The organism is Proteus sp. TSJ240517, assembly GCF_047921575.1.
Taxonomy (GTDB): Bacteria; Pseudomonadota; Gammaproteobacteria; order Enterobacterales; family Enterobacteriaceae; genus Proteus.
In genome coordinates, this window is the sequence record NZ_JBLRMH010000002.1 from 288,357 (window position 1) to 403,699 (window position 115,343).

General features: G+C 38.3%; 91 protein-coding genes (2 of these 91 cut by a window edge). 38 read left to right on the plus strand and 53 right to left on the minus strand.

Going from position 1 to position 115,343, the window contains the following annotated elements:
- Window positions 1–307 carry the 5' portion of a YajQ family cyclic di-GMP-binding protein gene (locus ACNARN_RS04895; protein ID WP_109371718.1) on the minus strand. It extends 185 nt beyond the left edge of the window, so the window shows 307 of its 492 coding nt (coding positions 1–307); it begins with the start codon at window positions 305–307; its stop codon lies beyond the left edge, outside the window.
- Between the two features lie 225 nt (window positions 308–532).
- Here ACNARN_RS04895 and panE point away from each other — a divergent pair, with 225 nt between their 5' ends.
- The 3 genes from panE to ACNARN_RS04910 all read left to right on the plus strand — a co-directional run bounded on the left by panE (window position 533) and on the right by ACNARN_RS04910 (window position 2,929).
- A complete protein-coding gene (panE, locus tag ACNARN_RS04900; protein ID WP_198619351.1) occupies window positions 533–1,453 on the plus strand; it encodes a 2-dehydropantoate 2-reductase in 921 nt (306 codons plus the stop codon).
- A complete protein-coding gene (gene yajL / locus ACNARN_RS04905) occupies window positions 1,422–2,039 on the plus strand; it encodes a protein deglycase YajL (RefSeq protein ID WP_416304208.1) in 618 nt (205 codons plus the stop codon). The genes panE and yajL overlap by 32 nt, the downstream gene beginning before the upstream one ends.
- Window positions 2,040–2,506: 467 nt before the next feature.
- A complete protein-coding gene (locus tag ACNARN_RS04910) occupies window positions 2,507–2,929 on the plus strand; it encodes a phosphoribosyltransferase (protein ID WP_196569332.1) in 423 nt (140 codons plus the stop codon).
- 257 nt (window positions 2,930–3,186) lie between these two features.
- Here ACNARN_RS04910 and thiI read toward each other — a convergent pair whose 3' ends face one another.
- Window positions 3,187–4,638 carry a tRNA uracil 4-sulfurtransferase ThiI gene (gene thiI, locus ACNARN_RS04915; RefSeq protein ID WP_109371728.1) on the minus strand — a complete coding sequence of 484 codons (1,452 nt, stop codon included), beginning with the start codon at window positions 4,636–4,638 and terminating at the stop codon, window positions 3,187–3,189.
- 201 nt (window positions 4,639–4,839) lie between these two features.
- On the opposite strand from thiI, the gene xseB reads away from it, so the two are divergent.
- From xseB to ACNARN_RS04965, 10 genes are all read left to right on the plus strand, one after another.
- Window positions 4,840–5,103 (plus strand): exodeoxyribonuclease VII small subunit, encoded by a 264-nt coding sequence (gene xseB / locus ACNARN_RS04920; protein WP_023580876.1) that lies wholly within the window; start codon window positions 4,840–4,842, stop codon window positions 5,101–5,103.
- Window positions 5,104–6,027, plus strand: coding sequence for a (2E,6E)-farnesyl diphosphate synthase (ispA, locus tag ACNARN_RS04925; protein WP_198619350.1), 924 nt, complete (start codon window positions 5,104–5,106; stop codon window positions 6,025–6,027).
- A gap of 66 nt (window positions 6,028–6,093) precedes the next feature.
- On the plus strand, window positions 6,094–7,959 hold the full coding sequence (dxs, locus tag ACNARN_RS04930) for a 1-deoxy-D-xylulose-5-phosphate synthase (RefSeq protein ID WP_198619349.1): 1,866 nt from the start codon (window positions 6,094–6,096) through the stop codon (window positions 7,957–7,959).
- A 350-nt stretch (window positions 7,960–8,309) separates the two neighbouring features.
- A complete protein-coding gene (gene rbsD, locus ACNARN_RS04935) occupies window positions 8,310–8,729 on the plus strand; it encodes a D-ribose pyranase (RefSeq protein ID WP_198619348.1) in 420 nt (139 codons plus the stop codon).
- A 7-nt stretch (window positions 8,730–8,736) separates the two neighbouring features.
- Window positions 8,737–10,245, plus strand: coding sequence for a ribose ABC transporter ATP-binding protein RbsA (rbsA, locus tag ACNARN_RS04940; RefSeq protein WP_198626001.1), 1,509 nt, complete (start codon window positions 8,737–8,739; stop codon window positions 10,243–10,245).
- A 1-nt stretch (window position 10,246) separates the two neighbouring features.
- Entirely contained in the window at window positions 10,247–11,212 is a 966-nt protein-coding gene (gene rbsC / locus ACNARN_RS04945; protein WP_069368591.1) for a ribose ABC transporter permease, read from the plus strand.
- A gap of 42 nt (window positions 11,213–11,254) precedes the next feature.
- On the plus strand, window positions 11,255–12,145 hold the full coding sequence (gene rbsB / locus ACNARN_RS04950) for a ribose ABC transporter substrate-binding protein RbsB (protein ID WP_109371738.1): 891 nt from the start codon (window positions 11,255–11,257) through the stop codon (window positions 12,143–12,145).
- 78 nt (window positions 12,146–12,223) lie between these two features.
- Window positions 12,224–13,150: a ribokinase gene (rbsK, locus tag ACNARN_RS04955; protein WP_198619346.1), complete on the plus strand. Its 927-nt coding sequence runs from the start codon at window positions 12,224–12,226 to the stop codon at window positions 13,148–13,150.
- Between the two features lie 4 nt (window positions 13,151–13,154).
- Window positions 13,155–14,162: a ribose operon transcriptional repressor RbsR gene (gene rbsR / locus ACNARN_RS04960; protein ID WP_198619345.1), complete on the plus strand. Its 1,008-nt coding sequence runs from the start codon at window positions 13,155–13,157 to the stop codon at window positions 14,160–14,162.
- Between the two features lie 387 nt (window positions 14,163–14,549).
- Window positions 14,550–14,885, plus strand: coding sequence for a zinc ribbon domain-containing protein YjdM (locus ACNARN_RS04965; RefSeq protein WP_109371746.1), 336 nt, complete (start codon window positions 14,550–14,552; stop codon window positions 14,883–14,885).
- 89 nt (window positions 14,886–14,974) lie between these two features.
- Here the strand turns inward: ACNARN_RS04965 and thiL are convergent, their stop codons facing one another.
- The 10 genes from thiL to queA form a co-directional block, all read right to left on the minus strand.
- Window positions 14,975–15,958, minus strand: coding sequence for a thiamine-phosphate kinase (gene thiL / locus ACNARN_RS04970; protein ID WP_109371748.1), 984 nt, complete (start codon window positions 15,956–15,958; stop codon window positions 14,975–14,977).
- A gap of 103 nt (window positions 15,959–16,061) precedes the next feature.
- Window positions 16,062–16,475: a transcription antitermination factor NusB gene (gene nusB, locus ACNARN_RS04975; RefSeq protein ID WP_006535124.1), complete on the minus strand. Its 414-nt coding sequence runs from the start codon at window positions 16,473–16,475 to the stop codon at window positions 16,062–16,064.
- Between the two features lie 28 nt (window positions 16,476–16,503).
- Complete coding sequence (ribE, locus tag ACNARN_RS04980; RefSeq protein WP_036932916.1) at window positions 16,504–16,974, minus strand: 6,7-dimethyl-8-ribityllumazine synthase; 471 nt, start codon at window positions 16,972–16,974, stop codon at window positions 16,504–16,506.
- Between the two features lie 213 nt (window positions 16,975–17,187).
- Window positions 17,188–18,342: a bifunctional diaminohydroxyphosphoribosylaminopyrimidine deaminase/5-amino-6-(5-phosphoribosylamino)uracil reductase RibD gene (gene ribD / locus ACNARN_RS04985; RefSeq protein ID WP_368927378.1), complete on the minus strand. Its 1,155-nt coding sequence runs from the start codon at window positions 18,340–18,342 to the stop codon at window positions 17,188–17,190.
- Between the two features lie 70 nt (window positions 18,343–18,412).
- Entirely contained in the window at window positions 18,413–18,862 is a 450-nt protein-coding gene (gene nrdR, locus ACNARN_RS04990; RefSeq protein WP_006535128.1) for a transcriptional regulator NrdR, read from the minus strand.
- A gap of 116 nt (window positions 18,863–18,978) precedes the next feature.
- Window positions 18,979–19,947, minus strand: coding sequence for a protein translocase subunit SecF (gene secF / locus ACNARN_RS04995; protein ID WP_198619343.1), 969 nt, complete (start codon window positions 19,945–19,947; stop codon window positions 18,979–18,981).
- A 10-nt stretch (window positions 19,948–19,957) separates the two neighbouring features.
- On the minus strand, window positions 19,958–21,805 hold the full coding sequence (gene secD / locus ACNARN_RS05000; protein ID WP_109371754.1) for a protein translocase subunit SecD: 1,848 nt from the start codon (window positions 21,803–21,805) through the stop codon (window positions 19,958–19,960).
- Between the two features lie 32 nt (window positions 21,806–21,837).
- Window positions 21,838–22,173, minus strand: coding sequence for a preprotein translocase subunit YajC (yajC, locus tag ACNARN_RS05005; RefSeq protein ID WP_006535133.1), 336 nt, complete (start codon window positions 22,171–22,173; stop codon window positions 21,838–21,840).
- A gap of 85 nt (window positions 22,174–22,258) precedes the next feature.
- Window positions 22,259–23,401: a tRNA guanosine(34) transglycosylase Tgt gene (gene tgt / locus ACNARN_RS05010; RefSeq protein ID WP_368887526.1), complete on the minus strand. Its 1,143-nt coding sequence runs from the start codon at window positions 23,399–23,401 to the stop codon at window positions 22,259–22,261.
- Window positions 23,402–23,584: 183 nt separating this feature from the next.
- Window positions 23,585–24,658 carry a tRNA preQ1(34) S-adenosylmethionine ribosyltransferase-isomerase QueA gene (gene queA, locus ACNARN_RS05015; RefSeq protein ID WP_099074190.1) on the minus strand — a complete coding sequence of 358 codons (1,074 nt, stop codon included), beginning with the start codon at window positions 24,656–24,658 and terminating at the stop codon, window positions 23,585–23,587.
- A gap of 107 nt (window positions 24,659–24,765) precedes the next feature.
- Between queA and ACNARN_RS05020 the strand changes: the two genes are divergently transcribed.
- The 13 genes from ACNARN_RS05020 (at window position 24,766) to ACNARN_RS05080 (ending at window position 37,860) form a co-directional block, all read left to right on the plus strand.
- Window positions 24,766–25,353: an ACP phosphodiesterase gene (locus ACNARN_RS05020; RefSeq protein ID WP_416304209.1), complete on the plus strand. Its 588-nt coding sequence runs from the start codon at window positions 24,766–24,768 to the stop codon at window positions 25,351–25,353.
- Between the two features lie 600 nt (window positions 25,354–25,953).
- Window positions 25,954–26,556 (plus strand): peroxiredoxin C, encoded by a 603-nt coding sequence (locus ACNARN_RS05025; protein ID WP_072069413.1) that lies wholly within the window; start codon window positions 25,954–25,956, stop codon window positions 26,554–26,556.
- A gap of 298 nt (window positions 26,557–26,854) precedes the next feature.
- Window positions 26,855–28,615 carry a gamma-glutamyltransferase gene (ggt, locus tag ACNARN_RS05030; RefSeq protein ID WP_416304210.1) on the plus strand — a complete coding sequence of 587 codons (1,761 nt, stop codon included), beginning with the start codon at window positions 26,855–26,857 and terminating at the stop codon, window positions 28,613–28,615.
- Window positions 28,616–28,886: 271 nt separating this feature from the next.
- The gene (locus tag ACNARN_RS05035; RefSeq protein ID WP_198625993.1) at window positions 28,887–29,138 is read left to right on the plus strand and encodes a helix-turn-helix domain-containing protein; all 252 of its coding nucleotides are present in this window, start codon (window positions 28,887–28,889) and stop codon (window positions 29,136–29,138) included.
- A gap of 3 nt (window positions 29,139–29,141) precedes the next feature.
- A complete protein-coding gene (locus ACNARN_RS05040; RefSeq protein WP_416304211.1) occupies window positions 29,142–29,462 on the plus strand; it encodes a HipA N-terminal domain-containing protein in 321 nt (106 codons plus the stop codon).
- Window positions 29,463–30,127: 665 nt separating this feature from the next.
- A complete protein-coding gene (locus ACNARN_RS05045) occupies window positions 30,128–30,757 on the plus strand; it encodes a ferredoxin-like protein (RefSeq protein ID WP_006535141.1) in 630 nt (209 codons plus the stop codon).
- 52 nt (window positions 30,758–30,809) lie between these two features.
- Entirely contained in the window at window positions 30,810–32,912 is a 2,103-nt protein-coding gene (locus ACNARN_RS05050; RefSeq protein WP_109371762.1) for an aldehyde ferredoxin oxidoreductase, read from the plus strand.
- A 22-nt stretch (window positions 32,913–32,934) separates the two neighbouring features.
- Window positions 32,935–33,648, plus strand: coding sequence for a YdhW family putative oxidoreductase system protein (locus tag ACNARN_RS05055; RefSeq protein WP_232799373.1), 714 nt, complete (start codon window positions 32,935–32,937; stop codon window positions 33,646–33,648).
- Window positions 33,649–33,714: 66 nt separating this feature from the next.
- Entirely contained in the window at window positions 33,715–34,386 is a 672-nt protein-coding gene (locus tag ACNARN_RS05060) for a 4Fe-4S dicluster domain-containing protein (protein WP_109371766.1), read from the plus strand.
- Window positions 34,383–35,180, plus strand: a complete 798-nt coding sequence (phsC, locus tag ACNARN_RS05065) for a thiosulfate reductase cytochrome B subunit (RefSeq protein ID WP_416304212.1) — start codon at window positions 34,383–34,385, stop codon at window positions 35,178–35,180. Before ACNARN_RS05060 ends, phsC begins: the two co-directional genes overlap by 4 nt.
- A 25-nt stretch (window positions 35,181–35,205) precedes the next feature.
- On the plus strand, window positions 35,206–36,174 hold the full coding sequence (gene ydhT, locus ACNARN_RS05070; RefSeq protein WP_198619336.1) for a protein YdhT: 969 nt from the start codon (window positions 35,206–35,208) through the stop codon (window positions 36,172–36,174).
- Window positions 36,175–36,290: 116 nt separating this feature from the next.
- A complete protein-coding gene (locus ACNARN_RS05075) occupies window positions 36,291–36,584 on the plus strand; it encodes a helix-turn-helix domain-containing protein (RefSeq protein ID WP_198619335.1) in 294 nt (97 codons plus the stop codon).
- A complete protein-coding gene (locus tag ACNARN_RS05080; protein WP_198619334.1) occupies window positions 36,574–37,860 on the plus strand; it encodes a type II toxin-antitoxin system HipA family toxin in 1,287 nt (428 codons plus the stop codon). The genes ACNARN_RS05075 and ACNARN_RS05080 overlap by 11 nt, the downstream gene beginning before the upstream one ends.
- Window positions 37,861–37,921: 61 nt before the next feature.
- Here the strand turns inward: ACNARN_RS05080 and brnQ are convergent, their stop codons facing one another.
- The 3 genes from brnQ to phoB all read right to left on the minus strand — a co-directional run bounded on the left by brnQ (window position 37,922) and on the right by phoB (window position 41,749).
- A complete protein-coding gene (brnQ, locus tag ACNARN_RS05085) occupies window positions 37,922–39,259 on the minus strand; it encodes a branched-chain amino acid transport system II carrier protein (RefSeq protein WP_198619333.1) in 1,338 nt (445 codons plus the stop codon).
- A 478-nt stretch (window positions 39,260–39,737) separates the two neighbouring features.
- Window positions 39,738–41,036, minus strand: a complete 1,299-nt coding sequence (gene phoR / locus ACNARN_RS05090; protein ID WP_109371774.1) for a phosphate regulon sensor histidine kinase PhoR — start codon at window positions 41,034–41,036, stop codon at window positions 39,738–39,740.
- A gap of 23 nt (window positions 41,037–41,059) precedes the next feature.
- On the minus strand, window positions 41,060–41,749 hold the full coding sequence (phoB, locus tag ACNARN_RS05095) for a phosphate regulon transcriptional regulator PhoB (protein WP_075673984.1): 690 nt from the start codon (window positions 41,747–41,749) through the stop codon (window positions 41,060–41,062).
- Between the two features lie 221 nt (window positions 41,750–41,970).
- Here phoB and sbcD point away from each other — a divergent pair, with 221 nt between their 5' ends.
- The 3 genes from sbcD to ACNARN_RS05110 all read left to right on the plus strand — a co-directional run bounded on the left by sbcD (window position 41,971) and on the right by ACNARN_RS05110 (window position 47,659).
- The gene (gene sbcD, locus ACNARN_RS05100) at window positions 41,971–43,200 is read left to right on the plus strand and encodes an exonuclease subunit SbcD (protein ID WP_196532321.1); all 1,230 of its coding nucleotides are present in this window, start codon (window positions 41,971–41,973) and stop codon (window positions 43,198–43,200) included.
- The gene (locus tag ACNARN_RS05105; protein WP_416304213.1) at window positions 43,200–46,901 is read left to right on the plus strand and encodes an AAA family ATPase; all 3,702 of its coding nucleotides are present in this window, start codon (window positions 43,200–43,202) and stop codon (window positions 46,899–46,901) included. The genes sbcD and ACNARN_RS05105 overlap by 1 nt, the downstream gene beginning before the upstream one ends.
- 158 nt (window positions 46,902–47,059) lie before the next feature.
- Window positions 47,060–47,659: a nitroreductase family protein gene (locus ACNARN_RS05110; RefSeq protein ID WP_109371780.1), complete on the plus strand. Its 600-nt coding sequence runs from the start codon at window positions 47,060–47,062 to the stop codon at window positions 47,657–47,659.
- Between the two features lie 144 nt (window positions 47,660–47,803).
- Here the strand turns inward: ACNARN_RS05110 and ACNARN_RS05115 are convergent, their stop codons facing one another.
- The 6 genes from ACNARN_RS05115 to ACNARN_RS05140 all read right to left on the minus strand — a co-directional run bounded on the left by ACNARN_RS05115 (window position 47,804) and on the right by ACNARN_RS05140 (window position 54,404).
- Entirely contained in the window at window positions 47,804–48,130 is a 327-nt protein-coding gene (locus ACNARN_RS05115) for a type II toxin-antitoxin system RelE/ParE family toxin (protein WP_198625983.1), read from the minus strand.
- A complete protein-coding gene (locus tag ACNARN_RS05120) occupies window positions 48,105–48,335 on the minus strand; it encodes a ParD-like family protein (RefSeq protein ID WP_198625981.1) in 231 nt (76 codons plus the stop codon). Before ACNARN_RS05120 ends, ACNARN_RS05115 begins: the two co-directional genes overlap by 26 nt.
- A 337-nt stretch (window positions 48,336–48,672) precedes the next feature.
- On the minus strand, window positions 48,673–50,295 hold the full coding sequence (locus ACNARN_RS05125) for a bifunctional metallophosphatase/5'-nucleotidase (RefSeq protein WP_198619330.1): 1,623 nt from the start codon (window positions 50,293–50,295) through the stop codon (window positions 48,673–48,675).
- Between the two features lie 19 nt (window positions 50,296–50,314).
- Window positions 50,315–51,091, minus strand: coding sequence for a ribonuclease T2 family protein (locus ACNARN_RS05130; protein ID WP_069368615.1), 777 nt, complete (start codon window positions 51,089–51,091; stop codon window positions 50,315–50,317).
- An 86-nt stretch (window positions 51,092–51,177) separates the two neighbouring features.
- Entirely contained in the window at window positions 51,178–53,133 is a 1,956-nt protein-coding gene (locus tag ACNARN_RS05135; RefSeq protein WP_109371787.1) for a bifunctional 2',3'-cyclic-nucleotide 2'-phosphodiesterase/3'-nucleotidase, read from the minus strand.
- Between the two features lie 86 nt (window positions 53,134–53,219).
- Entirely contained in the window at window positions 53,220–54,404 is a 1,185-nt protein-coding gene (locus ACNARN_RS05140) for a porin (protein ID WP_232797549.1), read from the minus strand.
- A gap of 1,332 nt (window positions 54,405–55,736) precedes the next feature.
- On the opposite strand from ACNARN_RS05140, the gene rdgC reads away from it, so the two are divergent.
- Window positions 55,737–56,645 (plus strand): recombination-associated protein RdgC, encoded by a 909-nt coding sequence (gene rdgC, locus ACNARN_RS05145; protein WP_198619327.1) that lies wholly within the window; start codon window positions 55,737–55,739, stop codon window positions 56,643–56,645.
- Between the two features lie 71 nt (window positions 56,646–56,716).
- Here the strand turns inward: rdgC and yedF are convergent, their stop codons facing one another.
- The 14 genes from yedF to exbB form a co-directional block, all read right to left on the minus strand.
- Complete coding sequence (yedF, locus tag ACNARN_RS05150; protein WP_069368619.1) at window positions 56,717–56,959, minus strand: sulfurtransferase-like selenium metabolism protein YedF; 243 nt, start codon at window positions 56,957–56,959, stop codon at window positions 56,717–56,719.
- Window positions 56,956–58,182, minus strand: coding sequence for a selenium metabolism membrane protein YedE/FdhT (gene yedE / locus ACNARN_RS05155; protein WP_198629928.1), 1,227 nt, complete (start codon window positions 58,180–58,182; stop codon window positions 56,956–56,958). The genes yedF and yedE overlap by 4 nt, the downstream gene beginning before the upstream one ends.
- Before the next feature lie 208 nt (window positions 58,183–58,390).
- Window positions 58,391–59,410, minus strand: a complete 1,020-nt coding sequence (gene hypE / locus ACNARN_RS05160) for a hydrogenase expression/formation protein HypE (protein ID WP_109371795.1) — start codon at window positions 59,408–59,410, stop codon at window positions 58,391–58,393.
- Window positions 59,407–60,543, minus strand: coding sequence for a hydrogenase formation protein HypD (hypD, locus tag ACNARN_RS05165; protein WP_075674243.1), 1,137 nt, complete (start codon window positions 60,541–60,543; stop codon window positions 59,407–59,409). Before hypD ends, hypE begins: the two co-directional genes overlap by 4 nt.
- Window positions 60,530–60,796, minus strand: a complete 267-nt coding sequence (hybG, locus tag ACNARN_RS05170) for a hydrogenase maturation factor HybG (protein WP_006535180.1) — start codon at window positions 60,794–60,796, stop codon at window positions 60,530–60,532. The genes hypD and hybG overlap by 14 nt, the downstream gene beginning before the upstream one ends.
- Entirely contained in the window at window positions 60,787–62,034 is a 1,248-nt protein-coding gene (gene hypB / locus ACNARN_RS05175; protein WP_198632083.1) for a hydrogenase nickel incorporation protein HypB, read from the minus strand. Before hypB ends, hybG begins: the two co-directional genes overlap by 10 nt.
- Before the next feature lie 62 nt (window positions 62,035–62,096).
- Window positions 62,097–62,591 carry a hydrogenase-2 assembly chaperone gene (hybE, locus tag ACNARN_RS05180; protein ID WP_196532329.1) on the minus strand — a complete coding sequence of 165 codons (495 nt, stop codon included), beginning with the start codon at window positions 62,589–62,591 and terminating at the stop codon, window positions 62,097–62,099.
- Window positions 62,588–63,076: a HyaD/HybD family hydrogenase maturation endopeptidase gene (locus tag ACNARN_RS05185; protein ID WP_023580916.1), complete on the minus strand. Its 489-nt coding sequence runs from the start codon at window positions 63,074–63,076 to the stop codon at window positions 62,588–62,590. Before ACNARN_RS05185 ends, hybE begins: the two co-directional genes overlap by 4 nt.
- On the minus strand, window positions 63,076–64,779 hold the full coding sequence (hybC, locus tag ACNARN_RS05190; protein ID WP_064718974.1) for a hydrogenase 2 large subunit: 1,704 nt from the start codon (window positions 64,777–64,779) through the stop codon (window positions 63,076–63,078). The genes ACNARN_RS05185 and hybC overlap by 1 nt, the downstream gene beginning before the upstream one ends.
- The gene (gene hybB / locus ACNARN_RS05195) at window positions 64,776–65,957 is read right to left on the minus strand and encodes a Ni/Fe-hydrogenase cytochrome b subunit (protein ID WP_023580918.1); all 1,182 of its coding nucleotides are present in this window, start codon (window positions 65,955–65,957) and stop codon (window positions 64,776–64,778) included. Before hybB ends, hybC begins: the two co-directional genes overlap by 4 nt.
- Window positions 65,944–66,957: a hydrogenase 2 operon protein HybA gene (gene hybA, locus ACNARN_RS05200; RefSeq protein ID WP_109371803.1), complete on the minus strand. Its 1,014-nt coding sequence runs from the start codon at window positions 66,955–66,957 to the stop codon at window positions 65,944–65,946. Before hybA ends, hybB begins: the two co-directional genes overlap by 14 nt.
- On the minus strand, window positions 66,954–68,078 hold the full coding sequence (hybO, locus tag ACNARN_RS05205) for a hydrogenase 2 small subunit (RefSeq protein ID WP_109371805.1): 1,125 nt from the start codon (window positions 68,076–68,078) through the stop codon (window positions 66,954–66,956). Before hybO ends, hybA begins: the two co-directional genes overlap by 4 nt.
- A gap of 1,872 nt (window positions 68,079–69,950) precedes the next feature.
- Window positions 69,951–70,379, minus strand: coding sequence for a TonB system transport protein ExbD (gene exbD / locus ACNARN_RS05210; RefSeq protein ID WP_099074169.1), 429 nt, complete (start codon window positions 70,377–70,379; stop codon window positions 69,951–69,953).
- Window positions 70,380–70,385: 6 nt separating this feature from the next.
- Window positions 70,386–71,396 (minus strand): tonB-system energizer ExbB, encoded by a 1,011-nt coding sequence (exbB, locus tag ACNARN_RS05215; protein WP_198625972.1) that lies wholly within the window; start codon window positions 71,394–71,396, stop codon window positions 70,386–70,388.
- 328 nt (window positions 71,397–71,724) lie between these two features.
- Between exbB and metC the strand changes: the two genes are divergently transcribed.
- Window positions 71,725–72,915: a cystathionine beta-lyase gene (gene metC, locus ACNARN_RS05220; protein WP_416304214.1), complete on the plus strand. Its 1,191-nt coding sequence runs from the start codon at window positions 71,725–71,727 to the stop codon at window positions 72,913–72,915.
- Window positions 72,916–73,040: 125 nt separating this feature from the next.
- Entirely contained in the window at window positions 73,041–73,709 is a 669-nt protein-coding gene (locus ACNARN_RS05225) for a DedA family protein (RefSeq protein ID WP_198619321.1), read from the plus strand.
- Between the two features lie 162 nt (window positions 73,710–73,871).
- On the opposite strand, the gene ACNARN_RS05230 is transcribed toward ACNARN_RS05225, so the two are convergent.
- Window positions 73,872–74,654, minus strand: coding sequence for a class I SAM-dependent methyltransferase (locus ACNARN_RS05230; RefSeq protein WP_198629931.1), 783 nt, complete (start codon window positions 74,652–74,654; stop codon window positions 73,872–73,874).
- Window positions 74,655–74,833: 179 nt separating this feature from the next.
- Here ACNARN_RS05230 and ACNARN_RS05235 point away from each other — a divergent pair, with 179 nt between their 5' ends.
- The 3 genes from ACNARN_RS05235 to ACNARN_RS05245 all read left to right on the plus strand — a co-directional run bounded on the left by ACNARN_RS05235 (window position 74,834) and on the right by ACNARN_RS05245 (window position 84,196).
- Window positions 74,834–75,991, plus strand: a complete 1,158-nt coding sequence (locus ACNARN_RS05235; protein ID WP_198625968.1) for an iron-containing alcohol dehydrogenase — start codon at window positions 74,834–74,836, stop codon at window positions 75,989–75,991.
- A 28-nt stretch (window positions 75,992–76,019) separates the two neighbouring features.
- Window positions 76,020–76,850, plus strand: coding sequence for a 2,5-didehydrogluconate reductase DkgA (gene dkgA / locus ACNARN_RS05240; protein ID WP_198619318.1), 831 nt, complete (start codon window positions 76,020–76,022; stop codon window positions 76,848–76,850).
- A gap of 215 nt (window positions 76,851–77,065) precedes the next feature.
- A complete protein-coding gene (locus ACNARN_RS05245) occupies window positions 77,066–84,196 on the plus strand; it encodes an Ig-like domain-containing protein (protein ID WP_416304215.1) in 7,131 nt (2,376 codons plus the stop codon).
- A gap of 50 nt (window positions 84,197–84,246) precedes the next feature.
- Here ACNARN_RS05245 and ACNARN_RS05250 read toward each other — a convergent pair whose 3' ends face one another.
- The 9 genes from ACNARN_RS05250 to ribF form a co-directional block, all read right to left on the minus strand.
- Window positions 84,247–84,573: a Hok/Gef family protein gene (locus tag ACNARN_RS05250; RefSeq protein ID WP_409281765.1), complete on the minus strand. Its 327-nt coding sequence runs from the start codon at window positions 84,571–84,573 to the stop codon at window positions 84,247–84,249.
- A 478-nt stretch (window positions 84,574–85,051) separates the two neighbouring features.
- Window positions 85,052–88,279, minus strand: coding sequence for a carbamoyl-phosphate synthase large subunit (gene carB / locus ACNARN_RS05255; protein ID WP_198632077.1), 3,228 nt, complete (start codon window positions 88,277–88,279; stop codon window positions 85,052–85,054).
- 17 nt (window positions 88,280–88,296) lie between these two features.
- The gene (carA, locus tag ACNARN_RS05260; RefSeq protein WP_416304216.1) at window positions 88,297–89,460 is read right to left on the minus strand and encodes a glutamine-hydrolyzing carbamoyl-phosphate synthase small subunit; all 1,164 of its coding nucleotides are present in this window, start codon (window positions 89,458–89,460) and stop codon (window positions 88,297–88,299) included.
- Between the two features lie 433 nt (window positions 89,461–89,893).
- Window positions 89,894–90,715, minus strand: a complete 822-nt coding sequence (gene dapB / locus ACNARN_RS05265) for a 4-hydroxy-tetrahydrodipicolinate reductase (RefSeq protein WP_349442729.1) — start codon at window positions 90,713–90,715, stop codon at window positions 89,894–89,896.
- Between the two features lie 233 nt (window positions 90,716–90,948).
- Complete coding sequence (gene ispH, locus ACNARN_RS05270; RefSeq protein ID WP_109371829.1) at window positions 90,949–91,902, minus strand: 4-hydroxy-3-methylbut-2-enyl diphosphate reductase; 954 nt, start codon at window positions 91,900–91,902, stop codon at window positions 90,949–90,951.
- Window positions 91,883–92,353, minus strand: coding sequence for an FKBP-type peptidyl-prolyl cis-trans isomerase (fkpB, locus tag ACNARN_RS05275; RefSeq protein WP_075673711.1), 471 nt, complete (start codon window positions 92,351–92,353; stop codon window positions 91,883–91,885). Before fkpB ends, ispH begins: the two co-directional genes overlap by 20 nt.
- A gap of 69 nt (window positions 92,354–92,422) precedes the next feature.
- On the minus strand, window positions 92,423–92,938 hold the full coding sequence (gene lspA / locus ACNARN_RS05280; RefSeq protein WP_109371833.1) for a signal peptidase II: 516 nt from the start codon (window positions 92,936–92,938) through the stop codon (window positions 92,423–92,425).
- Between the two features lie 3 nt (window positions 92,939–92,941).
- Window positions 92,942–95,752 (minus strand): isoleucine--tRNA ligase, encoded by a 2,811-nt coding sequence (gene ileS / locus ACNARN_RS05285; RefSeq protein WP_416304217.1) that lies wholly within the window; start codon window positions 95,750–95,752, stop codon window positions 92,942–92,944.
- Between the two features lie 29 nt (window positions 95,753–95,781).
- The gene (ribF, locus tag ACNARN_RS05290; RefSeq protein WP_416304218.1) at window positions 95,782–96,723 is read right to left on the minus strand and encodes a bifunctional riboflavin kinase/FAD synthetase; all 942 of its coding nucleotides are present in this window, start codon (window positions 96,721–96,723) and stop codon (window positions 95,782–95,784) included.
- A gap of 431 nt (window positions 96,724–97,154) precedes the next feature.
- Between ribF and rpsT the strand changes: the two genes are divergently transcribed.
- Window positions 97,155–97,415, plus strand: coding sequence for a 30S ribosomal protein S20 (gene rpsT / locus ACNARN_RS05295; protein ID WP_004248964.1), 261 nt, complete (start codon window positions 97,155–97,157; stop codon window positions 97,413–97,415).
- A 72-nt stretch (window positions 97,416–97,487) separates the two neighbouring features.
- On the opposite strand, the gene nhaR is transcribed toward rpsT, so the two are convergent.
- Both nhaR and nhaA read right to left on the minus strand, forming a co-directional pair.
- Window positions 97,488–98,408 carry a transcriptional activator NhaR gene (nhaR, locus tag ACNARN_RS05300; protein ID WP_196532344.1) on the minus strand — a complete coding sequence of 307 codons (921 nt, stop codon included), beginning with the start codon at window positions 98,406–98,408 and terminating at the stop codon, window positions 97,488–97,490.
- 190 nt (window positions 98,409–98,598) lie between these two features.
- On the minus strand, window positions 98,599–99,777 hold the full coding sequence (gene nhaA, locus ACNARN_RS05305) for a Na+/H+ antiporter NhaA (RefSeq protein WP_196532345.1): 1,179 nt from the start codon (window positions 99,775–99,777) through the stop codon (window positions 98,599–98,601).
- Window positions 99,778–100,232: 455 nt separating this feature from the next.
- Here nhaA and ACNARN_RS05310 point away from each other — a divergent pair, with 455 nt between their 5' ends.
- Window positions 100,233–101,078, plus strand: a complete 846-nt coding sequence (locus tag ACNARN_RS05310) for a DMT family transporter (RefSeq protein ID WP_198629933.1) — start codon at window positions 100,233–100,235, stop codon at window positions 101,076–101,078.
- A gap of 75 nt (window positions 101,079–101,153) precedes the next feature.
- On the opposite strand, the gene dnaJ is transcribed toward ACNARN_RS05310, so the two are convergent.
- The 5 genes from dnaJ to tal form a co-directional block, all read right to left on the minus strand.
- Complete coding sequence (dnaJ, locus tag ACNARN_RS05315; RefSeq protein WP_196532347.1) at window positions 101,154–102,293, minus strand: molecular chaperone DnaJ; 1,140 nt, start codon at window positions 102,291–102,293, stop codon at window positions 101,154–101,156.
- A gap of 105 nt (window positions 102,294–102,398) precedes the next feature.
- Window positions 102,399–104,324, minus strand: a complete 1,926-nt coding sequence (dnaK, locus tag ACNARN_RS05320) for a molecular chaperone DnaK (protein WP_198619310.1) — start codon at window positions 104,322–104,324, stop codon at window positions 102,399–102,401.
- Window positions 104,325–104,808: 484 nt separating this feature from the next.
- The gene (gene mog, locus ACNARN_RS05325) at window positions 104,809–105,396 is read right to left on the minus strand and encodes a molybdopterin adenylyltransferase (protein WP_109371851.1); all 588 of its coding nucleotides are present in this window, start codon (window positions 105,394–105,396) and stop codon (window positions 104,809–104,811) included.
- Window positions 105,397–105,620: 224 nt separating this feature from the next.
- The gene (locus ACNARN_RS05330; RefSeq protein ID WP_109371853.1) at window positions 105,621–106,604 is read right to left on the minus strand and encodes a tetratricopeptide repeat protein; all 984 of its coding nucleotides are present in this window, start codon (window positions 106,602–106,604) and stop codon (window positions 105,621–105,623) included.
- A 183-nt stretch (window positions 106,605–106,787) separates the two neighbouring features.
- A complete protein-coding gene (gene tal / locus ACNARN_RS05335; protein ID WP_198619308.1) occupies window positions 106,788–107,741 on the minus strand; it encodes a transaldolase in 954 nt (317 codons plus the stop codon).
- A 304-nt stretch (window positions 107,742–108,045) separates the two neighbouring features.
- Between tal and yaaA the strand changes: the two genes are divergently transcribed.
- A complete protein-coding gene (gene yaaA / locus ACNARN_RS05340; protein ID WP_198619307.1) occupies window positions 108,046–108,828 on the plus strand; it encodes a peroxide stress protein YaaA in 783 nt (260 codons plus the stop codon).
- Window positions 108,829–108,894: 66 nt separating this feature from the next.
- Here the strand turns inward: yaaA and ACNARN_RS05345 are convergent, their stop codons facing one another.
- On the minus strand, window positions 108,895–115,343 hold the 3' portion of the coding sequence (locus ACNARN_RS05345; protein ID WP_416304219.1) for an RTX toxin. Its footprint extends 1,738 nt past the window's final position; 6,449 of the gene's 8,187 nt are visible here — the last part of the coding sequence; the start codon falls outside the window, past its right edge; its stop codon occupies window positions 108,895–108,897.

A 115,343-nucleotide genomic window follows, 5' to 3' on the forward strand; every position in this document is an offset into this window, starting at 1 on the left:
CAATACCTTGTTTTAAGGTGGCTTCTACGCTGTACATTTTTCCGCTGTGAGTCATCTCTTCAGGGATATTTAATACCGCACCATCAATCCCTCTTTTTGCCATTTTCTCACGCAGAATATCTAATAATTGTTGAACCTGAAATTCAGATACACTGGTCGTTTTCACTGACTCTGATTTTTCGTTTAATTCAAAGCTTGCTTCAACGTTACGAAAATCCCAACGAGTAGTCAGTTCACGTTGTGCGTTTTCCACCGCATTACGCACTTCATGTAAGTCAACTTCAGATACGATATCAAAAGATGGCATTCTTTCTTCCTCAATAAATAAATACAACCCGAATAATAGCTTCTTTTAGGGTTGCAAAAAAGCATTGCACATTCAATAACAAATTTATCCCTTTAATTTCCTCTTACAGTAAAGCGCAAACATACTTTAAACAGAGAAGTATAATCAATGTTATAATTTTAGCTAAATAGTCTAATGACCGTCAGTAGCCACCTTACGCTATTACGATTTGCAAAAAGAGGCACAATGAAAATTACCGTTTTAGGGTGTGGTTCGATTGGTAAACTTTGGGTTGCAGCTTTAACACGTCAATCTCATGAAGTACAAGGTTGGCTAAGAATACCTCAGCCTTTTTTAGACGTGAGTGTTGATAATATTAATGGCGAGCCTTTTTATCAGCGCATTATCGCTAATCAACTGGAATGGTTAAAACAGAGTGAATTATTAATTGTTTGCTTAAAATCTTGGCAAGTTTCAGATGCGGTTAATGCGCTATTGCCTTATCTTTCTGCACAATGTCCTATTTTATTAATTCATAATGGTATGGGTACTGCCGATGAATTAACAGCAACACAACACTCAGTCATCAGACCTATTTTACAAGGTATTATTACTCATGGTGCTTATCAACAAGGACAAGATGTTATTCATACCGCAACAGGAATAACACATATAGGTCCATTAAACCATGTAGCTCAACAATATAGCTATTTAGCAGAAACCTTGCATCATGCTTTACCCGATGTCGCTTGGCACAATGATATTCATACAATTAGTTGGCTAAAACTTGCTGTTAATTGTGTTATCAACCCTCTTACTGTTTATTATCAATGCCGTAATGGGGATTTATTGCGTTATCCTGAACATATTCAAAAAGTATGTGACGAAGTTTATCAAGTTATGGAACGTGAAGGCGTTATACCAACATCTCAAGCCCATCTTCATGGCTATATTATTGATACGATAGAACAAACGGCAAATAACTATTCCTCTATGTATCAAGATGTGAAATATCAACGCCATACAGAAATTGACTATATTACGGGTTATTTATTACGCCGAGCTTCAGAACAAGGGCTTGTATTGCCAGAAAATAACCACCTTTTTCAATTTATTAAACAACAGGAAGGCAATTATGACCATATCAGCGCTCATCTGCCTAGCTAATGGAAGTGAAGAAACTGAAGTCGTGACTACCGCAGATTTGCTGGTAAGGGCAGGTATTAATGTCGTGCTTGCAAGTGCAGAAGATGATGTTGATGAACTTATAATTACATGTTCACGAGGCATAAAACTTGTCGCAGATGCCCCCTTAGTTCGTGTTGTCGATCACCACTATGACGTTATTATTCTACCCGGTGGATTACAAGGTACTGAAACATTAAGAGACAGCCCTTTAGTCGTTGAGAAAGTACGCCGCATGCACAGTGAGAATAAGCTTGTTGCTGCGATTTGTGCAGCACCCGCAATGATCCTTGAATCTCATAATATTTTTCCCATCGGCAATATGACGGGTTTTCCTGCATTAAAAGATAAAATCTCATCGAAAAAATGGGTTGATTATCGCGTCTATTATGATGAAAGAGTTAACTTAATTACCAGCCAAGCTCCAGCAACATCTATCGATTTTGCACTAAAAATTATCGAACGCTTAAAAGGCAAAGAAGCTGCAGCAGATGTTGCCAAACAGCTTGTATTACCACCCGGTATTTATAATTATCAAGATGAATTTACAGGGTTTGGGGATAGGTAATTAATAAGAACCACTAAAAAGAATACTCTCTAGTGGTTCTCATTTTTATTGCTTTATTCAGATATTTTTTATATTTGCTCCATTTCTAACATGTTAATATTTAAAAAAGGAATAAATTTAACTATTTGAATAAGACATAAGGTTATAACACTCTGGGCATAGATATTTCTGAAAACAAAACTATTATTTTTAATGCTCACCACAATCGTAGAGTAATAACTTGTTCAGATAAAAACCCTAAAATTACCATAATAGGTAAAACACCAAGAATAACGATATTCAGTATTTATCAAAGAACTAAATTTGGTGATAACAACAGAGATGGTAATCCTTTAATATATTCATTAAAAGGTATATTTAACTATACAATAACAATAGATGAATTATATAAATTCAAACCCTCTTTTTTAACTATTCTAAATAAAATAAAATCTAAGATAATAAATCAAAATACTGTTTTTATCGTTATGCCATCATCTACAAAAGTCCCATATTTATTAGCAAGAAGAGTTTCTCGCCATTTTGGAACAGTATTATTTAGTGATGTATTTGTTAAATGTACGGTAGAAGAAGTAATTAATCGATTTTTAACTAAAGAATTAAATAAAAAATCATCTAACATAAAATCATTAAACAAAACTTTATCTGAATTGCAATCTTTACCACCTAATACTATTTTCACAATGAAAAAGATCCCTAATAAAATTAGACATTATTTTTCCCCTTGGAAAATAGATCCACAATTCAATATAAATAAATTATATAATTGTAATATTATTTTAATTGATGATTTACTCTCAACAGGCACAACATTAAAAGCAGCAACAATAGAATTAAATAAATTAGGGTTATCTTGCTCTACTGCGATCTGTCTTTTAAGTAATCTTTAATGATTGATATCCTTTTAATATTAATATAATCTTGAATGCTAGATAATATTTTCTGGCATAAAGAGCCAACATACGCCCTTGGCTCTATAAATATGAAGCATTTTGTAAGAAATGTGGGTTCGCGCAAGCACCGTAATGATGGTCAAGCAATAAGAGCAAAGTAATCATCTAGAGAATGGCAGCGACATTCCGCAATATAAACCCCAAAAGCCACTTTTCAGTGGCTTTTTTATTCGTAAGATCAAATCGTTAGCGTATTATTTTTTACGATATACTTTAACGTTTTCAAAACCTTGCTCACGCAAATACAGCGCTTGTAAGCGGCTCATCATTCCGCGATCACAATAAAGCAAATAAGTTTTGGCTTTATCTAAATCACCAAACTGGGTGCTTAATTTATAGAAAGGTAACTCTTTAACATCAACACCGTCTATCTTTAATGGCGAAGTTTCTTGCTCTTCAGGTGAGCGGATATCCAAAATAACATCGTTAGCACCAAATTCAGATACCATTTCAACTTCAGTAACTTGCTGTACGGTTTCTTCTGCAATACGACGAATATCCATATTCTTGGCGTTTTCAACAACGTTATCAAGAATAGAAAAATCAAACTTCTCTTCTTCCGCTTCGATCTTCGCTTTTACTGCTTTCACTGTTGGGCTTTTTGAAATAACACCACAAAATTCTGGCATTGTACGAGCAAAATCTTCTGTACCAATTTGGCGGGCGATATTGATAATGTTCTCTTTATCATGCGTGATAAGAGGGCGTAAAATTAACGTATCAGTCGCATTATCAATTAAACGTAAGTTAGTTAAAGTTTGGCTAGAAACTTGGCCTAATGCTTCACCCGTTACAATCGCTTGGACACCATAGCGTTCTGCAACACGGGATGCGGCACGTACCATCATACGTTTTAATACAACGCCCATTTGACCATCATCGACTTTTTCTAAGATTTCTGCGACAACAGGTTCAAAATCAACAGCAACGAAATGCACTTTATGTGAACGGCCAAAACGGTTCCATAAATAATGAGCAACTTGTTTAACGCCAATTTCGTGGGCAGAACCACCTAAGTTAAAGAAACAATAGTGAACTCGGCTACCACGACGCATTAACATATAGCTTGATACACCTGAATCATAACCACCAGAGATCAGTGATAAAACATCTTCCTGTGTACCAATTGGAAAACCTCCAATACCTTCATAGCGCGCATTCACTAAAATAAGTTTGTCATCTTCAATTTCTAAATTAATGGTGACATCTGGACGCGTTAATTTCACTTTTGCGCTTTCAACGTGTTGGTTAAAACCACCACCAACATAACGCTCAACTTCATTTGAAGTAAAACTGTGCTTACCACGACGTTTGGCACGAACACAAAATGTTTTGTTTTCAACTAAATGCTTAAATGCCGCAAAAGTTTGCTCAAAAATATTGTGTAAATCAGTATACGGATGCTCTTCTACTTGTAAAAAGTGATGAATACCAGGAATACGTGTTAATGCATCACATACCGCTTCACTTTTGCTTTCATCTTTACTCACAACAACAATGTTATCCCAATTGCGGACAACTGTGATTTCATCACCTAATGTATTAAGTACATTACGAATATTGCTAGTGAGAATTTTGATAAAACGTATACGAACAGATTGGCTTTTGATCGTAATTTCGGGGAATAATTTAATAATAAACTTCATAGTCAATGGTCATAGGTTATTAAGTAGAAACATAAACTACAGTGATGTTAATTGACTGGAGTTTATAAAAGTCACAAAGTATATCACCAATATTTAGGGCTCACCCGCAAAAATCATCGACTGAATAAGAAATTTTCTTCTCACTTGTAGTAAGATGATCGCTATTATTCAGCGCTAACATGCTTTATTATCAAAAATATTATGGCTAAGAAAACGACACCAATTAACGAAGACATCGCACAAGCACCAAGTTTCGAAGCATCTATGCAAGAACTTGAGCAAATCGTAAACCGTTTAGAATCCGGTGAACTCCCTTTAGAAGAAGCGCTTAATGAGTTTGAACATGGCGTTCGTCTAGCCCGTGTTGGACAAAAAACATTACAAGACGCTGAACAGCGTGTTCGTATTCTTCTAAAAGAAGACGATAATGCAACTCCTGATGATTTTATCCAAGAGGCAGAATAATTGAGTAACGCAACTTCAAGTACGGATGCGTTCCGTCAGAAATTAGATTCCGCCCACCAGCGTGTTGATCATGCATTAAACCAAGCGCTATCCGCTTTACCATTCACTGACATGCCTCTAGGTAAAGCCATGCATTATGGTGCTCTTTTAGGTGGAAAGCGCTTACGTCCTTTCCTTGTTTATGCAGTGGGTGAAATGTTTAAAGTCCCCGCACTTAACCTTGATGCACCAGCCGCCGCAGTGGAATGTATTCACGCTTATTCTCTCATTCATGATGATTTGCCTGCGATGGATGATGATGATTTACGTCGTGGTAAGCCTACATGTCATATTGAATTTGGCGAAGCCAACGCAATTTTAGCGGGTGATGCATTACAAACACTCGCCTTTGAGATCTTAGCAAAAAATCCAATGCCTGATGTTGCAATGGCTGATCGTGTTGCAATGATTTCTGAATTAGCAACAGCCAGCGGGCTTGCAGGTATGTGTGGCGGTCAGGCACTTGATCTTGAAGCCGAAGATAAATCGATTGACCTCGCATCTCTTGAAAAAATCCATTTACACAAAACAGGTGCATTAATTCGTGCAGCTGTTCGCTTAGGCGCATTTAGTGCTGGCTCAAAAGGCCATGATGTATTACCCGCACTAGATAAATATGCCCACTCTATTGGCCTTGCATTTCAAGTACAAGATGACATTTTAGATGTCATTGGCAGTACGGAAGAAACTGGGAAACGTCAAGGTAGCGACCAAGAGTCAGGAAAAAGCACGTATCCAGCCCTCCTTGGATTAGAGCAAGCTCAAAAGAAAGCACAGGAATTGTATAACGAAGCACTGGATGCCTTAGCGTTTCTTGAGCAATACGAGTACGATACAACCACGCTTAAACAATTAGCGAGTTTTATCGTCGAACGGAAAAACTAATAAAAAATAAAGAGAGCAGCTTACCTGTTCTTTCCCTATTACAAGTGATTAATTAATAGGCATCACATGAGCATTGATATCGAAAAATATCCCACATTGGCGTTGGTTGAAACACCAGAAGATTTGCGCCTATTACCAAAAGAGAGTTTACCTAAACTCTGTGATGAGCTAAGGCTATTTCTTCTTAACAGTGTCAGCCGCTCAAGTGGTCACTTCGCCTCAGGTTTAGGTGCTATTGAGTTAACGGTTGCTCTTCATTACGTCTATAAAACCCCTTTTGATAACCTGATTTGGGATGTTGGTCATCAGGCCTATCCTCATAAGATCTTAACGGGTCGCCGTGACCGCATTGATACTATCCGTCAAAAGAATGGGTTACACCCCTTCCCTTGGCGAGAAGAGAGTGAATACGACAAACTTTGTGTCGGTCACTCTTCAACCTCTATCAGTGCAGGTTTAGGTATGGCTGTCGCCGCTGAACAAGAAAAGCTGAACAGAAAAACAGTTTGTGTGATCGGTGATGGGGCAATTACTGCGGGTATGGCTTTTGAAGCAATGAATCACGCAGGAGATATTGAACCAGATATGCTCGTTGTACTTAATGACAATGAGATGTCGATTTCAGAAAACGTTGGTGCATTGAATAATCACCTTGCGCAATTGTTATCTGGCAAACTGTATACCACCTTGCGTGAAGGTGGAAAAAAAGTCTTTTCAGGTATTCCACCCATTAAAGAATTACTTAAAAAGACAGAGGAACATATCAAAGGCATGGTTGTCCCAGGCACCATGTTTGAAGAGTTGGGCTTCAACTATATCGGTCCTGTTGATGGCCACGATGTTATTGCATTAGTACAGACATTAACTAACATGCGTGATCTAAAAGGCCCTCAGCTTCTGCATATTATGACTAAAAAAGGTCGTGGATATGCGCCTGCTGAGCGTGATCCAATTAGCTGGCACGCAGTCCCTAAATTTGATCCTCAAACTGGGACATTACCTAAAAGCCCTAATGCACGACCTACATTTTCCAAAATTTTTGGTGACTGGTTATGTGAAGAAGCCTCAACCGATCCAAAACTCATGGCAATTACCCCAGCTATGCGTGAAGGCTCGGGTATGGTGCGTTTCTCAAAGGAATACCCTTCACAATACTTTGATGTTGCGATCGCAGAACAACATGCCGTTACCTTTGCAGCAGGTTTAGCAATTGGGGGTTATAAGCCGATTGTTGCTATCTACTCAACATTCTTACAACGCGCTTACGACCAAGTGATCCACGACATTGCCATTCAAAAACTGCCTGTTTTATTTGCTATTGATCGTGGTGGTATTGTGGGAGCAGATGGTCAAACTCACCAAGGTGCTTTTGACCTCTCATTCTTACGCTGCATTCCTAATATGGTCATTATGGCGCCAAGTGATGAAAATGAGTGTCGCCAAATGCTTCACACAGGTTATCACTATCAAGATGGTCCTGTTGCCGTACGCTATCCAAGAGGCTCTAGTGTTGGTGCACAATTGCAACCACTTAGTCCACTACCTATGGGTAAAGGTATTATTCGTCGCCAAGGCAAAGGTATTGCGATTTTAAACTTTGGTACATTACTACCAGAAGCGTTAGAAGTTGCTGAAAAACTTGATGCAACTGTGGCTGATATGCGTTTTATCAAGCCTCTTGATAAATCACTTATCCTTTCTCTGGCTGAACAGCATGATATGTTGGTAACGCTAGAAGAAAATGCCATTATGGGTGGTGCTGGCAGTGGCGTAAACGAGTTACTCATGCAAGAACGTTGCTTAATACCTGTCCTAAACTTAGGTATACCTGATCTGTTTGTACCACAAGGTGGACAAGAAGAGATCAGATCTGACTTAGGATTAGATGCAGAAGGTATTGAGAAATCAATTAAGGCTTATCAAGCTAACTAATTGAATTAAAATGATTAAAAAACCTCTCCTAATTAACCACAGGAGAGGTTAATGTATTTCTAGGCTGTGATTTATCTACTTTTATCATACTGGTTTACATTTCCACACCCCATATTGTCGCCCTTATTACAACCTTGTCCATCATCACATTTTTATGAAATTCACTGAAAATAACCTCTTTCCTTCTTGAATCCATTCAGCGTTAATTTATTCAATCAGTTAGATTTTTCTTTCTTTTTGTTTGCCAACGAAACGTTTCGATCACGCTCACAATATGAATAAATCAAACTTGTTTTCCCACCTTTCTTTTCTACTATGTAGACAGCGAAACGTTTCGCTGAGGAGGAAACATGAAAAAAGGTGTATTACTTAATAGTCCTATTTCGAGTGTAATTTCACGTTTAGGACACACTGACAAAATCACTATTGCAGATGCTGGATTACCAATTCCCTCCTCTGTTGAACGAATTGATCTTGCTCTCACTCAAGATATTCCTGACTTTATGTCAGTCTTACAAACCGTTACCCATGAAATGCAAATCGAAGCGGTGATGCTGGCGGAAGAAATTAAAACCATCAATCCCTCTCTGTTTAATGAAATCCTCTCTTATCTCAATTTATTAGAACAAGAGCAGAAGAAACCTATTCAAATAATGTATGTTTCACATGAAGCATTCAAAAAGCAACTTACTGAAAATAAAGCTGTTATTAGAACCGGTGAATGTACGCCTTATGCCAATATTGTGTTGTTTTCTGGTGTGACTTTTTGAGGGCAATATGGAACCTTTACTTGAACTTAAAGATATTGATAAGTCATTCCCTGGTGTAAAAGCACTATCAGGTGCCACACTTCGAATTTATCCCGGTAGAGTAATGGCACTCGTAGGTGAAAACGGGGCAGGCAAATCAACACTAATGAAAGTGCTGACTGGGATCTATAAAAAAGATGCGGGTGAAGTCATTTATCAAGGCAAAAGCTGTGCTTTCAATGGTCCCAAATCTTCCCAAGAAGCAGGAATAGGCATTATTCACCAAGAGCTTAACCTTATTCCAGAATTAACCATCGCAGAAAATATCTTCTTAGGTCGTGAGTTTACTCGTGCTTTTGGCGCTATCGATTGGAAGAAAATGTATGCAGAGGCTGATAAGTTATTAGCCCGATTAAACCTTGCTTACAGTAGTCACCGTTTAGTGTCTGAATTATCGATTGGTGATCAGCAAATGGTAGAAATCGCCAAGGTTCTTAGCTTTGGCTCAAAAGTCATCATCATGGATGAGCCAACAGATGCGTTAACCGATACTGAAACCGAATCTCTATTTAGCGTTATTCGTGAACTAAGAGATCAAGGTTGTGGCATTGTTTATATCTCACATCGTCTAAAAGAGATCTTTGAGATTTGTGATGACGTGACTGTACTGCGAGACGGCCAGTTTATTGGTGAAAAACCTGTCGCCTCATTAAAAGAAGACACTCTGATTGAAATGATGGTGGGGCGTAAGTTAGAAGACCAATACCCTCGTATTAATATCCCTCAAGGAAAAACCAAACTTAACGTCATTAACCTCAGTGGCGAAGATGTTCATGATGTCAGTTTCTCATTACATGAAAGCGAAATTCTGGGCATTTCTGGATTAATGGGCGCGGGTCGTACTGAGTTAATGAAAATTATCTACGGCGCATTACCTAAAACCAATGGCACTGTTGAATTAGATGGTAAACCCTGCCAAATCAAAAAGCCGGTTGAAGGATTGGAACAAGGCATTGTTTACATTTCTGAAGATAGAAAGCGTGATGGTTTAGTGCTTGGCATGTCGGTAAAAGAAAATATGTCTCTGACAGCCCTTCGCTATTTTAGCCGCGGTATGGGTGTGCTTAATCATAAAGAAGAGCAACTCACTGTCGGTGATTTTATTAAATTATTCAATATAAAAACCCCTTCAATGGATCAAACGATTGGCTTTTTATCTGGGGGAAATCAACAAAAAGTGGCTATCGCAAGAGGCCTAATGACTCGCCCTAAAGTGCTTATTCTTGATGAACCCACTCGTGGCGTTGATGTGGGCGCTAAAAAAGAAATTTATCAGCTAATTAATAAATTTAAACAAGAAGGATTAAGCATCATTTTAATTTCTTCTGAAATGCCTGAGGTAATGGGAATGAGTGACCGTATTCTGGTTATGCATGAAGGTCGTATTAGTGGTGAGTTTTCCGCTCACAATGTCACACAAGAAATGCTAATGGCAGCGGCTGTTGGTAAACAATATGACGCTAAAGTAGGAGTTTGATATGAGCACGAATTCAATTCCAGCGTCAAAACGTTGGTTCTCAAAAGCTTGGCTATTAGAGCAAAAATCGCTGATTGCATTGCTACTTCTGATTGTTGTGGTTTCCACACTCAGCCCTAATTTTTTTACCTTAAACAATATTTTCAACATTCTCCAACAAACATCGGTTAACGCCATTATGGCGGTTGGAATGACGCTAGTTATTTTAACATCTGGTATCGACTTATCTGTTGGTTCATTGCTTGCATTAACAGGTGCCGTTGCCGCTTCTATGGTTGGTGCGGATGTTAATGCGCTTGTTGCTGTTGTTGGCGCATTGGCATTAGGTGCCGCTATTGGTGGTGTAACAGGAATTATCGTTGCTAAAGGTAAAGTTCAAGCCTTTATTGCTACGTTAGTCATGATGTTATTACTGCGCGGTGTTACTCGCGTCTATACCGACGGTAGCCCTATTAATACCGGATTTAGTGATAATGCCGATCTGTTTAGTTGGTTTGGTATTGGTCGCCCATTTGGCATTCCAACGCCAATTTGGCTCATGATGATTGTCTTTTTGAGTGCATGGTATTTATTACATCATACCCGTTTAGGTCGCTATATCTATGCACTAGGGGGTAATGAATCTGCCACTCGCTTATCGGGTATTAGCGTCGATAAAATCAAAATCATCGTTTATTCATTATGTGGTTTATTAGCCGCCCTTGCGAGTGTCATTGAAGTTGCTCGACTTTCATCAGCACAACCAATGGCAGGTAATGGTTATGAGCTAGATGCGATTGCTGCCGTTGTTCTCGGTGGTACCAGTCTTGCAGGCGGTAAAGGTCGTATTATCGGTACATTAATTGGTGCACTTATTCTAGGATTCTTAAATAATGCACTGAATTTATTAGGAATATCATCAAACTATCAAATGATAGTAAAAGCGGTGGTCATCTTACTTGCTGTTTTAGTAGATAACAAAAAATAACTCTCTATTCTCTTAATCCGAACCCCGACAGGAACTTATATTATGAAACTTAAAAAAATGGCAACACTTCTTTCTGTTGTTGCATTAAGCGCCACAATCAGCGCTAACGCATTGGCAAAAGAATCAATCGCGCTTGTTATCTCAACACTAAACAACCCTTTCTTTGTCACAATGAAAGACAGTGCACAGAAAGAGGCAAATAGATTAGGTTACGACCTTGTTGTTCTAGATTCTATGGACAACCCAGCGAAAGAGCTTGCTAACGTGCAAGATCTCACCGTAAAAGGTACACGTTTAATGCTTATTAATCCGACAGATTCAGATGCTGTGGGGAATGCAGTTATTTTAGCCAATAAAGCTAAAATCCCAGTTATCACCTTAGATCGTGTTGCAAACAAAGGTGAAGTCGTCAGCCACGTTGCTTCAGATAATCGCCTTGGCGGTAAAATGGCAGGTGATTATATTGCTGAAAAAGTCGCTAATGACGCCAAAGTCATTCAACTAGAAGGGATCACAGGAACATCTGCATCTCGTGAACGTGGTGAAGGTTTTAAACAAGCCGTTGATGCCCATAAACTGAATGTACTTGCAAGCCAACCCGCTGATTTTGACCGCACCAAAGGTCTTAACGTGATGCAAAATCTGTTAACTGCGTATCCTGCTGTTCAAGCTGTTTTTGCACAAAATGATGAAATGGCATTAGGTGCATTACGTGCATTACAAACTGCTGGTCGTACCGATGTATTAGTGATTGGTTTCGATGGTACAGATGATGGGATCAAAGCGGTAAACCGTGGCATGTTAGGTGCAACCATTGCTCAACGCCCAGATCAAATTGGTATTATCGGCATTCAAACTGCAGATAAAATTCTCAAAGGCGAGAAAGTGGATGCAACAATCCCTGTCGAGCTTGAGTTAGTTATAAAAAAATAACAACAACAAATACCACGGAGTGATATTGCTCCGTGGTGGCTTTAATCATTAAAACACGTTTTCACAAGGATAAAGGCTATGACGACACCTCGCCTTGCTGTTCTAGGTAGCATCAATGTTGACCACATTATGAATATTTCACAATTTCCAAAACCTGGTGAAACCATTATTGGTCATCAATACAAAATAGCCTTTGGTGGTAAAGGTGCAAATCAAGCTGTCGCTTGCGGTCGTAGTGGCGCCGATATTACCTTTATTGCTTGTGTCGGTGATGATGCAATTGGTAGTGAAATCATAGCTCAACTGAAAACAGATAATATTCATATTGATGCAATTAGTATTATTCCGCAGATACCAACAGGTGTCGCGATGATCCTTGTTAATGAACAAGGTGAAAACGTAATTAGCATCGTTGCAGGTGCGAATGGCGCACTAACGCCAACACATTTTCAGCAATATCATCATGTTGTTGAGCATGCTGATGCCTTACTGATGCAATTAGAATCACCATTAGAGACAGTCTTTGAAGCAGCAAAACTGGCAAAGTCACATCACACGAAAGTTATTTTAAATCCTGCTCCAGCAGTGCCTCTATCTGATGAATTTCTGAGTTTTATTGATGTTATCACTCCAAATGAGACGGAAGCCGAAATATTAACAGGCGTTTCTGTGCATGATGAAGCTGGTGCAGCAAAAGCTGCTGAAATCTTACATCGTAAAGGTATCAAACAAGTGCTTATCACTTTGGGTAGCCGTGGCGTATGGTTTAGTGAACAAGGAAAAGGCATGATAATTCCCGGTTTTCGTGTCGAAGCAGTTGATACCATTGCCGCAGGTGATACATTTAACGGTGCATTTGTCACTGCAATATTAGAAGGGAAACCTTCCGTTGAGGCTATCCGTTTTGCTCACGCAGCAGCTGCAATTGCAGTTACACGTCATGGTGCGCAATCTTCAGTTCCTTGGCGTCATGAAATCGAATCATTTTTAGCAGAGCGAGCATAGTACTTTGGCAACAATGAAAGATGTCGCCCGTTTGGCGGGCGTTTCGACATCAACTGTTTCTCACGTTATCAATAACAACCGTTATGTTAGCGAAGGTATTCGTAAAAAGGTTAACGACGCTATCGAAACCTTAAATTACGCGCCTTCTGCTTTAGCGCGTAGTTTAAAAATGAACTGTACTCACACTATCGGTATGTTAGTCACAGCCAGTAGTAACCCGTTCTATGCAGAAGTTGTGCGCGGTGTTGAACGCAGTTGTTATGAAAAAGGCTATAGCCTTATTTTGTGTAACACCGAAGGGGATTACGAGCGCATGGATAGCAGCCTTGAAACCTTGCTGCAAAAACGTGTTGATGGCTTATTATTGATGTCAACAGAAGCCAGAGCGCCCTCTCATGAAGTGCTAAACCGTTATCCTCGTTTACCGATGGTGATGATGGATTGGTCCCCGTTTGAATATGGGGGAGATATTATTCAAGATAACTCTCTGCTCGGGGGAGAAATCGCAACCAATTATCTGATTGAAAAAGGCTTTACTGAAATTGCATGTATCGCAGGCCCACAAGATAAGCTTCCTGCAAAACATCGTTTGCAAGGTTATTATAATGCGATGCAAAAAGCAGGATTAGCTATTCGAAACGAGTTTGTGTTAACCAGTGATTTTGAATTTGCAGGTGGATTTAACGCAATGCAAAAATTACTCTCACTTTCTGTCTTACCACAAGCTGTTTTTACCTGTAATGACGCGATGGCTGTTGGCGCTTATCAAGCCATTTACCAAAAAGGTTTGCGTGTACCTGATGATATTTCCGTCATGGGTTATGACGATATCGACCTAGCCTCTTATATGATCCCACCGCTTTCGACTATTCACCAACCTAAAGATGAATTGGGAAAACTCGCTGTCAGCCAATTATTGCATCGTATGGAAAACATTGATGCCGATGATAATGTTCTGGTGCTTACCCCCAAACTTATAGAGCGTGGTTCGGTGATAGATTTCATAAAATAACAACAAGAAAGTTAGCACTATTATTACTGATGCTCTCTTTTAAGATGAGGGCATTTATTTCTAGTTATATTTATAAAATTAAAGATTTAAAATCAACTAGTTAAATAATTTTTAAAACTATGTCTATTTATCTTTATTTCCTATTGAACCCTCTATATTTTAGCTACTTTCCCTCGTTATTTACGCCATAGACCATGAAGGATGCAAATTTCCATCAAATCTATTATACTATTGCCCTTTCGCATTATCTGATGCAGCGCCATTTAGGGTATTGCTTTAGAATTTTCATGCTTCAATGATAATGTGTCCTTTAATTTATGGGGCAAGTGTTATCCTCATTTTGACGATTAATCACTTCCCATTTTGATAAAATTTGAGAGTATTATTATGTCATTACCTTCTTGTCCTAAGTGCAATTCAGAATACACCTATGAAGATGGTGCAATGTATGTGTGCCCTGAATGTGCTCATGAGTGGAACGATGCTGAGCCTGTTGCTGAAAGTGATGAATTGATTGTTAAAGACGCTAACGGTAACTTATTAGCTGATGGCGATTCAGTGACTGTGATTAAAGATCTCAAAGTCAAAGGTAGCTCAACCATGCTGAAAATTGGTACTAAAGTAAAAGGTATTCGTTTAGTGGAAGGCGACCATAATATTGATTGTAAAATTGATGGCTTTGGACCAATGAAGTTAAAATCTGAATTTGTGAAGAAAAACTAAGATAAATTAATAATACCTTTATTAATTCATTCAGATATTATCAGCATTCTCAAAGGCGCTTATTAAGCGCCTTTTTGTTTCAGTAAACCTTACTCGTTACTCTCACTAAAGTGATCAAAGCCTTTAAGATTAGGGTAAACATCTTCACCATTTCGTAAATAACGAATGCCTTCGCTAATCGGCATAATTTGACCAATACAATGAAAATCTGCACCTGTATGCGCTAATGCGATCTCTAAAGCACCACGATTGATTTCTGGTACTGTAAAGCAAAGCTCGTAATCTTCACCACCACTCAATGCCCAGATCTCCGCTTGTTCTTCACTCACTTCTGCTTTCATTGCAGGCGAATAAGGTAATGCATCTAAATTTAAGCGCGCACCACAACCACTTGCAGTAAGAATATGATCCAAGTCTGAAATCAGCCCATCAGAAATATCAATCGCAGATGTCGCTAAATGGCGCAATGCTTGACCTTGCAGTAAACGAGGTTGAGGACGCAAATGCCTTGCAACAAAATAGTCACTATGCTCTTTTTCTGTCGGCTGTAATCTATTTTGTAATACAGCAAGCCCTGCCGCGCTATCACCTAAAAAACCCGTAACATAGATCCAATCGCCAATTTTAGCGCCAGAACGAAGTAATGCGGTTCCTTGTGGAACAAGCCCTTGTATTGTGATTGTTAAGCTCAAAGGACCACGAGTAGTATCACCTCCGATTAGCTGGATTGCATAATAATCAGCTAATGCAAAGAAGGAGCGGCTGAATGCCTCGAGCCATTCACTATTTGTATCAGGAAGTGTCAAAGCTAATGAAGCCCAAGAAGGATCTGCACCAACGGCAGCTAAGTCACTAATATTTACAGCCAGTGCTTTATACGCTAAATCTTCAGGTGAGATAGAAGGAAGGAAGTGAATACCACTCACTAAAGTATCGGTGCTAATAGCAACTTGTTGCTTTTCAGGTACCGTTAATATTGCGCAGTCATCTCCAATTCCTGTACTCACATCTTTTCGTTTTACAGGCTGTGAAGTGAAATATTGCTTAATAAGGGAGAATTCACCACAAGGCATTATCTATTTCCTATTTAGCTGTGCATACTAAATGAGTTTTATTAAACAAAAGGCCGGAAATACCGGCCTTGAATTATTTACCATAGAGGAAACGTGAAAAACGTTATTTTTTACGTACAGTTGGTGCAGCTTTATCAAGCACGCCATTAACAAATTTATGGCTATCGTCAGCACCAAATACCTTAGCCAGTTCAATCGCTTCGTTAATCGCAACTTTGTAAGGAACATCTTCACGGAAGCTAAGTTCAAACATTGCTAAACGTAAAATTGCTTTTTCAACTTGACCTAATTCTTCAAGTTGACGGGATAAATAAGGTTCCATCGCCTTATCTAAACGTGTTGCATTAATGGCAACACCCACTAAAAGCTCACGAAAATAAGCAATATCTACACCTTGGGTATCCTGCTCGGATAAAAACTCCAATTCCACATCCGCGATGTCATTTCCGGATAATTGCCATGAGTAGATAGCTTGAACAGCACACTCACGAGCACGACGACGAGCAGCAGGTTTCACAAAATTCCCCTTAAGTTAAAACAGATGATTAGCCTTTTATGGCTTTAAGTACATTGATCATTTCAAGTGCTGTCATTGCCGCTTCAGCACCTTTGTTGCCCGCTTTAGTTCCAGCGCGTTCAATAGCCTGTTCAATATTTTCAGTGGTTAAAACACCAAAAGTCACAGGGATCTCACTTTGCATCGCAACTTGAGATAAACCAGAACTACATTCGCCAGCAACGTATTCAAAATGTGCGGTTCCACCACGGATAACAGTACCTAATGCGATAACTGCATCGTATTTGTCGCTTTCGGCTAATGCTTTAACCGTTAATGGCAACTCATAAGCGCCTGGAACCCAAACGACGGTAATATTTTCAGAGGAAACTTGTCCAATGCGTTCTAATGCATCAACCGCACCTTCTAATAGGCTGTCATTGATGAAGTTATTAAAACGGGCAATTGCAATTGCTACGCGTGCATTTGGCGCCGCGACAACACCTTTGATTACGTTCATAGGTTACTTTTTTCTCCTATCCGCGGGGGCGCGGATTTTATCATATTCTTTCCCTTACTGCGCTCTGTTTTATTATTACACAGTAAAGGAGCCAAAAACCCTTGATAAATCAAGGTATTTAGTTGGCTGATAACGATGTCGTAACGACAGGAAATAACACACACGGCGCCATTTTACTACAAATAGCGCCGTAGACACACTTATTTGCGTCTATTAATAACGAGGTTTTAAACAAACTCTGATATCAGAGCCAATTTGTTGAAGAGAATCTACTGTAAATTCAGGTGCTTCTGATAATGACGATAGTGGAGAAAGTGTAAATAATCCACGCGCATCATTGCCTAAAATTTTAGGAGCAATATAAATAATAAGCTCATCAACAAGCCCAGCCTCTAATAATGCGCCAGCAAAATGAGCCCCACTTTCAACCCATACAGTATTGATATTGCGTTTACCCAATTGCATCATTAATAAAACTAAATCCACACCGCTGTTTTTGCCATTCGTTGGTAATAGGATTTCTGATACATTCCCCTGCCAGTCACTTGGGTGTGATTTTGTACGCGCCAACCAGCATTCGCCTTCAATTTGAGTGATTTTATGATCTTCAGTCACTCTATTTTGGCTATCAGCCACAATACGAATAGGTTGGCGTAATGTTTCTTCCGGATAAATGGCTTTTATCTCATCTGAAAGCTCATCCCAACGTACATTCATAGAAGGGTTGTCAGCAAGCACGGTTGCACTTGTCGTTAAAATAGCGCTAGCTTGAGCTCGGAAATTTTGTACATCCCGACGAGATGCTTTAGAGGTTATCCATTGGCTTTCACCTGATGCTAATGCCGTTTTACCATCTAAAGATGCGCCCATTTTGAGCTGAATATAAGGAAAACCCGTTCTCATGCGTTTAAAAAAGCCAACGTTAAGTTTTTCAGCTTCTTGCATTAAAACACCATGAGAAACATCGACTCCTGCTGTTAATAACTTATGTAAGCCTCGTCCAGCAACTTGAGGATTCGGATCTTGCATCGCAGCAACAACGCGTTTTATACCTGCATTAATCAAAGCATCAGCACAAGGCGGTGTTTTACCAAAATGGCTACAAGGCTCAAGAGTGACATAAGCTGTTGCCCCTTTTGCTTTATCTCCTGCCATTTTTAATGCATTGACTTCAGCATGAGGGCCACCTGCGTGATGGTGATAACCTTCACCAATAATCTCACCCTCTTTTACAATCACACACCCCACATTAGGATTAGGCGATGTTGTAAAACGACCTAATGCTGCAAGCTCAATAGCTCGACGCATGTAGTGTTCATCCTGCAGGCTTTCATTTTCACTTGGATTGTCGCTGTTGTTATTTATCATAATAATTACATGTAATTTTATTATTTATCGTTATTTTTCAAATCATTAAATAAAGGACAGTATTAATGTATTAATCCTGTAATTTTGCAATTTCTTCACCAAAATCACGGATATCTTCAAAACTACGATAAACAGAAGCAAAGCGAATATAAGCCACTTTATCGAGTTTCTTTAGTTGTTCCATAACAAAATTGCCAATTTCTTTTGAAGGGATTTCTCTTTCACCCGTCGCTCTTAATTGTGATTTGATATGACTTATAGCAGCTTCAACATCGTCTGAACTCACTGGACGCTTTTCTAGCGCTTTAAGCATGCCTCGACGAAGTTTCTCTTCATCAAAAGGCTCACGTATTTCATCACTTTTCACAACACGAGGCATCACTAACTCTGCTACTTCAAAGGTAGTAAAACGTTCATGACAAACAAGACATTGGCGACGACGGCGCACTTGTGAACCATCACCAACAAGTCTGGAATCAATTACCTTGGTATCTACGGCTCCACAAAATGGGCAATGCATAGTTATTCCTACTTTTGACAATACTCATAAACAGTGTACCTGTTCAGTGAACAAAAAACACCCTGTCAGTATACACTGGCAGGGTGTTTGCGATGTTTTATCAGAAAAACGCTCTATTATGGTAAGAGTGTTGTCTGATCTGCACCCTCTTTTTCCACTTTTTGTACAATCAAGTGTTCACGTTTCATTCCCATTTTCAGTGCTAATGCAGAAGCCACATAAATAGAAGAAATAGTACCGATTGAAACACCGATTAACATAACTAAAGAGAAGCCTTGAAGCATTGAACCACCAAAGATGTACAGCATTAATACAACTAATAATGTTGTTGCTGATGTCATGATGGTACGGCTTAATGTCTGTGTAAGAGAAACGTTCATAATTTCATATGATGTTCCTCGACGAATTTTACGGAAGTTCTCACGAATACGGTCTGATACAACGATACTATCGTTTAGTGAGTAACCGATAACAGACATCAATGACGCTACAATGGTTAAGTCAACTTCTATGTGGAACAGTGAAAGAACACCCAGTGTTATCACTACGTCATGCGCAAGTGCAATAACTGCACCTAACGCCAAACGCCACTCAAAACGGAATCCAACATAGATAAGAATACAGATAAGTGCAGATAACAACGCCATTGCACCTGTTTGAGCCAATTCACTACCAACACTTGGCCCCACAAATTCAATACGTTTTACCACAGCATCGTTATCAACTTTAGCATTGATGACATCGATGACTTGCTTACCTAATTCTTGACCAGCCTGTCCTTCAACAGGAGGCATACGCACCATAATATCGCGGCTGCTACCAAAGTTTTGTAATAGAGGATCTTTAAAGCCTGCTGCATCTAGGCTATCACGCATTTTATCAAGGTCGGCTGGTTGACTGAGATTGATCTCAATTACTGTACCACCTGTAAAATCCAGTCCCCAGTTAAATCCTTTCACGGAAATGATAGCAATTGACGCTATCAAAAGCAGAAACGAAATACTAAAGGCGACGTTGTCCCAACGCATAAAGTCAATGACTCTACGACCATGGTTTAATTGTTCAACAGTATAATCCTGTGCCACAACGTGCTCCTTAAATAGACAGTTTCTTAACGCGTTTACCACCATACAACAGGTTTACAATCGCACGAGTACCGACGATAGCGGTAAACATGGATGTTGCAACCCCGATTGCAGTTGTGATAGCAAAGCCTTTAATTGAGCCGGTGCCGACTGCATAAAGGATCACAGCTGTAATTAATGTGGTTAAGTTCGCATCAATAATACTGGAGAAGGCACCTTTATAACCTTCATGGATTGCTTGTTGTACTGATCGACCATTACGTAACTCTTCTTTGATACGTTCGTTTATCAGTACGTTGGCATCGACGGCGACGGCAAGTGTTAATACGATACCTGCAATACCCGGCATGGTCAGTGTTGCGCCTGGTAATAGTGACATTACCCCAACGATTAACACTAAGTTTGCCATTAATGCAGTACTCGCAATCACACCAAATTTACGATAATAAATTATCATAAAGGCAACAGACGCAATCAGACCCCATAAACACGCTTCTAAACCTTGGGTAATATTTTGCAGACCCAAAGTTGGACCAATCGTTCTTTCTTCAACGATTTGAATAGGTGCAATCAACGCACCAGCACGTAATAATAGAGACAATTGACGTGCTTCATTCGCATTTGAAATACCCGTAATACGGAAGCTATTTCCTAAACGACTTTGAATATTCGCAACGTTGATCACTTCTTCACTTTTAACTAATACAGCTCGGTCATTCTCATCACGTTTACCGCTGTCTTTATACTCTACGAACAATGTTGCCATCGGTTTACCGACGTTGTCTTTCGTAAAGTTAGACATGATAGAACCACCCGCGCTATCAAGTGAAATATTCACTTGAGGTTGACCATATTCATCAGCTTGAGAAGTTGAGTCAGTAATGTGGTCACCCGTTAAAATAACGCGTTTATAGAGAATGGTTGGCATACCTTCACGGGTATATTTCACTTCTGAGTCACCCGGAATACGACCCGTTTCTAAAGCAGAAGGATCAACAGTGGTATTGACTAAGCGGAATTCTAATGTTGCTGTCGCACCTAAGATTTCTTTAGCGCGAGCGGTATCTTGGATACCTGGTAATTCAACAACAATTCGGTCAGCGCCTTGACGTTGAACTAATGGCTCTGCAACACCTAACTGGTTAACACGATTACGTAAGATAGTGATGTTTTGCTGCACTGCATAAGTACGCGCATCACGTAAACGCTCGTCAGTAAAAATAGCTCTTAACGAGTTATTTGCGCCATCTCTAAAAATGAGATCTTGATTACGACGAGTTAAGTAATCTGAAGCTTTAGCGCGATCATCCGAATTACGGAAACGGATTTCAACGCCATAGTTATCCGTTTTACGGATAGATGAATACGGAATGCCTTCATCACGTAATAATGTACGTAGACTTTCAACATTTTGTTCCTGAAGTTTACCTAACGCGGTTTCCATATCGACTTCCATCAAGAAGTGAACACCACCACGTAAGTCTAACCCCAGTTTCATCGGCTCACCGCCAATGGCTTCTAACCATTTTGGTGTTGCCGGTGCAAGGTTAAGTGCAACAATGAACTGGTCACCTAATGCAGGCAACAACACTTCGCGGGCACGTAACTGAATATCAGGGTTACCGAAACGAGCCAAAATCGCACCATTTTCAAGTGCAATAGATTTCGCTTCAATTTTTTCTTTATCTAATAAAGATCGAACTTGATCCAGTGTTTGCTCATTGGCGGCGGTTCCCCGCGCGCCAGTGATTTGAACAGCCGGATCCTCACCATATAGGTTAGGAAGTGCGTAAAGCAGACCGATGAGGATAGCGGCTATCAACATCAGGTACTTCCACAAAGGATAACGGTTTAGCACGGCAGTTCCCTTTTCCCTTTGGGGAAATGTTATTAAATAGCTTTCATTGTGCCTTTAGGTAATACAGCGGCAACAAAGTCACGTTTGATAGTTACTTCAGTTGTTTCATTCAGAGCAACAACGATATAGCCGTTATCTGAAACCTTAACAACACGACCAATTAAACCACCAGTCGTTAAAACTTCATCACCTTTACCAATAGAATCCATCAGTTTACGATGTTCTTTAGTACGTTTTTGCTGTGGACGTAGGATCATAAAATAGAAAATCAGAATAAAGATCACTAACATCGGTAAAATAGACATAAAGCTAGCTTCAGGTGCTGCTTGTCCAGCAGAAGCAACAGCATCAGAAATGAAAAAACTCATTCACTTTTCCTCATTGTTGTCGATATCGACGATATTCAAGTTATAAGCCCAATATCATACACAGAATTGGGCTTTCTCGTATACATTATTCACACTTAGTCGCACAGCCATTTAGCGGTGGGACGGGTTTTCCAATACGTTCGTAGAATTCGTGTACAAACTCTTCAAAACGCGAGTCTTCAATAGACTGACGAATTTCAGCCATCAAACGCTGATAATAACGCAAGTTGTGGATAGTGTTCAGCCTTGCACCTAAAATTTCGTTACAACGATCAAGATGATGTAAATAAGCACGGCTATAATTTTTACAGGTATAGCAGTCACAATGTTCATCAAGCGTTGATGTGTCAGAGCGATGTTTCGCATTACGAATTTTAATCACACCATCAGTTACAAACAGATGACCATTTCGTGCATTTCGTGTTGGCATAACACAGTCAAACATATCAATACCACGACGAACACCTTCAACTAAATCTTCTGGTTTACCGACACCCATTAAATAACGCGGTTTATTCGCAGGAATTTGAGGGCAGACATGCTCTAAAATACGATGCATATCTTCTTTAGGTTCACCGACCGCAAGGCCGCCGACAGCGTAACCGTCAAAACCAATTTCGACTAGTCCTTTTACGGAGATATCGCGTAAATCTTCGTAAACACCGCCTTGAATAATACCGAATAATGAATTTTTGTTATTAAGTTCATCAAAGCGCGCACGACTACGTTTAGCCCAACGTAATGACATCTCCATTGAGTTTTTCGCATAATCCCAATCGGAAGGATATGGCGTACACTCATCAAAAATCATCACAATGTCAGAACCCAAATCGTATTGGATTTCCATTGATTTTTCTGGGCTTAAGAAAATCTTTTCACCATTAATAGGGTTACGGAAATGCACACCCTCTTCTTTAATTTTACGCATTGCGCCTAAACTAAAGACTTGGAAGCCGCCTGAGTCCGTTAAAATAGGGCCTTGCCATTGCATAAAATCATGTAAATCACCATGTAACTTCATGATTTCTTGACCCGGGCGTAACCATAGGTGGAAAGTGTTGCCTAAAAGAATTTGTGCACCTGTTGCTTTTACTTCTTCAGGAGTCATTCCTTTTACTGTGCCGTAAGTACCCACTGGCATAAATGCAGGTGTTTCAACAACACCTCGTTCAAAAATAAGGCGACCGCGGCGAGCATTACCGTCGGTTTTGTCTAATTCGTATTTCACTAATCCTCCAAGCATCAGAAAAACAGTCCAATGCGCAATAAAAAACAGCACATTCTAATCATTTGTTAGACGGCTGTATATGTTACTTCAACAAAAACCCGTGCTTAGTCAAAGGGATTAAGCAATAAAATTGAAATAACAATTCATAAAATGAAGAAAAACGTTAAAAAGAATAATAAATCTTTATTCTTGTCCTACTTTTTCATTGATAGCTAAAGGATTACAAGTAATAAACATCGCATCACCATAACTGAAAAAACGATACTCTTGCTCAACCGCTTCTTTATAGGCATTCATGGTATTTTTATACCCAGCAAAAGCAGAAACCAGCATGATTAAAGTCGATTCAGGCAAATGGAAATTCGTAATCAATGCATCAATAATTTGATATTGATAACCCGGATAAATAAAGATTTGGGTATCATCGAAGAAAGGTGCTATTAACGCATCTTTTGTTGCCTTAGCCGCACTTTCTAACGAACGAACAGAGGTTGTCCCCACAGCGATCACTCGATTACCACGCGCTTTACACGCTAATACAGCATCAACCACTTCTTGTGGTACTTCTGCGTATTCAGAATGCATTGTGTGTTCTTCGATATTATCAACACGCACTGGTTGGAAAGTTCCCGCCCCTACATGCAGTGTGACAAACGCCATCTCAACACCTTTTTCTTTTAAGGCTTGAAGTAATGGTTCATCAAAGTGTAATCCCGCAGTAGGTGCTGCAACAGCGCCTGGACGCTCATTATAAACCGTTTGATAAAGCTCTTTATCAGACTCTTCATCAGGACGATCAATATAAGGAGGTAAAGGCATATGCCCAATGCTATTAAGAATAGTTAGAACATCTCTTTCATCATCGAAGCGAATTTCAAAAAGTGTATCATGACGCGCAACCATAGTTGCTTGTACACTTTCATCTTCACCTAGCACAAGCGCAGCACCTTCTTTCGGTGATTTGGAGGCTCTAACATGAGCAAGGACGCGATGTTCATCAAGCATACGCTCAACTAGTACTTCGATTTTACCACCTGACGCTTTACGTCCATAAATACGCGCAGGGATCACCCGCGTATTATTAAAAACCAGTAGATCACCGGCATTTATTTTATCTAACACATCGGTAAAAATACCGTGTGATAAAGCACCAGTCTCACCTTCTAAAGAGAGCAAACGACAACCACTGCGTTGAGGTTGTGGATAGTGAGCAATCAAGGCTTCTGGCAATTCAAATGTAAAGTCTGATACACGCATAATTAAACGACTACTTTCATAAAAAACAGGCGGACTAGTCTAGTGCTGCCAGCTTATCAGTGCAAGAAAGAAGCCCTTTTTTATTCAAAAAGCGCTATGATGATGTGATGAATTATCTTGCTTACTTACATCTGGCCTTTAGGGCAAAAAGCTCTCTATTAGGCAATATGATGGCAGATTACGTTAAAGGCGCACCTAGCTCTGATTACAGCCAAGCTGTTATTGAGGGCATTCGCATGCATAGACGCATTGATGTGCTTACAGACACTCACCCATTAGTCAAGCAAGCTCGCCTTTTATTTCCTGATGAATATCGCCGAGTTTCACCAATTACCTTAGATGTTTTTTGGGATCATTTTCTTTCTTTAAATTGGTTGAAATTTGAACCAGATTTACCGTTGATTGAATTTGTTACCAAGACCCGAAATATTATTGAACCTGATTTATGGCAAACACCAGAAAAATTCCAAGAGCTTAATGAGTATCTATGGTCACAATCTTGGTTAATTCGTTATGCTGACAAGGCATATATTGCTCAAACATTGAAAGGAATGGCAAGAAGAAGACCACGATTAAGTGCACTAGCTGGCTCTTATATTGTTCTTGAAACCCACTATGACGAACTAAGTGAAATTTTTTGGCAGTTTTATCCACAATTGCTAGAAAGAGCACAACATCACCAACTTGATGACTGATACATTTAACTACCATATTGAGTTTCATCTTTTTGTCATATTGTAGAATTACATTTGATATATCAAAGAGATGCTAAGTCAATTTATCATGTTATTCGTAACGATTTGTTAACAAGCATAGTATTCATTTCCAAAGTTGATTAGAATGAATCGTTATACAAGGAGTCATAAATAATCCTACTTTATTGTATTAAGTTGATAGTTATAATCTATCAAATAGATTGTTCTGTTTAACTTTATCAATAGCGATTGATTATTTATGCTGTATGCATCATTTAAAAACAGGGTATACCCCTTGAATTTACTCTAAATAGTTCGAGGTGTAGCTAGGCGACAAGTGAATAAGTCGCTAAGAGCATACATAGTATGTGACTAGTGCGAATGAACGCAGTCAACAACGCTACGACTTGAAATATGACGAATAAAAACAGGGTACACATCCTGAATTTACTCTAAATAGTTCGAGGTGTAGCTAGGCGACAAGTGAATGAGTCGCTAAGAGCATACAATAGTATGTGACTAGTGCGAATGAACGCAGTCAACAACGCTACAACTTGAAATATGACGAGTACAAACTCTTTCAATCTACAGGAGTACATTATGGTTCTGGTTACTCGCAAAGCCCCTGATTTCACAGCTGCTGCCGTTTTAGGTAATGGCGAAATCGTTAATGATTTCAACCTGCATTCATTTATCAAAGGCAAACCTGCCGTTATTTTCTTCTGGCCAATGGATTTCACTTTTGTTTGCCCTTCAGAGCTGATTGCATTTGATCACCGTTTTGAAGAATTCAAAAAACGTGGCGTTGAAATCATCGGTGTTTCAATGGACTCTGAATTCGTTCATAACGCATGGCGTAAAACCCCAATTGATGATGGCGGTATTGGTGAAGTTAAATACCCAATGGTTGCTGATATCAAACATGACATCATCAAAGCTTACGGCATCGAACACCCAGAAGCAGGCGTTGCTCTGCGCGGTTCATTCCTGATTGACAAAGAAGGTGTTGTTCGTCACCAAGTCGTTAACGATCTACCACTTGGTCGTAATATCGATGAAATGATCCGTATGGTTGACGCACTGCAATTCCACGAAGAACACGGCGAAGTTTGCCCTGCACAGTGGGAAAAAGGTCAAGAAGGTATGGGCGCATCTCCAGACGGCGTTGCTAAATACCTGAAAGCAAACTCTGGCAAACTGTAATATTCCAGTAAGCTACTATTTTTCTAAAAGCCTGTGAAAACAGGCTTTTTTTTATTTATTCAGCACTTATCTATTTATTTCTTATCAACTCTATTTATTACTGCAATTAGTTATACTCAAGCTTATTGTTTACCTGCTTAAAGATAGTTTTGTGATCATCACATCAAAAAAAATTCTCATCACCAATAACCTCTCTCTATACTTATTGTTACGCAATTGTTAATTCTTATTAATAACAGCGTAAAACTCTATATTTGTATTTATTAAATATAACTCCCTGTTATAAATGGAGATAATAATGATTACTATAAAAAAGACTCACCTGCTGTTACTCACCGCCCTTTTTTCACATTCACTTTATGCTGCCTATGAACCCGCGGTTGAAGCACAACATGGTATGGTTGTCTCTTCTCAACATTTAGCATCACAAGTCGGGAATGATATTTTACAAAAAGGGGGGAATGCGATTGATGCCGCCGTTGCAGTTGGTTATGCGCAAGCTGTCGTAAATGCCTGCTGCGGTAATATTGGTGGCGGTGGTTTTATGACAATACACCTTGCTGATGGCACAAATACCTTTATTAATTTCAGGGAAACCGCGCCTGCCACAGCGTCTAAAAATATGTATTTAGATAAAGAAGGTAACTTAATTAAAGGTGCCAGTTTATATGGCTATCTCGCTTCAGGTGTACCTGGTACGGTAAAAGGGCTTGATGCTGCATTAGAAAAATACGGCACCCTTTCACGCCAAGAAGTGATGGCACCTGCGATTAAACTTGCAAGAGAAGGCTATATTTTAACGCGTGCTGATACCGATGTATTAGAAACAACAACAGAGCGCTTTAAACAAGATCCTGAATCGGCAAAAATTTTCTTAAAACCAGATAGAACACCATGGCAACCTGGTGATCGCTTAATTCAGACTGACTTAGCCAATACGCTTGAGCTTATTGCAGAGCAAGGTGCAGAGGCTTTTTATCAAGGTGAAATTCCTAAAAAAGTAGAAGAAGCCTCAAAACAGCATAAGGGAATGCTAACTAAAGATGATTTCGCAAACTTCACTATCACCGAGACCAAACCTATCACCTGTACTTATCGGGGTTATGAATTTATTTCTGCACCACCACCCAGCTCAGGCGGAGTCACTATCTGCCAAACATTGAATATTTTGGAAGGCTATGATCTTAAATCGATGGGCTTTAATTCAGCTGAATATGTTCATACACTAACGGAAGCAATGCGTCATGCTTATATGGACAGAAACACTTTTCTTGGCGATCCTCAATTTATTAATAATCCAACAGAAAAGTTACTCAGTAAAACTTATGCCACTGAAATTCGCCAACAAATAAAACCCAATAAAGCTACTCCATCAGTAAATGTACAACCTGGTATTGCACCTCATGAAAGCCCTGAAACAACACACTACTCAGTTATAGATAAAAATGGTAACGCAGTTTCAACCACTTATACTATAAATGGTCGTTTCGGTGCCGTTGTTATTGCGCCTGGAACAGGTTTTTTCCTCAATAATGAAATGGATGATTTTACAACCAAAGTTGGCGAGAAAAATCTCTATGGCTTAGTACAAGGTGAACGTAATAGCATTGCCCCATTAAAACGCCCATTATCATCAATGAGCCCAACCATTGTAACGAAAGAAGGCAAACCCTTCTTAATATTAGGATCACCGGGAGGCTCACGAATTATCTCAATCACCTTACAAACAGCACTTAATATCATTGAGTTTGGTATGCCACCGCAAGAAGCCGTTAATAGCCCTCGCATTCATCATCAATGGCTACCTGATGAGGTTTATTATGAACAACGAGGGTTATCAAAAGACACGTTAGAAAAACTTTCTACCATGGGATATAAAATGGTAGAACAAACCCCATGGGGAGCTGCTGAATTGATTATGGTTGGACTCCCCGGAGAAGAAGGCGTGATCCCAACTTCATCAGGCAATGATTCTGCTGTTTCTGGAGCAGTGCGTGAAGGTTATATTTATGGATCAAATGATGTGCGCCGCCCTGCTGGTAAAGCTGTGGGTTACTAATATCTAAATTCACTAATTTCAAAAAAATAAAAATGAAGTCTCCCCAGCAGTTGGACAACCAATTACTGGGGGTTTTCATACCCAAATACAATCGATATTTGAAAATCACCTTTGCGAATCAATGCATAGCAGTCGAAACATCTCTAAAACCTTCATCATAACGCCCCTGAATAGGTTAAAACCGCTTTATCCGCTTTAGAGACTCATTTTATCCCTTATAAGGGATACATTGATTTTATCTCCTATAGGGGATATATCATCGGAGGTCAAAATGAAGGTGACAACACCAGCGATGCTGTCTGCTGCAATGCGTGATAAACGCAAGCAAAGTAAACTTACCCAAGCACAAACCGCAAAACAAGTCGGTATCAAGCAAACCACCGTCTCTGATTTTGAGAACAAACCCGAATCAACAAAACTCGAAACGTTATTCAAAATTCTCGCGTCTTTGGATCTGGAGCTTCATGTCGTGAAGCGAGGTTCAACCCTGAATGTGGGTAAAGCTTGGAGTAAGGAGTGGTAAGTAATGAGAACTCAGGTATTGTCTGTTGCAATGAATGGGGATTTGGTTGGTACTCTGTACAAAAATACTGATGGTGGAATGTCATTCCAGTACGCAGAGGGATGGTTAGAAGAGCCTGGTTCACGAGCAATTTCATTATCACTGCCTTTGCAACACGGACGTATCACCGGAAGTGCAGTTTACAACTTTTTTAGTAACCTCCTGCCTGATTCCGAGGCGATTATTGACAGAATACAGGCTCGCTTTCAAGTAAAGACTGACCATCCTTTTGATTTGCTCGCCGCCGTGGGTCGTGACTGTGGGGCTTTAAACCAAACGCTTTAGTGATTTTTAGCTTTATCAATATCTCTTTGTTGTGTTGTTACCACAAAAGAAACCTTCTCTTAATTAGTGAACTGCACCCCAAAAGTTGGACACCAACTTTGGGGTGTTTTTCTATTATAAAAATGATCTAGTCATGGTTTTACAATTTATTCATATTTACAGCTATTAATAATAATCAAAACTCATATTTAATTTAATCGATAATTAATATCGAATATCAATTTGTTATTAAAATAATAACATCAAATAAAATACAAGAACAAATCACCTTTAATTTAGTTTCAATAATAGAATATATATAAATAGTAGTTATTCTCTTTCGTAATTACAGATAAAAATAATAATCATTTAATTAAATAAATTAAATAACACGAATTGTTTTTATTTCTATGATAGTAATCACAGAATAAATTTTTTAATAACCACACTATCAGAAAGGATAATAAAAATACGTAAAAAAAATGATATAACACATTGTAAATACAAATATTTAACATTTTCTTACAACGTGTTTTTTAATCATAAAAAGAGTTGAAATCTATAATCTATCTGCTAACGATACCGTTATTATATTTTTTATATAACGATAAGGCAAGCGGGTAAATAAAGAATTTATCATCACAACTTATTTCTTAATAAAATTAGTTAAGCGGAGATAAATATTAATGTCTGATACACATCATCGTCCAATATTAGATATTGGGCTATCAAGACTAGAGTTTCTGCGAATATCCGGTAAAGGGCTTGCAGGGATCACGATAGCACCCGCATTGCTTTCTCTTTTAGGTTGTAAGCAAGAAGAAATAGACAGCGGAATAATTCAATTAACCACAACACCTAAAGGCGTTTTAGTCACAAATAGAGCGCGTTGCACAGGATGCCACCGCTGCGAAACAGCATGTACAACATGGAATGATGGAAGCGTTGGATCATTCTTCTCACGTACCAAAATCCATCGTCACTTTTATTTTGGTGATAAAGGTATTGGCTCCGGTGGTGGACTTTATGGCGATTTAAACTTTACAACGGATACATGCCGCCAATGTAAAGATCCTGAATGTATGAAGGTCTGCCCAGTCAAAGCTATCCGTTATCAAGAAGAGTTCGGCTGTATTGTCGTTGATACACGTCGTTGTATTGGTTGTGCCGCCTGTACAACAGCTTGTCCGTGGATGATGGCAACCGTCAACCCACAAACTAAAAAATCCGGCAAATGCAATTTATGTGGTGAGTGTGCATCAGCGTGCCCAACAGGTGCTCTGCAAATCATTGAATGGAAAGAAATTACTGTTTAATAAATCCAGACAATCACATCACTGAACCACATTTAGATTAGGAAGCAATATTATGACTAACGGCTGGACTGGAAATATTCTAAGAATCAATTTAACTACCGGTGCCATCACACGTGAAAGCTCAAGCAAGTATAAATTCTTGATTGGTGGTATGGGCTTTGGCTACAAAATCATGTACGAAGAGGTTGCTCCCGGCGTTAAACCTTTTGATGAAGAAAACAAAGTTGTTTTTGCAGTAGGCCCTTTAACTGGATCTGGCGCACCTTGTAGCTCTCGCGTCAATATCACCTCTCTTTCCACCTTTACTCGTGGCAACCTCGTTGTTGACGCTCATATGGGTGGGTTTTTCGCAGCATGGATGAAGTTTGCAGGCTATGACTCTCTGATTATTGAAGGTAAATCAGATAAACCTGTTTGGATCCATATTGATGATGACCAAGTTTCTATTGAAGATGCCTCTTTCTTATGGGGTAAAGGCGTTCGTCAAACCACAGAAGAGCTGTGCGCACAAACTAGCCCTGAAGCCTGTGTTGCCGCAATTGGTCCTGCGGGTGAAAACTTAGTCCCGTTATCTGGCATTATTAATAGCCGTAATCACAGTGGTGGTGCGGGTGTTGGTGCAGTGTTAGGCGCAAAAAAATTAAAAGCGATTGTTGTCGAAGGTAGCCGAGGCGTTAACGTTGCAGATCGTAAAGCGTTAAAAGAACTTAACGACTACATGATGACGCAATTAATTGGTTCTAATAATAACCACGTTGTACCAAGCACACCACAATCATGGGCTGAATATTCTCATCCAGGTTCTCGCTGGACTGCACGCAAAGGACTTTTCTGGGGTGCGGCTGAAGGCGGACCTATCGAAACGGGTGAAATTCCTCCTGGTGATATCAATACCGTTGGTTTTAGAACCATGAAATCCACCTTTGACCTTGGTCCTGAAGCTGAAGAATACACGGTCAAAATGGGAGGTTGCCACTCTTGTCCTATTCGTTGTATGGCGCAGCTTAATGTTCCACAAGCGAAAAAATTTGGTGTACCGCAAACTGGGGGTAATACCTGCGTTGCAAACTTTGTTCACACCACCATTTTCCCTAATGGCCCTAAAGATGTTGAGAAAAAAGGGGATGGCAACGTTGTTGGTAATCTTGTTGGTCTGAATATTTTTGATGATATGGGATTATGGTGTAACTACGGTCAACTCCATCGTGACTTCACTTATTGTTATACCCACGGCGTCTTTAAACGTGTGCTTTCTGAAGAAGAATATAACGATATTCCTTGGGATAAACTGGAAGAAGGTAACCCAGAATTTATCAAAGATTTCTATTACCGTTTAGCGCATCGTAAAGGTGAATTTAGCCACCTTGCCGATGGATCTTACCTGATGGCTCAGCGTTGGAATTTAGGTGAAGAGTATTGGGGTAACAAGAAAAATAAACTTTGGTCACCAATGGGCTTCCCAATTCACCACGCCAATGAAGCCTCTGCACAAGTTGGTTCTATCGTTAACTGTATGTTTAACCGCGACGCGATGACACATACCCATATCAACTATATCGGTAGTGGTTTACCGCTGAAATTGCAAAAAGAGATTGCAGGTGAGCTATTTGGCTCTGGTGATGCTTTTGATGAAACCAAAAACTACACACCAATTAATAAAGCAAAAATTGCTTATACCAAATGGACTCTCTTACGTAGTTGCTTACACGATGCCGTCACTTTATGTAACTGGGTATGGCCGATGACGGTTTCCCCTCATAAGAGCCGTAACTATCGTGGTGATCTTGAAATGGAAGCCAAATTCTTCACGGCGATCACAGGTGAACCAACCACATCTAAAGATTTGGATTTAGCCTCAGAGCGTATCTTCACTTTACACCGTGCTTATACCGTTAAATTAATGAACACTATGGATATGCGCAATGAGCATGACCAAATCTGTTCATGGGTATTTGATAAAGATCCTGATATTCCTGTCTTTACTGAAGGTACAGACAAAATGGACAGAGAAGATATGCAGCTTTCTCTCACCATGTTCTATGAAGAAATGGGCTGGGACCCTAAATTAGGTTGCCCAACAAAAGAAACTTTAGTTCGCCTTGGATTACAAGATGTTGCAGATGATTTAGCGTCTCGTGGTTTATTACCAAGTTAATAGGTAAAAGAAGGAGATCATGATGATAGAACAAAGTGCATCGGCTTCTATACCACAAGATATCGCTGATGATGCAGATATTGCTTTAGAGCAACCTGATATTTCTCGTCGCCGTTGGTTACTGCCACTATCAGAAACCGGTGTTGGACGTAGTGCTAACACCTCAACGGATATCGTAGAAGAACCCGTTGCAGAGATAGCAGAATTATCTGCCGAACAACATCTAGCGAATGCGATACGTCAATGTTCAAAAGAAGGTGAACTATTAGCAATTTCAACGCTGTATGATGCGCCCTATTCTCTAACAGAAGAAGATATTGCGCAGTTAGAAACCGCGTTAAAGAGCGACGAGTTTATTGATATCGCCCATTTAAGTCTCAATGGCGAGGATTATTTCTACTCAGATGAATTTATGTCAGATAACTTCGCACAACTACAATTACTAAACCGCTATGCGGATATTTGTACAGCAATTGCAGGTGTGGTTCGTTTTGAATGTGAAACCTATCCTCGACCATTGAAACAAAGCATGTTGATGTCTGAACCTTTTCAGTACACGGCTTCAGAGATTGAAGATGCACTGACACTGATGAAAACTCACCCTGATTTTCAGGATATTCAGCAAGTTTTAGCGTCCAACGATGCCCCTTATCTCTTTAGCAATACGTTAATGAGTTACGGCAAAGCACGAGGCTTAACTGAATGGATTGAGGTAGAACAACATGAAAATCCTTAACGTTCTGCCTTATCAACGAAATTCGATGTGGGTATTACAACATCATCAGACTGAGGAGCAAAAATAATGCGTGTTTCTCGCCGTAAATTTGTAGCAGGTATGGGATCGGTCATTTTTTTCAGTGCGCCACTAGGAAGTGCGCTTGCAGCAACTGCAGAAAAAAAACCTATCCGCTATGCCATGATCCACGATGAGACGCTCTGTAATGGCTGTAATATCTGTGCCACTGCATGTCGTCGATTAAATAAAGTACCCAATGGAATGGCTCGAATGGATATTGCTCATATTCCATTAAGCCTCAAAGAAGATAACGATAAATACCATTTCTTTAGACACTCTTGCCAGCAATGTGAAGACGCCCCTTGTATCCCAGTTTGTCCTACGGGTGCTTCTTGGCGTGATGAAACCAATGGCATTGTTCGTGTTAATAAAGAGAAATGTATTGGTTGTAGCTATTGTATATCAGCATGCCCATACCAAGTCCGTTATCTTAACCCTGTGACACATGTTGCTGATAAATGTGATTTTTGTCTTGAGTCTCGATTACAAAAAGGTTTCCCACCGATTTGTGTGAGCGCTTGTCCACAAAATGCCTTGTTATTTGGTAGAGAAGACAGCCCTCAAATTCAAGAATGGCTCAAAACACATGATTACTATATCTATCAACTCGATGGCGTAGGAAAACCACATCTCTATCGTCGTGTAGGGCCTCATTCTCAAGAGGAGGGTAAAGTATGAGTGCAGTTAATATCATGCCAAATGCCGAGCAATTTCAAGCCTCACTAAAAGAGTATGTCTTAATCTATACGCCTGACTATTTACCACTTTGGTTAATTGTTGCAGGGGTGCTCTTAGTGGGGATGTTGCTTGTTCTCGCACTGCATGGCTTCTTGCGTTATCGCTTTGCCACACCACACGGTGAGTCTCATAAAGAAGAGAAGCTCTATCTTTACTCTAAAGCAGTGCGTTTGTGGCACTGGAGTAATGCCTCTTTATTTATTCTGTTGCTTCTCAGTGGTGGCATTAACCATTTCGCCCTACTTTCTGCACACGATACGGCATTATTAGTTAGCGTGCATGAAATCTGTGGTTATCTACTATTAGTTTGCTGGTTATCCTTCGTACTGATTAACCTTGTTGGTGGTAATGGCAAGTTTTACCGCATTGATGGCAAAAATTGGTTACAACGCACCTTAATGCAAGTTCGTTTTTACCTCTACGGCATTATCAAAGGCGAAGATCACCCCTTCCCAGCAACACCGAATGTTAAATTTAATCCACTGCAACAAATGGCTTATTTAGGTGTGATGTACGCATTAGCCCCACTCCTTTTGATAACGGGCGTTTTACTGCAAAATCCAGCATTTATTCCTGCTGATGCAGTGATGTTTAAAGCATGGCTATTGATCGCACACCAAGTATTAGCCGTATGTAGTGTCTTTTTTATTCTTGGTCACCTGTATCTGTGTACGACAGGCAGAACCCCGTTCCAAACATTTCGCAGCATGGTTGACGGTTACCACAGACACTAATTGATACATGGATTAAGGAGCTTATATGTCAGTCCCTTCAAAGGAAAATATCACATTAACAAAAGAAGACTTACGACAACTGCATGTTTCAACTTCACTTTATCGTTGGTTTTTACGTTATTTTCCTGATGGAGGCACTTACAGTGCTATCCATAGTGAGTTAATAAAACAGCGCCGTACACAGTGGATAGAGAGTTTTATTCAATATATTTATTTACGTCATTTTAGTGAAGCATCCTTTGCCAAACAGGAACAAGAAGTCATGGAAAACATCTTGTTCCTGCTCGGCAATGAACAACAACAAGGCGTGTCATTACAACGCCTGCCATATCACAATACTTTGCCAACATCTGAAAATATTCAATTTTCTACCGAATGGCATCAATTGATCTTAAAAAGTCAGCAATTAAGTACCGATCTTGCTTTGTGTGGGAGTAATAATATTGTGGCTTTTTCTGGCGATGAAAACAGCATTGCCAACACAGGTTATAGTAATCAATTGATGAATACGGGTTTTGCAGGAAAAGTATGTAATACGGGTAATCAATGTCGTATTGGCAGCTTAGGTGGACGCTCTCGCATTTGTAATAGCGGCAATGATGTCAAAATTTATGCCTCTGGTAATGGTGTTCATATCGCAAACAGTGGCATGCGTAATTTTATTACTGCCTCGCAAGATCGCGCGAAAGTCACTAACACAGGTGATTTAGCACAAATCAACGTAACCGGACAAAACTCTGTCGCGATTAATACTGGTGATAATTGTAAAGTCACGGTATCTGGCGACGACAGTATTTGTATCTCAACAGGTAATCTACATCAATTCTGCTTAGGAAAAGGCGGTAGTGCAGTTATTGCTTATCATGATGGCAATCGCACTCGTTTTAAAATTTTCTATGAAGGTGAAGATGATATTGTTGCTGGAGTTCATTATTATTTAGATGAAAACCAACAGCCTGTGGCAGAAAAACAGTATTCTACAGATAAAAATTAATGAGCAATCTAAGCTAAACTGTTTGCTCTACTCTTAAATCAAATAGATACTATAATGTCCAAAATAGCTATTTTTTGCTATAATTAGACATTATAGTATCTATTTGAGGCTAACAAATGAAACTCACATTACTTACTGATCTCGATGTTAGTCGAGCCTTTGCCTCTCATTTACGAAAGTTGCGTGAAAAAGAAAAATGGTCACGCGAACAACTTGCCGAGCGTAGTACAGTTCCTGCTTCAACTATCAAAAAATTTGAATTACAAGGTAAAATTTCACTACGCCAGTTACTGTTACTTTGGCAATGCCTTGATGATTTAAATAATCTTTATGCGGTTGTTGATCCTAAGAAAGTGAATAAACCACGTATGCCAAGGACTATTGAAGAGGTATTACAAGATGAGTTTTAAGCCAATCCAAAAGCTAAATGTGACACGGACGTTATCTACAGGTGACTCTGTTTTAATGGGAACATTGGTACAAAACCATAGTGGTGTATTTTTTCAATATGATGCGCATTACCTAACACAATTTGGTAATAGTTCACCTTTTAATCTACAGAATAATACGGATTTACAAATAGCACCTAAAAAACCTCATGGCAATTTGCAAGGGCTTTTCTCAGATAGTTTACCTGATGGATGGGGACGCTTATTGCAAGATAGAATATTCCGCCAACATGGTATACAACCGCATGAAATTACAACGATGGATAGGTTAGCCTTTGTTGGTAATAAAGGTATGGGAGGATTATCTTATTTACCAGTCTCTGACTATCAAATAGATGAACAGTTTGAAGTTGATTTAATTAATTTAGGTTTAGAAGCACAAGCTGTATTTGATGGTCAAACGGAAATTGTTTTATCTGAACTTGCTATTGTTGGTAGCTCCGGCGGAGCTAGACCTAAAGCGTTGCTTTATTTTAAGCAAGGGGATTTTAATCAATGTAAAACGTATGAAGAAGAAGGTGATGAATCATGGCTGATCAAATTTACGTCTAAGAACTTACCTCTTGGCCACGATGAAGGGCTATGTGAAGCGATCTATCTCATCCTAGCAAAAGAGCTAGAGCTCAATCCCCCACAATGGCAACTTATTGATGTTCCTAAAAACAGTGATGGAAAATCTTGGTTAGCGCTAAAACGCTTTGATCGTGTCACAAATAGCTCAGGTAAATCAGGGCGTTTAATCATGCACAGTGCATGCGGATTATTAGATGCTGATTTTAGGCTACCTTCTTTGGATTACGAAGATTTAATCAAAGTAAACCGCGTACTATGCAAATCAGTTTCAGCCGGACAACTCCAGTTTAGACGAGCTATTTTTAATCTATTCGCTTCTAATCAAGATGATCACAGTAAAAACTGGTCATTTCTACAATATGATGATGGGCACTGGGAGCCGGCACCTTTTTATGATGTGACCTATAATCCCAATCCAAGAAATGAGCATATCACTTCATTTGGCGGGTATGGTAAAAAGCCACCATTAAATACAATAAAGCAGCTTGCTGAAATAGCTGGTTTTGAAAGTTGGCAACAAGCACAAGCGTATATTCATCATACCGTTGATGTTATTGCTCGATTCTCATCACTTGCCAAAGAATATGATGTATCAAAATTAGTACAAACAGATATAGAAAAAACACTGGCTGACCGTTTAAAAGAGAACCAGCACTTACTTTAATTCCAACAAAAAGGGAAACTTTCGTTTCCCTTTTTATGTTTAAATCAATGTGCTTTATCGCTTATTTAGTCACTTCAGTCTGGATCACTTTTTTACTCGGTGAGCCTGCAACCTTATCGTAAATACCACACACAACAATTGTCACCAATACAGGAATGAGCCATGCTAATCCCTGCTCACTTAATGGCAATTTAGTTGCCCACTCTGGTAATAAATGTTTCAGATAATCAGAGGCTTTTATTGCATCAAAAATACCGAAAAATAAGCTAACAGCCATCGCTGGCGCGATAATACGGCTTGGATTATTCCACAGACGTAAAGTGAAACTCATCAAAATAATCACAATACAAGGTGGATAAATCATAATCAGCACAGGAATCGAAAACGCAATCAGTTTACTTAATCCTAAGTTTGAAACAACCGCTGAGAATATCGCTAAAATCAACACTAATGTACGGTAAGAGATGGGCAAATAACGGCTAAAAAATTCAGCACATGCACAAGTTAAACCAACTGCCGTCACCATACAGGCTAAGAAAATCAGTAGAGCAAGGAAGAAGCTACCGAAGTCACCAAAAGTGTACTGAACATAGGCGTGTAAAATATCAGCACCATCTTGCGCCCCTGGAATAATGCTCCCACTGCTAGAGCCTAATTTAAACAAGCTTAAGTAAATAGCTGTTAATAATACGCCCGCAATAATACCCGCCCACATAGTGTAACGTGTTAATAATGAAGAGTTATCTATTCCACGAGAGCGGGCAGCATTAACAATCACGATACCAAAAACCATCGCCCCCAAGGTATCCATGGTGAGATAACCATTGATAAACCCTTGAGTGAAAGCCATTTCACGATAAGCATCTGTGGCAGGGATCACGCCACCAGCAGGCCAAAACACCGCAGCCACACCTAATACTGCTAATGCCAGAATTTTAATAGGCGCAAGAATATGACCAACACTATCTAATAACTTACCGGGATAAAGTGAAATACCAATCACAATTAAGAAATAGGCAATGCTATAAATCAGCAATGACATTTCTGTATCACCCACTAAAGGGGCAATACCCACTTTAAAAGAAACCGTTGCAGTACGAGGAGTTGCGAAAAGAGGTCCAACAGCAAGATAGGCAACAATAGCTAATAATAATCCCATTGATTTACCAATAGGTGTGCTTAATGCCTCGATACCACCACCGACTTTTGCTAATGCGACAACCGTTAAAACAGGTAAACCTACCCCTGTGATCAAAAAGCCAATTGCTGCTGTCCAAACAAATTCGCCTGATTGTAACCCCACCATTGGAGGAAAAATAATGTTGCCAGCGCCAACAAAGAGGGCGAATGTCATAAACCCTAATGCCAGAATATCTCTGGAAGTTAATCTATGTGCCATAAGTTTTGTTAATATATAGTTACAATAATGGTTAAATTACGCCAATATAGCGCAACATAAAATCAACAATATCTATTTAGGCTCATACCATCATTATTCAGGATAATGTCCATATATAATCATTTCATGTAGAGCAATTAGGTGCTAAATAGAAAAAATTGCCGATAACTGGTCACAAGTAAAACTTTTATAATGAAAAAAGGCAATAGCCAATCTAAAAACCAGAAGAATCATCTAAACTATTTTTCAGAGCTAGTTATAACTGTCATATATCATCGAATATGCATGATATGATTTGTGCATTTTATCACCAATAATGTTGAATATTAGCGTCATTTAAAGTTACCATTAATTAATAATATTAAAATTTAACGCTACGATATTAGTTTTTATTGATATTAAAAAGATTAAAAAAGGACAAAAAAACCTTTATCACTGATTGAATAGAAGTGATAAAGGCTTTAAAAAAGACATTCTGCTAGTGTGTTTTTTTAGCAGTAAGCAATGTTTGAGGAAGGATAAAAGAGAACGTACTCCCAACACCTACTTTACTTTCAATATTCAATTGAGAGTGATGGTGAAGCAATGATTTTTTCACAATCGCCAAACCTAAACCAGTACCGCCAGAATGACGAGAGCGAGCTTTATCTACGCGATAAAAACGCTCTGTTAAACGTGTTAAGTGTTCAGCGCTGATCCCCGCCCCATTATCTGAAACACTAAATAACATACCTTGGGGTATTTTCTTCCAACTCACTTTGATTGTTGTGCCCTCTTCAGTGTGATTAATGGCGTTATACACTAAATTAGAAACAGCACTACGCAATTGCTCTTCATTACCACGAACAGCCCACTCTTCATCAACATCAAAAACAATCTGATGTTGACCTTGGCTTAGTGAGTTCGCTTCTTGTTGTAATAAAGCCAAAATGGCAGGAATATCAACAATTTTGTTTAAATCAATATGAGGAGCGGATTCGATACGAGAAAGCTGTAAGAGTTGCTGAACAAGCGTATCCATACGTTTAGCCTGCTCTTGCATCGTAACGATAGCCTTATGCTCTGCGGGTTTTGCTACACTATTTTCTTCCATCATTTCAAGATAACCTTGAATAACGGTTAGTGGTGTTCTTAGCTCATGACTGACATTAGCAAAAAAATCACGTCGTGAGTTTTCTAGTTTATTTTTTTCTGTTACATCGCGCGCCACCATCAAGCGCTGATCTTCGCTATATGGCATCACACGAAACTCAACAATAGAGCCATTATTTAGTGAAATAGTTAAGGGGCGACTAAAATCACCTGCGGTAAAATAGTGCAAAAAATCAGGATAACGTAATAAGTTAAAAATATTTTGTCCATTATCATCAGGCCAACGAAAGCCTAATAGATGTTGAGCTAGACTATTACACCAAAAAATATTCCCTTCATTTGTCATCATCACAACAGCATCGGGTAAACTTTCAGCCCCACTTCTAAAACGTTTAATTAAGTCGCCTAATTCTCTGCGTCGTTTACGATTACGTTGTTGGGTCTGTCGAATACCATAAAAAATAGGCTCCCATCCCCCTCTCCCTTCCGGAGGCAATACAGAGCGATCTAACCATAACCATTTAGATAATTTCAGCAAATTATAGGCATGCCACACAAGGGCGCTGAGAAGCGATGCCACCAGCAACCAAGGAAGATGCCCAATAAAAAGCGATAATATAAAGGCAGGCAAGCAAAATAGACATAGCCCCCAAACGAGGGCTTTCCACGATAGTCGTTCTAACACCTGACGATTACTCCCATATTGACTTAGAAACGGGCAGAAAAACGATATCCCGTTCCACGTACTGTCTGTATCATTCTGTCATGGCCATCTTCTTCAATAGCCTTACGTAAACGACGAATATGCACATCAACAGTACGGTCTTCGACATAAACATTGGTTCCCCAAACGTAGTTTAGCAGTTGTTCTCTGCTATATACGCGTTCAGGATGTGTCATAAAAAAGTGTAGGAGTTTAAATTCGGTGGGGCCCATATCAATCGGCTTATCTTGACTTGTCACTCGATGAGAAACAGGATCAAGACCGAGTCCATTGAATTCAATAACATCTTCCGCTGACATCGGTGATAAACGCCGTAAAATCGCCTTCACTCGGGCAACAAGCTCTTTAGGTGAAAACGGTTTGATAACATAATCATCAGCACCCGTCTCTAGGCCTTGGACTTTATCTTCTTCTTCCCCTTTTGCCGTTAGCATAATAATGGGAATATCACGGGTATTACTTTCCCGCTTCATCTGTTTTATTACCTGCAAGCCTGATCCACCAGGGATCATCCAATCTAATAAAACCAGATCAGGGTAAGGGTCGATAAGAAAACTCAATGCAGAATCATAGTCTTCTGCTTCAATAGGTTGAAAACCATTTTGTTCCAAAACAAAACAGATCATCTCTCGAATTGCGGTCTCATCTTCAACAACAAGAATACGCCTTGCCATACTCTATCCTGTGTAATGTATATAGAGGGTCAAAATGATTATGATGCACTTTTATGACAGATTTATGACTAGCCTTAACATTACTGAAATAGATCCCTGTTGTTAAGGTAAATAAATCATTTTTTGGTGAAATATCACTCAAAAAAGGGAGTTATTGTTGAGTTTTCACTAAAAAAGCAAGGTGCGCTATACTCTTCACCAGATAAAAAAGAGGGATAGCAATGCGGATTATTCACACATCAGACTGGCATTTAGGGCAATATTTTTTTACTAAGACTCGAGCTAAAGAACACCAACAGTTTCTTGATTGGTTATTAGCACAAATTAAACATTACCAAGTCGATGCTCTGATTGTTGCGGGTGATATTTTTGATACTGGCTCCCCTCCAAGCTATGCCCGAGAGCTTTATAACCGTTTTGTTGTTGCTATTAGAGATACACAATGTCAGCTCGTTATTCTAGGTGGTAATCACGATTCGGTGGCAACACTAAATGAATCAAAATCACTGTTGGCGTGTTTAAATACGACCGTTATTGCCAATGTTCATGCTGAAACACCACAAGCTCCGTTAATTCTTCCTCAAAAAGATAACACTCCAGGAGCATTACTTTGTGCAATCCCTTATCTACGCCCTAGAGACATGATCAGCAGTAAAAGTGGGCAATCAGGTGCTGAAAAACAAACAGCCTTAAAAGAAGCGATTGCTGAATATTATCAAGCTCAATATCAAGCAGCTCTCGAATTACGTCAGCAATTAAATGTCGATATTCCCATTATTGCAACGGGTCACCTCACCACAATTGGAGCGAGTGTGACCGATTCCGTCCGTGAAATTTATATCGGCACCTTAGAAGCCTTTTCAGCAACCCTATTTCCTGAATTTGACTATATTGCTCTTGGTCATATTCATCGCCCTCAAGTGGTGAATAAATCAGGTCATATTCGTTATAGTGGCTCCCCTATTCCGTTAAGTTTTGATGAATGCGGACAACAGAAAAGTGTCTGTCTTATCGACTTTGAGCAAGAAAAATTAACTAACCTCACACTATTACCTATTCCTGAATTTCAGTTACTACGCACTATCAGTGGTTCATTAAAAGAGATAGCGATACAACTTGAGGATTTAAAAAAACAATACGGTGAAATAGATACCACTATTTGGTTGGATATCGAAGTTTCAACACAAGATTATCTCAGTGATATACAAACCCGTATTCAAGAGCTAACTAACGATCCGCTTTTTGATGTGATCTTATTAAGAAGAGCGAGAAAACAACGCCAAGCGTTCACTCAAAATGAGAACGAAACACTGACCGAATTAACCGTTTATGATGTTTTTGAAAGACGTTTAGAACAGCATGAGTTTGATTCAGAAGAAACTAAAACTCGTTTAACAACATTATTTAAACAAGCAGTTGAAATGGCAGAGAAAGAGGATAACGAAGCATAATGAAAATCTTAAGTCTGCGATTTAAAAATATTAACTCCTTAAAAGGCGAGTGGAAGATTAACTTTAACCAAGAGCCTTTTATCAGCAATGGATTATTTGCCATTACAGGCCCCACGGGTGCAGGAAAAACCACGCTGTTAGATGCGATTAGTTTGGCGCTTTATCATAGAACTCCACGATTAGATAAAGTCACGCAATCACAAAATGAATTAATGACACGTCATACCGCAGAGTGTTTGACCGAAGTCGAATTTGAAGTCAAAGGTGTGGCTTATCGAGCATTTTGGGAACAACGCCGAGCTAATTATAAAGAAGATGGCAATCTTCAAGCGCCACAGGCTGAACTTGTTAAAATAAATACAACAGGAGGCGAAGACAAAATATTAGCAAGCAAAATAAGCCAAGTGAAAGAGATGATCATTAATATTACGGGCCTTGATTTTGATCGTTTCACTAAATCTATGTTGCTTTCTCAAGGACAATTTGCGGCTTTTTTAAATGCAGATGATAAATCTCGTGCTGAATTACTTGAAGAACTCACTGGCACAGATATTTATCGCCATATCTCCCAATCTATCTTTAAACATTGGCGTGAAGAAGAACAAGCATTAAAAACACTAAAACAGCAAGCCGAAATGATGGCGTTATTAGATGAAAATGCTCGCCAAGCATTATTAACTGAACAAACCGATCTTTTTGCCAAAGAGAGCCGATTACAAAAAGAACAGCAGGAATATCAAGCAGCAAAACAGTGGCAAGAAAAAGAAATTGAACTTAATAAAAACAAAGTATTAGCACAAACCGAAGTTAACTTAGCACAAGAAGCGTTAATTGCTGCCAAACCCGATATTCAACGTCTTGAAAATAGCGAACCAGCAGAAAAAATCCGCCCAATTTATGATGAAAAGGATCGTCTATTAAAAGAACAAACCTATATTGAGTCACAACTCTCAACACTAACAGCAGAAAAACAGCTTATTGAACAACAGAGCCAACCTATTAATCAGCATTTAATCGAGGCTCGTAACACATTTAAACAGCACGATGAAAAAAAACAGCAAATATTGCAGCTTATACGTGAAAAAGTAGCACCATTAGATAATCAGTTAATCTTGCTACAACAAGATATTTCAGTAAAAACACAGCAAAAAAATACACTAGAAAAAACGCAATCAGAATATCTGGAAAAAATACAGTTAACAGAAGCCAAATTAGCTGGCTCACAAAAACAATTTAATGAATTAGACGAATATTTAAATCAGCATATAGCTCATGCTCAACTGGCTGAAAATTTACCGTTATGGCAACGTTATTTTGAGCAATATGATGAAATTACAGAGAAATATCTAATTAGCCAGAAAAGTGAAAAAGCTGAACAAGAAAAAGAATGCTTACTTAAACTCGAATTAGAAAAAACGACCAAAGCGCTAGAAGTGCAACAGTACAATCTTAACTTACAGCAACAACAATTAAGCGAATTACAAACACAACTTGAGCAACAAAATAAAGCTGATGCTATTGCGGATATCCCTCATCGTTTGCAACAAATTTCACAACAACGAAATGCACTCGCTAAACTAATGGGATTACAAACCCAATTACAACGCAATATCAAAACTGAATATCAATACCAAAAAAGCTATTCAGAAAATCAGCAAAAAATAGCAATGCTGACTGAAAGCATCCATAAAAATGACATTGCTTTAAAAGAGAAAGAACAACATCTTAAAGACTTAAACGATAATTATCTGCTAATACGAAAGTTAGCAGAATATGAAGAGGAGAGACAACGTTTAGTTAAAGATACCCCATGTCCTGTTTGTGGTTCGACCGAGCATCCTTATGTTGAAAAATATAAAGAAATTCAAACTGATGAAACAAAATTACGGTTAGATACCTTAACACAGCAAGTACATGCATTAACTATAGCGTTAGTGGAACAAAAAACACAGTGTGCTGGCTATCAAGCTCAAAACGAAAAGCTTAATGAAGATCTTGAGCAACTCACCCAAGATATAGCGACATTAAAACAACAATGGCGAACCTTAGCACAAACGCACACATTACCTGATGTTGATTGCGAAGAAGATGCTTTGGCTAAATTGGATGCAGAGCTTGAGAAAAAAGACAATTTACTCACACAAAAACAATCCAGCTATAAAGCGTTAGAAACCAAAATTCAGCAAGAATACAAACTGCTATCTGATACTAAAGAGCAATTTAATCAACAACAGCAAGCGATCCTTCATCAGCAAAATGAATTTGCGCAACAACAAAAAGAAGTCATCAATAAACAACAACAAACAACGCAATATCTTCAACAACAAACCCAGTTAACTCAGGAGCTTCAATCTCTTGTCAAACAGCAAGGTTATGAATTACAGGAATGTGAAGATAAAATTCAATGGCTTATTGCGCGTAAAAAAGAGAGCCAACAATATCAATCAACCTTAAAAACACATCACGAATTACAACAAACAATCCGCGAATTGTTATCAACACTGCAAGAAAGAAAACGCTATTTATCTGAAATTCAAAAAGAACTTGATGCTGTTTTAATCCATTTACAACAACTACATCAGCAACAAGAACAGCTCAAAGCACAACGCCAAGCGTTATTCGGGACACAAACCACCGAAGATGCGCGTAATGAATTAGATAAACAGAGTCAATTGTTACAAAAACAAATTGAGCAATATAGCGAAGAAAAAAACCGACTCGAAATCCGTTTAAATCAGCTTATTGGTCAATATCAGGAAAATGAAAAATCACTACAACGGTTACAAACGCGTTCACAAAACATTATTGAACAATATCAACATGCGTTAAAAAACAGTCCGTTTGCTGATGAAAATGCATTTTTAGCCTCTCTGTTATCAGTCGAAGAAAGAAACTGTTTACAAGAACAGCAAAAACAACGACTTGATAGATTATTGCAAGAAAAAACTCGCTTAGACACTCAAGAAAAGGCATATCAGCAGCACTTGTTACAACAACCGTTGTTATCGACTGAGCAAAATATTGAACAAATCACTACACATTTATTAGCACTAGAAACACAGCTGGCTCATATACAAGAAACCAAATTTCGCATTCAAGAGCAGCTGCGTACTGATGAAGAAAAACGCAAAGAACAACAAGCCTTACTCGACAAAATAACGAAACAGCAATCTCACTTTGATGATTGGAGTTACTTAAACGAATTGGTGGGATCTGCATCAGGAGATAAGTTCAGCCGTTTTGCTCAAGGCTTAACGCTTGATCATCTAATTTATTTGGCTAATCGTCGTTTAGAAAAGCTTCATGGTCGTTATTTCTTGCAACGTAAAACACCGGCAAGCCTTGAATTACAAATTGCCGATACATGGCAAGCTGATGCGCTACGGGATACTCGCACGCTCTCTGGTGGCGAAAGTTTCTTAGTCAGCTTATCGCTCGCCTTAGCGCTTTCAGATTTGGTCAGTAACAAAACTCAAATCGAATCACTATTTCTAGATGAAGGCTTTGGCACATTAGATCCTGATACCTTAGATATTGCATTAGACGCTCTTGATAGCCTTAACGCATCTGGAAAAATTATTGGCGTAATTAGTCACGTAGAAGCCATGAAAGAGCGCATTCCAGTGCAAATTAAAGTGAAGAAAGCGGGAGGATTAGGTATTAGCCAGCTTGCTCCTGAGTTTAGATATGTAGATAAATAGAATCTAAATCAAGTCGTTAAAAACTAGGTCGAATATTTTGACGTAACTGATTAAATTTTTTATATATCAATAAATCACTACTAAGCCCTATAGTATGTCCATAGATTAGCTCAAGCTAAGACACGCTTTAAGCGCTTAAATTTATCAAGGAGACAATCATGTCTAACGCATTTACTGATTTAATGAAAAAACGTAGAACAATTTATCATTTAGGTAATCAACTTCCAATTAGCGAAGACAGAGTCACTGAAGTTATCAAAGAAGCGGTTAAAGAGAGCCCAACTGCATTTAACTCACAAACATCTCGTGTTGTTGTTCTGTTTGGTGAACAACATCAAAAACTGTGGGATATCGTTAAAAATACCCTGAAAAAATTAGTACCCGCAGAAGCATTTAGTGCAACAGAAGCGAAAATTAATAGCTTTGCAGCAGGCGCAGGTTCAATTCTTTATTTTGAAGACACTGATATCGTAAAAGGTCTTCAAGAACAATTCCCATTGTATGCGGATAACTTCCCTGTATGGTCAGAACAAGCAAGTGGTATGGCGCAACTCTCTGTTTGGACTGCATTAGCAGCAGAGAACGTAGGTGCTTCATTACAACACTACAACCCAATTATTGATGACGAAGTTCATGCAACTTGGGATCTGCCAAAAACATGGAAACTAAGAGCTCAAATGGTCTTTGGTTCAATTGAACAAGAAGCTGGTGAAAAGAATTATATGGAAGATGATGCACGCTTTAAAATCTTCAAATAAGTGTTAGAACAGACATCTGACAAAAGACCCTAGCAATAAGTAATACCCTCTTTTTTTTACTTTCATTCCTTGCCCACAGCCACTGTGGGCTTTTTTTTGCCCATATACAACATAAAAGAAAGGTGGCATTAGGCCACCTTTCTTTTATGTTTTAATCAGTTTTAGATCAGTCTTTCGCTGTTTCTTCTGAGCATCATAGAAATTCTCATGAGAACCTATATGCAATAAATACAGTTCAAGCTTGTTTGCAACCCATGAGTAACCTAACAATACCGTTAAATCATTAAGCCTAAATTTATGTACTCTAAGATGAGTAAGATCGCCTTTTTTCTGTTCACCAATCAATGGATTATCAATTATTTGATCAATTTCATCTTCAATAATTTTCACATCTGATTCAGGCAACTTTTTCATTGCCTTTTCAAATCGTACAGACTGATAGACATCAATCTCTTTTTGTAGTTCGGACATATCGAGAAACCTTTTTGTTTTCGACTTCCGCCTGTGCCAGTAACAATTCTTGGATAAAGCTATATGGCAGATCAGGGTTATCTTCAGCTATACGCCCTATTTTAGCCCAGTGTTCAATTTGTTTAGGAACACTTCTGCTTTTCGCTTCCGCATGAATTTTAGCATCAGAGACAAAGTCTTCATCTAATCTTACGGAAATAGCCATGATTTACACTCCTAATACCTATCGGGTGTTACAACTTTATAGAATTAAAACGCTATAAATTTTTATGTTAATAACTCACGACAAAAAATGAAATCTTTTGTCGCTAAATGCAACAATACACCACAGATGATATGTTGTAAAGATTCCAACTTTGTTGCTTATGCCTTCATGCTCACTAAAAAAATACTTATTCTCCAATAAAAAGCATAAAAAAGAGCAAAGTGCGTAATGAATACAAAGGTAGGGATGGACCCTTTGTGTTCAACACTTTGCTCTCTTTATTTATTTACGCACCTCCCGTAAGAGGTGCGATTTTCACAAGGCGTATGAAAATACGTTATTTACGTGTGATGTTATTCGCTTTTGGTTGAGCAATTGGAGACTGCTCAGCAAAGTATTTCACGACTGCATCAACATCTGGCACGCTGTAAACTGGATCTTTACCTTCTTTCAGTACAGAGAAGTTACTACCACCTGTTGCTAAGTATTCGTTAGCCACAACACGGTAGTTCGCTTTCATATCTACTGGTTTACCGTCAATTTTCATTGATTCAACGATAACACGGTTGCCATTAGGTGCTTTGCTATCCCATGTGTACTGGAAGTTACCTGAAATTGCTAACACTTGTGGACGTGAACGATCCCATTGTTGTTCTAACAGGCGTTTGATTTGCTCACCTGTTAATGTTTGAGTTAACAGTACGTTAGAGAATGGCTGTACTGTGTAGATTGCGTTATAAGAAACGTCACCACCAGTCATATCAGCACGAATACCACCGCTGTTCATAAATGCGATTTGTGCGCCACCCGCATCTTTTGGTTTTGCAGTGTATAAATGCGCATCAGCGATCACTTGACCCAGTGCAGATTCACCCGCGTCGTTAGTTTGCTTCGTTAAATTACCTTCTAACTTACCAATGATACGGTTAGCTAATGGGGTTGCGATTTTTTCGTAAGCTTCTAACAGTTTGGTAACGGCTGGATCTTTTTCATATTTGCGGTTATCAACCCAAATATTACGTGCTTCAACGTCAACAACGTCTTTTGTTGTTTTGTCTAGTTTCAGATCGATACGCGTTAACATTGCACCATTTGATTGCGCAGATGTCACTGATTTACCGTTGATAGTACAGTTATAAGCTTGGTGAGTATGACCAGTCACAACGAAGTCAATCGCAGGATCTAATTGATCAACAACACCTAATACTTTACCCGTAATACCATTACATGCGTTGATATTCACAGGACCACCGTCACGACGTTGTGCAGCACCTTCGTGAATTAACACACCAATCGCTTGAACACCTTGTGCTTTTAACTGAGGCACTAATGCGTTGATTGTTTTCGCTTCGTTATGGAAGCTTAAACCTTCAGTACCTTTAGGTGTTACGATTGCCGCAGTACCTTCCAGTGTGACACCGATAAATGCAACAGGGATACCGTTAAATTCTTTGATAACATATTCAGGGAATAACGTTTTGCCTGTTTCATTAACAGTTACGTTTGCTGATAAGTATTGGAAATCAGCCCCTTTAAATTCAGTTGGACCTTGGCAACCCGTCACAGGGTGGCAGCCACCGTTTTGCTTACGCAGTAACTCGCCCATGCCTTTATCAAATTCGTGGTTACCCACAGACGTTGCTTCTAAGCCTGCTAATGATAATGCTTCGATAGAAGGCTCATCATGGAACATTGAAGATAACAGTGGGCTTGCACCAACCATATCACCCGCGGCAACAACGATGTTGTTCGGGTTATCTTTCTTCATTTCTTTGATTAATGTTGCCATGTGCTCGATGCCACCAGGTTTGTTTGGACCTGGCGCTTTTAGCGCACCGTGGAAGTCGTTCATTGCGATAACACGCACATCAACAACATTAGCTTCGTCGTAGTTCTTTGCACAACCAGCTAATAAGACTGAGCTTACTGCCAGTGCAACGAGTTTATATTTATGGTTCATTTAAAATTTATCCCTAAGATCAAAATTCACGTTTCGGACAATCAATGACTTCGAAATCTTTGCTATAACAGATATAGAATTCATCTCGATTAATTTGAATTTCCTTATCCTTCAATGATGGATTGTGTTCTTTTAAGAACTTAATCAATGCACTGTTTGAAGGACGGCCTTCTGGTAATACTAACGCTTCATACAACTCTTTTTGTTTACCAAAGAATGCATCTGGTGTATCAAACGCACATACACCGTGTTTTTCCCACTCACCTTGTAGTAAGTCGATACCCGGAGAATCACACAGATAAGGTTTGATAGCAGAGTATTCTAAAGGTGGTAAATCGCCTTTACATAAACGAGGATGCTTGCGTATGTCTTTCCAATCACGGCACTCTTCCCATGATTTACCATCACAGGTTTCAGCCCACAGCCCATGAACAATCCAACCAAATTTATTATCTGAGAAGCATTGGATTTCAAATTTATCATACTCACGTTTTGCACGATCTTTTTCATTGTCGTTATTTAACCGCTTAATGTTATTACTTTTATAATCACAAAAAGCGGGTGAGTAGTTAATCGCTAACTTAAAGTAATCTGTTGATGCTGTACTGTTTTGACCATAGCGATCATTAGAAGCAATGTAGTCGTAAGGTGCTGTTGGTGCATCAGGTAAAATACAAGATACGCCTTCAACTAATTTAGCTTGAGGTTTTAATGGTTCTGTAATTTCAGGTGCTTGCGTTGCACATCCTGCTAACACTAAAGCAAAAGCAGCAGGTAATAGCTTCATAAAGCGCATAAAATCCCCTTAAAGAGCAATAAGTTTTACTCTTTTGGTTCAAAAAGGTAAGAGAAGCCTGCCCAGAATGGACAGGCTTTAATGGCTTATTTCTTCTCTGTTAAATCAATTTTGTAAATTGCAAAACCGATTTCATCATTTTCCACAAAGGTCATTGGATATTGAGAGAAATCTTTAATAAATGCAGCCGCTTTCTCACTTGGTGACGTTTCAAAACGTACATCTAACGCTTTGTCAGTCTTAATAGGTAAGAATGACCAGTTGTTAGCAGCTTTAGTTGCAACTTCGCCTTTTTCTTTCGTTTGTTTAGCAATGTAAGACGCTAAGATTGCACGGTTTTCATCTGGAGATGCGAACGCAATATTTGCTTCACCAGTACCTGCAAACTTACCACCGTATCCACGGTAGTTATTTGTTGCGATCAGGAATGTTGCTTTAGGATCGATTGGCTTGCCTTCATAAGTCACGTCTTTGATACGATTCGCATCTTTATTAACGACTTGGCAATCAACGTCATATTTAGCTGGTTGAGTTAGGTCAACTTTATAGTTCACACCACTAATGGTATCGAAGTTATAAGTACGGAAACCATCCCAGTTGATTAGTTCTTGTGGTTTAGTTGAATTTGGATCAACTTGGTTCCACATACCCGCAGAACATTCTAACCACTCAACAACATCAGCACCGGTCGCTTTAACGACCACTAATGTGTTTGGATACAGGTATAAGTCTGCAGCGTTACGGAATGTTAAGTCACCTTTTTCAACTTCGACGAAGTCTGCTGGTGCATTTTTACGACCACCCGCTTTAAATGGCGCAGCTGCACCTAATACTGGTAAACCGTCTAAGTTCGGATCACCTTGAATAAAGTGTTTGGTGTAATCAACTTGTGCATCATTCACGATTTGTACAGTTGGATCGCTTTGTACTAATGCTAAGAAGCTGTACATGTTGGCAGAAGCTTTACCAATGTGTTTACCTACAAAATCACGAGTACCTTGGTGTGCTTTTTCGATGATTTGCGCTAATTCAGCATCACGTTCAACTAATGCTTTTTTGTTTGCTTTATCAAAGATAGGACGCGCTTCACCTGTTGCTTGTGTCATCACCCATTTACCGCTGTCGTTGTTGATAACCATATCAACGACACCTAAGTGATCACCCCATTGGCCAGGCATAACAGCAGGAACGCCATTTACAGTACCTTTAGCAACATCAACACCTTTAATGCCTTCAAATTCTTTGCTTGGGAATACGCCATGAGCGTGACCAAACATGATTGCATTGATGCCTTCAACTTCGCTTAAATAATAAACAGAGTTTTCAGCCATTGCTTTGTACGGCTCTGACGCAAAACCAGAGTGAGGAATAGCCACAATCAGGTCAGCACCCTCTTTTTTCATTTGAGGGACGAATTTTTTCGCTGTTTCTGTAATATCGTTTACAACGACCTTACCATCCAGATTGGCTTTATCCCAGATTAAGATCTGTGGTGGAACGAAGCCGATATAACCAATCTTGATAGTGTGTTCTTTACCATCACGATCTTTTACTGGTGTATCAACAATGATATAAGGTGTGAAATAGTTTTTGCCTGTTTTCGCATCCATCACGTTGGCGTTGATGTAAGGGAATTTAGCACCGGCAATGGCTTTTTTCAGGTAATCTAAACCATAATTAAATTCATGGTTACCAAAGTTACCTACTGTGTAACCCATGGTGTTCATCAGCTGGTGAGCTGGATGAGATTCGCCTTTTTCTAAGCCTTTAGCTGCTTGATAGTCAGCCAGCGGGCTACCTTGGATCAAGTCGCCGTTATCAACTAAAATCGCATTGGTTGCTTCAGCTTTTGCTGCTTTAATTAAATTAGCAGTACGGACATAACCAAACTGTTCTGTTGGTTTGTCTTTGAAGTAGTCAAAGTCGATTAAGTTACTGTGAACATCAGACGTCTCCATAATACGAAGATCGACTGTCGCAGCATTCACGTTGAATGCGACAAACATTGCTAATGTTGAAATTTTCAACACGTTCTTAACCATTACACACCCCTTATATATTGGTTAACAGGAGAGCGAAATCGCTCTCCTTTGGTTACTTCTATCAAACGGTAATGCTTTTGTCAGGACTAGAAGTACAGACGCATACCCGTTTCGAAGATATATTGTTTAGTGTCTTTATATGCTTCGTTGTCACTGCGTGCATCATCATATGCCATTTCAGCAAATAAACGTAAGTTGTTGTATTTAGATACCGCAAAACGTTTATCTACACCCACAGTATAGGTTTCTTTTTTGTAGTTGAAAGTGTTGGCATCACCATCACGCAGGTAGTAACCCGCATACATACCACTTTCAATACGATCCCAGTGCCATTTCACACCAACACCATATAAATCTGCTTTCCAGTCACCTTTAACAGAGTTCCATTTATAATCTTTTGAAACTGCATTACTTGCTAAAGTTAAACCTGAATTTTTACCACGAGATTGACCATAGTCTAAACCGATAGAAAATTCACGACCTGGGAAGAAGTATTCGGCACCAAATGCTAAGATACTGTTTTCAGGAGTTTTCCCTTGAACTGTACTCTTACTACTATGAGTCGCTTCACCTTTAGCGGCAGAGTAACCACCATCAAGCTCTAAACCGAAAGTTGATTTATAGAAACCCACTACTGAATATGCACGAGTAATATCACCAGTGGTACGAGTATTATCATCACCTGTTTTACCTGTTACAGTACCGGCTAATTTAAAGCCTTCATAACGGTTAGTTTCAATAAAGATAGTTTGTGGTAAACGGGTCATAAAGTTGTTTTTACCAACACCTTTACCATCAGCATAACCATTGCTATAACCTACGGCACGACCTAATACATCACTAAAGTAGAACACACCCGTGTTACCATAGCCGTAGCTTGATTTTTTCACCCAGTCGATTGGAATATAAGTACGACCAAACTGGATTTGACCATAATCACGATGAGAGAAACCGACATAACCCACACGGTTGTACATTTCAAAGTTTGATTTAGGGTTGTCACTGTTTGTTTTTTGAGTGTCTGAACCCCACTCTAATTTACCAAAGACTTTGATATCGTTAGTCAGTTCGTGTGAACCGAAGAAACCGATACGGCTACCATCATCCGTCATTTTCATTTCGTGATTTTGGCTGGTCACTTGTGTTTTTAAACGGAACTGACCATTTACATCAAAACGTGTACCTTTATCGTTATACACGTTTACCGCGTTTGCCGATCCAGAAAGAACCAACAAACCAACCAGTGCTGCTAGAGGCTTCAAGCTTTTCATGATTAAAATACCCATCTATCTATTTTCTATAGTTTTATGACTTTCTTTAAGGTCAAAAATAATACCGCCGTATATAGTTGACCTGAGATTCAGGCAAAAGATCTCTGCCACGAATTTCGAAAAAGAAAATCGCTCTCACAATTGATAATTTTTATAGCTACTAATTATGACTCTACAAAATTTTCTTAAAGGCTTTAATTTCCTTGACACAGACGTAATCACCAATAAGACACAAAAATAATATCCTCATTATATTTAAATAAGGGCATTGCTTTTATTTCTGTCAGGAAAAGAAATAGGTCGTTGAGTTTTCGATGGCATGTTACTCAAAAAAAAGCCCAACTTTCGTGATACAGTCCACAATTACACCAATGTGTATTTTCATGGTTACATACTCAAGTGATAGGTATCACAATTAAAGGTAAAGATACGTGTTTTTTGAACTTAATCAACTTTTTAAAAATAGCACTTTTAGATTTTTCTTTTATATTTCATTTCTTTATAAGACTCTTTTTTTTGCTAATAAAAAATTTATCCCCCTATTTAATATATTTAAAAGGAAGTATTAATTTTAACCACTAAATAAATAACACTAAAGATTTAAATATTGTTATTCCTAATTAATAATTTTTTATCTTTATATTTATTTCTTATTTAAATAAAGGCAAAGTCGAATTTAAATACAATTTAACTAGTGGTAACGAGTAACATCCCATCATAAAAAGAATAATTATCTGTAAATATTCAAAAGAGAAGCACAAGAATGCTATTCAATTACAATATCTAATCAATACGTACAAGTAACAACAAAACCCAATGAAACATTACAAAATCTAAACTATAACACTGGTTAATATAAAAAGCCCAATCGTGCTCTTTTAACGATATTTGAAAAAAAAATATCAATATTTGTGATCTTAATCACTTTGTTGATTGTGAAAAATCCCCTCATACATTTTCCTTATTTTGTGATAATAATCACACAAGAGCGTCAAGAATATTTTTGTTTTGTAAATTAATGCAGAGATAAATCTGAAAGTGATTTCAGTTTGTAAACAAAAAAGAGTGTAAAAATAAAATCTTGTGATTATTGTCACATAATGGTTTGTACTAAAAATCATGCTATTTCATTATTAATATTCTTAATCAATCTAATTCAGATAAGAATAAAACTCATTATCATAGAGTAGATTTACTAATTATTCGTTTCAGCTTTTTTTATCTTTTTATTAAATAACACGGTATAGATTTTCTTTTAAAGGATATTACCTTTTAGATACCCTAAACATTCAGTATCATATTGTAGTAAATAATGATTAAGGGGAATGTCAGATGCTGTGGTTTAAAAATATTTTAGTCTATCGCTTAAATAAAGGGATAGCACTGTCAATGGATGAGTTAGAACAACAGCTTGCCTCATTGGCATTCACACCTTGTAGTAGCCAAGATATGACTCGGACAGGTTGGGTTTCGCCGATGGGTGATCGCGGTGAAGCGCTTATCCATGTTGCTGGCAAACAAGTCATGATGTGTGCACGGAAAGAAGACAAAATTTTACCTGCGACAGTTATTAAACAAGCACTGCAAGACAAAGTTGAAAAACTTGAAGGTGAGCAAGGACGTAAACTGAAAAAAACAGAGAAAGCCACCTTAAAAGATGAAGTGGTGCACACTCTGCTTCCTCGTGCTTTTAGTAAATTCTCACAAACATTTATTTGGCTCGATTTAGAAAAACAACTCGTTATTGTTGATTCGGGCAGTGCAAAACGCGCTGAAGATAACTTAGCCTTGCTGCGTAAGACCTTAGGTTCATTACCTGTTGTTCCTTTGAACTTCAATGAATCCGTTGAATTAAAAATGACAGAGTGGGTACGCTCTGGAGAACTCCCAGCTGGCTTTACCTTGATGGATGAAGCAGAACTAAAAGCGGTCTTAGATGAAGGTGGCGTTATTCGTTGTAAGAAACAGGAATTAGTCTCTGATGAAATTGCGACGCATATTGAAGCGGGTAAATTTGTCACCAAACTCTCTGTAGATTGGGAAGATCGCCTGCAATTTATGCTTTGTGATGATGGTTCTATCAAACGCATTAAATTCAGTGAAACTTTACGTGAGCAAAATGATGATATTGATAAAGCCGATTTTGCCCAACGTTTTGATGCCGACTTTATTTTAATGACCGGTGAACTCAGCGCTTTAATTGAACGAGTCACCGAAGTCCTAGGCGGCGAAGCAGAGTAATAATATTATTCAAGAAAACAGCCTATCATTCTCTATGTATAGGCTGTTTTTTATTTAATGAAAAATAAAGATTATTTTTGAATTAAATAACGAATAGTTGGACCATCTTGTTGAATATCTAACACGGTATAACCGTAGTTTTTCGCATCAAGTGGAATATTGTTGATTGATTGAGGGCAATCACTGACCACTTCTAAAATCTCGCCTTTTTTCAGTGATGGCATAGCTTCAAGCGTTGCCACCGCAGGGTAAGGACAAGGTTCACCGACCATATCTAGACGATAATCAGGAACAATGGTGTCTTTCTGGCTCATGCGATTTCCTTATTAATCTGGGTTGAAATAGAGTGTGCTTGTTGTGCTTTTTTACGAAAGAAATGTTTCTCCCACCAAAGCAGCAACACAAATGACAGACCCAACATCAGATATGTCACGCCTAATCCGCCTACAGGCCCAAAAGTATCAAGTAAATTAATTTTGTCGTAATCAGTCGCTAAGATGGCTGAAAAATCATCCCAATAATAAGCGAGTAACGTCGAACCAATCACATTGCCTAATCCAACCCACCAAAAGTGAATTTGACCTTCAACAGCGCGATACATCCAGCCAGTTTCACACCCACCAGCAAGCACAATACCGAAACCGAAGAGTAAGCCGCCAACTACGGCATTAGGACCCGCCCACATAATTTTAGGTGATGCACCTAATTGGACATAGCTAAAGATCCCAATGGCACTCACCGCCATACCGATGATAATCGCTTTTGCCATATGGGTTCTGCCTGTTATCCATAAGTCACGGAAAGCAGAAGTAAAACAGATTTGTGCACGTTCAATTAAAATACCAAAACCAATACCGCCTAGCATGGCGAAACCCAGTTTTGGTGAATCAAAGAGAATAATTAAAGACCACGCAATCATGGCAAAAAAGATAACCATTCCCAATCTAAAGCGACGTTTCGCACGTTGTTTATCTTGAGTGATAGGTGACGCTTGGCTGACTTTTTGCAGTTTTACTGGAATACGGAACAGTGGCATCAATGACAGCTTAGCACCGAAGTAGGAACCGACTGCCGTTGCAACCGCAAAGAACCAAGCATGTAAAGAGAACTGAGGAATACCCGTAAAGAAGGCAGCAAGGTTACAACCCATTGCTAAACGAGCACCAAAACCTGCGATGATCCCACCTAGAACAGCTTGAAGAATACGAATTTTATGTTGAGGATGACGAAGTTTGACGTTATTGGCCCAAAGAGCCGCCATAATGCAACCTCCAAACATCCCGATAATCATCACGCCATCAATACGCGTTAATGGCGTACCTTCAAGACCGATGATTTTAAAATAACCCCATTCTTCAGGATGAGCACCGAACCATTGCATAACGTGACCACCCCAGCGGGTAAACTCACCAGTGACAGCCCAGAAAGTGCCGGTTAAACCAAAGTAATAAGTTGATAAGATACCTGCCGCGATAACTGCTGGAAGAGGCTTCCAAAAACGGATCAGGTATTGAGATTTAAATTCTGACCAAGACATGTTTTTTCCTAGAACTAACCTCTACGAGAGACACTCTCCACGCAGTAGGATGAGGCGAACATGTTACTCCAATAATTTTTTTATCAAAGAGTCAGTATTCAGATAAATGAGAGAAATTTGCGTTATAACAATTTTTTGTAACAAGTGGGTAACTTATCCCACTTATAAATTCAGTGAACATTTCCATTTATAAGTGGGGAATAAGTGTTTAGCAGATACGAGGTAAAGGCTCGTTATAAGGTAGGTCGAGGATACGACTAGTACCGAAAATGCCTGTTAAACGAATATAATTATCCGTTGTGACTTCGCCAATCGTGCAAGCGTCTTTGCCTAAAGCATGTTGATGCAGTGCTTCAAGTACTTGTGCTTCCGCTTCAGGTGAAACCACTAAAACAATTTTTCCTTCGTTAGCGAAATTAAGCGCTTCAAGTCCTAATAATTCGCATACACCACGAACGGATTGTTTCATAGGTAATTTGCTTTCATGCACGTTCATGCCACAACCGCTGGCTTGAGCAAACTCATGCAAAATCGCTGTCACACCGCCTCGAGTTGCATCACGTAATGCTTTAATTCCTTCGATTTGGCGTAAAGGGGCAATCATTGGCTCAAGAACCGCGCAGTCACTTTGCAGATCCGCTTCAAGCCCTAAATTTTCACGAAGATTCAGGATTGTTGCACCATGATCGCCAATAGTGCCACTCACTAAGATCTTATCGCCTGCTTTAATGTTTGATGCAGCCCAATGAATTTTGGTTGGGATCACACCAATACCCGCGGTGTTAATAAAAATCTTATCCGCAGCACCACGAGGAACCACTTTCGTATCACCCGTAACAATTTGAATGCCCGCTTGTTGCGCGGCTTTTGCCATTGCCATCACAAGGGTTTCTAGAGTTTCAAAAGGAAGTCCTTCTTCCAAAATAAAACCACATGAAAGGTAACGAGGAACTGCACCACCAACAGAAAGATCGTTAGCCGTCCCGCAGACCGATAATTTACCAATGTTTCCACCAGGGAAAATAATGGGATCGATGACATAGCTATCTGTACTAAAAGCAAGACGATCGCCCAGTGTGGTTAACTCATTTAAGGCGATCCGCGCTTGATCTTCTTTTTCATTTAATAATGGATTATCGAACGCTTTTAAAAATAGTCCTTCGATAAGTTGCTGCATACCTTGCCCGCCGTTTCCTTGGGCTAAGGTGATTTCATCAGGTTGTTTCATATATTACCTTCACGGCGATACTGATAATAAGCCGCACATGCACCTTCAGATGATACCATCAAGGCACCCAATGCCGTTTCTGGTGTACAACTTTTACCAAAGAGTGGGCAATCGGAAGGTTTGCATCGTCCTGTTAATACATCGCCACAGCGAGATTGCGGATTATCAGCCACTTTCTGCGGGGCGGGAGTAAAACGTAATTCAGCATCAAACTCAGAATAAGCAGGTGTTAATTGAATACCTGACATTGGGATTTCACCCAATCCACGCCATTCACTGGTTTCTTTTAACATAAACACTTCGCTAAGTGCTTTTTGAGCCAACTTATTACCTTCATTCGGTACAATGCGACTATATTGGTTTTCAATACTTAAAACATAATCTGTATTTTCTGCTTTTGCTTTAAGTTGTTTAATGACCATCAGTATAGCTTGTAATAAGTCTAATGGTTCAAATCCTGTCACGACAAAAGGCTTTTCAAATTCGTCACATAGCGGTTGATATGGCGTACAGCCAATCACCATACTCACATGCCCTGGAGCAATAAAGCCGTCAATGCGAACATCATCTTGTTCTAGTAGACAACGTAAAGTAGGCACGATAGTAATATGCTGACAAAACAGAGAGAAATTTTTGAGTCCACGCAATTTCGCTTGTTGTAGCGTCATTGCAGTACTTGGCATCGTAGTTTCAAAACCTAAACCAAAAAAGACGACTTGTTTATCTGGGTTATCTTGTGCAATTTTGAGGGAATCGAGCGGTGAGTAGACAATACGAATATCACTGCCACGACGACGCGCATCCAGCATTGAGCCATTACGTCCCGGTACTCGCATTGCATCACCAAAAGTACAGAATATGACATCAGGACGGGCTGCAATTTCTAAACAAGCATCAATTCGCCCCATCGGTAATACACAAACAGGACAACCCGGTCCATGAACAAATTCAATTTCTTCTGGTAATAAGCGATCTAGACCAAATTTAAAAATGGCATGTGTATGCCCACCACACACTTCCATAATTTGTAATGGCCGTTTAATAGGATGAGGCCATTGTGAAATAGTTTCACGGATTTGGGCTAGTAAGGCTTTCGCAAGTTCGGGATCACGAAATTCATCAACGTACTGCATCATCAGCCTCTTCGAGGGTCACACCATAGACATGCTGTAATGCATCAAGGGTATCTTGTGCTTCTTGCTCATCAAGAATACTCATGGCAAATCCCACATGAATAAGTACCCATTTGCCTAATAATTCACTAGGTTCGCCTTCACATACCATCGAAATATTAACAGCACGTTTGACGCCACTGACTTCGGCATAAGCGAGTTGGTGGACGTCTTCGCCCACCTCAACAATCTTAGCTGGAACACCTAAGCACATAAACGACTCTCCAACCAAGCTAACCACTCTTCCATGCCTTCACCCGTTGTTGCTGATAACGCAATGATTTCGATATTTGGGTTAACACGGCGAGCGGATTCAATACAGGCTTGAACATCAATATTCAGATGTGGCACTAAATCAATTTTGTTGATAATCATTAAATCAGCCGCAGCAAACATATGCGGGTATTTCAGTGGTTTATCTTCACCTTCAGTGACAGAAAGAATCGCAACTTTATGCTTTTCACCCAGATCAAAACTGGCAGGACAAACTAAGTTACCCACGTTTTCAATAAAGAGAACGCTGTTATCTTGTAAACCTAATTGATGTGTCGCATCATGCACCATTTGTGCATCAAGGTGACAACCTTTTCCTGTATTCACTTGGATCGCTGGCACACCAGTTTCACGGATGCGATCCGCATCATTAGTGGTTTGCTGATCGCCTTCGATCACCGCGCAAGGCACCCGTTGAGCTAACTGTTTTAATGTTTGTGTTAATAGCGTTGTTTTACCGGAGCCTGGGCTTGAAACTAAGTTTAATGCCAATACATTTTGTTGTTCAAAATGTTCACGGTTATGAACAGCAATGCGGTTATTTTTATCCAGCACATCCATTTCAATTTTCAGCATACGCTTTTGGCTAATACCGGGAGCATGTGTTCCCGCTTCACCTTGGCCATAATGCATATTCTGATTTTCAATCACAGGGCTAAATTGCTCTTCGTGCTCATGTTCGTGATCGTGGTCATGATCATGTGCATGATCGTGGCTGTGAGAATGATGATGTGAATGCTCATGGTTATAATCATGAGAATGATCGTGACTGTGAGCATGGTCATGATTGTGTGAATGATCATGCTCATGATGATCGTCATGTCCATGATGATGTTCATGGAAAACAGGCGCTTCGTTTAGCTGTGCATCGTTATGAAAATGGAGATGAACATCACCACTGTTATGGTAATAGTGGTGATGAACGATGATAGGCTGACCATGTGTTTCGTAGTTATGTTTATGCTTTTGTTCAGACTTATCAATATATTTATGAACAGTATTCGCTGGAGTAGCATTGTGTTCATGATGATGATCATGCCCGTGATGGCTGTGATCATGATGATGACCGTGGTCGTGATGATCATGGTCATGAGAGTGATGATGGTGGTGCTCATGTGAATGAGGCTCTACGCCTTCAATTCTGACATTGCCTTCGCCACAACCGCAAGTGCTACACATATTCTGACTCCTGTACTATTCAATAAGAAGAATGTGACTCTGTGTCGCGTAAAATTTCTACACTATGATCTTAACTGACCACGGAAGAGAGAACGACGACTTAAATCAACTTCTGCTACGGATTGTGTCTGAACAGGAAGAGAAAGTGCCATTTTTACACTATTTTCCACCAACTCAACAGCATGTTCCCCTGAAAGGTGTCTATCAAGTGGCGACATTAATGAACACGCGAGATATTGCATATCACCAGCAAGCTCACCCACAACGAATTTAATCTGACCACAAGGCAATTCTAACCCAATGCGATCGCCTACTTTTCGATGTGGCCATTCTTGTGAAGGCCCTGGGAAAACGACAAGCTCTAGCATCCAAGGAGTAAGAACAGCCCCAATCCACTGGTTTTCAAATAAGGTAAAGCCCCCTGCTTTTACAGGAATACCTTCTCGATAAAAAGGAAGCCCTTTCATCTCTTTTTCAGCAATTTCACTAAAACGCGCTTCAAGTTGCTCAACAGGCGGTTCATCGTATCCTACGATATCCCAGCTTATTTCACTCATGCTGTTACCTCTTTGGGTGTGACAGGAATACCATATTCACGCAAAATATTGACGACATGTTCCAACGCAATTTCCATTGATTTTTGACCAATGTCAGACAGTGACATGCTTGGCTCTAATGACGCAGGTTCAATACCCACTAAAATAAGCTTGCGTGGAAATTCATCTGTCATACGCAATGCCATAAGCACATCAGATAAGCCTAACTGATGAGGCGAGATCTTCTGCGTAAAAAGTGCGGGAACATCATCATCATGTAACACAAAAATACTGCCAGGTTCATGATTGCTTCTTACCGCATCGGCAACAATCAGGAGATCTCTTGCAGCGATATCTTGCAAAATTTCCATACCTGATGTGCCACCATCAATAACATCGACGTTCTCTGGTAAAGAGAAGCGCTCTTCGAGCGCTTCTACTATACGAACACCAATGCCTTCATCGCTTAGTAATAAATTACCAATACCTAAGACGAGAGTTCGCATTATAATACCTTCACCTTACTTAGTTCTTTACCTGTTAAATCAACCATATGCACAGCACACGCCATACATGGGTCAAAGGAGTGGATCGTTCTTACCACTTCTAATGGTTTTTTCGGATCAGCAACAGGTGTACCAACAAGTGATAACTCATAAGGACCTGGTTCATCATTAAAGTTACGAGGACCCGCATTCCATGTTGATGGAACAACCGCCTGATAGTTAGTGATTTTACCGTCTTTAAACACGATCCAGTGAGATAACATACCGCGAGAGGCTTCTTCAAAACCCACACCTCGGTACTCTTTACCTGGTTCAAACTCTGGTTTAATAAAGGCAGCAGTATCGCCACGACCAATATTATCAACCAGTGATTGCCACAAGAAGTTTAGAGAATCTTGTAACACACACGCATGAACAGTACGTCCAATAATGCGTCCCCAAGTTGACTCTAACTGCTCATTAACCAGCGTTTCACCCGTTAATTTAGTGTATATCCCATTGATTTCATTATAGTGTTTAACAGTTCCTTCATGCTTACCTGCTAAACCACATACTAACCATGCTAACGTACCCACTTCGACAGGTTTGCCATAGAATGTAGGTGATTTAACCCATGAGTATTTTTCGTTCTCATCCCAACCTGTATATTTAGGACGAGTCAAACCTTCCCACGGTTTTAATGGTTCATCATCTTCATACCATGCGTGTTTACCACTTTCTTCGATACCGTCTTTCAGGTTTTCATCTTTCCAGTCTTTAATTGGACGATACGTTGAGAAATCAACGCCTTCCATATAACCACCAGACAATAAAAACTCAGTGTTATTACCGTTAATAGGTAATTCAGGTACAGATAAATAGTAGTTCGCGCCTTTACCAATTTTTAGCCACTCTGGGTAATAAGCAGCAAAAATCGCAGTATCGACTTTATAAACTTGTTCAATAAAATCGCCAAGATTATCGATAAAGTGCTTCACATACATCAGACGTTCTAAGTTAAGAACACTTGGTGCATCAAGGTTAATTGGGTTAGCAACACCCCCTACTGCCAAGTTTTGAATGTGTGGTGTTTTACCACCAAGAACCGCTACGATACGGTTAGCATCACGCTGACATTCAAGTGCTTGCAGATAGTGAGCAACAGCAATCAGGTTAACTTCTGGTGGTAATTTCATGGCTGAGTGACCCCAGTAGCCATTAGCGAAAATACCTAACTGACCGCTGTCAACCAGACCTTGAATTTTCTTCTGAACCTTTCTGAATTCTTCAGCAGAGTTCAATTGCCACTGAGAAACACCTTTTAGCATCGCTGACGCTTTTTCAGGATCGGCTTGTAACGCTGAAGTAATATCAACCCAGTCCATCGCAGAAAGCTGATAGAAGTGGACGATATGGTCATGAAGAATATGCGAAGCCAAAATAATGTTACGGATATACTGCGCATTGACAGGAATATCCATACCTAAGGCATCTTCAACAGCACGTACTGAGGCAATTGCGTGAACTGTCGTACAAACCCCACAAATACGTTGCACGATAATCCATGCATCACGAGGATCGCTTCCTTTTAGGATCTCCTCCATTCCGCGCCACATGGTACCGGAAGACCAAGCCTTAACAACTTTTCCGTTATCAATTTCACAATCGACGCGTAAATGCCCTTCAATACGGGTAATAGGATCAATAGTAATGCGTTGGCTCATGATTTAACCTCAGCCTTTTTTAATTGTATATTTGAGTCTGTTTGTGCAGGTAAAACCGGCAGTAAACGGATAATAAGAATGTAAGCTGTTACTTCAAATGCAACGAAACCAATAGAAATCAGCAATTCACTTGCTGTTGGGAAATAGTGGTAACCATTGCCTGGATTGTAAGCAACTAAAGAGTAGTTCATACGCCACATTGCTGCGCCAATTAAGATAAATACAGCGCAGACAAACAACATTTTTGGACTACGGCGGTTATTATTTAAATGCATCAAAATAAGAGGAAGTAACAATAATGCACTTTCAGCAATGAATAACCACGAGAACATATCCCCATTTCCGATATAACTCAGTTTACCGTTCCAAATAATTTCGCCCCAGCGACAGACCAAGAAAGCAATCAGTAATACTTCAATCACTTTGGTTAACTTGGTAAATAGCGGTGTTTCATCATCGTTCATGGTGCGGCTTGCCTTTAACAGCGAACCTTCAAAAATAACGATAGTGAAACCAAGGAGAAAGGCTGTTAACAGAGAAAACAGCGGTAACATCTCATAAGATTGCCACAGTGGATGTACTTTCCAACCCGCTGAAATCATTAATGATCCCATTGAAGATTGGTGCATGGTTGGCAGTAAAGCACCAAGACCAATAATAAAGAACATCGCTTTATTAAGGCGTTTCAACGACACTTTCCAACCTAAACGTTCTAATAACGCAGGTAAGAATTCTAATGCCATCACCATAATATAGATGGTCATACAGGTCGCTGTTTCAAACAACACTGAGTTAACGTTGAAGTATTGCGGCATAAAGAAGTGAGGCATGTTCCAATAACGACCGATATCAATGGCGATAGATAAACCACCTAATGAATAGCCGAACAAGCTCGCTAACAATGCAGGTCGCACTAATGGGTGAAATTCCCCTTTATTAAAGACATAAACAGCCCATGCAAGTGCCCAACCACCACATGCAAAGCCCGTCCCTATCAATAAGTCAAAGGCAATCCAAATACCCCAAGGATATCCCCCATTCAGATCAGAGACATCGCCCAGACCTAATACCAAACGCTTACCAATAAGAATAAAACCGAGCACAGCAAGCGGTAAAAATACTCTTACTGCTAGAGTAAATAACTTACCGCCAAGTGGACGAGGATCATGACTCGACATCGTTATCCTCCTTGTGGTGTTCCTGCTCTTGTTTTTTACTATTACGGTTAACCAAATAGGTGATCCCTGCAAGGGCTGCTATTGGTAATACCATGCCTTTGTAAAGCGTATGTTGAATATGTTCAGAACGCGCACCCGTTGATAATGGTGCCACTTCTGGCATTCCTAAATTTTCGAAAGGAACAGCAGAAAGTACCATGACTTGCGTACCGCCACCTTCAAACTCACCATAGATATGATCTTGATATTCAGGAATTTTATGTAAATAAGTATCGCCACCACTAATGGTTTGACGTGGGTAATGATACTCTTCACCCGCTTTTTTCGCTAAACGACGTTTTGCTTCTTCCAACAACTCTTCGCGTGTACCGAAAATAACCGCACCAGTAGGACAAACTTCAACACAGCCTGGTAATAAGCCTTTATCTAAACGCTCAACCCCTTTTTGGTTACAAAGCTCGCATTTATAGAGCTTACCAAATGGATCATCATAATCGTATTTTGGAATGTTATAAGGGCATCCCACCATACAGTAACGACAACCTGTACAGATATCCGCGTGATAATGGACAATGCCGGTTTTTGGATCTTTGGTTAACGCAGAAACAGGACAAACAGAAACGCAGTTTGCATCAACACAATGCATACATTGTTTCTTAATAAAGGCATAACCGTTTTCCAGTTGATCTTTATTTTCACCAGTACCATCACGCCAAATTTGAATGATGTTATTTGTGTAAGGACTTAATTTGTCATTGTTTGACCAAATCGGATCACCATTAGCGTAAGTATCACCACGCTCCATTGGCTCCGGGTGATTAATTTCCTGACATTTTGTGACACATGCTTGACAGCCTACACACAGTGTAGAGTCGTAGAGCATACCGAGAGACCCAGGAATTGGGGGACGGTTCTGCGCCGCAGCATGACTCGCAGTGGGTGCCATTCCCGCAAGGAGAACCCCACCTGATGCCAGCTTAAAGAAATGACGCCTATTCACCGTTTATCCTCCTGTGAGGCTCCTGTGGCATTCTTGTCACGGCCTAATTGACGCACAGCCATCACACTGACACCTGCAACTGCACCCACGACAGCACCCAATAAGCCAGCAGCACCATAAGAGACACCACCACCTTCTTTTGCATTAACATCAGGTACTTGTGCTTTTGGTGTTGGCTGATAAACGTTCGCTAATTGGAAAATACCTTTAGTAAAGCCGATACCTTCTTCGTTACAGCCATAGCAAGGGTGACCGATACCGACAGGCCAGATCCCACCACCGACATCGCAGAATTCTAATGTTGGGCAGTTACCATAGGTTTCAGGGCCTTTACAGCCTAAATGGTATAAACACCAGCCTTGACGATGACCTTCATCACCAAATTCTTTAGCAAAACGACCCGCATCAAAATGAGGGCGACGTTCACAGTTTTCGTGAATTAAACGCTCATAAGCAAAAAGCGGTCTGTTTTTGCTATCTAACTTAGGCAATTTGTTGAAAGTAATAATATGTGCAACAGTTGCTAAGAAGTTATGTGGGTTTGGTGGACACCCTGGAATATTGATAACGGTTTTACCCGGTAAAATTGCTTCCAGTGATTTAGCGCCTGTTGGGTTACCCCCAGTAGCAGGTACACCACCCCATGCAGAACATGAACCAATAGCAATAATCGCAGCAGCCCCTTCAGCGGCTTCTTTGATATGCTCAAGAATTGGTTTTCCTGCAACCATACAGTAAACACCGCCATCTTTGTCTGGGATTGAACCGTCAACAACGAGGACGTACTTACCTTTGTATTTCTCCATCGCATTGTGTTTATTTTCTTCAGCCTGTTCACCAAAGGCCGAAGAAAGCACTTCGTGATATTCGAGTGCGATAACATCAAGAACGAGGTTTTCCAGAGTCGGGTGAGTTGCACGTAATAAAGACTCCGTACACCCTGTACACTCCTGAGCGCCAATCCAAATAACGGGTGGACGTTCAGATGATGCCATTGCATCTGACATTTCTGCGGCAGCTTTGCCGCTTAATCCCATGGTAGCTGACAACGCAGCACACAATTTCATAAAATCGCGTCGGTTAATACCATGATGGGAAAAAACATTATTCCCCAAGGCCATATATCTCTCCTGATATGATGATTTTTAATTGGAATAATTTTAAAACACCGCCTTTTTAACACTACGACACAATAATGACTTGATCATTATCAAGCGATAATTCATTAAAAAATAAATTACGCTTTTATGTGAGTAAAAACGTTTCAGCAATATAAGGTTTAATGTCTATTTTTTATATATTTCGTCATTTTAAATTTATTTAAACTCTATTTAATAATGATAATTTAAATAGAAATAATTCTCATTATCTCGACAAATAAGATGAAGGTATTTTTAAAATCAATATTAATCAATGAGATACAAAAAAGACAAAAAACATTCAAATTATAAGACAATATATTTAAAATAATACAAAATTAATAATCCATTATTCCTATATTCCAATAAGAATTATTAAAAATAAGTTTCAATATATTATTTAATTATAATGATGACTCTTGTTTTCATAATATCAACCTTTATATTACATCATAAGTAATGTTAAAAATTGCATTTCATAAACAAGAAATGATTACATTAATATATTTAATTTCAGCTTATTTTCATTACCTATTTAGCTAATCTTCTTTCGTTATTAATTTTTAATCACCATAATTACGTTTATTTAATAGACAAAAGTTAACCTGTTTTTCTTATCGTTTTTCATATAGTTATAAGTATATACATTTTTGGAATAAGAATTTCCTTTAGTATAAAATCGCTATAAAATTAAATACATATCAATATGGACATCATCAAAAAGATAAGATCATTAATAATTACTAATTAGTACACAGCAGCAATAGTTTCATTAAGTTATTTTATAACATATCGAATTTATAACGAAATTAACGTAAATAAAATTTCATGTTAAATCCCTGTTATTTTTGTGGATAAAAAAAATACAATTTATCGATAAATAATCCCTAAATAGAGCTGATTTCTTTTTTTTGTGAGAATAGATAAAAGAAGTGGTCATAAATCTAAAAAATTGAAATATGCTTTGTTAACTGTTTGTAGTATTCAGTACGGCAAGTGCTTGTGAAAATCAGCAGGTAATGAGGTGTATGCCCTCTAAAGTGATGAGAAAGACAGGACAGGTAAAATAATGATAAAAGCAAAACCCCAGTTGATAAAAATAAAAAGCCATAACACCGAAATGTTATGGCTTCTAAATTTATTAAAATAATAAAATGCTATGTGTAGTTCTCTGCCTTTCACGTTTTATTTTACTCACTGCTTATCAAAGATAAGTAGTGGTTTGAATAAGTAAATAAAATCTACTTACCAGAAATTGGAATGACTGAAAACAACGGTCTACCTGGTGCAATAAAAAAATAAGTACCCAAATACGGATAACTTAGATAATAAATAAATTAGGCGTTATAACACGTTACAAAATATTTCAATTTGTAACGTGAGTGCATTATATCCAATAAGATTTTTTGCGCAAGTTTTTTTACACTTAAATCAAATTTGCATAAAGACATTATAAATCACAAGGTTATAGATAAATTTAACTTTAAAATGTCGAACTAAACAAATCTAAAAATGAAAAAAAATGAAGAGTTAATGAATATTAATGTTATAGGAGTTCAAATAATGATATCTACTTAGCATTAATTGATTCAGCCCGCTATTACTCAATAAACTTAATTAATCGTTTACTCATAAACTTAATCTACTTATTATTAATCTTATTTAACACTAAAGTTAAATTTTATTCTAACTCAATTTTATTAATAATATCGATAACCATTAAAAGTGGTAAAAATATAAACGCGATTTCTTCTATACAATAAAAAAGCACTTTATTCATCATTTCACAACAACAAATAAAGTGCTTTTAAAATAGCGTAATAATACTTAAATAAATAGCTTATTTGCTAAAATTTAACCACCCGTAGAGACGGTTTCCATTCCCACTAGTCCAACTTTGAGATAACCCGCTTTTCTTAGCGAATCCATTGCCGACATTAACGTTTCATAATCAACCGTTTTATCAGCTTGGAAAAAGATTGTTGTCTCTTTGTTAGCTTGTGTCATGGTATCTAACACACTCGCCATCGTTTCATGTGTGACCATCTCTTCACCAATGAAAATTTGTTTATCCGACTTAATCGTTAAATAAACCGGTTTTTCAGGGCGAGGCTGTGGTTTAGCACTTGAAGCGGGTAAATTTACTTTTATATCAACAGTAGCTAAAGGTGCAGCCACCATAAAGATAATGAGTAGAACCAACATGACATCAATAAAAGGCGTCACATTGATATCATGCAATTCATTATCATCACCTGAATCATCACCAAGACGCATTGCCATAATTCATTACCTTGCTTTGCTGTTTTCGATATCTAAATCACGGCTGACTAATGTCACCACACCTGTTGCAATATCACCAATTTCACCACGATAACCTGCGATCATACGAGCAAAAATGTTATAGATAATAACCGCTGGAATCGCCGCAATCAGACCAATCGCGGTTGCTAATAGCGCTTCTGCAATACCTGGTGCAACAACAGCAAGATTTGTCGTTTGAGAATGTGCAATACCGATGAAGCTATTCATGATCCCCCAAACCGTACCGAAAAGGCCGATAAAAGGAGAAATTGCACCGATTGTGGCTAAGTAACCATTACCGCGGCCTAATTCACGAATAATTGCTGCAACGCGACGTTCCATACGCATTTCAACACGCTCTTTAATGCCTGATGCCACTTTACTTTCTTGAGAGTAAGTACGCTCTAATTCTGCATCATTAAAGAAATCAGCGGTTGCGCTCTTATTGCCAAATTTTTTGCTAATCGCTAACGCATCGTTAAGTGATTTAGCTTCAACTAACTGAGCCGTCTCATTTCTTAAGCGACGACGCAGTGAGATCAAGTAACTTCCTTTCGCGAAAAACAGTGCCCAAGTAACAATAGAGGCTAACAATAAGCCAATCATGACACTTTTAACGACTAAGTCTGCATTACGGTACATGCCCATTACAGATAAATCTTCAGCGAATCCACCACCAGCAACCATTTCAGGTTGTACTTCTGATGGTGTATTTTCTGTCGCTGAAGGTACATTTTCTGAATTCTCAGCCGTTGTTACAGGTGTATTTTCACCTTCAGGCTTAGTGGTTTCAGTACCTACTGCTTTCACTTCATTACCCGTTGTAGAGGTCGTTGAAGCAGTAGCAGTTGTTGGTGTAGCTGTTCCCGGTGTAGAAGCTGTTGAAGAAACGGCAGCAGTAGTTGGCTGTTCAGTTGGTGTGGCAGGAGTCGTATCCGCAAAAGCAGAGCCTGTCAGACCGATTGCCAATAGAATAGAAGCTGTCAAATTACGCATCAGTTGGCCTTTTACTCTCTTTTTTATCTATTTATTTATTCAGTAATGAAGCTTTTTCTTCACTACTTACCCAAAATCGTTCGCTTACAATCATCCTGTTTGCCATCAGGAAAGAGAAAACGCTCAAATGATATCAAACATGAAGCATTTTGATAGTAATTATCATTACTATTTGGCTATTTTTTTTCATTTGTCGATTTTTAAGACAAATTATCGTTCTTTCACGTAACGTGAAATTTTATCAACTACCCTGCAAGCCTTTTGTACTTATCCAAAAAATGAATTAACTTGAGGTAAACACACCATCAATTAAAAGAAGGTATTAAGGATGACGCTAAAAAAACAAGAAACCTCACTCCTCCTTTCTGGTCGAGCTAAAAAATATTCCCAAGGCGCAGTAAACCCAATTATACAACGAACATCATCCGTTATTTTTGATTCCGTTGCACAAAAACGTGAAGCAACGAAAAAACGAGCGGAAGGTACCCTTTTTTATGGACGTCGAGGTACAACCACACATTTTGCCTTACAAGAAGCTTTAACTGAATTAGAGCAAGGTGCAGGCTGCGCATTATTTCCTTCAGGTGCAGCTGCGATTACGCAATCTATACTCGCATTTATTGAGCAAGGTGCTCATATTCTTGTTACAGGCTCTGCCTACGATCCAACTCAAAATTTTTGTGATCAGATCTTACGTAAATTCTCAGTGACAACGACTTATTTTGATCCTTTAATCGGCAAAGAGATCAGCCAATTGCTACTTCCTGAAACAAAAATCGTTTTTCTTGAATCTCCAGGATCAATCACGATGGAAATTCAAGATCTACAAGGAATAGTCAATTCAGTGCGCCAATATAACCCTGAAATCATTATTATGATTGATAACACTTGGGCGGGGGGATTACTGCTTAAACCACTAACATTGGGTGCTGATATTTCAATCCAATCTGCCACAAAATATATTAATGGTCACTCTGATGGCATGTTAGGTTTTGCTGTAGCTAATGAACGTTGCTGGGCGCAGTTACGTGAAAATACCTATTTATTAGGTCAATGTGTTGATCCTGATACTGCTTATATGACAGCAAGAGGATTAAGAACATTACCCGTCAGGATGAAACAACACGAACAAAGTGCATTAGAAGTCGCTCGCTGGTTAAAACAACATCCTTTAGTTGATAATGTTTATCACCCTGCTTTAGTTTCTTGCCCAGGACATGAATATTTCCAACGTGATTTCTCCGGTAGCAATGGGTTATTCTCTTTTAGTTTAAAGAAAATCCTAACCACTGAAGAATTTGCACTTTTCTTGGATAACTTCTCATTATTTAAGATGGCATTTTCATGGGGAGGATTTGAATCTTTAATTTTGGGTTATCAACCTAATGATATTAAAGCGATGCGCCAATATGAAACTCAGCCAACATTTACAGGAACACTATTTCGCATTCATATTGGATTAGAAAATGTAGATGACCTTATTGAAGATCTAGAACAAGCCTTTTTACGTATTTCTTAATAAAGAATGAATTTTTTATTAAAAAAAATCTATCCCTGTGGTTCCACAGGGATTAAATCAAACTGTTCTCTTTATTTTGCGTTAGAATAGCGAACATAAAGTCCTTTTTTAATGCGAGTTCGCTAATGGGTACATTAAAAGAGATCATTCACGCACTAATGCAACACGATTATATGGTGTTAGCTAATCCAAATGTGCTGTGGGTTATCTATATTGTTCTTTTTGTTATTATTATGCTGGAAAACGGGGTATTACCCGCCGCATTTTTACCAGGAGATACACTGCTTATTCTTTGCGGTGCCTTAATTGCAAAAGGTGTTTTACACTTTTTTCCGACTATCATTATATTAGGCGCTGCCGCGAGTATTGGGAGTTGGCTCGGCTTTTTGCAAGGCCGTTGGCTAAGTGATACAAAAGTGGTTAAACGTTGGATGGCTCAATTACCAGAGCAATATCATCATAAGGCAAATGATCTCTTCCATCGCCAAGGCTTATATGCACTATTACTGGGTCGTTTTATTGGATTCGTGCGTACATTATTACCTACTCTGGCTGGCTTATCAGAATTACAACAACGTCGTTTTCAAATATTTAACTGGTTAAGTGGCTTCTTATGGGTGGGGATTATTGTTTCTTTAGGCTATGTGCTAAATCTTATTCCCTTTATTCAAAAGCATGAAACCTTAGTCATGAATATTTTGATGACATTACCTGTATTACTCTTAAGTGCAGGTTTAATTGGATCGATTGTGATGTATATTCGCCATCGTAAAAATAGCACCAGTAATAAGTAATTAAAAAAAACGCCATTATATTAATCATCATAATGGCGTTTTTTAATCATCTAATACCTCAAAAGTTCAGTTGTTCATTTTCCTATCTCCTATCTTATTAATATCTTAGTAAAAATCCGTTGATATTTATCACCGTCATCTTTTACCTTAATCTATTTGTCGTTAAAGCTTAATGGCTTTTGACGCAAGAAACGTTGGAATATAACTATCAACGAGAAAGCGAGCATGAGGAGCAAAATCCTCAACAAAATCTTGTAATAAGAAACCCGCTTTTAGCTGCCCACCAATAAGGTCAGTTAAAGAATGACCAAATACAAGTCCATCACCTCTTGCGACTTTTTCTTGCAGAATATCCGAAGGTAGTGAACCTTGATCGCTATAGGGTAATCGGTAAGTCGGTCTTATTAATCCCTGTGAGCGCAATTGCGGATCTCTATCATCAATAAAAACAACAGGATTATAAAAACTCGCCATAAGTACACCGCCTTTTTTCAAAACACGGTAGCACTCTTGCCAAACGGGATTAACATCCGCTACATATAAGTTTGAGATAGGGTGAAAAATAATATCAAAACTTTCATCAGCAAATGCAGTTAAATCCGCCATATCACCTTGTACTGTAACCAAATCTAACTGATGCTTTTGTGCCAATTGATGGTCTTTGCTTAATTGACCTTCTGATAAATCAAATACTGTCACAATACCACCAGCAGCAGCTAAAATAGGCGCTTGTTGCCCACCTGCAGAAGCTAAGCAGAGTATTTTTTTACCTTTAATATCTGCTAACCACTCTTTTTTAACCGGATTAGGTGTTAAATGGACTTTCCAGTTGCCTTGTTTTGCAGCGATAATTTCTTCGTCGCTAACAGGTTTAGACCACTGATTTTCCATTGCGGCTTGTTTATCCCAATGTTCTTGGTTTAATGTTAAATAATGACTTTCCATATCACTCCTTATAAATTAGCTACAATTTGAATTGTTGTAGTCATTAAGAAAATAATTCATCTCTTATTTCTACAACCTTACAGTTATAGTTATGTCATGCTATTTCGTCTAGACACAGTGAAAAACTTTTTCCTGATTAATTGTCATATTGCAGAACATCAAATCAAGGTGGATACAAAATGCAAAACTTTACTTATTACTCCCCCACTCGCCTTCATTTTGGTCAAGGGCAAATAGAAAAACTACGTTCTGAAATCGGAAAAAATGAAAGAATTTTGCTGACTTATGGCGGTGGCAGTATTAAACGCAACGGCGTTTTAGATCAAATCTATACGGCTCTTCCTGGTTATCAAATTCATGAATTTAGTGGTATTGAACCCAATCCCTCTTATGAAACACTGATGAAAGCCGTTTCTTACGCCCGATATCATGGTATTACACACCTATTGGCTGTCGGCGGTGGATCGGTTATTGATGGCACCAAATTTATTGCAGCCGCGATACCTTATCAAGGTGAACCTTGGGAAATCGTAACCAGTCGCGGTAAAGTGGTCGAAAAAGCCATTCCTCTAAGTTGTGTATTAACACTTCCAGCAACAGGAACAGAAACCAACAGTTTTTCCGTGATCAGTAAAAAACAGACAATGGATAAACAAAGCTTCGCCTCTCCTTATGTTTATCCTCATTGCGCGATTTTAGATCCAACAACCACTTATTCTTTACCACCAAGACAAACAGCAAACGGCGTTGTTGACGCTTTTATTCATATATTAGAGCAATATCTCACTTATCCTGTGAATGCTCGTGTACAAGATGAGTATGCAGAAGGTCTTTTACGGATTTTGATTGATCAAGGACCAAAAGCGCTGGCATCACCTACAGACTATGATATCCGTGCTAATATAATGTGGACAGCATCACAAGCCCTTAATGGTATCCTTGGTGTTGGTGTTCCTCAAGATTGGGCTACACATGCATTAGGCCACGAACTCACGGCATTACACGGGCTTGATCATGCACAAACTCTCGCCATCGTTTTACCTGCCCTATTAAATGAAAAACGGCAGGCTAAATATGAGAAGTTAATCCAATATGCACAAAAAGTTTGGGGTATAAACCAAGGTTCTGACGCTTTTAAAATTGAAACTGCGATTAATGAAACTCGAAAATTCTTTGAATTAATGGGACTTAGAACTCGACTGGCTGATTTCAAAATTACTGAAGAAGATATTCCAGCTTTAGTGCGAAAATTGGAAGAGCATGGACAAACCGCACTAGGCGAGCATCAAGATATCACATTAGAAGTCAGTCAACGCATTTATACAGCAGCACTCTAAGTACCTTAATGCGACTTTGGAGACAGAAATGGATAAACCTAAACTGATCAAATTATCTGATGGAAATGCCATCCCACAACTGGGGCTGGGTGTTTGGCAAGCAGATAATCATCAAGTTGTTAACGCTATTCATCACGCACTTGATACAGGCTATCGCCTTTTTGATACTGCGGCAATTTATCATAATGAAGAAGGTGTGGGTAAAGCGCTAAAACAGATTACGGTTCCTCGTGATGAACTCTTTATCACAACAAAATTATGGAACAACGATCAAACGCATGCTCGTGGTGCTGTCTTAGAAAGTCTCCAGCGTTTGCAACTTGATTATATTGATCTCTATTTAATGCATTGGCCTGCCCCCTCACGCGAACTTTATGTTGAAGCGTGGAAACAGATGATTATTTTGCAAAAAGAAGGCTTGGTAAAAAGTATTGGTGTTTGTAATTTTAAAGAAGAACATCTTGAACGTATCATTACTGAAACAGGTGTTACACCCGTCATTAATCAGATTGAAATTCACCCTTTAATGCAACAAGCACCATTAAGAGCATGGAACACAACGCATAATATTGTGACCGAATCTTGGAGCCCTTTAGCACAGGGGGGTGAAGGTGTTTTTAACCAACCCATCATTCAAAAACTTGCCGAAAAATATCATAAAACCCCAGCACAAATTGTCTTACGTTGGCATCTAGATAGTGGGCTTGTGGTGATCCCTAAATCTGTCACACCTTCTCGCATAGAAGAAAACTTCCATATTTTTGATTTTAAATTGGAGAAAGAGGAAGTTGCAGAAATGGCAGCACTTGATCAGAAAAAACGTTTAGGTCCTGATCCTGATATTTTTGTTGATATCTAATTTTTTGTCCTGAATAAAAAAGCCAATAGTATTTATTTCTATTGGCTTTTTTATACCTAAAATTCCTTTTCAATTTTTATTTCTAAACTTATTTTATTTTTTTGATCATTTATTTTTATATATTGAATAATTAATTAATTCAAGTTCACTTTCTGATATCTAAAACATCTATAAATACGAGAATCTCATCATTATTTGTTACGGTGAGTTTAAAAATGACAAAATTTAAAAGTGGACTAACGCCTCAACTCTCTTCTATTACAAAGAAAGTTGCTTGGTTTAATATTTTTATTCAACTGGCATTTCCTATCTCAGCAACCCTTCCAGCCAATGTATTTGCTAATGGAAACAGCCAAGAAAAACAGGCTATTAATTTATTAAAAAAACAGAAAACTTATCAGGTTAAAGTAGGAGATACACCTGAATCTATCGCTAAGCAATTTAATATAAAATTATTTAAACTTATAGAAGCTAATCCTGATTATGTCTCTTTAGTGGGTAAATTAAAAATAAAGGCGGGCATGACACTTAATATCCCCGATGAGCCTTTATTAACAAAAAAATGGCTAAATAATAATCAAGATATTCCGTTCCCTTCAACTAACGGGCAAGAACTGGCACAGATTATTGTCGATAATTCATCTTTATTAAATAGAGATACTGATGCAACTCAATACGCAATAAGCCGAGTTTCAAGTAAAGCCAATCAACAAATAGAACAGTGGCTTAATCAATTTGGCCATGCTCGTGTATCCCTTTCTACTGATAAGAATTTCACATTAGAAAATAGCTCAGCAGATCTCTTGATCCCATTATACGATCAAGAAAAAAACTTAGTTTTCTCTCAAACCAGTTATCACCGTAAAGATTCTCGTAGCCAATTAAACCAAGGGATTGGTTACCGGCATTTTACTGATAAATTTATGGTGGGTCTTAATGCCTTTTATGACTATGACTTAAGTCGCTATCACAGTCGCTTTGGTGTAGGTGCCGAAGTGTGGCGAGATTACTTTAAACTGAGTGCAAACCACTATCATCGCTTATCCAACTGGCGCACTTCCGATGATGTCATGGATTATAATGAACGACCTGCAAATGGTTGGGATATTAGAACCGAGGGCTATCTACCTGCTTATCCGCAATTAGGTGCAAAGCTTATTTTTGAGCAATATTATGGTAAAGAAGTTGGTTTATTTGGCAAGGATAATCGCCAAGAAAATCCCCACGCTTATACTGCGGGATTAACTTATACACCAGTGCCTTTAATTACCTTTGGCGCTGAACGTCGTTTTGGTTTAAATGACAATAGTGATAATAAATTTGACGTAAATATCCAGTATCGCCTTGGTGAATCAATCGCTTCACAGCTCAATTCAGATAATGTGCGAGCAATGCGTTTAATGTCGGGAAATCGCTATGATTTTGTTGATAGAAATAATGACATTGTTTTGGAATATAAAAAGAAAACCTTAGTCTTCCTTTCAATGAATCCAACCCTTAACGGTTACGCAAAAGAAGAAAAAGATTTAGGTGTACAAGTTCGTTCAAAATATCCCGTTAAACAGATTGAGTGGTCAGCAAGTCGCTTAATCGCCAATGGGGGTAAAATTAATCATAATAATAATCTTAACTACTCGATAATCCTTCCTCGTCATATTTCAGGTTCAGCTGAAAAAAACAGCTACATAATAAGTGCTGTTGCTATTGATGAACAAGGTAATCGTTCTGATCCCGTACAAAGTCAAATTATAGTTGATCAATCCGCTATCAATACACAAAATAGCCAATTTACGCCGAAAGCCACACAACTGCCCGCAGACAATTACTCTGCACAAAATCTGACTTTATCAATTTTAGATAATGATAATCTTCCTGTTGATATCAATCTCAAAGAACTCTCACTACAGGTTCAATCTGATAACCCTACCAGTAGTAGCAAAGTTTCCAATTTCAACCGAATAGATACAGGGAAATATCAAATCACTGTCACCGCGGGAAGTTCTCCTGAAATTGTGACATTAACACCTAAATTTAGGGATAACACATTTAATAAAGCACAAGTCACTTTTGTCGCTGATACACATTCCGCCATTATTGCAAAAGGGGGATTAACCGTAATCAAAAATAATGCCCCTGCTGATGGTAAAAGCCAAAATAAAATACAAGTTATTGTGACTGATATTAATGCGAATAGAATTCCTAACTATCCAGTCTCATTTACTGCCGATAATGGCGCAACGATAATCAAGCAAACCAATACAGACTCAGACGGTAAAATCATTGTTCCTATTACCAATACCCATATTGGTAAAAGTATGATTGGTGTTAGCGTTAAAAAAATCACCTATTCAACCAATGTTGATTTTATTGCCGATATTAACTCAGCAAAAATAAATACCTTTACCATCAATCCAAACAGTTCATTCGCTAATGGAAAAGATGAAAAACATATTGCTTTCAATGTTATTGATAAAAACAATAATCCTGTTCCCAACGCTAAAATACAATTATCTGCTGATAACCAAGCCCTGCTCAAAGAAACTGAATTATTGACTGATAATCAAGGTAATGCATCAACAACGATGACCAGCCAAATATCAGGCACAACCACTGTAAGTGCATTAGTTAATAAAATAGTCACCAAAAAGACAACGCAATTTATTGCCGATCTATCCAACGGTAAAATTATTTCATTAACGCCATCGGCAAAACCTTATATTGCTGATGGTAAAACAGCAGTAACCTTTACCGCGGTCGTTGAAGATAACAATCACAACATCTTGCCAAATGCAAAAGTCATTTGGTCGACTAATCGTGACCAACAGATTGTTTCTATTAATGAAGTTTCAACCACCAATAACCAAGGTATCGCTCAAACTACAGTGACCAGTACTCAAGCCTTTGATGTTATTGTTACTGCCAGTATCAGTAATGGGTCACTGGATGCATCACCTATTACTTTTATTGCTGATAACCAGAAAGGTTTAATTACCTTAACCGCTAATAAAACCCAATTGATTGCGGATAATAAAGAGCAAGCCATATTAACCGCAGTTGTAAAAGATAAATTCGGCAATAAATTACCTAACGTTACCGTCAATTGGGATATTAACGGTGGAACAGCAAATCAAAAAGAGACAAAAACTAACCAACAAGGTGAAACAGCTATTTCGATTAATACCGCTCAAGCGGGAACTATTACCGCCATTGCTTCACTTAAAAATGGGAATAAAGCACAGACCACAATAAACGCCATTTCTGATCCAAAGAGTGCAACAATTTCTTTATCGGCTAATAATAAAACAGAAGCCATTGCTGATGATAATGACACTATTACCGTCACAGCACATGTCGTTGATGCTAATAATAATCCGTTAATCCAACAATCTGTTTTTTGGAATGCATCACCCAATCATCCAAATAGAGAAATGGTAAAAACAGATATTCATGGTAATGCACAAGTCGCAATAAAAGGAAAAATAGCACAGGCAGTAACATTAACTGGCCGTCTAAATAACAATCAAAGCGCATCAATTAATCTTTTATTTAAACCTGGGGAAGTAGATAAAAACCATAGCCACTTTAAATTGGATCCGCAAACTATCGTGGCTAATGGACAAAGTATCTCTACTGGTACAGTCGAATTAAAAGACCAATTTGATAACCCAGTTCCTAAACAAGAAAAATATATCAGTCTTAGTGGCAATAATCCCACTATTACATTCAGTAATGTTATTGATAAAAATAACGGACTTTATCAATTTGAGGTTAAAGGAAAAAAAGAAGGTATTAGTGAGATAACAGCAAAATATGGTGCAGCGAATCCATTTGTATTAACACAACCTCTTGGTTTTGTTGCTGATACACAAAATGCCATGATTCAATCAGTTAATGTCATTGCGCCTTATACTGTCACTGCAAATGGGAAAGATAGTGTCGTTATTAAAGCCCATATTGTAGATAAGCAAGGCAACCCAAGCATGGAAGGCATTACGGTAGGTTGGCAAACATCATTAGGTCAACTTTCACCATTACCAATTAGTAAAACAGATAAAAATGGGGTTGCAGAGATTGCGCTGGCAAGCACACAAGCAGGTGTAGCAAAAGTCACTGCTATGCTAGATGCGCAAGAGTTTCTTGAAGCTGATCATGACATTGTCTTTACAACGGATGTCATATCCCCAACGCACTCAACACTTGCTCTTTCCCCTTCCATTATTACAGCGGGGGATGGTACTCGGACTTATGATCAATCCGAAATTACGGTCATTGCAAAAGACAATCAAGGGAATTTACTCCCTGGATTGAAAGATGATATTAAACTTCAATATTCTACTCAGCTTAATATTAAAGAGAGTAAATTTACCGAGAGCAGCACAGGTGTTTATAAAGCCACAATCAGTGCACAAAAAATGGGTACAACGCAAATTCATGCCATCATTAGCGGTGTCACCTTAACTCAATCGGTTTCATTGACCGTTATTCCAGATAATATCAGTGCCAAAGTGCGTGATATTGTTATCAGTGATCTAACGCCTAAAGCCGGAGACACTATCACCTATACCGCTTATTTAATTGATAAATATGATAATCCAGTCAGTAAAGATACGCCTGTCACATGGACATCTGACAATGTCAGTGTCTTAAGCTCCGCATTGACTTTTACAGATGATAAAGGCGTTACCCAAACAAAATTAACACGAGGGCCTGCTGGGTTAGCTAAAGTTAATGTGGTTTTAAAATCAGGTATTTATCACGCTAAAGATGTTAACTTTGTCGCGGATGATGTTGATGAAAACCGTTCAGAAATCACATTAATCCCAGCGAATATCGTAGCTAATGGTAAAGAAAAAGCCCTATTGAGTTTAATCATTAAAGATAAAGGCGGTAATATTCTGCCAGATCAACAAGTGAAAGGAATATCGGATAACCCAACCATTGTATTTAGCCCAGCGAAACAAGTCTCTCCTGGCCATTATGAAATTGAAGCAACAGGAAAAAAATCAGGCTCAGCGCAGTTAAGTGTCAATATCAATGGCGTTGATTTTAAAAAGCAAAAAACCTTACAACTTCGTGCCGATACAACAACATGGCAAGTAAAATCTGTTGATGTGGATAGAACGAGCATAATTGCAGGTGATAAAGGCGTTAATTATCAAGCAGCTATTGTTGATGCTAATGATAATATTTTGCCAAACGTTATTGTGTCATGGAAATTACAAGGTTTAGCTGATGATTATGATTTTAGTACCTATACAGATGCTAAAGGTGTCGCAAAAACCAAAGTAACTAGCCATGTTGCGGGTATCATCAAGATGAGTGCTTATCTTGATTTAAGCAACTATAAGCCAATTCAAGATGTGACTGTGCTCCCTGCAGATATTGATGCCAATAAGTCAACACTGACAACAAGTCGCCAGTCTATTGGCGGCGATGATAAAGACGAAGCTATTTTAACAGTAAAATTAGTTGATAAATATGACAACACGATTGATGGCAAAACGGTTAGCTTAACAGCCACAACGGGTACTGCGCATTTTAGTGATAATCCATTAAAACCATTAGGAAATGGTCAATATCAAACCAAACTAACTTCTAATGTTAAAACAGATATTACATTAGCCGCAGAAGCTGAAGGGATCGCTGTTGCTAAACCCGTTATTATTAAAGTCACTATTCCTAAACCTGATATTATTTTTGACAAACAAATCCAACAAGAAACCTACGCTTCAGCACCAATCAGCGCACTAGGTTATACAGGATTACCTAATAATATTAATATGATGTGGTCTAGTTCCGATCCGACTATTGCCTCTATTGATACAACTAGCGGTCGTATTTCGATGAAAAAAGCGGGTACTGCAGTTATCACATTACAAACATCAGGTAATGATCAATATCAACCAGCGCAAAGTAGTTATCCTTTAGTCATTGAAAAAGCGAAACCTATTTTGCAATTAGCGTCATCGGGTACGATTAAATCGGTATGGAATGATGGAGTAGTGCATAACGTTAACGCCACTTTTGGCAATACAGACGTAAAAAATATTCCTTTGTATTATATCAGTGATGATCAACGTGTAGCCACCGTTGATACACAAGGCACTATTACAGAAGTAAAACCAGGCAAAACAAAAATACACATCAAAAGTGATGCGACTGATCAATTTCTAGCAGATGCAGTGGCAGTGGATTACGAGCAAGGTAAAGGAACACTCCAAATCACTTTTGCACAAAAAGACATTATTTTATCTGAAATGGATACTAATATTGATGTACAACAACCAACAATTCCATTGCCTAAAGAAGCTCTAGGTACCTGGTCAGCAAAAGATCCTAATATTGTAGCAATAAAAGAAAGTGGGGTTATTGTTAAAGTCAATCCAGGTAAAACAGATATCATTTTGACATCAAAAGAAAATGATTACTTTTATCAATCTCAAGGTTCTTATTCTGTCGATGTCAGAAAAGTACCTCATATCACTATTAACTCAGTAACACGAAGGGTTGATAACAATAAAAAGGCACAAATCATACCTCATGATAATATATCGATAAATTGGACTCCTGTTTATGAAGATGATTCGTTAACTTTTTCTTGGTTACCGCCAGATACAGCAGCAAGTGATTATGCAGTTAATCTTGAATTATGGGATGGAAATCAAAAAACCAGTCAAATCCTTGCTTATGACCAAAATCAGCTTCTTGGTAGACCCAACATCACTAGCTCATTTAAGCTTGATAAAAATTTATTTAAAAGTACTCAACTTAAAATCAAAGTCATTGTGTTTGACATTCACGATCATGATCCAAGTACAAATATAGGTAGACAATATGCGGTTTATTATCCACTAGATGTAAAACCGATCCATCCTAGGTATATGGATTTAGAATTAAACGGCTCTATTTCATTTATTAATACTAATAATGCTAGTGTGCCGAGAAATTCATGTAGAATGAGTAAATTGGATGATATAGTTCATGTTATTGCAAGGCCGATGTTTACATTAGGAAACCACGCAAGTGATTTCTTTGAGCCAGTCACGGTATCTCACAAACTTATTGATATACAAGGCGATTCTACTCGAGATTCAGTCGATTACAACGATGAAGATACTTATACATCTATAATTGAGAACCAACGTTTCCCATCTAATAGTCATTCACTGGCAATAGAAGAAGAATGTTGGGGGAGTGGTGCCGGTGCTTCTGCCCATCATGGTAATGCAACGTTAATTACCTCTGTCACTATCGCAGGTAAAACATATGAGTTTAAACAACATGTTAATTGGGATGGAGATGGTAATCCATCACAAAATAATATAACGAAAATTAGCCAACTTTAGTTAAAATCATTCGATTAACCATAAAGAGCCTCTCGAGGCTCTTTATTAATTTAAAGCTGTTTTTCTAATGTATCGCTTAATATCATCATTCCTGCGCCTCCTAAGAAAAATCCCCCCATTACCCCCACAATTTGGATCGCATTGATTTCAGATAATAGGGTGCTTGTACCAAAACTCTGACAACTTGAAGAAAAAATTGGGAGGGAGAAAACCTCCCCCCAACCAAGCCATTTATTACACATCAAAATAGCTTGAACGACTGTGTTTCCATTACTAATGTTAAGTGAACATAATCGTTCGCCTACAATTATTGTAAAACATAGAACAGTCACACAGATAACCGTAATGCCAAATAAGGTTATTTTCGTCAATTTCATTGACTCCTTTCGGAAAAGGAGACAGAATCAAGTTGTTGATGTTTGAGTCTGTCCTCGGATTTTATGAAAATAGAATTCGGGGCTTTTCTCTTTTTGGCTCTTGCAAAATGCTTGAACCAAAATGATCCAAGCACCCGCCAATATAGTAACAGAAATTTCTCTATTCCCTATACCTTACCCGTAGTAAATAACAAATTTAAATCAATTAAAACAATATGTTACTCAGCATCGTAAAATAATTTCCTCTTGACTCAAGCGACAAAAAAAGACAAAATCAACCCGCTAAAACAAAGAAATTAACTTGTTTTATTTTCTTGACTCCTTACTTGAAAAAAAGATCCGCACCCATCTCTTTGTTTTGCACTCGCCCCAAATAAATTTATTTGGGGCTATCTTTTTTATATCAAATAGAAAAATAAAAAATCCCGAATACAAGTCTCCTCATATTCGGGATCATTATTACAATAATAAGTAAATCTTAAGATTTACTTATCTTTTTATGCATTTCTTGAACTGAGATAACACTTTCTGTAGGGTCCGCTGTTAATGACAGCGTTGTCGCAAATCCGCCATTTAATGTCGTGTCATAATGGACTTTATATCTTAATGCACTACGACGAATAATTTTAGAATCTTCAATGGCTTGGCGACCTGAAGTGGTATTGACAATATAGTCATACTCACCATTTTTAATTCTATCTTCAATATGCGGTCGTCCTTCATGAACTTTATTCACTAAACGTGGATTTATTCCCGCCTCACCTAACACTATAGCAGTGCCATGTGTCGCATCTAACTCAAATCCACTTTTTAGCAATTTAGTTGCTAAATCAACAACTCGCTTTTTATCACCAGCACGCACAGAAAGAAGCGCTCTGCCTTTTTTCTTCATGGTAGAACTGCTGCCTAACATCGCTTTAGCAAAGGCTTGAGCAAAGGTTGCACCGACGCCCATCACTTCACCTGTTGAACGCATTTCAGGCCCTAAAATAGGATCGACACCTGCAAACTTATTGAAAGGTAAAACCACCTCTTTTACAGAGTAATAAGGTGGAATAACTTCTTTTGTAACTCCCTGCTCTTCAAGGCTTTGACCAATCATGACACGCGCAGCGACTTTCGCTAATGGCACACCTGTGGCTTTTGAGACAAAAGGAACAGTACGAGCAGCACGAGGATTGACTTCGATAAGATAAACATCGTTACCTTTCACCGCAAATTGTACGTTCATTAGCCCTTTGACTCCAAGCTCAAACGCAAGTGCGCGTACTTGTTTACGCATCACATCTTGAATTTCTTGGCTTAGGGTATAAGCAGGCAATGAGCAAGCGGAGTCACCAGAGTGAACACCCGCTTGTTCGATATGCTCCATAATGCCACCAATCACGACTTGTTGACCGTCACAAATCGCATCAACATCGACTTCAATCGCATCATCAAGAAAACGGTCTAACAACACTGGCGCATCGTTTGACACACTAACCGCAGTTTGGAAATAGCGACGTAAATCAACTTCGTCATAAACAATTTCCATTGCGCGTCCACCAAGTACATAAGAAGGACGAACCACCAGCGGATAACCAATCAATTGTGCTTTTTCTACAGCCTCTTCTAACGCGGTTACAGTGGCATTTTCAGGCTGTTTAAGCTCTAATTTATCCACCGCTTTTTGGAAACGTTCACGATCTTCTGCTTTATCGATAGCATCAGGGCTTGTACCAATAACTGGCACGCCTTCAGCTTCTAGCGCTCTGGCTAGTTTTAGCGGAGTTTGTCCGCCGTATTGCACAATCACCCCTTTCGGTTTTTCAATTCGTACAATTTCAAGTACATCTTCTAATGTGACAGGTTCAAAATAGAGTCTGTCAGAGGTGTCGTAATCTGTTGAAACCGTTTCTGGGTTACAGTTCACCATAATGGTTTCGTAACCGTCTTCACGCAGTGCTAGTGCCGCATGAACACAACAATAATCAAATTCAATTCCTTGACCAATACGGTTTGGCCCTCCACCTAAAATCATCACTTTTGGCTTATCTTGATGAGGGTTCGCCTCACACTCTTCTTCATAAGTCGAGTACATATAAGCGGTATCGGTGGCAAATTCTGCGGCGCAAGTATCAACACGTTTATAGACAGGATGGAGTTGATATTGCTCACGTAATTGGCGAATAGCCTGTTCTTTTACATTGAGTACCTTAGCTAAACGCGCATCAGCAAAGCCTTTACGTTTTAACTGGCGTAAAAAATCTGCGGTTAAGCCTTTTAAGCCCACTTTTGCCACTTTTTCTTCAAGACGTACAATTTCTTCAATTTGCACTAAGAACCAGCGGTCAATATTAGTCAGATTAAACACGCCATCGACCGATAACCCTGCACGGAAAGCATCTGCGATATACCAAATTCTGTCAGAACCCGCTTCTTTTAGTTCACGACGAATTTTCGTTAATGCTTCAGGATCATCTAAGTCAACTTTAGGATCAAAACCTGTTGCGCCAACTTCAAGACCACGTAACGCTTTTTGCATCGACTCTTGCTGTGTTCTACCTATCGCCATGACTTCCCCGACAGATTTCATTTGTGTTGTTAATCTGTCATTGGTTCCCGCAAACTTTTCAAAGTTAAAGCGAGGAATTTTTGTCACAACATAATCAATAGAAGGTTCGAAAGAAGCTGGCGTTCTCCCTCCAGTGATATCATTCATTAGCTCATCAAGGGTATAACCCACGGCTAATTTAGCGGCGATCTTTGCAATTGGGAAACCTGTTGCTTTAGATGCAAGCGCTGATGAACGAGAAACTCGAGGGTTCATTTCGATAACAATCAAGCGCCCGGTTTTAGGATCAACGGCAAACTGAACATTCGAACCGCCAGTTTCAACACCTATCTCACGTAATACTGCCATCGAGGCATTACGCATAATTTGATATTCTTTGTCGGTCAGTGTTTGTGCAGGTGCAACAGTGATGGAATCACCCGTATGAATGCCCATGGCATCAAAGTTTTCAATGGAGCAGACAATAATACAGTTATCATTTTTATCGCGTACCACTTCCATTTCATACTCTTTCCAACCAATTAATGATTCATCAATTAACAGTTCATTAGTGGGTGATAAATCTAAGCCTCGTGTACAGATTTCTTCAAATTCTTCACGATTATAGGCGATCCCGCCCCCGGTTCCGCCCATCGTGAATGAAGGGCGAATAATACAAGGGAAACCGACTTGTTCAGCAACGGCAAAAGCTTCTTCAAGATTATGAGCGATACCAGAACGAGCAGTATCTAAACCAATTTTTTTCATCGCTTTATCAAAGCGTTGTCTATCTTCTGCTTTATCAATTGCATCGGCTGTTGCACCAATCATGGTAACGCCAAATTCAGCCAAAACACCTTGGCGCTCTAACTCTAGCGCACAGTTCAGGGCTGTTTGCCCGCCCATTGTTGGTAACACTGCATCAGGACGCTCTTTTTCAATAATTTTTCTCACAACTTGCCAGTGAATAGGCTCGATGTACGTTGCATCGGCCATTTCAGGATCGGTCATAATGGTTGCAGGATTTGAATTTACCAAAACAACTCGATATCCCTCTTCACGTAGGGCTTTACATGCTTGAGCGCCTGAATAGTCAAATTCACACGCTTGTCCGATAACAATAGGCCCAGCACCTAAAATCAGGATTGTTTTGATATCTGTTCTTTTAGCCATTTTCTTTCGCTCCTGATTTATTTTGTTGTCACTGATTGCAGGTTTTGACGATATTGCGCGATAAGCTCGATAAAGTGATCAAAAAGAGGTGCCGCATCATGAGGGCCAGGACTGGCTTCTGGGTGGCCTTGGAAACTGAATGCAGGTTTATCTGTACGATGAATACCTTGTAAAGAACCATCAAATAGAGATTTATGTGTCACACGTAAATTGGCAGGAAGAGAGGTTTCATCAACGGCAAATCCATGATTTTGCGCTGTGATCATCACCGTATTTTTATCTAAATCTTTAACAGGATGATTACCACCGTGGTGACCAAATTTCATTTTGATGGTTTTTGCACCGCTAGCTAATGCTAATAGCTGATGCCCTAAACAGATACCAAATACCGGAATATCAGTGGTTAAAAAGGTTTGAATGGCGTTAATGGCATAATCACAGGGCTCTGGATCTCCGGGGCCATTCGAAAGGAAAATACCATCTGGCGAAAGGGCTAAAACATCTTGAGCTGACGTTTGAGCAGGTACAACAGTAACGCGACATCCTCTATCCACCAGCATACGTAAAATATTACGTTTTACACCGAAATCATACGCCACAATATGCAATGGCAACTCAGTCGCTAATTTAGCTTCTGTTAATTCATTCTCTAGCGTCCAACTTCCTTGAGTCCACTGGTAAGGCTGTTTCACTGTCACCGTTTTTGCTAAGTCCATTCCTTTTAAACCAGGAAATGATCTGGCCTTTTCGAGAGCTTGTTGAGCATCAAGATGATTGCCTGCGATAATGCAACCGTTTTGCGCGCCTTTTTCTCTCAGCAAACGCGTTAACTTACGTGTATCAATATCCGCAATCGCAACAATGTTATGACGTTTAAGATAATCAGATAACGTTTCTTCAGCACGATAGTTGCTCATCACTAATGGCAAGTCGCGAATAATTAAGCCTTGAGCATGGATTGTTTCTGATTCTTCGTCTGAACGATTAACGCCGGTATTGCCAATGTGGGGATAAGTGAGAGTAACAATTTGTTGGGAGTAAGAAGGGTCGGTTAATATTTCTTGGTAACCGGTCATTGAAGTATTAAAAACGACTTCACCGATAGCGGCGCCTTCTGCGCCAATCGACTTGCCGTGGAATTCGGTCCCATCTTCTAGAACCAGTATAGCTGATTTAATCAAAACGCCCTCCAGAGAATAATAAATCACATTTCATGCATATTAATTCAGATTTAAGACTCTAAATCAATGCCAAAAACATAAAATTGGGCAAATTTTTGGCAAATTGGGCGCATTCTAAAGATCGAACGAGCAGATGTCTAGAAAAAACACCTTTTTAATTAAAAAAATATCAGTCATTAGCAATTTAGTTAGCCAAGTGACAATTTATATAATCAATCTTACAAATTTAACCGTTTGCTTACCAAGATAATTTAAAATTAGAGTTTAAATAGGAAAAATAGATGATTTATTCTTTTTAGAGAGAAAAAAACAGAGAAAAAATAGAGATAAGATATAAAAATAAACCTTATAAAATAATTTATAAAACAAACATAAAAAAACTCATAATTATAAAAATAGTTATGAGTTTTCAATAAATTACATTTTTTAAAAACTACAAATCTTCCAATGAAAGAACATCCTTCATATTATAAAGACCCGTTTTTTTGGATTTTAACCAAATAGCAGCCTTAACTGCGCCATTTGCAAATGTCATTCGGCTAGAAGCCTTGTGGCTTATCTCTACACGCTCACCAATATCGGCAAAAATTGCAGTATGTTCTCCCACAATATCACCTGCACGAATAGTGGCAAAACCAATGCTTTGAGGATCTCGCTCTCCAGTATGTCCTACACGTTCATAAACTGCGCACTCTTTAAGATCACGGCCTAACGCATCTGCAATAGATTCTCCCATTGCTAATGCTGTGCCTGATGGTGCATCAACTTTATGACGATGGTGCGCTTCTACAATTTCAATATCACTGTAAGAACCCATCACTTTCGCCGCTTTTTCAAGTAATTTAAGCACCAAGTTAACACCAACACTAAAGTTAGCAGCAAACACTATTGGGATCATTTTGGCGGCATTTTCAATGGCTTTTTTACCTTCATCATCAAAGCCTGTCGTACCAATAATCATGCCTTTTTTCTGTTCTACGCAAAATGCAATATGAGAAAGCGTGCCTTCAGGGCGTGTAAAATCAATTAACACATCAAATTCACTCGCTTGAGACAGCAAGTTATCGGTGATTGTGACACCAATATGCCCAATACCCGCTAATTCTCCAGCATCAGCACCAATCAATGAAGAATTAGTACGCTCAAAAGCAGCACCTAAAACGGTTCCTTCTTGTTGAGAAATTGCCTGAATTAATTGGCGCCCCATACGACCACCCGCACCAACAACGGCAAGACGAAGTTCTTTTGCAGACATAACTCAATTTCTCCTTAACAATACTTATTGTCTCTATTTATTGTTTACAGATTAACGATGTCATCCACTTGATGCCAGCATTTAACGTTCGAGATAAGAAAAACACACAAAACCGTAGTCATTATCAGTAAAAGAGATGAACAGCATGATTATTCATTTAACTTTACTTTATACATAAAAAAAGCAGAGTCATTCACTCTGCTTTTTAAATTCACTATCACATTTAAGTGAGATTATTCGATAACTTTATAATCTAGGCGAAGCTCTTTAGGCACTTCAAAAACAATATTTTCTTCACGCCCTGATAATTCAATTACGTCATCAGCACCAAAGGTTTTTAAACGTTCTAATACTTGTTGAACCAAAATATCTGGTGCTGAAGCCCCTGCTGTAACGCCAACAATATTTGCATTAGCCACCCATGACTCATCAATATCTTCAAAGCTATCGATCAGATAAGAAGGCTTACCTGCACGCTGTGCAAGCTCCGCTAAGCGATTAGAGTTTGATGAGTTCTTAGAGCCAACGACAAATACAACATCCGCTTTTTCAGCAAGCTCTCTTGCGGCTTCTTGGCGATTGGTTGTTGCGTAGCAGATATCATCTTTGCGAGGCCCAATAATTTTGGGGAAGCGTGCATTTAAAGCATCAATCACTTCAGATGTATCATCAACAGAAAGCGTTGTTTGGGTCATAAAGCAAAGATTATCTTCATCTTTGACTTCTAATTTCCACACATCAGCAGGCGACTCAACTAAATACATTCCCCCCTCAGGGTTGTTGTATTGTCCCATAGTGCCTTCAACTTCAGGGTGTCCTGCATGACCTATTAAGATAGCTTCTTTGCCTTTACGGCTCGCTCTTGCCACTTCCATATGCACTTTGGTTACGAGTGGACAAGTTGCATCATAAAGCATTGTTAAATTACGTGAGCGAGCTTCTTGACGAATAGCTTGAGAAACACCATGAGCTGAAAAAATTAAAATCGCGTTATCGGGTACTTCTGAAATTTCTTCAATAAAGATAGCACCTCGTTCACGTAAGTCGTTAACGACATAGCGGTTATGAACGACCTCGTGACGAACATAAATAGGTGCGCCATAGATTTCCAGAGCGCGGTCAACAATGCTGATAGCTCGGTCAACACCCGCACAAAAGCCTCGTGGGTTAGCCAGCAGTATTTGCATGTGTTGTTTCCTCCTCAGGATTGATGCTGACAACTTCAATATCAAATGTCACTTCTTCTGACGCTAACGGATGATTAAAATCAACAGTTACAGAATCTTCAGTGACATCTCTTACAATGCCTGGCATTTCACTGCCATTCATTGCTGTAAATAGCATGATAGTGCCAGCCTCAGGCACACCAGACTCTGCGAAGTCAGAAGGCATAAAGTATTGGATCAAGTCAGGATTGTATTTACCAAAAAGATGTTCACCCGCAAGCGTAAAAGTTTTTTTATCTCCCGTTGATAATCCCAATAATTCAGCTTCTAAGGCTGGCGATAAACTTTCATCACCTAAACGAAAAAGAGCGGGTTTACCATGCGCTTGTGTAGATTCAGCAACAGAGCCATCTGCTAACTTTAAAGTGAAATTCAGCAACACTGCGCTGTCGTTGAGTACCTGCATAACCATACTAATACCTTCTATTAAGCGTAACCCCCGCCATAAGGCAGGGGTTATTTTAGTTAACTTCTTGTCTGATTACTTTTGCTTTTTTGTATCTTGAGGACTGACATTTTTATCAGGGAAAAAGCTCTCAATAATGATAAGCCCTGCACCGATACAAATCCCCATATCAGCAATATTAAAGGTAGGCCAATGCCAATCTCCAATATAAACATCAAGAAAATCGATGACAAACCCGTGGATCAGACGATCAGAGAGATTACCCAATGCTCCGCCAATAATTAGCGCATAAGCAACGTTACTTAGCTTAGCGCTCGCTTTGTTTTTATACATCATTACCAATAAAGTAATGCAGATTGCCAATGCAATCAGTGCAAAAAACCAACGTTGCCATCCTCCTTTATCTGCTAAAAAGCTAAAGGCAGCACCATAGTTATGGGCGTAAGTGAAGTTGAAAAAAGGCATCACGGCAACAGATTCATACAGACGAAATGTCTGCATGAAATACTGTTTCGTTCCTAAATCCAACACCACTACGGCGACGGCTAGCCATAGCCAACGTAAACCTGTAGAGCAAAGTGTTTTCTTCATTAATTAAGCAAACTTACGTTCTTCACCGTTACCGGCTACGTTAGTAACACAGCGTCCGCATAATTCAGCGTGTTCCGCTACTTGACCGATGTCTGTCGCATAATGCCAGCAACGAGGGCATTTTTCGCCGTCTGCTTTGTTAAAGGCGATTTTTAAACCCGCCATATCAGAAGCTAATGCTGTTTCTGGCGCTTCATTAATATCTGCCACTTTCGCTTGAGAAGTTAATAAAACAAAACGCAGTTCGTTACCTAACGCATTTAACTTATCTGCTAAAGCTTTATCTGCATACAGAGTTACTGATGCTTCTAAAGAGCCACGCAGTTGTTTATCTGTACGTGCTTGCTCTAATACTTTGTTGACTTCACCACGAACGGCAAGTAATTCAGCCCAGTAGTCATCATTTAAGGTTTCTGACGCATCTAAGCCAAATAAATCGGTATACCATTCTTCAGTTAAGACATATTTTGCACGTTCGCCTGGTAACTCATTCCAGATTTCATCTGCTGTGAATGACATAACTGGCGCCATCCAACGAACTAATGCTTCACAGATATGGAATAACGCTGTTTGACAACTACGACGAGCAACGCTATCGCTTTTCGCAGTGTACTGTCTGTCTTTGATGATATCTAAGTAGAAAGAACCCATTTCTACTGAACAGAACTGCATTAGGCGCTGAATAACATTATGGAAATCGTAATTTTCATAGTGTTTTAAGATATCAGCTTGTGCTGCTTTCGCACGACCTACTGCCCAGCGATCTAACGTAACCATCTCTTCTGGCTTAACTTGGTGTTTTGCAGGATCAAAACCGTTTAAGTTCGCTAAGAAGAAACGTGCAGTATTACGAATACGGCGATAAGTATCAGCCGAGCGTTTTAAGATTTCATCAGATACGGCGATTTCACCAGTGTAATCTGTTGATGCAACCCATAAACGTAGGATATCAGCACCCAGCTTATCCATTACATCTTGTGGACTTACTGTGTTACCGATGGATTTAGACATTTTACGGCCTTGTCCATCTACGGTAAAACCGTGTGTTAAAACTTCACGGTAAGGCGCTTTGCCTTTGATTGCAGTCGAGATCATCAGTGAAGACATAAACCAACCACGATGTTGGTCAGAGCCTTCTAAGTACATATCTGCTGAATTGCCGTGGAATTCAGGACGCGCATCAACCACTGTTGAGTGTGTTGATCCTGAATCGAACCAAACATCCAGTGTATCTGGCGTTTTCATGTAATCGTCAGCTTCATCACCCAACACTTCACAGATATCTAAATCCCACCATGCTTGAATACCGCTGACTTCAACACGTTTTGCGACTTCTTCCATCAACTCTAAAGTACGTGGATGTGGCTCTTGAGTCTCTTTGTGAACAAACAGAGACATTGGCGTGCCCCAAGTACGTTGACGAGAGATACACCAGTCAGGGCGGTTTTCAACCATTGATTCAATACGTGCTTGACCCCAATCAGGGATCCATTTAACACCTTTGATCTCTTTTAATGATTGCTGACGTAAACCGTTTTTATCCATGCCAATAAACCATTGTGGTGTAGCACGGAAAATAACTGGCGTTTTATGTCTCCAGCAACATGGGTAACTGTGTTGCATGGCTTCGTGATGTAACAGAGCACCTTTTTCTTTTAACAGCTCAACAATGACATCATTTGCTTTGAAAACAAAAACGCCATCTAATGCTGGATAAGTGCCCGGCAAGTAACAACCATTAGGCCCAACAGGATTTGCCACTTCTAAACCGTATTTTTGACCGACAACAAAGTCATCAGGGCCGTGGCCTGGTGCAGTATGCACAGCACCTGTACCCGCTTCTAAAGTAACGTGATCACCTAAAATTGCAGGTACATCAAAGCCCATAAATGGATGATTAAAGCGCAATAACTCTAAATCAGCACCTTTGCATTCGCCTAAAACAGCCCAGCTTGTTACGCCAATTCGCTTCATTACGCCTTCAACAAGATCAGCGGCTAAAATCACGCATTCATCGTTAAAAGAGACTAATGCGTAATTAAATTCAGCATTTAATGCGATAGCGCGGTTAGCAGGTAATGTCCACGGTGTTGTTGTCCAGATAACCAAAGAAATAGGCTTATCTGTTACTGCATGGAATTTTGCGGCAACTGCGCTTGGCTCAACGGCGGTGAAACGCACATCAATCGACGGTGAAGTTTTATCGTAATATTCAACTTCAGCTTCTGCCAGCGATGAACCACACGCAGTACACCAGTGAACAGGTTTAGCCCCTTTTAACAGGTGACCATTTGCGATGATACGCGCTAACGCACGAATAGTGTTCGCTTCGGTTTTGTAATCCATAGTGAGATAAGGTTTTTCCCAATCTCCTAGAACACCTAAACGAATAAAATCTTTTTTCTGTGCTTCAATTTGCTCGTAAGCATACTTACGGCATTCCTCGCGGAATTGCGCTGCAGATATTTTCTCTCCTGGTTTACCTACGATTTGTTCAACTTTTAGTTCGATAGGTAATCCGTGACAATCCCATCCTGGAATGTACGGAGAATCAAAGCCTGACAGCCCTTTGGATTTAATAATAATATCTTTGAGAATTTTGTTTACTGAGTGACCAATATGAATATTGCCGTTGGCGTATGGAGGGCCATCGTGCAAAATAAATGTTTTCTTACCACTTTTAGCCTGACGAATTGCTTGATACAAACCTTCTTTGTACCAACGTGATAACATCTCTGGCTCGCGCTTTGCTAAATCCCCGCGCATAGGGAACCCTGTTTCTGGTAAGTTCAGGGTATTTTTATAGTCACTCATTCGATTCTCAGTTCCAATTTTCCGCTAGTTTATGACTCCGACCGCTGCGATAAAAAATCCCTAGCAGTAGCCACATCATCTGCGATTTGCTGCTTCAATGCATCCAATGATGCAAATCGCTGTTCATTACGTAATTTCTTTCGTAACACAACATCAATACGACGTCCATATAAATCCATATTAACGTCGATTAAATGCACTTCTAATTGTACGCCCTTCCCTTGTACAGTAGGACGACTTCCGATATTTGCCACACCGGGTAAAGGTGATTGATTATCTGATAAATAGACATCAACGGCATAAACGCCTTTAACTGGTGCAACTAAGCGTTTCATAGGAATATTGGCTGTCGGAAAACCAATGGTTCTACCCAATTCATTACCATGAACAACACGCCCACAAACGCTGTAAGGGTGTCCTAGTAGTGATTCAGCAAGAACTAAATCATCATTGAACAACGCTTCTCGTACCGCAGTGCTACTGATACGCAATCCTTTATCGCAATAACTTTCAGTATTAGCGACTTCAAATCCATATCTAACACCGGCTTGTTGTAAAAAATGGAAATCACCTTCACGATTTTTGCCAAAGCGAAAATCATCACCAATAGCAAGAAACTTCACCCCTAATTTATTCACCAACAGTGATGAAACAAATTCTTCCGGTGTTTGTGCCGCAAATTGTTTATCAAATTTGACACACAAAAGGTAATCAATACCACATTCAGCTAAATACTTAATCTTGTCTCGTAAACGAGTCAGACGTGCTGGTGCCTTTTCTGGTAAAAAGAACTCAAGTGGCTGAGGCTCAAATGTCATCACAACCGTGGGTAATCCTCGCTGCGATGCCTCTTGCTTCAAGTGTTTCAATAATGCCTGATGGCCTCTATGGACACCATCAAAATTCCCAATTGTCAGAACGCAACCGTGGTGTAGCGCTCTAATATTTTGTATACCGCGAATTAGCTCCATAACTGGCTCAATACCGTGGAAATTATTGGATTATACCTTGTCAAAGGCTTGAGAGTAACCCAATATATCAATGTTTATTGATGAGTAATATCTCGACAAGTCGATTCACTGTTATTCTTAAATTTGATTGCTCACATCAAACAAAAAATGGACTATCACTCACTTCTTGGTTATAAAATCGCATAAAATCAAGCATAGATCCTATTAGAATCTATTATTTATTACTCATATACACGATTTTGATGATTTTTTCACTCAAAAGACTGTATTCTACCCGTCTTAACTGATAAAATCTTGCGCCATCACAACGAAACAAGTGTCGCGTACAACGACGCTAATTTTGTATAAATCCATTGACAAACTTAGGTTGAAAAGGCATATTCCTTCACCTTTGTATTTGTCCTCGCTAGAATATATTTGGGAGTTGGAACTTGGCTAATATCAAATCAGCTAAGAAACGTGCGGTTCAGTCTGAAAAGCGTCGTCAGCACAACGCAAGCCGTCGTTCTATGATGCGTACTTACATCAAAAAAGTATACGCAGCAGTTGCTTCAGGTGATAAAGAAGCAGCACAAAAAGCATTTAATGACATGCAACCAATTGTTGACCGTCAGGCAACTAAAGGCTTAATTCACAAGAATAAAGCTGCACGTCATAAAGCTAATCTGCAAGCACAAATCAAAGCAATGTAATATTGCTTTCTTGTGTTATAAAAAACCGGCTTATGCCGGTTTTTTATTTTCTACTTTTTAACCGCAACCACTTTATGGGTTTACAACGCTCTTTTTATCTCCATTAAAGAGTTCTGAAAAATCAGTATTACAAACACGTTGAACCGCTGGATGTTGGATCATTCTCTCTGCAAAAATCGCGTAGTACTCTTCTTTTACCGTATCAAGCTTCCCAATCTCTTCGATATTACTATGAGCAAAAGTTTCGTCGGTATACAGTGAAGGCGCGACAAAGATAGCATTATAATTTAAGCCGAATGCTTTCATTAATGCCGCATCATCAAACTCACCCAATATTTCTACTTGCAGGTTTTTATTACGTATCCACGTTAATAAATGGCGACCTAACATATATCTACGCCCTGGAATGAGGAGCTTTCGCTCTTCTAAACATTCAGGAAACGGCTTTTCAGGAAGCGGATGACTGCAAAAAAAGCTCATATTACATTCGCCAAGTTTTACAGAGAACAGACCTTCTTGTTGTGACGAATCCACGGGGCAATCTGATAAGATCATATCCAGCTTATGCTGACTTAATTGTTCTAGTAATAGTTCATGAGTAGATTCAAAACAACGCAAATGGATTTGCTCATTATCAATGACAGCCGTTTCTAATACGCGACTGACTAATTGTTTTGATAACGCATCAGCAACACCGACATCAAACAGTAAATTCGACTCACGACTGTAGTTGACGATATCCAGCATTTCTTGGCTGAGCATAAACATTTTATCGGCATAACGAAAAATGAGCTGACCCAATTCTGAAGGAACTAATCCTCTTCCTTGGCGTTTAAATAACTTGCCACCCAATCTTTCTTCTAATGCTTTAATTTGCCCTGTAATTGTCTGAGGTGTCAGATACAGCGCTTGCGCTGCACCCACAACAGAGCCTTCTTTACACACATGCCAAAAATAATAAAGATGGTTAAAATTGAGATGTGACACCCGCATAGTTATCTTCCTTTCAACTTCTGTGCTTCATACACAGACTATGTAATAACGCATTAGTTTGCGATTGGCTTTCCTTGCACCCAATCCTCATAAAAACACCTACGGCACAATACACTGTATTGCACCGTAGGTTTAAATATATAGCTCGGTATTTATTGTGTTGAGAAACTCAAATCCGTAATAAATTTCCCTATATTGACTTTGTCTTTAACTTCGGTAAAACAGAATGAAGTAACAAATACCCCACAACAGCGGCTACTGTTGAACCGACTAAAATACCAAGTTTAGCGTAGGTATTATAAGCTTCATCCGCACCATCGAATGCTAACCCTGCGATAAAGATAGACATAGTAAAACCGATACCACATAGCACAGATACTGCAAATATTTGCTTAAGATTAATCGCATCTGGTAATTTTGCAATGCCTAGTTTTACCGAAACCCAACTAAAGAGGAAAATTCCAATCGGCTTACCTAAAAATAGACCTAACGCGATACCTAACGGTAAGGCAGATAACATGCCATCAAGCGTTACGCCATTTAAAGAAACCCCTGCGTTACTAAATGCAAACAGCGGTAAAATAAAATAGGCAACCCAAGGGTGTAGCACATGCTCTAATTCTTCAGAAGGAGAATCACCTTCTTTATTTCTTAATGGGATAAGGAATCCAACAATCACACCTGCAATCGTTGCATGAATACCTGATTTTAAAATACACACCCACAAGATGAACCCTAGAATTAAATAAGCAGCCGTATTACCCACTTTACGCCAGTTCATTATGCCCAGAGCAATCACGATTAAACCTGCCAAAGCGAGAGGCATTAATGCAATACTCTTTGAATAAAAGAGCGCAATAATGACTATCACACCTAAGTCATCAATGATAGCTAACGCTAACAAAAAGACTTTTAACTCGACAGGAACACGCTTACCCAGTAACGCCATAACCCCCAGTGCAAAAGCAATATCGGTTGCCGCTGGAATTGCCCAACCTTGCTGTCCAATTGCGTCCGCATGATTAAACATCAAATAAATCAATGCGGGTGCTAACATACCACCTACTGCGGCTATCGCAGGGAAAATGGCTCTATCACGCTGAGCCAAAGAGCCTTCTTTTAATTCACGTTTAACTTCCAATCCGACTACTAAGAAAAAGATCGCCATTAAGGCATCATTTACCCAAAGTAATAATGGTTTATCAAGTTCGAATGCACCGAATTTGATCATAATTGGAATAGATAAAAACTCATTATACAAAGCACTTAGAGGTGTATTCGCCATAATCAATGCGATAATAGCAGCAATAATCAGAAGAATACCGCCTGATGCCTCTAATCTCAAAAATTGTCTAATAATTGCCGTCATAATATTAACCTCAAAATTACTAATTTTGTTAATAATATGCTAATTATGAATTCGTAAAAAACAGATTATTTATGGATAATAAATCGATATTTCCGAAATAAAGAGAAAATATCAAGAAAAACAAAGCAAATAATCGTCGTCAATCAACAAAATATCGAAAAAAATAGAATAAAAGTAGATTTATAAAAGTTATTTTTATCATATTGATTTAATAATACTTTATTTAAAAAACAACAAAAATAAGCATCTAATTTAATAATTAACACCAATCAACAAAATAGATCAAAAGTATCAATTTTTCTTATCTACATAAATAATGCTAATGTTATTCTTCATATTAAAATATACCCCGCAATTATAAATAAAAAGAAAATGTTGCATGTTTCACTATTTAACCATTGTGTTATTGTCCTATAGATAGTGAATACTCTCGTTACATTAAGGTTTCTATCAATATGTCGATTACTGTTTTTATTGCCGTTTTATTTGCTGCTATCTTTCATGCATGTTGGAATGCGTTAGTTAAAGTAGGTAGTGATCGATTTTTAGGGATCTCGTTACTGACTTTTTTTTCGGGTGCTGTAACTCTACCCGCCCTGTTTTGGGTTGGGCTCCCTGATGCCGGTGCTTGGAAATGGCTTATTCTTTCTGTTTTATTTCATATTGGTTACACACTCTCTTTAAGTCGCTGTTATACCCTAGCTGACTTTAATCAGGTCTACCCTATCTCTCGTGGCAGTGCGCCATTAATGACTGCTTTTCTTGGTTTTTTTCTCTTCCATGAAACACTACCTATTGCTGGACTCATTGGCATTTTGTTTATCATTTTGGGTATTATCCTTATCTCACGTAGTAGAAAAATAGCAGAGTTTAATTTACGTAAAGATGCACTCTTTTTTGCGCTACTTACCGCATTATTTACCGCAAGTTATACCCTATCTGATGGTAATGGCTCTCGTGTAGGTGAAACACCGTTTGCTTATATTTTATGGCTCTTCTTTTTAAATGGCATCGCAATGTATTTACTTGCTTGGCTTCGTTATCGCCAACATTTAAAAACCAAGATAAAGGATTATTGGAAGCCAGCTTTCTTTGGTGGCGTGATGCAATTGGTAAGTTATGGCATAGTGATATGGGCGATGAGTCATGCCTCTATTGTGCTTGTCGCTGCACTAAGGGAAACCAGCGTGTTATTTGCCATGATCTTATCTGTTTATCTGTTAAAAGAGCAATTTAACCGTAAACAGCTATTGGCGTGTTTAGTGATTTTAGCCGGTATTGTTGCTATCAAGATGGGATAGAACAAAACATAATTCAAATAAAAAAGCCTGATGACAGAATTTATCATCAGGCCTTTTTGAAGGTGATAAGAAAAATTATTTGGTTAAATCATCAAAGAATTTTTTCACACCATCTAAGAAGCTTTTAGAACGAGGGGTATTTTTCTCACCACTCTTGCCACCGAATGATTCACCCAGTTGTTGCATTAACTCTTTTTGTTTCTCATTCAGTTTGACGGGTGTTTCAACCACAACGCGACACATTAAGTCACCAATACTACTACTGCGTACTGATTTAACGCCCTTGCCTTTCATGCGGAACATTTTTCCAGTTTGTGTTTCTGCTGGAATTTTAAGTTTCACACGGCCATCAAGTGTTGGGACTTCAATCTCGCCACCTAAAGCAGCAATGGCGAAGTTAATAGGGACTTCACAGTAAAGATTATTGCCATCACGTTCAAAAATATGATGTTGGCGAACATGAACCTGTACGTATAAATCGCCTGCTGGCGCGCCGTTTTCACCTGCTTCACCTTCACCACTTAAGCGAATACGGTCACCAGTATCAACACCGGCTGGAATTTTGACAGACAGCGTTTTAGAGCGTTCAACACGACCATCACCATGACATTTAGAGCAAGGCTCTTTGATCACTTTACCGCGACCATGACAAGTTGGACATGCTTGCTGTACAGTGAAGAAACCTTGACGTAAATGAACCTGACCAGCGCCATGACAAGTAGAACAGGTTTCTGCTGATGTGCCTTCTTTAGCACCGCTACCATGGCATTTGTCACATGTTTCCAGTGTTGGTATACGAATTTCTTTAGTGACGCCACGAACCGCTTCTTCAAGCGTTAGATCCATGTTGTATTGTAAGTCAGAACCACGTGCTGCACGTTGTTGACGACGACCACCGCCAAAAATATCGCCAAATACATCACCAAAGATATCACCAAAGTCAGCACCACCGCCGAAGCCGCCGCCACCTTGACCACCAAATCCACCCTGTTCAAACGCAGCATGACCATATTGATCATAAGCAGCACGTTTTTGAGCATCACTTAAGATCTCATAGGCTTCTTTGATTTCTTTGAATTTTGCTTCTGACTCTTTATCACCTTGATTACGGTCTGGGTGATATTTCATTGCTAAACGCTTATATGCGCGTTTAATTTCTTTTTCGTCGGCAGTTTTACTTAAACCGAGTACTTCGTAAAAATCTCTTTTCGCCATTCTAGATTACCCTTGACATAAGCACACGGGCGTTGAGTTTCCTCGACGCCCGTGTTCGGTATCAGTAACTATTCACAGGTGAGTTACCGCGGCCCGTTAAGGGCATTATTTCTTGTCTTTGCCGTCAACTTCTTCAAATTCTGCATCGACAACATCGTCATCTTTCTTCGCACTTGCATCAGCACCCGTCGCATTACCTGCGGCGCCTGCTTGAGCTTGTTGTTGTGCGATTTCTAGCAGTTTTTCAGAAGCTTCAACTAATGCTTTAATTTTTGCTTCAATAGTGTCTTTATCTTCGCCTTTAGAAGCGATTTCTAACTCGCTTACCGCTTTTTCGATAGCTTCTTTATCGTTCGCTGGTAATTTATCACCCGCTTCTTCAATTTGTTTACGTGTACCGTGAACTAATTGGTCAGCTTGGTTACGAGTTTGTACTAATTCTTCAAACTTACGGTCAGCTTCTGCGTTTGCTTCTGCATCACGAACCATTTTTTGGATTTCATCTTCATTTAAACCTGAAGAAGCTTTGATTGTGATGTTTTGCTCACGACCACTGTTTTTATCTTTCGCTGATACATGCAAGATACCATCAGCATCGATGTCAAAAGTAACTTCGATTTGTGGCATACCGCGTGGCGCAGCTTGAATACCATCTAAGTTAAACTGACCCAGTGATTTGTTATCACTTGCACGTTTACGTTCACCTTGTAATACGTGAATAGTTACAGCAGATTGGTTATCTTCTGCGGTAGAGAACACTTGGCTATGTTTAGTTGGAATTGTGGTATTTTTCGCAATCAGGGAAGTCATTACACCCCCCATTGTTTCGATACCTAAAGACAGTGGTGTTACGTCAAGTAACAGAACGTCTTTAACATCACCCGCTAACACACCACCTTGAACAGCCGCACCCATTGCAACAGCTTCATCTGGGTTAACGTCTTTACGTGGCTCTTTACCGAAGAAATCAGCAACGGTTTTTTGAACCATTGGCATACGAGTTTGACCACCAACCAGAATAACGTCGCTAACTTCGCTAACTTTCAGGCCTGCATCTTCTAATGCAACACGTACTGGTTCCATTGAACGTTTAACTAAATCTTCAACTAAAGATTCCAGTTTTGCACGAGTGACTTTGATATTTAAGTGTTTAGGACCAGTCGCATCAGCTGTAACGTATGGCAAGTTAACATCTGTTTGTTGTGCAGAAGATAATTCGATTTTCGCTTTTTCTGCTGCTTCTTTCAGACGTTGCATTGCTAATGGATCGTTACGTAGATCAATGCCTTGTTCTTTCTTAAATTCATCAACTAAATAGTTAATTAAACGGCTATCGAAGTCTTCACCACCTAAGTGAGTATCACCATTGGTTGACAGAACTTCATAGGTTTTTTCGCCATCAACTTCATCGATTTCGATGATAGAGATATCGAATGTACCACCACCTAAGTCGTAAACTGCGATAGTACGGTTACCCACTTCACGATCTAAGCCGTAAGCCAGAGCAGCCGCTGTTGGTTCGTTAATAATACGTTTAACTTCAAGACCAGCGATACGACCAGCATCTTTAGTTGCTTGACGTTGAGCATCGTTAAAGTAAGCAGGAACAGTAATAACAGCTTCAGTAACTGCTTCACCTAAATAGTCTTCTGCTGTTTTCTTCATTTTTTTCAGGACTTCAGCAGAAACTTGTGGTGGAGCCATTTTTTCGTTACGTGCTTCAACCCAAGCATCACCGTTATCTGCTTTTACAATTTTGTAAGGCATGATAGCAACGTCACGTTGAACTTCGGCATCCTCAAAACGACGACCAATTAAACGTTTGATGGCAAACAAAGTATTTTGTGGGTTAGTCACAGCCTGACGTTTTGCAGGTTGACCAACTAAGATTTCACCATCTTGTGCATAAGCAACGATTGAAGGAGTAGTACGATCGCCTTCTGCGTTTTCAATAACCCGGGCAGCTTTGCCATCCATTACAGCAACACAAGAGTTAGTTGTACCCAGGTCAATACCAATAATTTTACCCATTTAAACGCCTCCAAAGAGAATTCTTTATCAATTTGATTACCAATCTATATGAGGATGAATATTCATTTTTCAAGTCATAAATTAATAGACTAAACAACATCATCTCCAAGCGGATACAAAATCAACGCAACTCAATAGTGGTAATTGCAGTTGAAAAAGAAGATGGGGTCATAAATACATTCATCAAGGGGAATAATGAAAAAAAATGCAAAAAATGCGAAAATTTTGTGTCTGAGAATAAAACGAGAATTAAAACTTGTTATTTTTCATTGCGTTACATCATTCACAAATAACATTATGACTTATCTAAAGTGTATTTTTAAGACCATGCTTAGAATAAGAGAATAACTATTTGAAAAATAATGTTTTTTAACTTTTATAATAAAAATATCAAATAAATATAGGGTTACTTTTGCGTTATCCAAACTTAGTCAAAGCTTTTCCTAGCCAGAAGTTTGGTGACAAAAATAACCTCTTACATTATTTATGCTGAAGTGGAACGGCGGGCTGATTTAGGTCTAAAAGCAGCAACAATAGCTTCATTAGTTTCGACATAAGGACCATCAAGCAGTTGAATGCAGTACGGTACACTAGCGAAAATACCGCTAACAATCACATTACCGTCGTTATCTTTTAACCCTTCTAATGTTTCTGCAATAGCCTTAGGTTGTCCTGGTAAATTTAGAATTAACGCTTGGTTACGAATAACACCAACTTGGCGAGATAAAATAGCTGTGGGTACAAACTTCAGACTAATTTGACGCATCTGCTCGCCAAAACCTGGCATTTCTCTGTCTGCGATAGCCAACGTAGCATCAGGAGTAACGTCACGACGAGCAGGGCCAGTTCCCCCTGTTGTTAACACTAAATGACAGCCGACTTCATCAACTAGCTCACACAGTGTTTGCTCAATCATGAGTTGTTCGTCAGGAATTAAACGTGATTCGATATGAAAAGGCGTTGTTAATGCAGCCTTTAGCCAAGCTTCTAAAGCGGGTAAGCCTTTATCTTCATAAATCCCACTTGATGCGCGATCAGAAACAGAAACTAACCCTATGCGTAATTCGTTCATATCAAACCTCTATTAATCAATCACCGTCTAACTTGCGCGCAGATATTACCATGAGAACACAAGAGAATTAAAAAGAATCTCAATATATTATTGATATTTAAAATTTGATTATTGAGAATAGATAATAAAGAAATGATAATAATCTATTTTTATTTGGCTTTAGCTAAAAATAAAAAAGGGAGCATAAGCTCCCCCTCTTTAATCTTGAATAATATTAATTAATATTACTCATCAATATATTTAGTAATATAAGATGCTGCTAATTTTTTCGCTTCGGCTAATTGTGCTGCATTTAATGCGCGAGCAGTACGTTTTAGCATAGCTTCATCACCATCACCATTTTCAACAGCAACAGAGAACCATGCATAAGCTTCTTTCAGATCGCGTTTAACGCCTTTACCGTAATAATAGTTTAAAGCTAAGTTATTTTGTGCCAAACCATTACCTTGTATAGCTGATTTTCTATACCATTCAACGGCTTTACGTGCATCTTTAGCGACACCGTCGCCTTCATCGTACATTACGCCTAAGTTATTTTGCGCATCACGATTACCTTGGTTTGCTGCTTTGGTATACCAGAAAACCGCTTTAGTGCCGTTACGTTCTACACCTTCACCATCATCATAAGAGACAGCAAGGTTATATTGTGCGTCTGCATGACCTTGCTCTGCTGCTTTTGTATACCAAACAACCGCTGCTTCATGGTCTTGTGCTACACCGATACCTTCATCATAAGAGATCCCAAGGTTGTATTGAGCATCACTATCACCTTGCTCACCCGCTTTAGTATACCAATACACTGCTTTCTCATGATCTTGCGCTACGCCATCACCATCATCGTAAGAAACCGCAAGATTGTATTGGGCTAAAGAGACACCTTGAACAGCCGCTTTGTTATACCAATAAACCGCTTTTTCTGCATCACGGTCAATATCATCACTCATGTCATACATAAGTGCTAAATTTAACTGTGCTTCAGCATGGCCTTGTTCTGCCGCTTTGGTATACCACTCTAGTGCTTTTTGTGAGTCTTGCTCAACACCTTCACCATTCTCATATTTCACACCCAATTGATACTGAGATGCTGCATTTCCACTTTCAGCACTTTTTTCAATTGCAGGTAAAGAGAAAGCCGTTTTACTTTCTGCCATTGCAGCGCCACTAAAAAATAACGATGCAAGTACCGTTGCCAAGACAATCTTTTTCATAATTCACCAATAATAAATAGAGTATTTTAATAATATATTTTTATAATTATTACTGGATAAATAATATATTCCAATCAATTTAATCTTAAAATTTACTTAAATGTTATTTTGAAAAGCAAAAAATGAAAATACCCACCTGTATAAGATGGGTATTTAAGATTTTTATAAGAATTTAACGACGAATTATAATAAATCCGCAATCATTTTCTCTAATTTTTCCTGATCGACAGCAAATTTGCGAATACCGTCAGATAATTTATCTACTGCCATTGGGTCAGCGTTGTGCTCCCAATAGAATTGAGCTTCAGTGATAGCTTCTGGACGCGCTTTCACTTCACCTTTGTAAGATAATTTATGTTCAACTTCACCTTCAGCTTCTGATAATTCTTTTAACAGTGCTGGTGCAATAGTTAAACGGTCACAACCTGCTAATTCTAAAATCTCACCCATATTACGGAAGCTTGCGCCCATAACAACAGTGTTATAACCGTGTTGTTTGTAATAGTTATAGATTTCAGTAACAGAAATCACACCTGGATCTTCAGCTGGAGCAAATTCTTTTTTATCTGTATTGGCTTTATACCAATCCATGATACGACCAACAAATGGAGAAATCAGGTAAACACCTGCTTCAGCACATGCACGCGCTTGAGCGAAAGAGAACAGTAAAGTCAGGTTACAGTTGATACCTTCTTTTTCTAATTGCTCTGCGGCACGGATCCCCTGCCAAGTAGATGCTAATTTGATAAGAATACGGTCGTTACTGATACCTGCATCATTATAAAGTTTTATTAAATGACGTGCTTTTTCGATACATGCTTGTGTGTCGTAAGAAAGACGTGCATCAACTTCTGTTGAAATACGACCTGGGATCAGTTTTAAAATTTCTAAACCGATATTCACTGCCAGTTTGTCGCAAGCATCAACAATTTGTTGTTCACGAGAATCGCTTTGTGAACGAGCCCATTCAATCGCTTCATCAATTAATTTACGATATTCAGGAATTTGAGCTGCATTTAAAATTAAAGATGGGTTGGTAGTTGCATCTTGTGGCTGATACAGTTTCATTGCTGCAATGTCACCAGTGTCAGCAACAACAGTTGTCAGCTTACGCAAAGAAGTCAATTTGTTGGTCATTTTGTTTATCTCATCTACTAGGTAAATCTGTTTGCAGTCACCTGCGGATATCTATTGATAATAACATGGACTGCTCACACTACAAGACGCTTAGATTCATACAAAGCAATTATTTGAATGCCAAACGTTTTCGCAAAACAAAAGCGGAAAAAAACAGAAGAAAATCACAGGCTGAATCGTTTAAATCGTCGAGTTTTACGACAAATAAGAGAAACCATTGTTTTTTCCTATTACTATAATTTAGTCTTTAATCGAAAGAATTTGCTATATTTGGTCAACATTAAAATAACGTATCGAGGGAATTATGCTAATCACCATTTCACCAGCTAAAACACTGGATTTCGAATCGCCTTTAGCAACAACGCACTTCACCCAACCTGAATTGCTAAAATATTCCCAACAACTTATCGAAGAATGTCGAAAATTGTCATCGAGCGATATCGCAAGCTTAATGAAAATAAGTGATAAACTCGCGGGATTAAATGCCGCTCGTTTTGGTGAATGGCAACCTAATTTCACACCAGAAAATGCACGCCAAGCTATTTTGGCATTTAAAGGTGATGTTTATACCGGAATGCAAGCAGAGCTTTTTTCTGAAGATGATTTTCAATTTGCACAACAACATTTACGTATGCTTTCTGGCTTATATGGCGTACTGCGCCCTCTTGATTTAATGCAACCTTATCGTCTTGAAATGGGAATAAAGCTAAAAAATAAAAAAGGAAGCGATTTATACCAATTTTGGGGAAATACCATTACAGAAGCGCTAAACAAAGCACTTGAAGAACAAGGTGATAATGTTTTAATCAATTTAGCGTCTGATGAATATTTTAAATCGGTCAACCCGAAAAAACTCAATGCTGATATTATTAAACCTGTTTTCCTTGATGAAAAAAATGGCAAATATAAAGTTATCAGCTTCTACGCTAAAAAAGCCCGTGGATTAATGAGTCGCTTTATTATTCAAGAAAAACTAACTAATAAAGCACAACTGAAAGAATTTAATCTTGAAGGTTATCAATTTAACTCAGCAGAATCAGAGGGTAACACTCTCGTATTTAAACGTGCAGAATCACTGGCGAAATAAAAATATTAACTATTAGCTATCAATAAAAACAGCACTAAAATCAGTGCTGTTTTTTTATATTGAGGCTCACAAATGTTTTGCCACTAGTGATAATGGTGACCATGTTGGAGATGGAATAAATTCACTACCTTGCATTGTTGTCAATTGTTGTTCATTAAATTGCGCCATTTCTTGAATAATCGAAGCAAGGGATTGCATTGAAAGTGTGTTTTCTGTTTTGATAATTGTAACCGAGCTATTCGTCTGATTTTCTTTTGTTTTTAGAGTTAAAATAAATTGACCATCTTCTGTTCTATACTGCCAATCGTCACCCACTTGAGAAGAAATGAGTTCATCATGTTCAGATAATCCTGAAATAAAAAGTTGGCTATTTTCGCCTTCATCATAAATAGTGACTTCACCATAACGCTTGTTCACGATATAAATATTACTACCACTCCCACCACTTAAATAATCAAGACCTGATTCAGAGATCAAAAGATCATTTCCACTTCCTGCACTGAGATTATCGTTCCCCTCTCCCGCAATTAAAATATGATGTCCGTGATTAACCACAATATGATCATCGCCCTCTCCGCCATCAATCACCGAGCTACATTTATTATGATTAACGACGATATCATCACCTGCCATTAACTCGAGAATAGGCAAGTGTTCAATTGATTGATTGTGTGGTTTCTGTTGAGTCATTAAAATAGATCTTAACAAAGAGTAAGGTGAATCAAGTGAATAAGTCGATAATGCCTCTTTATTTAAGGTCAGTGATTCAGGGATCATAAGCACATCATTTCCTGCACTAATAGTAAAATTTAGATCCGTCATTGGTGTTAATAAATGTTGTTGGTTCTCTTTTGTAGGAAGTGTAAAAACAACATTATCTTTATCTATTAATCGAATAGTCACGTTTGTATCGACAATTTTATTTAATAGCGTTGGATCGAAAGATAGCGTTAAATAATCATCTGGAAGATAGCGATGAGATAAAAGACCATCTTTAAATGTCAAATCAAAACCACTTATATCTGTTAAAAAGAAATGGCTCACATTATCATCAGTTAGTTTATCAATATAGTCAGACAGTAAAATATTCACTCTTTCATTCTTATTTTTTGTTAAAAATGTTTTTATTTGATAGTTGTCATTGCCCTGACTCAATTTAATGTATGAGTTAGAATCAATACCCAAATAATTATTATTTTGGTTATTCCCGTGAATACCAAGTCGTAAATTTGTTCCAGATAAGAAACCACTGTATTCAAATTCAGGCAATAATTTTATATTTCTACTCTTACTTTTAAAAGCCGTAATAATTAATTTTTCAATCTCATTAATATAAAAGTCTTTAATAATGAGTTTTGATTTATTATATTGTTCTAAATAACTAAATTTGTATAATATTTTATCTTTAGTATTTTCATCCAACGTGAGTAAAAAACCATCTTGAGTTATTAACGTATAACAATGTGAAAGCGTATTATTTACAGAATCATCATAAACATTTTTTAATTTTATAGAGTGATAAATTAATTCATTATTTTCATTTCCATCATTTACTTTTATATCAAAAATAATATCTTTTTCTTGACGAGAAATAGCAGCAATTTCATCAAAATGATAGTTTAATTGCACAATACTAGACTCGATATGACTCACTTCATTAATAATTGTTTGAAATTGAATATTATAATTTTTTTCTAAAGAAGATCTTAAAATAACATAGCTATCATTTCCCTCCCCCCCTTCAGCATAACCTTCTCGTAAAACCAGAGTATCATTTCCTCCTAACCCATATAATAAATCGGTACCGCCAGCACCATCTAAATAATTATTCTCTTGGTTACCATAAATAATATCATCACCAGCCTCGCTACCAATTACGTTCTCAATACTGTCTAAATAGGCAATCACATTTTGATCTTGTAAGACAATATTAGGCATAGAATCAACTAATTGCTTTGAATACAAACGCCCATTCTCTTGATAAAGAAATAGCTTTGAATGAAAATTTTGACTGTTTGTTTGTTCTTCTGATTGTCTGAATTTAACATAGTTATTAGATAAACTAACCTCATATCCCGTATATTTGTTTGTTATTTTTATAATACGAAGTGTGTCATTTCCCTCTCTGCCATAAAAACGACTCGCATAAAGTGGCGATTCAGAGGAAAACAAATTGAACATATCATTTTTTTCGCCTCCACTTAATCGTTTAGTACCATTATAAATATCAAAGGTATTTTGAGTAATTACAGGTGCTGCAATAACATCATTACCATGATAGGTATTAAAATAGAATTTTTCATTCTCATTCCAATCTGAGAAATAATATTTTTCATACTGATTAGCTTTTATTAAACTTTCCGATAAATTTTCCACACCTAATACATTAATTATATTTTCTCTATTTGTTCTTATATTTTTTAAAAAATCGCTATCTACCATATTATCAAAAATGGGAGAATCATCATCGGAAATAATATCCATTATATAGCGATTCAATTCATTAACATAAAAATCAACATCAAAAATCAGTGTCTCATGGGTTGCTATTGCTTCTTTAGGAAGATAATACTTATATTCTGTTTTTTCTGAGCGAAGATGATAAGAAAGTGCAGCTATTTTTTCAGCTACTTCTTGGCTCATATTTTGAGATATCCGTTGAGCAACATATTCTCCTAATGGATTTAAAATTGAATCTAATGTTTTTCCCATTAAGTTTGGTATGACTTTATAATAATAATATTCTTGGTAAACCTGTTTTTCATTTGTATAAAAATAACGGCTCTGATGATTTTGTTTTTTTATCTCATCAAGATAATTGACTGCATTTTTGTCAATCATCTCTTCTAATTGTGTTTCTGTTTCTAAATAGATGATTTCATTCTTTTTATTTGGCAGTAAATCCCCCATTAAAAAGGCATAAAAACCATTATTAAGTTCTTCTGATGGCGTAAAATTTACCTTTATCTTTGCTTCTTCAATAAGCCTTGCTGCATTATAAATCGATGTTGCAAGTGCAATAACTGCACCCGCCACAATACCAATAGGGCCTGCAATCGTTGAACCTGCAAGCATTGCAATAGAAACTCCTAGCGTAACCAACCCAGATACAACAGCAAAGGAACCATTAACAATATAATCAATTTTCCTTTTTTCATTATTTTCACCAGAAATTCGGCTAAAATTATCATAAGCATTATAAATATCAAATCCGATAGAAAGAACATTAAGTCCAATCCCTACTTTTGTACTTATCTTACTTACATATTCAAGTGGATTATGACGATATTTTAGCAATCCTTTAGCTAATGTAATTTCAATCAATTCAGAAAGACCATTGTAAGCCATCTCAGACCACATAATAGCTAAGTTATTAATGATCTCTTTTCGCTCTTTAGGCGATAACAATGGGTTATTTAGTTGTTCAGCAAGCATAAAAGTGGAATTAATTGACTGCCACATACCATAAGTAATATTAGCGTAATCAATTTTACTAATTATTTTCATATGTCGAGGAAGTGTTAATGATGCATTTCTTAATAAATTCCAATCTTTATCACTGTAGCCTTTATTTCCTAGCTTAATCATTTTAGTTAATCGTTCAGATGCAGCAAGATAGTCGATTCTATTTACATCATTAGAAAGGAGATATTTAATTTTCTCTTCTTTATTATTTAATAAATAACGAAACAAAGAGATGACTTTTTTATCCTTTTCACTACCTGATATTGATAGAAAATAATCATTAAGGTGATAAGGATCAAATGTTAATTTTAAGTCCCATTTTTCTATCTTACTGAGATCAATGTCATCGATATTTTTTCCACTTACCTTAGCACCTAAACTGACTAATAAACTTTTATCAAAAAAGAAATCATTTATTTTTATTATCTCTTTATTTTTATAATCAAAGATCTTATCTTTCACATCTAAAATATCTGACGAATTTAAATCACTTGCTTTCTTTAATGCTATTTCTGGTGATGATGATTCAAGTATCATTTTATTGCGAGTCATAAAAATGATATTTTGAAGTTTGTTTATTATTTTTTTATAGTTTTCAAATGTTGATATATTGTCTAGCAATACTCGATATAAAATGCCTTTTTTGTTTTTATCAAAAAATGTAGTCAGAAGATTTTTTGAAAGTAAGCTTAATTTTTTAATTAATGTTGGATTGTCATAAACTGCATGAATAATTTCTATTGCTTGATTTGTTTTTTTTGTTAATGTCAATTTTTCTTCTGACAATGAGTCCAATGATAGCCATTGTTGATATGTCATTTCGCTCATCAAATATTGATTGAATTTTTTATTAACTAATGGATCATGTATTACTTGTGTTAATTTTTTTTCTATATTATTTTCATCTGAAGTTTTAAAAAAAGAAGATAGCTCATATAGATATTTTCTGCATGCGGTACTTATTGAAATATCATTACTGATAATTTTTTGACTAAGTTCCTTTAATATTTTCCTATGCTGTTCAGCACTAAGGTGATCGACTTTATTAATAATAGTTCCAATTTGATAAATATTAAGATTGTAATGATTTAGTTTAATATAATCTAGAACATCAGATATTGTTATATTATCTGAACAATCAAAAATAACCGTTTTAATATCTTTATTATAACCTAATTTAAATTCTTCATTATCTCGATAGTTAGGATACAGGTTAGAAAGTAATTGATAGATCTCTTTAGTGTGATTTTTATTTTCAATACTGATTTTTTCTTCTATTGAAATAGATATAAAATCATCAAACTCCGCCTCAGATATAATTACATTGTTTGATACCACACTGGCAAGTAAAGGTTTATCGATATATTGTCTCTCAATAAGTGGCTTAACAATAATGTTGTCTATTAAAAGAGAAACCTTATTATCAATAATCTGGTAGATCGGCATATTTAATCGTTGAGCAATACCCTCAATAAAAAAATCACCCGATTGATAACTCAATAATTTTTCTTTTTTAGCAAAAACAATCGTTTTTTCATTAAAAAATTGATTTTCTAAAATAATATTATGTAATTTTTCAACATCATTTTTTTGTCTAATAAAATCTTGCTGAAAAAAACTATCCTCTTCATTTCCTGTTGCAATAATTCTTATTTTATTTTTTAAAAAATAATCAAGAAAATCGCTTATTTCTGGTTTATCATTTAAGTAAATACTTAAACCCTCACTTTTAACACCATTATAAAAATAAATTATTATATCATCTTGATAGTAAGCATCTATACTATCTATAATAATGTTATCAATATTCCTCCCATTAAATAAATTCTTATCATCAAATAAGAAATTAAAGTTATCTTTATTATCGTCAAATAATAAATAACTACAATCTATTTTATTTCTATTTTGATTAAATGATTTATCAAAAAGAATATGAATATTTTCTTCATTAATATAAAAATTGTTTGGATGATAACCATAATTTCTTTCACAATAATTATTATTAAAGTAAGTTTCTAACTGATTTATTTCATGGACGATCATTCTATTTGAAAATTGATTATTTCTAAAGTAATCAAAGTATAAATCATGATAAGAGCTTAAATTATTACCTTTTTTAACATCTATTTCAATTTCAATTAAATTGAGTAGTTTATTTATATCTTCATTATCCCTATATTTTGATAGTTTTTGATAGTTCTCTTTTAAATGTAGTTTATTATTATCCTCTATCAGAAATGTGTTTTTTAATTCAGGGATATCAATGTGTTCAATTATCTCAATTAAATATTGGTAGTTATTTTTAAACTCAATAGTGTAATCGTATCCCTCAATATCAGTATTTCTATTTTTATCCAATAATAAATAGGGACTCTCTATAATTTGATTATAAATAAAATTACTAACACCATGAGAACCATCATTAATTTCATTCACCATTAATTGATAAAGCTTTGCAGCCACTAAACTATTTTTTTCAGCAAGTGAAATTAATTTTTCTTTTCCATAAATCAATCTATCGTAAAACAATTTATCTTCTAACTTATTTTTAACCTTATTTAAAATTCCAATAAGTGAGACATTCTTATTATAATTAAATAAATTTATTTTATTAATTAGAGAAAAACTAGCCGTTAATTTATCAAAATAGATATTTCCATTTAATATATCTATTAAAGAAACGATTTCTTTTAATTCTTTTGATTTATTTCCTTTAACTAAATAGCTATTTATTTCAATTAAATCCCTGTAATAAATATCATTAAATTCAACATATCCATTTCTTTTTTTGATCTCTTGGAAATTATTGAATTCGACCACATCAATATCAATACTATTATCATCATTTTTATTCAAAATAATCTTACTTGCCTGATTATTTCCAAGAATATCATTAATATGATGCTTAACTAAGTAAATACCCTCATCAACATATGAATTTTTTACAACAACTTCTATTAAAACATTCTCTTTTTTAAGCTGGAGAATAAGATCTCGCTGTTCACTATAATGAATAACACGTCCTGTAACACCCTCGCTAAAAGGTAATG

Bases quoted from the DNA above. Each gene is read 5' to 3' on its own strand.
- ribF (WP_416304218.1), bottom strand. From the start codon at position 96,723: ATGGAGCTAATTCGCGGTATACAAAATATTAGAGCGCTACACCACGGT.
- thiI (WP_109371728.1), bottom strand. From the start codon at position 4,638: ATGAAGTTTATTATTAAATTATTCCCCGAAATTACGATCAAAAGCCAA.
- fkpB (WP_075673711.1), bottom strand. From the start codon at position 92,353: ATGGTTATGCAGGTACTCAACGACAGCGCAGTGTTGCTGAATTTCACT.
- hybB (WP_023580918.1), bottom strand. From the start codon at position 65,957: ATGTCGAGTCATGATCCTCGTCCACTTGGCGGTAAGTTATTTACTCTA.
- hybE (WP_196532329.1), bottom strand. From the start codon at position 62,591: ATGAGTGAAATAAGCTGGGATATCGTAGGATACGATGAACCGCCTGTT.
- rbsK (WP_198619346.1), top strand. From the start codon at position 12,224: ATGACGACACCTCGCCTTGCTGTTCTAGGTAGCATCAATGTTGACCAC.
- queA (WP_099074190.1), bottom strand. From the start codon at position 24,658: ATGCGTGTATCAGACTTTACATTTGAATTGCCAGAAGCCTTGATTGCT.
- ACNARN_RS05120 (WP_198625981.1), bottom strand. From the start codon at position 48,335: ATGGCTATTTCCGTAAGATTAGATGAAGACTTTGTCTCTGATGCTAAA.
- ACNARN_RS05020 (WP_416304209.1), top strand. From the start codon at position 24,766: ATGAATTATCTTGCTTACTTACATCTGGCCTTTAGGGCAAAAAGCTCT.
- ggt (WP_416304210.1), top strand. From the start codon at position 26,855: ATGATTACTATAAAAAAGACTCACCTGCTGTTACTCACCGCCCTTTTT.
- ACNARN_RS05250 (WP_409281765.1), bottom strand. From the start codon at position 84,573: ATGAAATTGACGAAAATAACCTTATTTGGCATTACGGTTATCTGTGTG.
- ileS (WP_416304217.1), bottom strand. From the start codon at position 95,752: ATGAGTGACTATAAAAATACCCTGAACTTACCAGAAACAGGGTTCCCT.
- exbB (WP_198625972.1), bottom strand. From the start codon at position 71,396: ATGCGTAATTTGACAGCTTCTATTCTATTGGCAATCGGTCTGACAGGC.
- ACNARN_RS05310 (WP_198629933.1), top strand. From the start codon at position 100,233: ATGTCGATTACTGTTTTTATTGCCGTTTTATTTGCTGCTATCTTTCAT.
- exbD (WP_099074169.1), bottom strand. From the start codon at position 70,379: ATGGCAATGCGTCTTGGTGATGATTCAGGTGATGATAATGAATTGCAT.
- ACNARN_RS05130 (WP_069368615.1), bottom strand. From the start codon at position 51,091: ATGCGCTTTATGAAGCTATTACCTGCTGCTTTTGCTTTAGTGTTAGCA.
- ACNARN_RS05230 (WP_198629931.1), bottom strand. From the start codon at position 74,654: ATGGAAAGTCATTATTTAACATTAAACCAAGAACATTGGGATAAACAA.
- nhaR (WP_196532344.1), bottom strand. From the start codon at position 98,408: ATGCGGGTGTCACATCTCAATTTTAACCATCTTTATTATTTTTGGCAT.
- ACNARN_RS05235 (WP_198625968.1), top strand. From the start codon at position 74,834: ATGCAAAACTTTACTTATTACTCCCCCACTCGCCTTCATTTTGGTCAA.
- ACNARN_RS05075 (WP_198619335.1), top strand. From the start codon at position 36,291: ATGAAACTCACATTACTTACTGATCTCGATGTTAGTCGAGCCTTTGCC.
- dnaK (WP_198619310.1), bottom strand. From the start codon at position 104,324: ATGGGTAAAATTATTGGTATTGACCTGGGTACAACTAACTCTTGTGTT.
- metC (WP_416304214.1), top strand. From the start codon at position 71,725: ATGACGCTAAAAAAACAAGAAACCTCACTCCTCCTTTCTGGTCGAGCT.
- ACNARN_RS05025 (WP_072069413.1), top strand. From the start codon at position 25,954: ATGGTTCTGGTTACTCGCAAAGCCCCTGATTTCACAGCTGCTGCCGTT.
- mog (WP_109371851.1), bottom strand. From the start codon at position 105,396: ATGAACGAATTACGCATAGGGTTAGTTTCTGTTTCTGATCGCGCATCA.
- ACNARN_RS05140 (WP_232797549.1), bottom strand. From the start codon at position 54,404: ATGAAAAGCTTGAAGCCTCTAGCAGCACTGGTTGGTTTGTTGGTTCTT.
- rbsC (WP_069368591.1), top strand. From the start codon at position 10,247: ATGAGCACGAATTCAATTCCAGCGTCAAAACGTTGGTTCTCAAAAGCT.
- rbsD (WP_198619348.1), top strand. From the start codon at position 8,310: ATGAAAAAAGGTGTATTACTTAATAGTCCTATTTCGAGTGTAATTTCA.
- hybO (WP_109371805.1), bottom strand. From the start codon at position 68,078: ATGGCCTTGGGGAATAATGTTTTTTCCCATCATGGTATTAACCGACGC.
- ACNARN_RS04910 (WP_196569332.1), top strand. From the start codon at position 2,507: ATGCCATCATCTACAAAAGTCCCATATTTATTAGCAAGAAGAGTTTCT.
- dxs (WP_198619349.1), top strand. From the start codon at position 6,094: ATGAGCATTGATATCGAAAAATATCCCACATTGGCGTTGGTTGAAACA.
- tal (WP_198619308.1), bottom strand. From the start codon at position 107,741: ATGACCAACAAATTGACTTCTTTGCGTAAGCTGACAACTGTTGTTGCT.
- ACNARN_RS05050 (WP_109371762.1), top strand. From the start codon at position 30,810: ATGACTAACGGCTGGACTGGAAATATTCTAAGAATCAATTTAACTACC.
- ACNARN_RS05135 (WP_109371787.1), bottom strand. From the start codon at position 53,133: ATGGTTAAGAACGTGTTGAAAATTTCAACATTAGCAATGTTTGTCGCA.
- carB (WP_198632077.1), bottom strand. From the start codon at position 88,279: ATGGCTAAAAGAACAGATATCAAAACAATCCTGATTTTAGGTGCTGGG.
- ribD (WP_368927378.1), bottom strand. From the start codon at position 18,342: ATGATAAATAACAACAGCGACAATCCAAGTGAAAATGAAAGCCTGCAG.
- dnaJ (WP_196532347.1), bottom strand. From the start codon at position 102,293: ATGGCGAAAAGAGATTTTTACGAAGTACTCGGTTTAAGTAAAACTGCC.
- ACNARN_RS05040 (WP_416304211.1), top strand. From the start codon at position 29,142: ATGAGAACTCAGGTATTGTCTGTTGCAATGAATGGGGATTTGGTTGGT.
- phoB (WP_075673984.1), bottom strand. From the start codon at position 41,749: ATGGCAAGGCGTATTCTTGTTGTTGAAGATGAGACCGCAATTCGAGAG.
- ACNARN_RS05035 (WP_198625993.1), top strand. From the start codon at position 28,887: ATGAAGGTGACAACACCAGCGATGCTGTCTGCTGCAATGCGTGATAAA.
- phsC (WP_416304212.1), top strand. From the start codon at position 34,383: ATGAGTGCAGTTAATATCATGCCAAATGCCGAGCAATTTCAAGCCTCA.
- lspA (WP_109371833.1), bottom strand. From the start codon at position 92,938: ATGAAGAAAACACTTTGCTCTACAGGTTTACGTTGGCTATGGCTAGCC.
- ACNARN_RS04965 (WP_109371746.1), top strand. From the start codon at position 14,550: ATGTCATTACCTTCTTGTCCTAAGTGCAATTCAGAATACACCTATGAA.
- dkgA (WP_198619318.1), top strand. From the start codon at position 76,020: ATGGATAAACCTAAACTGATCAAATTATCTGATGGAAATGCCATCCCA.
- ACNARN_RS05060 (WP_109371766.1), top strand. From the start codon at position 33,715: ATGCGTGTTTCTCGCCGTAAATTTGTAGCAGGTATGGGATCGGTCATT.
- hypE (WP_109371795.1), bottom strand. From the start codon at position 59,410: ATGAAACAACCTGATGAAATCACCTTAGCCCAAGGAAACGGCGGGCAA.
- rdgC (WP_198619327.1), top strand. From the start codon at position 55,737: ATGCTGTGGTTTAAAAATATTTTAGTCTATCGCTTAAATAAAGGGATA.
- hypD (WP_075674243.1), bottom strand. From the start codon at position 60,543: ATGCAGTACGTTGATGAATTTCGTGATCCCGAACTTGCGAAAGCCTTA.
- thiL (WP_109371748.1), bottom strand. From the start codon at position 15,958: ATGCCTTGTGGTGAATTCTCCCTTATTAAGCAATATTTCACTTCACAG.
- ACNARN_RS05105 (WP_416304213.1), top strand. From the start codon at position 43,200: ATGAAAATCTTAAGTCTGCGATTTAAAAATATTAACTCCTTAAAAGGC.
- yajC (WP_006535133.1), bottom strand. From the start codon at position 22,173: ATGAGTTTTTTCATTTCTGATGCTGTTGCTTCTGCTGGACAAGCAGCA.
- ACNARN_RS05080 (WP_198619334.1), top strand. From the start codon at position 36,574: ATGAGTTTTAAGCCAATCCAAAAGCTAAATGTGACACGGACGTTATCT.
- yajL (WP_416304208.1), top strand. From the start codon at position 1,422: ATGACCATATCAGCGCTCATCTGCCTAGCTAATGGAAGTGAAGAAACT.
- ispH (WP_109371829.1), bottom strand. From the start codon at position 91,902: ATGCAAATACTGCTGGCTAACCCACGAGGCTTTTGTGCGGGTGTTGAC.
- ACNARN_RS05245 (WP_416304215.1), top strand. From the start codon at position 77,066: ATGACAAAATTTAAAAGTGGACTAACGCCTCAACTCTCTTCTATTACA.
- ACNARN_RS05110 (WP_109371780.1), top strand. From the start codon at position 47,060: ATGTCTAACGCATTTACTGATTTAATGAAAAAACGTAGAACAATTTAT.
- dapB (WP_349442729.1), bottom strand. From the start codon at position 90,715: ATGTCTGCAAAAGAACTTCGTCTTGCCGTTGTTGGTGCGGGTGGTCGT.
- yedE (WP_198629928.1), bottom strand. From the start codon at position 58,182: ATGTCTTGGTCAGAATTTAAATCTCAATACCTGATCCGTTTTTGGAAG.
- ACNARN_RS05125 (WP_198619330.1), bottom strand. From the start codon at position 50,295: ATGAACCATAAATATAAACTCGTTGCACTGGCAGTAAGCTCAGTCTTA.
- ACNARN_RS05055 (WP_232799373.1), top strand. From the start codon at position 32,935: ATGATAGAACAAAGTGCATCGGCTTCTATACCACAAGATATCGCTGAT.
- ydhT (WP_198619336.1), top strand. From the start codon at position 35,206: ATGTCAGTCCCTTCAAAGGAAAATATCACATTAACAAAAGAAGACTTA.
- xseB (WP_023580876.1), top strand. From the start codon at position 4,840: ATGGCTAAGAAAACGACACCAATTAACGAAGACATCGCACAAGCACCA.
- hypB (WP_198632083.1), bottom strand. From the start codon at position 62,034: ATGTGTAGCACTTGCGGTTGTGGCGAAGGCAATGTCAGAATTGAAGGC.
- ACNARN_RS05045 (WP_006535141.1), top strand. From the start codon at position 30,128: ATGTCTGATACACATCATCGTCCAATATTAGATATTGGGCTATCAAGA.
- panE (WP_198619351.1), top strand. From the start codon at position 533: ATGAAAATTACCGTTTTAGGGTGTGGTTCGATTGGTAAACTTTGGGTT.
- nhaA (WP_196532345.1), bottom strand. From the start codon at position 99,777: ATGACGGCAATTATTAGACAATTTTTGAGATTAGAGGCATCAGGCGGT.
- ACNARN_RS05115 (WP_198625983.1), bottom strand. From the start codon at position 48,130: ATGTCCGAACTACAAAAAGAGATTGATGTCTATCAGTCTGTACGATTT.
- ACNARN_RS05225 (WP_198619321.1), top strand. From the start codon at position 73,041: ATGGGTACATTAAAAGAGATCATTCACGCACTAATGCAACACGATTAT.
- nrdR (WP_006535128.1), bottom strand. From the start codon at position 18,862: ATGCATTGCCCATTTTGTGGAGCCGTAGATACCAAGGTAATTGATTCC.
- brnQ (WP_198619333.1), bottom strand. From the start codon at position 39,259: ATGGCACATAGATTAACTTCCAGAGATATTCTGGCATTAGGGTTTATG.
- hybC (WP_064718974.1), bottom strand. From the start codon at position 64,779: ATGAGCCAACGCATTACTATTGATCCTATTACCCGTATTGAAGGGCAT.
- rbsA (WP_198626001.1), top strand. From the start codon at position 8,737: ATGGAACCTTTACTTGAACTTAAAGATATTGATAAGTCATTCCCTGGT.
- yedF (WP_069368619.1), bottom strand. From the start codon at position 56,959: ATGAGCCAGAAAGACACCATTGTTCCTGATTATCGTCTAGATATGGTC.
- rbsB (WP_109371738.1), top strand. From the start codon at position 11,255: ATGAAACTTAAAAAAATGGCAACACTTCTTTCTGTTGTTGCATTAAGC.
- hybG (WP_006535180.1), bottom strand. From the start codon at position 60,796: ATGTGCTTAGGTGTTCCAGCTAAGATTGTTGAGGTGGGCGAAGACGTC.
- yaaA (WP_198619307.1), top strand. From the start codon at position 108,046: ATGCTAATCACCATTTCACCAGCTAAAACACTGGATTTCGAATCGCCT.
- ACNARN_RS05185 (WP_023580916.1), bottom strand. From the start codon at position 63,076: ATGCGAACTCTCGTCTTAGGTATTGGTAATTTATTACTAAGCGATGAA.
- ACNARN_RS05330 (WP_109371853.1), bottom strand. From the start codon at position 106,604: ATGAAAAAGATTGTCTTGGCAACGGTACTTGCATCGTTATTTTTTAGT.
- sbcD (WP_196532321.1), top strand. From the start codon at position 41,971: ATGCGGATTATTCACACATCAGACTGGCATTTAGGGCAATATTTTTTT.
- ribE (WP_036932916.1), bottom strand. From the start codon at position 16,974: ATGAACGTAATCAAAGGTGTTGTCGCGGCGCCAAATGCACGCGTAGCA.